Source organism: Novosphingobium marinum (assembly GCF_013408095.1).
In the GTDB taxonomy this organism is placed as follows: Bacteria; Pseudomonadota; Alphaproteobacteria; order Sphingomonadales; family Sphingomonadaceae; genus Novosphingobium; species Novosphingobium marinum.
In genome coordinates, this window is sequence record NZ_JACBZF010000002.1 from 393,356 (window position 1) to 504,222 (window position 110,867).

Below are 110,867 nucleotides of genomic sequence, written 5' to 3' on the forward strand. Positions count from 1 at the left end.
GTCGCCGATGGGCATCTCGCCGGCGGTGGCGGTACCGATGTAGCTTGCGTTACCGCCAGCATCGAGCGCGTAGGCTGCGCCCGCTGCCTCGCCCCCGAAGAGCGCATGGCCCGACGAATCACGCGAATTGGCGAGCGCGAACAACTGGCCGTGGATCTGTTCCAGCTCGTCCCCGATGGCGCTGCGCTGCTGCGCGGTCAGGGTCGCATTCCCTGCCTGTATGGCCAGTTCCTTGGCGCGGATCACGTGATCCGCGAGCGAGGACAAAGCGCCGTCGGCCAGCTTCAGGTCGGCAGAGGCGCGGTCGGCGTTGGCCCTGTCGATACTCGAAAGGTCATCGGCCCGCGATAGCTGGCGCAGGCGCGAGGCGGCGACCGGATCGTCCGAGGATCGCGCAAGCCGCTCGCCCCCGCCGATCTGCTCCTGCAGCGCTTCGGCACGGGCGCGCAATGTGTTCATTCCCTGGGTGGTGCGCTCGAAAAAGGCGCTGGTGCTGGTACTGATCATGTCCTGTTCCTTCAGCGAATGCCGAGCAGCGTGTCGAAGATGTCGGAGGCTACCTGCATGACCCGGCCCGATGCCTGGAAGGCCTGCTGGAAACGGATGAGGTTTACCGCTTCGTGATCGAGATCGACCCCTGCCTGCGCCGCTAGCGCGATACGGGCGGTTCCCGCTATCGAGGACAGCGCGTCGCGCGTGACCGAGCGGCCCTGCACGGCGCTGGAAATGTCGAACAGGAGCGCGTCGGCTTCGCCCGCGGGGTCGGCCGCAGCGAGCGCCTGACGCATCGCGGAAAGGTTCGCTGGATCGCGGCTCATCGCGGGACCGCCCGCCGGAGCCGTCGCAAGAAGCGCGCCATCTTCGAAGGCAAGGGCAAGGTCCGCTGCCCCCGTGCCGGAAAGCATCGGCTGGCCGGGACTGCCGTCGCGCGCAACGCCGCCTGTCTGCACCGCATTGACCGTCGCGGCGATATCGGTCGCGATCGTGTCCAGCCCGGTGCGGATGTCTCTGAGTTTGTCGAGCGCCATCGCCTTGCCGGCGAGCGCTCCTCCCAGCGGTGTGACGGAGGCGGCGTCCACGGAAAACGCGATCGTCCCGTCCGCAGCCGTCGACATGGCGAAGGAAGCGGCTGTCCCGCCTGTCACGAGCTGCGGTCCGCTCGTGCCGGCGATGCGCACCTCGACAGTATGGTCGGCGGCGATCTGCGCGTGGACGTCCACGTGATCGCTGAGCTGCTGGAGAAGAGAGTCGCGCTGGTCGAGCAGGGTTGTCTGATCGCTCGATGCGTCGGCGGCCCGCGCCAGGCGAAGGTTCACGCGGGCCAGTTCTCCGGCCAGCAAATTCACTTGCGAGACGCCGTCGGCCGCCTCGAAACGAAGGCCATCCCCGGCCGCGTCCAGTGCCGTCGAGGCGATGTTGAACGTGCGCGTCATCGTTCGGGCACTCGCCATCACGGCGGCGCGCAGACTGGAGTCGACGGGGTCTGCGGCAAGCCTTTCGAGCGAGCCTTCGAACGCGACGATGGCAGGGAAAACGCTTGCCTGCTCGACGGCGGCCTCGATGTTCTCGAGGCCCGTCACTTCGGCGGCGGCTCGCGCGAAGTCGGAGCCGGTCCGGCGGACCTCGGCCTGGCGGAAGAGGTCGGCGTTGCGCACCACCTTGTCGAGCCTCACGCCCGAAAGCGACACGTCGGCAACCCGCCCCGCGCCGCCCGAAGCCGAAACTTCCTCCAGTCGCACGCTGCGCCTGACGTACCCCTCGGAAGAGGCGTTGGCGATGTTCTGCGCGGTCACGTCGAGCGCAATGCGCGCCGTCTGGGTGCCGCTTTTCGCGATGGAGAGAAGGTCTGACGCCATGGCTTATCCCCGCGAGCCGCTTTCGGGCGGAAGGAATTGGGCAAGCTGGGCCTCGATCCTCTCTGCCATGCCGAAGGCACCGGTGCCGGCAGCGAGGTCGGCGAAATGCTCGTCCTGCATCTGGCGGAAGGTTTCGGTGCCGCCATTGCCCAGCAGGTCGTCGCCGAAGCCCGCCTTGCGGGCAGCAGCGAGCATCTGGCGAAGGAAGATCGCCTCGAACTGTTTCGCCGCAGCGGATAGCTCGGCGCGATCGCCACCGGACGCGACGGAGGGCGACGAACCGATAGACGATGAGGACAGCGGGCTCATATCACCACCATTTCCGCCTTGAGCGCGCCTGCCTGCTTGAGCGCTTCGAGGATGGCGACGAGGTCCGAGGGACTCGTGCCGAGCAGGTTCAGCGCGTCGACGATGCCGGCGAGCGAGGCTCCCGGTTCGAATAGGGCCACGGCGTTGCCGTCTTCCTCGAGCGCGATCTCGCTGTTCTGTTCGACCGCGGTCACGCCTTCGCTGAACGGACCGGGCTGGATGACACGCGGCTCCTCGTCGATGCGCACGGTAAGCTTGCCGTGGCTGATCGCGGCGGGCGCGATGCGAACGGCGGAGTTGATGACGACAGTGCCGGTGCGGCTGTTAACGATGACGCGGGCAGGCGTTTCAGCCGGCTCGACCTCAATCATCTCGATCACGGCCATCAGGCTCGCTCGCGTGTCGGCTCCGGGCGGGAGTCTGATCGCGACGGTCACGCCGTCCTCGATCGTCGCCATTCCTGGAAGCCGCGCATTGATCGCGTCTCTCACGCGCGAAGCGGTGAGGAAGTCGGCGTTGAAGAGATTGTAGCGGACGACATCGCCATGCTCGAAGCCGGTTGCAACGCCGCGCTCGACGCTGGCGCCGTCGGAGATACGTCCGACCGTCGGCACGTTGACGGTCAGCTTGGAGCCGTCGTTCGCCGCGATGCCGAGGCCGCCGACCGCAAGGTTGCCCTGCGCCATCGCGTAGATCTGGCCGTCGGCGCCGTAGAGCGGCGTCATGATCAGCGCCCCGCCGCGCAGGCTCTTGGCCTTGCCGATGGTCGATACGGTCACGTCTATACGCTGGCCCGGCTTGCTGAAGGCGGGCAGTTCCGCCGTCACCATCACGGCGGCGGCGTTCTTGAGGCCGGGCGAGACGCCGGGCGGCAATTGCAGCCCCATTCGGCCCGACACGCCTTTCATGGCGAGCGTCAGGTACTCGAGGTTGTCGTCGCCGGTTCCGGCCAGTCCGACGACGATTCCGTAACCGGTCAGCTGGTTCGAGCGGACGCCCTGGAACTGTCCAAGGTCGCGCACGCGCTCGGCGTGGGCAATCGACGGGGCGAGGGCCGCGAGTGCGATGGCGAGATAGACGAGTATGCGGATCATCGCGGGCGCTCCGGTCAGAACGGACTGATGAAGTTGAAGAAGCGCGACAGCCAGCCGGGCCTGGACGCCCGTTGCAGCGCGCCCTTGCCCGAATACTCGATCCGCGCATCGGCGACGCGGGTCGACGGAACGCGGTTCTCGATGTCGATATCGGCAAGTCGCACGATCCCGGAAAACTGGATCCACTCGCGCCCCTGGCTCAGGTACATCTGCTTTTCCCCCCTGACGAGCGCGGTCCCGTTCGGGCGCACTTCCGCGATGGTGACGGAAATCGTCGCGGCGAGACTGCTCGTCTGCCCCGCGTTGCCCTGACCATTGAACGACGAGGAACTCGACATCTTAAGGGCGTCTGGATTGAGGAAGGACAGGAGACCGGCGCTCGGCGGAGTGATCGATGCGCCGCCCCCCTTCTGGCTTTTCGCAGCGACCGACTTCGAGGTTGTCGTGCTCTCAAGAAGCAGGATGGTCAGCGGATCGCCGACACGGCGCGCGCGGGTACCTTCGTGAAGCGCTGCGTAGCCTGCGACGGGCGAGAAGATGCTGCCGTTTGCGGGTGCCGGCGGAGCCGGTACGGGCGGCACTGCAGGTTCGAAGCCCGGAGCCGGCTTGCGGGCGTATGCCGGTGCCGCCGACGCAAGTGCCGCGATCCCGATGGTGAGCAATGCGATCCTTCGGGCCATGATCACAGCGTCTGGTTCGCGTTGCGCAGCATTTCGTCGACCGCAGAGATCATCTTCGAATTGATCTCGTAGGCGCGCTGCGTCTCTATCATGTCGACAAGTTCCTGCACGATGTTCACGTTCGAACCTTCGAGCATTCCCTGTCGGATATTGCCGCGCCCGTTCTCGCCGGCGATGCCGATCTGGGCCGGACCGGACGCGCCGGTTTCCAGCATGAAGTTGTCGGCGGCGGCCTGCAGCCCTGCCGGGTTTGCGAAGCTGGCTATCGTGATCTGGCCGACCTGCGTCGCCTCTGCCTCGCCCGCGATGGAGACCGACACGGTGCCGTCCTCGGCTATTGCGATCGACGTCGCGCCTTCGGGAATGGCAATCTGCGGCAGCACGGCGAAGCCCTGCGTCGTCACGAGCTGGCCATCGGCCGAGCGCGTGAAGTTGCCCGCTCGGGTATACCCGAGCTGGCCGCCGGGGAGTTGCACCTGGAAATACCCGTCCCCGTCGAGCGCGAGGTCGAGCGAATTGCCGGTGGCGTTGAGCGAACCTTGTGTTTCGATCCGCGACGTGGACTGGACGCCGACGCCCGTGCCCAGGTTGAGGCCCGTTGCATAGGTCGTCTCGTTCGAGCTTTGCTGGCCCGCGACGCGCGCGTCCTGGTAGGCGAGCGTCGCGAAGTTGGCGCGGTCGCGCTTGAACCCGGTGGTCGCCACGTTGGCAAGGTTGTTCGCTATGACGCGCATGCGCGCGTCCTGCGCTTCCAGCCCGGTACGGGCGACATGAAGGGCGGATGAGGGCATTGCAGGATACTCCGGTTCAGGATGTCATGCGCATGAGGCCCGCGCTCGCTTCGTCGAGTTCGCGGGCAGTGGAAACGAGCTTGGCGCGGATGTCGAAGAGGCGCTGGGCCTCGACCATCTCGACGAGGACTTCGGACGGACTGACGTTCGATTGCTCGAGCGCGCCGGTCATGACGCGCGCGTTTTCGTTCGCTGGCAGGATTCCTCCGTCGCGCACGCGGAAAAGACCGTCGAGGCCCTTTTCGACGTCGCTGCCCGAAACGCTCGCGAGCTTGATGCGCGCAACCTGCACGGGCGGAGCGTCCGGAACGGCAGGATCGGCGACCATCACCGCGCCGTCCGGCGCGATCGACACCTTCGCCCCTGCAGGCACGGTGATGGGACCGGCATCGCCGAGCACCGGCAGGCCGTCCCCGTTTTCGAGTACGCCCGTCGCCGAGATCGACAGGTCGCCGCGCCGCGAATAGGCCTCGGTGCCGTCGCTGGCCAGGAGGGTCAGCATGGCATCGCCTTCCATGGCGATGTCGAGATCGCGCCCGGTCTGCGTGACCGAGCCTTCCTTCATCAGCGCGCCGCGCACTTCCGCACGGCTCATCGCGCGCACTTCGAGCGAGGGTCCGGCGACGGTCACCGGCGACTGCTCCAGGACCTCGGCGCGGAAACCGATGGTCTGCGCATTGGCCATGTTGCTGGCGATCATGCGCTGGCGCGTCATCGAGGAAGCCATGCCGGAAACGGCAGTGTAGATCAGTCGGTCCATCGCTCAGCCTTCCCGTCAGGTGCGCAGGTTGATGACCGCCTGGCTGATCTGCGTGGCGGTATCGATCGCCTTCGCGTTGGCCTGGAAGTACCGCTGCGCGGTGATCAGGCTGACCAGTTCCTCGGCGATATCGACGTTCGATCGTTCGAGCGCGCCGGAGATCAGCGCTCCGTAGGCGCCGGTGTCCGGCAGTCCGAATTGGGGCGTGCCCGAAAGTCCCGTCGCTTCCCAGTTCGAGGAGCCGACCTGGCGCAGGCCGCTCGGCGAGATGAACGACGCAAGAGCGACAGTCCCCACGACTTCGTTGGTTCCGTCGGCGTAGGAGGCGCGCACCGTTCCGTCGTTGTCGATTGTGACACCCGCGAATTCGGCACCTGCCCCGTTGGTTGCAGGGACGAGTGCGTCGATCGGCGCATCGACGGCCGGGTCCGCGCCCGGCGCGAAAATCTGCAGGCGGTTCTGCGACCCGTCATGGATGTAGCCGGCCTCGTCCATCGCGAAGCTGCCGTTGCGGGTGAACAGCGCATCGCCGCTCGCGGCCGACTTCATCTGGAAGAAGCCGTCCCCGCTGATCGCAAGGTCGAGCGCGGAACCGGTCTGCTCGATCGGGCCGATGGCGAAGTTCTGGCTGATCGCCTCGACCGTCGAGCCGATGCCCTGGATGTGCTTGGGATTGGTATAGGCCGATCCGGCGACGATGTCGGCGAATTCGACACGCGACTTCTTGAAGCCGGTCGTCTCGGCATTGGCGATGTTATGGGCGACCACGTTGAGGTCGGTCTGGGCGTTCTTGAGCCCGGAAAGCGAAGTGTAGAACGACATGTCAGGACTCCTGCTGGATGTCTGGGGTGGTTTCGGAAGGCGAGGGCAGGGCAATCCCCTGCGCCGCGATGACCGCGTCGAGCTTTGCGGCAATGTCCTTGAGCGTCTCGCCCATCTGGGCCGTCCCGGCGAGCGAGGAGAACTGCGCCATCTGCGCCAGCATCTCCTTCTGGTCGACCGGGTCGAACGGGTCCTGCTGCTGCATCTGGACGGTCATCAGCTTGAGAAAATCGGCCTGGCCAAGCGCGCCGAGACCGGTCTTGCGGTCCGCTGCGACGAAGGCCGCCTGCGAAGCGCCGTTGATCGAATTGGTGGTCATTTCATCCTCATCGTTTCGAGCATGAGCTGCTTTGCGGTGGACAGCGCCTCGACCAGGTTCTGGTACTGGCGCGCGGATTCGAGCATCTCGACCATCTCGGCGTTCTCATCGACCGGGCTGGTCCAGACATCGCCGTTGGCATCGGCCAGCGGGTGATCGGGATTGTGTTCGCGGATTGCCGGAGCGTTTTCGCGGGTGACGGCCGAAACGCGGACGCTGGCAAGGCCGGTTGCACGGTCGAGGTCCTCGGCGAAGACGGCGCGGACGGGGCGATAGGCACCGTCCTCGCTGCCGGACACCGTCCCGGCATTGGCAAGGTTCGAGGCAGCAGCGTTCATGCGCACCAGCTGCGCCGACATGCCGCGCCGGGCGAGGTCGAAGATGGTCATCTGCCCCATCGTCATTCGCCCTTCAGCGCGCGGGTGATCGAATTCACCCTGCCTTCGATGAAGGAAAGCGTGGCCGCGTAGCCGACTGCGTTCTCCGAAAAGGCAAGTTGCTCGGCCTGCAGTTCGACGGTGTTGCCGTCGAGCGAGGACATGACCGGTACGCGGTAGCGCGTTGCGGCCTCCACCGCCCGCGCGCTGCTCGCGCCGCCCTTGCGGTCTTCCAGCGCCGCCGCGAAATCGATGTCGCGTGCCTTGTAGCCCGGCGTTGCGGCATTCGCGATGTTCGATGCGATGATACCCATGCGCTGAGAGCGCAGTTCAAGTGCCGCACCGTGTATTCCGAACAGGCTTTCGCTCATGACGAGGCTCCCGGTTGGTTGCGGAAGAGCTTCAGCAAGGCGCGTGCCAAACGCAGGTTTCTGCGGTCGAGATCGGACCGGAGAGCCATTTCCGGCAATGTCTTGCCGCACCCGGCAAAGGTCCGCCGCAGGCATGAAATTTGGCGGCCTCTGTCCGTCCTTCGATGCACAGGAGGATTGCAAGCCATGGAATTTTCAGCGCTTTTCGATGGAACCTCTGCAGGGCTCGTCGTGGGCGGGACGGTGCTGGGCACGTTCCTGCGCGCGGGCGCGACAGACTGTCGCCATGCTGCCGCCGCCGTTGCGCGCCTCGCGAAAAGCAGGTTCGACGCCGACTTCGCGCGTGCAGAGCTTGCAGTGCAGGTCCGCGAAATCCGGCAGGACGGCCTGATCCGCGCGAGACCCAGGCATTTCGGCGACAACGAATTCGACGAGGCGACGGACGCGATGCTCGGCACGCGTTCGGTCGCCGCACTGCTTTCCGCGCACGAGGAGCACAAGGACAGACGCGTGCGAAGCAATGCGCGCGCGGTGCGTACCTTCTCGCAGGCCTCGGAACTCGCACCGGTGTTCGGGCTTGCAGGAACGCTCGTTTCGCTGAGCCAGCTCCCGTCGGAGGGGCTGGCTCAGGGCGCTTTCGCATCGGCTATTTCGATGGCAGTCCTGACAACTCTCTACGGGTTGCTGCTGGCGAACCTCTTGCTGGCCCCTCTCGCACGGGTCCTTGAACGAGCCGCCGAGGCTGAGGAGCGCGAACGCCAGGCAATCGTCGACTGGCTTGCCGCTCAGGTTACCGACGCAATACCGGCAGGCGCGCCGCACCCGAGGCTTTCGATCGTTGACGAGGCGGTATGATCTTGCGTGCCGCCAGCGGTTGGCAAACGATACTCGCCGATCTCTCGCTGATCCTGTTCATGGTGACGGGGGCCGCGCTCGGTGGGCCCGAGAGCATTCCCGCGCGCACGCAGGGCGTATCGGAGCGGTCCGAACCGCTGGCCTTCTACGAAAGCAGTGAGGGAGCGCCGCCATTGTCCGACTGGCTGGCTGCCCAGTCGCCCGATCCGCGCCAGATTCTGACCATCACGACAAAATACGACGAGGGAGGGCTGGAAGCTGCGCTAGTAGATGCCGACCGGCTCTCTCGCGAGGCTGCCGCGTTCCCCGTGCCGGTCCGGATCGTCGTGGAGCCCGGTACCGGAAACATCTCGGCCGTGCTGTCGTTCGACGCGCCCGCCGGCATGGCACACGCCTTGCAAGATGTGGCGAAAGCCGGCCGGACAGCGGCCGCGACACGAAAGGAAGCCGTCCCATGAGCCTGAGCCTCGCAATCCTCGCCGCTGCGCCGTTTGCCGATCTTGCCGCAATCGATGCGCAGGTCGCGCAGTTCACCGGCGCTCCAGCGGGAGAGGAGGGCGGTGCAGTCCGTCCCGTCGATCGTCGTCTCAGGCTGCAGGACTGCGAGGCCATGCTCGACCTTCGCTGGAATACCGCTTCGCGTCAGACGGTGGTCGTGCAGTGTCCCGACACCGACGGATGGCGCATCTTCGTGCCGGTCCGGTCCGTATCGGTCGCGGCGCAGGCCGAGAAACAGGTGCCCGTCGTCAACAGGGGAGACAGCGTGGCAATCGCGGTCGCGGGCCGCGGCTTCAGCGTCTCGCAACCGGGCGAAGCGCTCGAATCGGGTTCGGCGGGCGACTGGATCCGCGTTCGCAAAGCCGGCGAGGGGCGGCGGCAGTCCGGCGATACCCTGCGCGCGCTCGTCGTGCGGCCCGGTCTGGTCCGCCTTTCGCTGCCGTGAGGCAGATTGCCGTCCAGCGGCAATTGTTTGCCGATCCGGCTTAAAGGTTCCTCGCATCTGCCGTTCTGGATAAGGCGAAACCCTAACGGAGCGGCACGATGCCACCCATCGAAATCGGATCCTTGCGTCCACTCAAGGCCATCGAAAGCAGGCTTGCGCGACAGGCGGGCGGCGAAGCGAACGCCAGCCGCGCCGTCGCCGGCGGCGGAAACGAGCCGGGCACGGTCGCACGAAGCGACATGCTATCCGCCGGCAACCCACCGGTCGACAGCGATCGCGTCGCAGCCATTCGCAAGGCCATCGAAACCGGTACCTATCCGGTCATTCCCGCAAAGGTCGCGGACGCGATCATCGCTGCCGGTTACCTTCTGAGGAGCGGCAAATGAAGCAGGACACGCTACGCGAAACGCTGCGGCAGATGCTTGCTGTGCTGGAGGCGGAGCGGCAGGCGCTTGCCGGTCTCGACCTCGACGCGATCACCGGGACCTCGAACGACAAGACACGCCTGTGCGGAACGCTCGATGCGGCATCTGCCGGGCAAATCGACGAGGAATGCCGCGCCATGCTCGAAGCGGCGAGGCGCCTGAACGAGGTAAACCGCCAGGTGCGCAACCTTGTGGCAGCCAACGTCGCGCGCAGGCTCGACGTCCTGACCGGCTCGCCGCAACTCTATCGCGCCGCCGCTGGCGGATATGCTGCAGTGCGCGCCTGAACTGGCACGCCTCTTGCTGAAAGGCTCCCGGATAAATCGAACCGGGAGCCCAAGGGTTGAGCCAGACCCCGCAAATCTTGCCAGCAGCGCACGCCGACGCGACAAGCGTGCGCGCATCGATCGCGCGCGCCTCGCAGGCGACGGGGGTCGATTTCGACTACCTCCTTGCGCAGGCGAAGCTCGAATCCGGGCTTGACCCGGAGGCCCGCGCGCCGACTTCGAGCGCGACCGGGCTCTACCAGTTCACCAACGGTACGTGGCTCGAAACGCTCGACAGGCACGGCAGCCGCCACGGCCTTGGCTGGGCGGACCAAGCTATAGCGGGAGGGCGCATCGCCGATCGCGCGATCCGGGCGCAGGTCATGGCGCTGCGCAACGATCCGGATGCTTCCGCGCTGATGGCAGCGGAGCTCGCAAACGACAATCGCGCATCCCTGACCGGCGTTCTCGGGCGCGAGCCCGATGCCGCCGAACTGTACCTCGCGCATTTTCTCGGCGCCGGCGGGGCGGGCAAGTTCCTCTCGGTACTGGCGGTCGACCCGCAGCGCAGTGCCGCCTCGCTGCTGCCCAGGGCGGCTGCGGCCAATCGCAGCATCTTCTTCGACAAGGCCGGTGAAGCCCGCTCGGTCGCCGCGATGATGGACCTGATGCGCGCCAAGGTATCGGGCGCGATGGAACACGGCGGCGAGGAGCGCTTCGAGGCATTTGGATTTCGGGCTGCGGACGGGCCGGCACGATCACATGTCGCGACCGGACCTGTAGCTCGCGAGTTTCACGCCGCTCGTGCCGAAGCTCCGGCGGTTTCCCGACGGTCGATGGCGCAGACGCTTGCCGGGGCCTTCGGTGATCCCGGCGGCAACGGCGCGGCCCCGGCCTCGGTACGCGCAGCCTATGCCAGGCTGGCGAGGTTCGGGCTGTGAGCGTGTTTGCCCGCTTGCCGTCGCCCGGTGCGCTTGCACTTCCTGCAGGGATACTCGCGCTCATCGTGCTGATGATCGTGCCGGTGCCCGCGTTGCTGCTCGACGTCTCGTTCGTTCTCAACATCGCGCTTTCGGTGGCGATCCTGATGGCGGCCATGAACGCGCAGAAGCCGCTGGACTTTTCCTCGTTCCCCTCGGTCCTCCTGTTCGCAACGCTCCTGCGGCTGGCCCTCAACGTCGCTTCGACGCGGGTCGTGCTGGTCGACGGGCACGAGGGCGGAGCGGCTGCCGGCAAGGTGATCGAGGCCTTCGGCGCGTTCCTGATCGGCGGCAATTTCGCGGTCGGCCTGTTCGTCTTCCTGATCCTGATCATCATCAACCTCGTGGTCGTGACCAAGGGCGCCGGGCGCGTCTCGGAAGTCTCCGCCCGCTTCACCCTCGATGCCTTGCCGGGCAAGCAGATGGCCATCGACGCCGACCTGGCGGCTGGGCTGCTCACCGCCGAGGAAGCGAAGGCTCGCCGCCGCGAGGTCGCCACCGAGGCCGATTTCTACGGGTCGATGGACGGTGCGTCCAAGTTCGTGAAGGGCGACGCGATCGCAGCGCTGCTGATCCTCGGCGTCAACATCGTCGCGGGTTTCATCCTCGGCATGACCAGCCACGGCATGTCGGCGGGAGAGGCGGCGCAGGGCTACGTCACCCTTGCCATCGGCGACGCCCTGGTGGCGCAGGTGCCATCGCTTCTGCTGTCGATCGCCGCCGCCGTGATCGTGACGCGCGTTTCCGACGAGCGTGTCGGGGAGGGCAAGGACCTTGCCGGTCAGATCGGAGGCCAGTTCGCCGATGCGCGGTCCTGGCTCCCTGTCGCGGTCGTGCTCGGCGCGATCGGCTGCATACCGGCAATGCCGCAATCGGTCTTCCTGCCCGCAGCGGCGCTGGCCGGCTGGCTCTGGCACGCGTTGCGCAAGCGCACAGCCCTGCCCGCTCCGATGGAAGAGAGCGAGGAGGTTGCACCCGATCCTGCAAGGATTTCGCTCGCCGACGTTTCGGACCACACGCTGGTGACGATCGAACTGGGCTACGGGCTGGTCGGCCTCGTCGACGACCGCAAGGGATCGCCGCTGGTGTCCCGGATTACCGGGGTGCGCAAGCAGCTCAGCCAGGCTTTCGGCTTCGTCGTGCCGCAGTTTCGCGTCCGCGATTCGCTCGATCTCGCGCCGAACGATTACCGCATCCTGGTCGGCGGCGTGCCGGTCGGGGGAGCGACTATCAGGGCGGACCGGATACTCGCGATAGACGCTGGAGAGGTTCGCGCCGGCGGCGTGGTGCCCGGCGAGGAAACGCGCGATCCCAGCTTCGGATGTCCGGCATGGTGGATCGATCCTGCAAGTCGCGACCATGCCATCGCGCTCGGCTTCCTGACCGTCGATGCCGGCACCGTCATCGCAACCCACCTCAACCAATTGCTTTCTGACAGGCCGCAGGACCTGCTTGGTCCCGACGAGGTCCGGGCGCTGCTCGATGCGGTCAGGGAGCATTCGTCCGGGCTCGTCGAGACGGTCACGCCGCAACCCCTGTCGCTTGCCGCACTGACGCGCCTGCTGCGGGCTTTGCTCGAGGATGGCATTCCGATCGGCCATCCGCTCCCCATCCTTTCCAGCCTTTCGCGCGCGGTGCAGCAATCGCAGGAGCACGAGCGGCTCGTCGATCTCGTCCGTGCCGATCTGGGCGGTCTTATCGTCGGTCGCGTCTGTTCCGTGCGCGACCGGCTTCCGGTGGTGACGCTCGATGCAGGGCTGGAAGCTGCGATCGTCCAGGGCCTGTCGGACCCCGTTTCCGGACAGCCGGTGATCGAACCGGACCTCGCACGCATGATCGGAGAGCGCTTGGCGGATCTCGTCGCCGCGCGCGGGACGGGATCGACGCCGCTTGCACTCGTCGTCCAGCCCCGCGCACGCCGCTCGCTGGCCGCGCTCCTCAGGATGCGCGCGCCATCGGCGCTGGTGCTCTCGATTTCCGAACTCCCGCCCTCGCAACCGATCGAGGTGGTCGACGTGATCGGGGCGCAGCCGCAAGCCGGGACCGGTCTGCCTGCGCCAGAGACGCCAGCCTCCCACGACATCTCAACTACCGAAAGCATGGCCGCATGAAACAGGATCATTCCGCCTTCGCCTCCTCCCGCCCGCTGGTGGCCGACGCCTATTGCGGCGACGTCGCGGACCGGGTCCGGCGCTTCCTGCCGATGGTACGCCGCCTGGCATGGCACGTCCACGGCAGCGGTCGGCCCGGTATCGAGCTCGAAGACCTGATGCAGTCGGGCCTGGTTGCGCTGACCGAATGCGCGCAACGCCACGAAGGGCCGGGCGAGGACGGTTTCGCCGCCTATGCCAAGATGCGGGTTCGCGGGGCGATGGTCGACATGATCCGCCGTACCGTGACGATTTCGAGGGGCGGTGCGGAACGCCGCAGGATGCTTGCCGCGAAGGAAAGCGAATTGCGTGGACGCCTTGGGCGCGAGCCCGATGCCCCGGAGACCGCAGAGGCGCTCGGCATCTCGGTCGAGGATCTCGCCAGTCTGCGCGCCTCGAGCGAGCCGGTTCGCCTCGAACCGATCGACGAAGTCTATTCCGACGCGAACATGGCCTTCGCCGACGAGACGCCAGACAGCCTCTCCCTGCTGCAGGACGAGGAGATGCGCGGGCACCTTGCCGTGGCGATCGCGGCTTTGCCCGAACGTTTGCAGATGGTCGTCCAGCTCTATTTCGTCGAGGAACTCAACCTGTCGGAAATCGCCGAAGTGCTGGGCGTCAGCATCCCGCGCGTGCATCAGATCAAGGCGCAGGCGCTCGGCAAGCTGCGCGAAAAACTCGGCGGCGTGGCAGAGATTATCTGACGAGATCCGGCAGCGTTCCGGGCGTCAGAACCTGAGCCAGCTTTTGCGGTTTGCCACCGTTTGGCGGATACCAGACGTACAGCGGGACCCCGGCTGCGCCATGCTCGGTAAGGTAGCGCGTTATGGCAGGGTCGCGGCGTGTCCAGTCACCCCGCAAGACGACGACGCCGGCGCGCTCGAATGCCTCGCGGGTCGCCTCGCGCTCGATGGCGACCTGCTCGTTCACCTTGCACGTCAGGCACCAGTCGGCGGTGAACCACGCGAAAACGGGCTTGCCGCTTGCCCTTGCCTGCGCCAGTGCCGCCTGGCTGAAAGGCTTGGTCGCGATGATGCCCGGGGCCGCGGTGGACCCCGTGCCCTCAAGGCGCGGGAGAAGCGCGAAGCCGGCCAAACCGACCGCGATCACGCCGAATCCCGCCATGCCCACCGCCGGCAGCCCCGCGCGCTGTCGCCGGCCGGACAGCGCGAGCACTATCACCAGCACCGCCGCAAGGGCGCTGCACGCCAGGGCGAACTCGCTTCCCGCGATCCGCCACGCCAGCCAGAGCAGGGCTAACGCTGTAAGGCCCATCGGCACCGCCATCCAGCGACGGAACTTTACCATCCAGGGACCGGGCCTGGGCAGTCGCCGACGCATGGCAGGGACAAAGGCAATGGCAAGGAACGGCAGCGCTATGCCGAGGCCGAGCACACCGAACAGCGCCATCGCGGGCAGGACCGGCATGAGTAGCGCTGCGCCCATCGCGGCGGCCATGAAGGGGCCGGTGCACGGCGTCGCTACGAAAGCCGCGAGCAGGCCGGTCGCGAATGCGCCGCGAGGACTGCCCTCGCTCGCAAAACCGGGCGCGGAGAATTCGAACACGCCGAGGAAATTGGCGGTAAGCGCGGTAGCAAGCAGGAGCAGCGCCGCCACGACGCCAGGTTCCTGCAACTGGAATGCCCAGCCGACCTCCTGCCCAGCGGCCCGCAAGGCGAGCAGCAGGCCGCCGAGGCCGAGGCAGGCAAGAAGGACGCCAGCGGTGTAGGCGAGGCCTTCTGACCGCGCCTGGCTGTCGCTCTCGCCGGCGCGCGCCAGGCTCATGGCCTTGAGGCTGAGTATCGGAAACACGCAAGGCATGACGTTGAGGAGCAAACCCCCGGCAAGCGCCGCGAGCAACAGGATCGGCAGCCCGGGAAGAGCGGTGTCTTCGCCACCTGCCAGCGGTTCGCCGCCTTGCGGAACGGGCCCGGGGACGGCAACCAGCGAAAGCCCGTCGCCCGCTTCGTTGAGCCGCAGGACGCCGCCGAGGGTCTCGATTGCGGCGGGTGCGATCTCCGGCCTTGCAAGAGTGATGACCAGCATATCGCCGGCCCGCGCGAACGACTGGCCCGCGCCGTAGTCGATCGCCTTGTCGGTGGCCGCGAAGAAATGGGGGTTCTTAAGCGAAAGGGTGCGGGGCAGCGGGATGCCCAACCTGACCGTATCGCCTTCGATTTCGAAGTTTGCCACGGCGTCGAGCGGAGCGGGCAGGGCTGCGCGCCAGCGGTCGAAACGCGGGTCCGGTGCCTCAGCCCGTCCCACTTTTACTGTGGTTGCGAGGCGGCCCTGTTCGGGCACGCAGATCTCGTCTGTGCATGCCAGCCAGTCGGCTTGCACCGATATCGGCAGCGCCTCGCCCGGCTTCGCATTCGCTGGCAACGTCAGGGGCACGAGTACCGCGTAGTCATGCTCGAAGACATGGTTCATCAGCCCGGAGATGAGCAGCGTGTCCGGTACCGGATAATCGGGTTCGCCTGCCGAGGCTCCTTCTGGCAGGGTCCAGTCGAGCGACATGCCCAGGCCAGCGTCGCCGGGGTTGGACCAGTAGCCGTGCCAGCCGGGATCGGGCCGCATCCTGATTGCCAGGGTAATCGTCTCGCCGGGCATTGCCGGTCCTTCGGCGACGAGATCGGTAGCAATGTTGGTCTTGCCCGCGACGTTCTGCGCGACCGAAGAGCCCGGCAGCAGCACGCAGGCAAGGCACTGCAACAGCACCGCAACAAGCAGGCGATAGCAGCGCATCGGTTCGATCGTACTCCCGTATCGAGGCTTTGCCGGGACTTGCGCTTGGTGCGTTGCCCGACCATTTGCGATCTGACGCCTTTGCGACGGTATTTCAAGGAACTCCCATGCGCCTGCCCTTCGTGTCCATTGCAGCTGCGGTCACGCTTGTCGCCACCCCCTGCATCGCGCAGGACGATCCCCAAGCGACCGCCCCCGCAGAGGCGAGCGCACCCTCCGGTCCGCCGCAGCTGGTGCTTGCCATCGCCGTGGACCAGCTGTCCGCCGATCTCTTCGCCCAGTACCGGCGACATTTTACCGAGGGTCTGGCCCGGTTGCAGCAGGGCGCGGTGTTTCCGTCTGGATACCAGTCGCACGCCGCGACCGAGACCTGCCCCGGCCATGCCACGATACTCACCGGAACGCATCCGGCGCGTAACGGCATAATCGCGAACGCATGGTTCGACCCGGACATCGACCGCGATGACAAGCGCATCTACTGCGCCGAGGATGCACGCGATCCGGCGAGCAGCTCTCGCCAGCCGGTCGTCTCCGCCGAGCACCTCAGGGTTCCGACGCTGGGCGGCTGGATGAAGCGCGCCGACCCGCGCAGCCTCAATGTCGCGGTTTCGGCCAAGGACCGGGCGGCCATGATGATGGGCGGCAGGAATACCGACGCCGCCTACTGGTTGACGCGCGAAGGTTTCTCCACCTTTCCGGCCCGGACGCCCTCTGCCGGGGTTTCCGCCGTCAATCGCGACATTGCCGGCGTCGTCGCGCGGGGCGAGGCCGCAATGGAATTGCCGGCGTGGTGCGCGGCGCGGGCCGGTGACGTTCCGGTGGGTGGATTCACCATAGGGAAAGGCCGCTTCGCGCTTCCTGCCGGCGATTCCAACGCCTGGCGCGTATCGCCGCGCGCGGACGAGGCGACAGCCAACGTCGCGCTTTCACTGGTCGACGAACTCCGGCTCGGTCGCGACAATGTGACCGACGTGCTTTCGGTGTCGTTTTCGGCGACCGACTACATCGGACATTCATACGGCCATCAGGGCGCCGAGATGTGCATTCAGCTCGCCGCGCTCGACCGCACGATCGGATCGCTCATGGCGGCGCTCGACGCACGCGGGATAGACTACGTAGCGGTTCTCACGGCGGACCACGGCGGTCTCGACGCGGTAGAGCGGCTCGACCGGCAGGCACTGCCTGGCGCCGCGCGGGAAGGAGCCGAACTCGACACCGACGCTCTCGCCGCCGCCGTTACCGCACGGACCGGGATCGCGGTGGCCGGCGGGCCGCTCCTGCTGGGCGGAGTGCAAGGCGACATCTACGTTTCCGCCGAGGTGAAGCCGCGCGAGAAGGCGCGCGTCGTCCGCTCCCTGATCGAATTGCTATCCGGGCATCCGCAGGTCGCTGCGGTTTTCGGTGCCAGCGAGCTTGAGGCGGCGCCGCTGCCGTCCGGCTCGCCGCAGGACTGGACGCTCGTCGATCGGGCACGCGCGTCTTTCGATCCGGAGCGTTCGGGCGATGTCGTCGTCCTGCTCGAACGTGCAGTCGGTCCCGGACGTGCAAGTCCCGGCTATGTCGCGACGCACGGGAGCCCGTGTGATTACGACCGGCGCGTTCCGATCCTTTTCTGGCGCAAGGGGCTTCCGGGGCTCGAACAGCCCGCCCCCGTGGAAACGATAGACATCGCTCCTACGCTCGCCGCCGTCATCGGCCTCGAGGTTCCCGAAACGGCTTTCGATGGACGGTGCCTCGACATCGACGGCAGCCGCGCCAATATATGCGGGCAATGATCGACAGTTCCTCGACCGATATCGTGCCCACAGAGCAGATGCGCCGCGACCTCGTGATCCTGGGCGGCGGAATGGTCGGAATGGCGCTTGCCCTCGCGGCGGCGAAAGCGGGCATATCCAGCCACGTGGTCGACCGGGCGAAACCCGAGGAGCTGACCGCAGCCGGCGCGGACGGACGGGCCTCGGCGATTTCCACGGCGAGCTGGAACCTCTTCAACAACATCGGCCTTGCCGATCGCATCGATCATCTGGGTTGCGCCATCGACTCCATCGCGGTCACCGACGGGTTGAAACCGGGACGCATCGACTTCAAGCCAGAGCCCCACGAGGGCACGCTGGGGCGCATGTTCGCCAACCGCGACCTGCGGCTTGCCCTGTTCGAGGCTGCCAGGGCCGAGCCGCTGCTCACCTGGCATACCGGTGCCGAAGTCGCTGCTCGCGACCGCAATGCCCTTGGTGTCACGGTCAGGCTCGGCGACGGTCAGGTACTCGAAGGAAGCCTGCTGGTCGCGGCCGAGGGCAGGATGTCTCCGACGCGCGAGGAAGCCGGTTTCTCGCTTGCCCGGTGGGACTACAGTCACTCCGCGATCGTGACCGCGCTGCATCACGAGCGGTCGCACGGCGGCGTTGCCTGGGAAATTTTCTATCCCGAAGGTCCCTTCGCCCTCCTCCCGCTGCTGGACGAGGGAGGCAGGCATCGCAGCGCCCTCGTGTGGACAGTCGCGCGCACAGACGCGAAGGCGATGACGGCGATGTCGGAAAGGGCGTTCGTGGCCGAGGCGGAAAGGCGCATGGGCGCGATGTTCGGGAAGCTCGAGCTCGCAGCGCCGCGGATGGCCTATCCGCTGTCTTTTCATCATTCGCGCCATCTGGTCGAGGACCGGCTCGTTCTCATCGGGGACGCAGCCCACGGCATGCACCCGATCGCCGGGCAGGGGCTCAACCTGGGCTTGCGCGATGTAGGGGCCCTGGTCGAGACGCTTTCCGAAGGCATGCGCCTCGGCCTCGAGCCGGGGGACGCGCAACTCCTCAAGCGCTATGAGAAATGGCGCAGCCTCGATACCTTCATGGTGATGTCGGTGACCGACGGGATCAATCGCCTTTTCGGTGTACCCGGCGCATTGCCGAGCGCAGTGCGGCGGCTCGGGATGGGCGCTGTCCAGCGGGTGCCGGTGCTCAAACGCTTCTTCATGGACGAGGCCCGCGGCATGTCCGGCGAACTTCCCCAACTCCTGCGCGCCTGACGCCTATTGCGCCGACGCGGTCGCAATTTCCGAAGCGTCGTCCGCTTCGGGCGCGTCTTCGGATTCCGCGGGCTCGGCCAGAGGACTGGGTTGTTCGACCCGGTTGCCCTCCGCATCCTGAAGACGCCTCGGCTCCAGCATGGCGGTCGTCTCGATAAGGTCGAGCGCTCGCTGCGCGGCCGCATAGCGCCGGGCATCTGCGATCCAGCGGCTTGTAACTTCGTTTTCGGGCAGGCGGCGAACTTGCGAGATCGCCGCATCGATCCGACCGGCGCGGGTCAGCAGCTTCGCCCGGTCAATACGGTCCTGAGGGGTTACGATCGGTGCGCTGTCGCGACGGATGGTGAAGATTTCGCCGAGCTCGCGCCGGACTCGCGACCATCCGCTTTCCTCTCCCTCACCGGTGGCGATCTGGTCGCCAATGGCATCGAGCCTCGCGGTCAGTTCGTCGATCGTGACAGGCTGGTTGGCGAATGAAATCACCGTTTCCACGGCGAGCGGCTGGGCATTGGTGAAGCGCAGTCGCAACTGGTCTTCCAGGTAGTGGAGCGGAGTACCGCGGTCGATCGTGCGCCGCGCTGCGAATGCAATCAGGAGACCCTCGGCCCGCGCCGCGTTGCCCGAGGCGGCATTCGCCTGCAGGTTTATCCGCGAGAACCGGTCCTCCAGCATCGCCAGCCGGGCTTCGACGGTGCTCAGTTCCGCCTCGGTTCGTCGCTCGGGTGCATCGCTTGCCGGTGCCTGCGGGTCTTCGTCCAGCAGCCGTTCGGATTGCACGACCGATGCATCGAGAGTCGCCGGCGGGTTGGACCGGGATGGCAGGAAACGCTGCAGATCTCCCGTCCAGGCGAAGTAGGAGACAATCGCCGCGCCGAGGACGAAAGCCAGCAGTGCAGCAAGCAGCGCGCCCCGTCCGCTCTTGTCGCGGCGTTCAGCGCGCTCGATTCCGAAATCATCTGGCATCAGTTGCTGGGTCTGCCTCTTTCCGATCCGCCTTCGTCTTTGCACAACTCTTCCGCCAAGGCCAGCAATGCATCCTCGGAGGGCTGGCACGCGCTGCGCACCGAATGCCAGCCGTCTCCTGCACGTTCGGCAACGCGGGGGCCAATCGCCACAAGGCGGACGTGCGCACGGCAGGCGTCGGGGCAAGTCTCTGCAAAATGGCGCGCCGCCTCACCGGAATGAAGGAGAACGACAGCCTCGGAGCGGAGCAGGCGGGCAAGCTCACCGGACATGGGTAGCGGCTCGCTGGCGTAGACGACCTTTTCCTGCATCCGGATGCCATCCGGAATCGATAGTGGCGTGCGCTTGCGTCCGGCGAGCCGCAGCACCCTGGAGTGCGCGACCTGGACGCGGTCCAAGACTTCCTGCAGGCCGCCGGAGCCGATATCCGCGACCGAAAGACCCGCGTCTTCTGCTGCTTCGGCGGTCTTCCGGCCAACGCAGTAGGCGGGCATGCCGGAGTAACCAGCCAGCGCCGATCCTCCGTGGCGCAAGGCATTCGCGCTTCCGAGGAGAAGCGCATCGAAGGCATCGTTTCCGGGGGCGTCCCACGGCACGGGCCGAACCTCGAACATCGGGAAACCATGTGCCTCGAGGCCGAGGTTTAGGGCAGCTTCGACAGTCGCGCTGCACCCCGGTTCCGGCCGGATGGCAACGAGCGGGATCATTGTTTCGAGCCGGCGAAATGCTCCGCTATGGCCGGATGCGCGCGCGCCATCAGGTCTTCCGCGAGCCGCAGCGGTGCGCTGCGGTCGCCGGGTTCGATCCGCACAACACCTTCGATCCGCTCGGCGCCATCCGGACTGAACAGCGCCGCACGCAGGTTGATCGTATCGCCAGCGAAGTGCGAGAACGCGGCGACCGGGCTGTGGCAGGTTCCGCCCAGCCCGGCGAGCAGCGCGCGCTCGGCTTCGAGCGAGGCGCGGCTGCGTGCATGGTCGATCGCGGCAAGAAGGGTCAGCGTCCGTTCGTCCCCGGCGCGGCTTTCGATGGCGATGGCGGCCTGACCCGGCGCCGGCAGCCATTCCTCGGGATCGAGCGGGCGACCCGTGCCCGTCTCGCCGAGCCGGTTGAGACCGGCCATTGCAAGGAATGTCGCATCCGCCTCTCCAGCGGCAAGCTTTGCAAGTCGCGTGGCGACGTTGCCGCGAAACGGCACCACCGTGCAATCGGGCCGGGCGTGAAGAAGCTGAGCGGCCCGCCTCGGCGCGCTCGTGCCGATCCTCGCGCCGGGAGGAAGTGCGGCGATGCTGGTCGCACCGATAAGTGCATCGCGCACATCCTCACGTTCGAGGACGGCCGCAATGACGATCTGTTCGGGACGCAGGGTCTCCACGTCCTTGGCCGAGTGCACCGCGAAATCGATCTCGCCCTCGGCCAGCCAGGCGTCGAGCTCCTTGGTCCAGAGCGCCTTTCCGCCGATCTCGGCCAGGGGGCGGTCCTGGATGCGGTCTCCGCTGGCGACGACGGGCACGATCTCCACCGCATCCTCGCTCCAGCCATGGGCCTTGCACAGCCGCGTTCGGGTTTCCATGGCCTGCGCCATGGCGAGCGGGGAGCGGCGGGTGCCGAGGCGAAGCGGCCTGTCGGGGTGGTCGGCAGTCATGCGCGGGTTGTGCTACTCGCCTATGCGGCTAAGGGAAAGGCCGGGATGGAGATCGTTCTCGGGATAGAATCGTCTTGCGACGAGACTGCGGCCGCGCTCGTTGCGGGCAACCGGCGCATACTCGCGCAGCGCATCGCTTCCCAGGACGAGGCGCACCGCCCCTATGGTGGCGTCGTGCCCGAGATCGCCGCGCGGGCGCATGCCGAACGGCTCACGCCGCTGATCGAGGAAACGCTCGCCGAAGCGGGGCTGGTCCTTGCCAACGTCGACGCCATCGCCGCGACGGCGGGTCCCGGCCTTATCGGCGGCGTCATGGTCGGCCTCGTGACCGCAAAGGCGCTCGCGATGGCGAGCGACAAGCCGCTCATCGCCATCAATCATCTCGAAGGCCATGCGCTCAGCCCGCGGCTTGCCGACAATACGCTCGATTTCCCCTATCTTCTGCTCCTCGTTTCGGGGGGGCATTGCCAGCTCCTGCTTGTCGAGGGCGTGGGCCGCTACCGGCGACTGGCCACGACTATCGACGATGCCCTTGGCGAAGCATACGACAAGACGGCCAAGCTGCTCGGTCTGGGCTATCCGGGCGGTCCGGCTGTCGAGCGGCTGGCTGCCAAGGGCGACCCGTCGAAAGTCGATCTGCCGCGACCGCTGGTCGGAAGCGCGGAGCCGCATTTCTCGTTCGCCGGCCTCAAGAGCGCAGTTCTGCGAGCCAGGGAGGCGGGTGTGCACACCGATGCGGATGTCGCCGCTTCGTTCCAGCAGGCAGCGATCGATTGCCTGACCGACCGCACCCGGCGCGCGATCGCTGTTTCGGGTGGCATCACCGCGCTCGTGCTAGCAGGAGGAGTGGCGGCCAACCGGTCGGTCCGCTCCGGTCTCGAGGCGCTCGCCGCCGAACACGGCCTGCCGTTTACCGCACCGCCGCTTCCCCTGTGCACAGATAATGCCGCGATGATCGCGTGGGCGGGGATCGAGCGGCTTGCTTTCGGCCAGTCGGACCCGCTCGACATCGCCGCGCGACCTCGCTGGCCGCTCGACCCCGATGCCACACCGGCGCGCGGGGCGGGAGTGAAGGCATGACGATCGGCGTGATCGGAGCAGGAGCCTGGGGAACGGCGCTCGCGCAAGTCCTCGCCAGCGACGGCAGCGACGTGACCATCTGGGCGCGCGAGCCGGAACTGGTGCGGGAGATCAACGCACAGCATACCAATTCGCTGTACCTGCCCAGCGCGGCGCTTTCCGCCAAGATCGTTGCAACCGCGTCGCTTGGCGATTTCGCCGCGATCCGGACGGTGCTGGCAGTCGTCCCGGCGCAGTTCCTTTCAGGGGTCCTTGCCGAGCTGCCGCACGGCGGCGGGCGGGATCTAGTGCTTTGCGCAAAGGGGATCGAAGCCAGTACCGGTCGGCTCATGGCCGAAGTGGCGGTGCAGGCGGCACCCGATGCCCGGCTGGCGGTCCTTTCGGGACCGACGTTCGCGCACGAGGTTGCCGACGGCCTCCCGACCGCCGTGACGCTTGCCTGCTCCGGCGGTGAGGCGCAATGGGACCGGCTGGCGGGACAGATCGCAAGGGCTGCATTTCGCCCGTATTACTCCGATGACATCGTGGGAGCGGAGATCGGCGGCGCGGTCAAGAATGTGCTCGCGATTGCCTGCGGCGTGGTCGATGGCCTCGGGCTCGGCCAGAATGCCCGCGCCGCCCTGATCGCCCGCGGATACGCAGAAATGCTGCGCTTCGGCTCTGCACGCGGGGCCCGACCGGAGACCCTGGCGGGCCTGTGCGGCCTTGGCGATCTCGTGCTGACCTGCTCTTCGACGTCGAGCCGCAATTTCTCGCTGGGCAAGGCGCTGGGCGAGGGGCAGAGCGCGCAAGAGGCACTGTCCGGCAAGAGCAGCGTCGCCGAAGGGGCTGCGACCGCGCCGGTCCTCGCGAAACTGGCGGAAGAGGCGCGGATCGACATGCCTATCGTCGATGCCGTGCGCAGGTTGCTGGCGGGTGAGGCGCCGGCGCGCAAAGTGGTAGACGACTTGCTGTCGCGGCCCTTGCGGTCCGAGCAGGAGCGCGACGGTTGAAAGAGAGCGTCCCTCGCGAGGGAAGCGAGGACATCGCCGCCATCGCCAAGGGTGGCCGCACGAATTTCTTCGGCTTCTTCCTGCGTCTAGCCGCGCGGCTGCCGTTCCTGTTCATCGCGGGGCGTGCCGATGCGTACGGCCCTGCGGCGCTCGGCAAGTTCGCCTCCGCCCTCGTGGTAATCGAACTCACCGCAATGCTTTGCACGCTTGGCGAGAAGCGCGGCCTCGCCCAGCGCCTTTCGGATTCCGACGATCATCCCGCCAACGTCGTGGCTGACGGCGTGCTCGTCGCCCTCATCGCATCGTGTGCCGCCGCCCTGCTGTTCTACATCTTCCCGGCGCCGCTTTTCCCGGGCGCCGAATATAGCGAGATCGACAGGCTCATCGTCATTGCGATCCCGCCGCTGGCGCTTACCGAGATCTGGCTGGCGGGCCTTGCCTATCGCTACAACATCGCAGCCACGGTGCGCGCGCGGGCCATCGTCGAACCCTGGACGCTATCGATCATGGCTGGCCTGATGATCTTCATCGCGCCGGGCGACGGGCTGACAATCGCCTATATCGTCTCGATCTTCGCATCGGCCCTCACCGCGCTGGTGCCGTTCCTTAAGGATTACGGCCTCCCGAGGGACTGGAAGCCCCGGCCCGATGCGATCGGGCGGATGACCCTCAGGAGCCTCCCGCTGGCCACCGCCGACGCCATCGAGTGGGGTACTCGGCGAATTGACATCCTGATCCTCGGCTTCTTCGCGTCGCCGACGGCGGTCGGCGTCTATTACGTTGCGCAGCAGGTCGCGAGCCTGCCGCAGAAACTGAAGACCAGCTTCGAACCGATCCTCGGTCCGGTCATCACGCGCAATCTGAAGGAGCGGAACTTCGCGGCGATTGCGAGGCAGGTCTGCCAGGTCGGCTTCTGGATCACCGCAGCCCAGGCCGGCATTGCGCTTGCCCTCGGCATAACCGGCGAAGCGGTCATGGGGCTCATCGGTCCGGAATTCGTCGGTGGCACCGGGGCGCTCGCACTGCTGCTCATCGCGGAAGTCGCGGCGGCGACCGCAGTGGTCAGCGAAGCCGCGCTTATCTACATCGCGCGACTGCGAAACCTGTGGGTGTCCATCGCGACGATCAGCCTGCAGGCTGCGCTGACGCTGGCGGGCATCGAGCTCGTCGCTTACCTCGGCCTCGGCGATCTGTACCGGGCGGCAGCGGCGGCAGCGGCCCTGTGCATCGCGCTCGCCTTCGCATCGGTGTTGAAGTCGCGCATGCTTTCCCGGCTCTTGCAGCAACCCATCAACAACTGGCGCTGGGCGCTGGTATGGGCGACGGCACCTGCCGTCCTGATCGGCTGGTTCGCCACGACCTTCGCGCCCGAGTGGGCGGAGCTGGCGCTTGGCGTTCCGGCGATTCTCGGGATCTACGGCTACGTGATCTGGACCAGGGGGTTCGGACCGGAGGACCGGCTTCTGTTCAGGAAAAGCACAAGTTCCTAACGGCTTGTCGCTCGCAGAGGGCGTTCAGTCGGCGTTCACGGCCGAAAGGGCCTCTTGAAGCGAAGGTTGATCGGAAAACGGGAAGGAACTGCCGTGCACTTCGAAAAAGCCATTGCCCTTGGATGCGTCACGATCCTTCTGGCCGGCTGCGCCGCAACCCAGGGCGAGCCTTCATCCGACGAGATCGTCCTGACCGGCTCCAGGGTCGGTGGAAGTGTTGCGAAGGCCGAGCAGGAGGCCGCCGCCGATCTCGCGGGTCCGGTTCCCACGTCACCCATGGCGCCTCCCCCGCCGCCGCCGCCTCCCCCGCCTCCTTCGATGGCTGCGCCGGTCGCGGCCCAGACACGCGTCGCTTCCGGCAACTACGTGCCCCCGGTCATGGTCGCGAGCGATCCGGGGCGCGAGCGCTACGAGGGCGAGGAAGTCAGCCCGGTCCATCTCACGCGGGCCAATTCGGTTTCGACCTTCTCGGTCGATGTAGATACCGGCGCATACGCAAATACCCGCCGCTTCCTCTCGCAGGGCCGCCTGCCGCCGCGCGGAGCGGTGCGGACCGAAGAGTTCGTGAACTACTTCCGCTACGACTATGCACGACCGGAAAAGCGCGATGTTCCGTTCACGGTGACAACCGACGTCGCGGTCACGCCGTGGAACACCGATACCCGGCTGCTGCGCATCGGCCTGCGCGGCTACGACCTTGCGCGAGACAACCGGCCGCCGGCCAACCTCGTGTTCCTGATGGACGTGTCCGGCTCGATGAGCAGTCCCGACAAGCTGCCGCTGGTGAAGACCGCGCTGTCCGGGCTGGCGGGAGAGCTGGGACCGCAGGACCGCGTCTCCATCGTGGTCTATGCGGGCGCGGCCGGGCTGGTGCTCGAGCCGACGAACGACGCGGGCAAGATACGCAATGCGCTCGAACGGTTGCAGGCTGGCGGCTCCACAGCCGGGGCAGCCGGGCTGAAGCTGGCATATAATATCGCGCGCGACAGCTTCATCGATGGCGGCGTCAACCGTATCCTGATTGCCACCGACGGAGACTTCAATGTCGGGTTGTCGAACACCGACGACCTCATAGAGATGATCGAGCGTGAGCGCGACGCCGGCATAACCTTGACGACGCTCGGTTTCGGCACCGGCAATTACAACGAAGCCATGATGGAGCAGATCGCCGACCACGGAAACGGCAACTACGCCTACATCGACAGCGCGCTCGAGGCACGGAAGGTGCTGGGCGAGCAGATGGAATCGACGCTGTTCACCATCGCCAAGGACGTGAAGATACAGGTCGAATTCAATCCCGCGCACGTCAGTCAGTACCGCCTGCTCGGCTACGAGAACCGGGCATTGCGCGAAGAGGACTTCGACAACGACAAGGTCGATGCCGGCGACATCGGTGCCGGGCACCAGGTGACCGCGATCTACGAGATCGTGCCTGCCGGTACGAAGGGCTGGATCCCCCCGCGGCGCTACGACGATCCGATGCCCGAGGCCGCCCGGGGTTCCGGCGAACTCGCTTACGTGAAGTTGCGCTACAAGCTTCCCGACGGAGATACCTCGCGCCTGATCGAAAAGCCGATACCGTCGAGCGCTTTGCTGAAGGCTGGAAGGCCCCAGGGCGACTTTGCCTTCGCGGCGGCGGTCGCGGCCTTCGGACAGAGTCTTCGCGGGGACGAGATGCTGATGGGCTTCGGCCCGCAGGGTATCGCGGCCCTTGCCGGCAGGCAGGACGACTTCTGGCGGCAGGAGTTCATCCAGCTCGTCGGCGTGGCCGACAGCCTCGAAGGCGGTTGATCCGCGACAAGGGGCGTTGAGCGAGGGCGCGACGGGCGCTATCGCCTTCGGAGTGAACCCTTTTCGTGCTGCCATCGTCCTTGCCGGAGTCGGCGTTACCGCCGCAATCGCCTTTGCCGCCAACGAATTCGTTGGCCCGCGCTTCATAGCCGGGCTCGAGCGGGAGGCAATTGAAGCGCGCGATAACGCAGGCGGTGCCGGGATCGATATAGCCTTCGAGACTTACCTTGGCTGGCTCACCCGGCATGCCGAGCTTAGCGGCGGAGCCGGCCTGGACAGCGAAGCGCGAACCGAGGCCGCGCGGGCGATCTCGCGGGTTCCGGGAGTCGGCGGCGTGCGCTGGCGCGACGGCACGTCCGGCGGGCCGAACGGCGACGAGGCCGGGGCCGTACATTGCCAGGAAGATGTCGAGGCGATCCTGGAAGCTCGGTCGATCCGCTTTCCAGAGGCAAGCGCCGACATCGATCCGGCGAGCGAGCAGCTTCTGAATGAAGTGGCAGAATCGCTCATGCCGTGCGTCGGCAGTATCATCGCGATCACCGGCCATACCGACGGCAACGGCGACGAGAACGCCAATCTCGCCCTTTCGCGTGCCAGGGCAAACGCGGTGCGCTGGGCTTTGATCGGACGGGGAATCCCGGCCGACGGGCTGCGCGCGACCGGCATCGGTTCCCAAACGCCGCTCGAGGGCCTCGACCCCCGCGATCCGGCGAACCGGCGAATCGAATTCTCGGTCATCGAAAGCGCCCCCATCATGCCGACGCCCATCGACACGCCCGGTCCCGGCTAGGAGAACGTCGCCATGCCGCTCTGGCTCGAACTGCAAGTGATGCTTTTGTGCACATATGCCGCCGGTTTCGGTATCGGCTGGCTCATCTGGAATCGGAAGGGATGATCCTTGGTTGAACTTATCCAGGCAAACTGGCTCGCATTCGTAGTTGTCCTGCTCATCGGTCTCTTGGTCGCATGGTGGCTGTTCGGTCGCGCCACCAAGGAGCCGCCCCGGACACATCGGCCGGACGTGCTCGATGAAGGGGCCGAACCGGCAAAACGCAACCAGGCCCTTATAGACAGCGCGCCGGCGGCGACGTTCGTCCCGCCCAGCGGTACCGCCACGATGGGCGGGGTCGGCGAAGTCGTATCCGCCGCAGCTCACGAGGAAGCGGTCGATGCCGAACCGGCGGGTCGAAAGGCGCAGGTGCCTGAAGCGACACCTGCGACGCCAGAATCGCAATCAGCGGCAGAGCAGGACCCAGGGCCAGAGCCGGCATCGCCAGCCTCGCCCGAATCCCCGGTCGAAGCGGGTGACGACCTGTCGCGGCTGAAGGGCGTCGGCCCCAAGCTCGTTGCCCACCTGCACGGCATGGGTATCACGCGCTACTCGCAGATTGCGGGCTGGAGCGACGAGGACATCGACCGCATCGATGCCGACATGGGAGCGTTCAAGGGGCGCATCCGGCGCGACAACTGGGTCGAGCAAGCGCGGTTCCTCGCAAGCGGGGACACCTCCGGCTACGAGGCGAAATTCGGCAAGCTTTAGAGCGCTTCGCTGGCTGCCGGGGAAGGGACGCCGGACGCTGATTGCACGTCGCGACGGCATTCGGTGACCACGCGGCGGAGCGTGGCGCTCGCCGGAACGTTCATCTGGGGACCGTCGTCGATCCGAACGGAGATCGGCCGCACGGTGTTCGCCAGCGTCGCCGCCAGTTCGTCCGAGACAGCCAGCTTGGCTCTCACGCTGGGCAGGGGATCGATCGAGGCGACGGCGGGAAGCCCGCGCACCACTTCGCCGGCACCGACATGCATTGTTGCCGTACCTTCGTCCACGCGCGCGCTGCGAATGAAGACGAGATTTTCGCCCTCGCAGCGTACGGCCAGGCTCGCTTCGGTGCGAGGGGAGCCGAACAGCGCTGCCGGCACGCCCCAGGCTTCTCTCGCGTTCCAGTCGCCCTGCATGACGCTTTCGGAACCCGCGATCCCATCGTCGACAAGCTCCGGTTCGGGGCTCTCGGTGGTTGCGCCGCCCATGATCGGGGACGTCCCGTCGATGGCGTCTCCGCTGGCGATAACATCGGTTTCGCTGCCTTCCATCGACGGGCTCTCGGTGGCGGTTTCGCCGCACGCGGCGGCGAGCAAGCATGTGATGGAAATGGCAATTCGACGCTTCATGGGGCTCCTCCTTATCCCAAGGAACGACGCGTTTGGGCGTGTGTTCCAGAGCCATAGGACATCAATCCACCCCGCGACAAGGGCGGTTCATCTTTAATAGCGGTTTTATGAACGACCTGCGGAGCGCCCGTTCAGGCTCACTGGTTCAGTAAAGCAGCATCGAAGGCCCCCCAAAGGGCTGCAAACCTTGTAGCTGGAAAAGGAGACGCGCGATGAGGACCGCCATTCGCAGCGCCCTGAAAATCGGAACTGCCCTTTCATTAGCATTCGGCGTCGCTGCCTGCGACGAAGATGCGGCAAAGCTCGATACCGAGCAATTCTCGCTGTTCGACGGCGTGGATTCGATGGCGTGGCCCGATGATGGACTCGCCGCGGTCGATCCCGGCTTCTATTCGGAATATGTCACCGAACCGGCGCCGCTGCCCGTGTCCTATCCGATGCGGACAAGCGTTCCTGCCGCTTCGTACGGCTATGCTCCGGCTTACGACTATGCGCCCGAAGCTCCTTCGTATTACGAGCCGCTTCCCGAAAGCTATTACGCGTCCGACCCCGGCACCGATGCCTATATGTTCATCGCGCTCGCCGCAGCGCTTGGCGGCATCCTGGGCGATTCTCCGCCCGATTACTATTTCGACCACGGCGGCACCCAGCCGTGGGTCTGGACGACCGGCGACCGGTACGCCCGCTATGCGGAACCTATTCACGGGGGCTATCGCTATTATTACTACGCGCCGGACCAGTATCGTCCGTTCTTCGTGAGCGATCCCTACTACAGCTACGGATATCGTGGAGACCGGCTTGCGGTGATCTACGACAGGCATGGACGCGTGATCGACGACCGTCGCGCGTGGCGACAGCGCCATGCCGCCCGCGCTTATTATACCCGCGGATCGAGCCTCTACGAAACGCAGCGCCGTCACCCGCGCAGGGGCGTGGCGGCCGATCGCTGGGCTTCGCGTCGGGAAATCATCTCGCGTGACCAGCGTCGGTGGAAGCGCGCCCGCGCCGAAAGGTCCGGCTGGCGCGACTGGGACAGGCGCAACGAGAGCCTCGTCGACGCACGCTGGTCCCGCGAGCGGCAGGCGCGCCGCTATGCCGCCAATCGCTTTGATACCTGGCGCGATAACGACTATCGCGGGTCCGCGCCGCGTTTCTACAAGGAAGCGCGCAAGAGCCCGCAGGTCCAGCGCGCCGCCATCCGCCAGCGGGCCGAGGCGAGGATCGCCCGGGCGCAGCTTCGCCGAATGGGCGAAGAGCGACCGAACGACCTCCGCCGCGATCGCTCGCAGCGGTACGACCGTATCTCGAGCGCCCGGCGGGACGTCCGGCAAGCTGCTGAGCGGCGCGAGGCCGCGCGCGAACGCAGGATAGAACGACGCCGCGATGCCGCGTTTGCCGATCGCGCCGACCGGCGTCGGTCGGTGGCTCGCCCACAGCGTGACGAACGTCGTCTTGCGCAGTCGCGTGAGCAGCGCATCGAACGCCGCCAGAGCCAGGCTCGCGAGCAAAGGGCTGAACGCCGTCAGGTGCAGGCTCGCCAGCAGCGGGCGGAGCGTCGTCAGGCGCAGGCTCGTCAGCAGCGGGCGGAGCGTCGTCAGGCGCAGACTCGCCAGCAGCGGGCGGAGCGTCGTCAGGCGCAGGCTCGCCAGCAGCGGGCGGAGCGTCGTCAGGCGCAGGCTCGCCAGCAGCGGGCGGAGCGTCGTCAGGCGCAGGCTCGCCAGCAGCGAGCGGAGCGTCGTCAGGCGCAGGCTCGCCAGCAGCGAGCGGAGCGTCGTCAGGCGCAGGCTCGCCAGCAGCGGGCGGAGCGTCGTCAGGTGCAGGCTCGCCAGCAGCGGGCGGAGCGTCGTCAGGTGCAGGCTCGCCAGCAGCGGGCGGAGCGTCGTCAGGTACAGGCTCGCCAGCAGCGGGCGGAGCGTCGTCAGGCGCAGGCTCGCCAGCAGCGGGCGGAGCGTCGTCAGGCGCAGGCTCGCCAGCAGCGAACGGAGCGCCGTCAGGTACAGGCTCGCCAGCAGCGGGCGGAGCGTCGTCAGGCACAGGCTCGCCAGCAGCGCGTAGAGCGCCGCCAGCAGCAAACCCGGCAGTTGCGTCGCGATGTCGTACAGCGTGACCGGAACCGTCGCGATCGCAACCGCACCGCTATGCGGTAAACGGGTCTAGCCTATCGCTGCCACTTCCTCTGCGTCTTGCCGTAGCGAAGCTTGCGCGTACCTGGCTTCCCCTCGTTGGAACGTCCGACGCGCGGCGCTTTCTTCTCGCTGTCCGGAAGGCCGAGTTCCTCGCCTTCGAGCCGTCGGATCTCGTCGCGCAGGCGTCCTGCCTCTTCGAATTCGAGGTCTGCGGCGGCCTTGCGCATGCGCTTTTCAAGGTCCTCGATGTAAGCGCGCAGGTTATGGCCGACGAGATTGTTTCGCTCGTCGTCCTCGAGGTCGACGGTGACGCCATCCCTGCTTGCGGTATGGGCGACGATGTCGGCGATGCGGCGCTTGATCGTCTTCGGCGTGATGCCGTGCTCGGCGTTGTATGCCTCCTGCTTTTCGCGCCGGCGGTCGGTTTCGGCCATGGCGCGCTCCATGGAGCCGGTGATCCGGTCCGCGTACAGGATGACGCGCCCGTCGACGTTGCGTGCGGCGCGACCGATCGTCTGGATCAGCGAGGTTTCGGAGCGCAGGAAGCCTTCCTTGTCGGCATCGAGAATGCAGACAAGCCCGCATTCGGGGATGTCCAGCCCCTCGCGCAGAAGGTTGATGCCCACCAGCACGTCGTAGACCCCCATGCGCAAGTCGCGGATCAGCTCGATGCGCTCCAGCGTCTCGACGTCGGAGTGCATGTAGCGCACCTTGACGCCGGCCTCATGCATGAACTCGGTCAGGTCCTCGGCCATGCGCTTGGTGAGCGTGGTGACGAGCGTGCGATAACCCTTCGCAGCTGTCGCCTTGCACTCGGCGATGCAGTCCTGCACCTGGTCCTCTACGGGCCGAACGCCGACCGGCGGATCGATCAGGCCGGTAGGGCGGATCACCTGCTCTGCAAAGACGCCGCCTGTCTGCTCCATTTCCCAGTTGCCGGGAGTCGCCGAAACGCAGACCGTCTGCGGGCGCATCGCGTCCCATTCGTTGAAGCGAAGCGGTCGGTTGTCGATGCAACTGGGCAGTCGGAACCCGTACTCGGCCAGCGTGAGCTTGCGCCGGTGGTCGCCGCGCGCCATCGCGCCGACCTGCGGCACGGTCTGATGGCTTTCGTCCACGAAAAGCACCGCGTTGTCGGGCAGGTATTCGAAAAGCGTGGGCGGCGGCTCGCCGGGAAGGCGGCCCGTCAGGAACCGCGAATAGTTCTCGATCCCGTTGCACGATCCGGTTGCGTGGATCATCTCGAGATCGAAGTTCGTCCGCTGCTCAAGCCGCTGAGCCTCGAGCAGGCGTCCCTCTGTTTCCAGCTCCTTGAGCCGCTCGGTCAGTTCGAACCGGATCGCCTCTGTCGCCTGTTTCATCGTCGGGCCAGGCGTCACGTAGTGCGAGTTGGCGTAGATCCTGATCTTGTCGAGGCTGGCCCCCTTCGCTCCGGTGAGCGGGTCGAATTCGCTGATCTCCTCGATCTCGTCGCCGAAGAAAGAGACGCGCCAGGCCATGTCCTCGTAGTGCGAGGGGAATATCTCGAGGTTGTCGCCGCGAACGCGGAAGTTGCCGCGCGCGAAAGCGTGATCGTTGCGCTTGTACTGAAGCGAGACGAGCTTGCGTATGATCTCTCGCTGGTCGACCTCCTCGCCCTTCTTGAGGTCGAAGATCATGGCCGAATAGGTCTCGACCGATCCAATGCCGTAAAGGCAGGAAACCGACGCGACGATGATGACGTCGTCGCGTTCGAGCAGGGCGCGGGTCGCCGAATGGCGCATCCGGTCGATCGCCTCGTTGATCGACGATTCCTTCTCGATGTAGGTATCCGACCGGGGAACGTAGGCCTCGGGCTGGTAATAGTCGTAATAGCTGACGAAATATTCGACTGCGTTGTTCGGGAAGAAGTCCTTGAACTCCCCGAAGAGCTGCGCCGCAAGGATCTTGTTGGGCGCAAGGATGAGGGCGGGGCGCTGCAGCTCCTCGATCACCTTGGCCATCGTGAATGTCTTTCCCGATCCGGTAACGCCAAGCAGCACCTGGGTCTGGTCGCCTTCCCTGGCGGCTTCGACCAGTTCGCCGATTGCCGTCGGCTGGTCGCCGGAGGGCTGGTAGTCCGAAACGAGTTCGAACCTCATCCCGCCCATCGACTTGTCGGGACGCTGGGGTTTGTGCGGCGTGAACGAGCCGGAGGTGTCGGGTTCCTCCAGCCCTCTTCGGATGACGAGTTCGGACATGGTCTCGGATATGGTTTCCCTGCGCCGGGGACGCAACGTGCATGGCTTTGGAAGGGATGTCGAATTTCTACAATTCGCTCCCTCAGCATGGACGCTAGTCGCCCTGCCTGACACAATGCCAGAGATCACGCTCGAGAAAATCCAGGGGAAGATCGATGAAGTTGAGCCGACAGACCGCCTTAGCGGTCGCTATCGCATGCGGGGCGATCGCCATGGTGAGCGCGCCACTCGACGCAGCCGAAGAGCCTTCGATGATGCAGCCCGGCAAGTGGCAGTCGACGACGACTTTCAGCAAGATCGACATGCCCGGCATGCCGCCACAGGTCGCGGGTATGATGAAAAAGATGATGGGACGCCAGCAGTCGGTTTCTTACTGCGTTAAGCCGGAGGATATCGGTCGCCCCGGGCCCGACGCGATGGGGGGCAAGAACGCCAAGGACTGCAAGTACGAGGACTGGTCCTACAACGGCGGCAGGATGCGCGCGACCATCGTCTGCAAAGTCAAGGGGCAGGGCACGATGCGAATGAAGATGGCGGGCAGCGGCTCACCCACCGCCTACAACGCAGATGTCGACACGACGATCACCGGAAGCAAGATGGGCCCGATGCACATGGTCGGCAAGGTTTCGGCCAAGCGCATCGGCAGCTGTTAACCACACATTGCCTCGCCTGCGGGCGGTTTTCATCTGATCCTAACCATTTCTCGTTTATCGCCGCGGTCCGGGACTGGTGGGAAGGAAGGACCGGCGATGCACGAGGGTGCAAACGAGTCCAATGACGGCAAGGCGGGGCTGGCGCTTCCGGCCCGTTGCCGCTCGCGCACCGGGTTTCTGACGCGCGTGACGGTAACAGCCCTGTCGCCGGATCGATGCCGCATCGAGTGCCCCGGAATGATCCTTGCCGCTGGCGACCTCGTGGTCATAAGACTGGAAGGTATCGAGGGGATCTGCGGTCGTGTATCGGACGCTGATTTCGATATGGCGTGGATCGAGTTTGCCGAGCGGCTTTACGGTCCGGTCGTCGAGCATCTGCTTGCCCGCTACGGCGGTGCGATGCGCGACGCCGCCTGAGGCGCCTTCCGGAACCGGTTGGCCTTTCAAGACCATTGGCAGCAGGGCAGCACGCCGATAGGGTTGTTCGGTCAAATTGCCGGGAGCCCTTTCGATGACCAGCACCTTTCGCCTTGCCGTTCTTGCCATTGCGGGCACGCTTGTCCTTTCCGCCTGCGGGCAGGGACAGGAGGAGCAGGCCGTGGTGGCCAAGAACGAGAGCGCCGAGTCCGTGGCGAACAAGGTCGCGGCATCGAACGTGCGGCCGAACCCGGGCCGCTGGGAATCGCGCATGACTATAGAGAAGATGGAAATGCCCGGTTTGCCGCCCGAAGCGCAGAAGATGATGAAGCAGCACATGGGCGCCACCCAGACATTCGCAACGTGCCTGACGCCCGAAGAAGCGGCAAAGCCCGACGCCGACTTCTTCCAGAAGGACGCTTCGGACTGCAATTACGAACGCTTTGCGATGGCCGATGGCAAGATCGACGCGAAGATGACCTGCAGCGCCAACGGGCAGGTTCAAAACATGACCATGAACGGCACCTATAGCCAGGAAAGCTACAACATCCGGGTCAGCGCCGACGGCGAGGCGCAGGCCGGCATGCCGATGTCGATGGCGATGACGATCGAATCCCAGCGCGTGGGGGATTGTAACGGCAGCGAACAAGGCTGATATACCCTGTAACAAAAGTGCCATGACGGTTGCGGAACCGCTCGACGCATCGAGGCGTTGGGCGGCAACCAGGTACAGTATTCTGCAGGGTTTACGTGTTCGACAGTGCAATCTCCTCCGGCCACTCGCTGCTTCGCGAAGCAGGGCGTCGGGCTGCGCTGGTGGCGGGGGAACTTTCGAAGCGGACGACCCTGGCGCGGCAGCCTCAGCCGGACGGGGTCACCGGCCCTCCGGTCAGGCTGATGCTGTCCGAAATCGCCGAGTTCGTGAGGCGAAGCAACAAGGCCGTTCACGGTGAGCTCGCCCTCCACCCGCAGCCGGTAATGCTGCTTCCCGGCTTCGCGGCCCATCCCAGCCGCATGAAGCGGATGGGAGATTCGCTGGAGCGTGCGGGGCATGAGGTTTTCGACTGGGGTCTGGGCTTCAACATGGGGCCGACCGCGGAAAACTTCTCCTACCTGATGCGGCGGGTACGAAAGATCGCGCGCGAGCACGACCAGCCTGTCGCCCTCGTCGGATGGAGCCTCGGCGGGCTGTTCGCGCGGGAGATCGCTCGCCGTCAGCCCGAAGCGGTCGGGCGGGTCATCACGATGGGCACGCCGTTCAGCCACGATCCGCGCGCGAACAACGTATGGCGCGCCTACCAGTTTCTGACCGGGCACCCCGTAGATTCGCCGCCGATCGACTGCGACGATTTCTCGATCAAGCCGCCGGTTACAACGATCGCGCTGTGGAGCGCGCGCGATGGTGTTATCCATCCGCGCGCGGCTTGCGGGCGCAAGGGAGAGCGTGATCGCGCAGTACCCGTGCGCTGTACGCATCTTGGCTTCTCTGGCGATCCCCGCGTCATTACCGAAGTCATCCGCCAGCTCGACTGGATTCCGGGCGACTAGGGTTCCTGCAACCGGAAGAGCGGTTCGCCCATGCGGATCAGCGATCCCTCGGCGATCTCCGGGCACAGCCCGCATTCCTTCGGCACAAGGACCACGATGGTTGAGCCGTGCTCGAACCAGCCCATCTCCTCGCCCTTCGCAAAAACTGCACTGCATGGCCGGGCGCGTTCCCCGCCCGAGCGCACGTTGCCGACATTGTCGAGAAACGGCAAGCGGATACTCGCCACCAGAACCGCTGCCACGGGAACCAGCATGATCGGAAAGCTGCCTGCCTGCAGCCTCGCGGCGATCGGTGCGCGCTCGTTGCGGCAGTACAGGCGCTCGATCCGCTTGAGCGCCGCTGGATTGACGTTCCAGGTGTCGCCAGAAATGTAGCGGACCTGCTCGACCGCAAGGTCATGAGGAGCGTGGAAGCGGTGGTACATTCCCGCCGTCAATCTCAGCGTGACGAATGAGCCATCCCGGAACGGCTCGGCTTCGCTAGTGTCGCCAAGCAGGTCCGCGACCGAGTAGGGCAGACCCTTGACTTGCCAGACCTGCCCGTCGGAAACGCGACCGTGCGCACCGACGATCGCGTCGCATGGCGAGACCACTACGGACGGATCGGGATCGACCGAGCGAGCCCCCTCGCGCAAGCGTCGCACGAATGCTGCGTGCAGGCTGGAAAAGCGCTTTTCGGCGGAATCTGTCAGATCAACGTCACAAAACAAGCGCCATAGGGCGATCGATACATATCGCACCGGCGCGGCCTCGACCTTGCTGAACCACCCCATGAAACGGGTCAGGGCATGGCGGGGAATGCGATTGGTGAGCAGGAAGTTGAGTTCCTCTCCCACGGTGCGGTCGGAAAGTTTCACGCGGTAGCTCGTCGACAGGGCCGCTGCGCCGGGGCAGGAGCCGGGGGTTGTTGCAGGACAGGAAATTGCTGTTGGGGGCGATTGGCGCCGCCGGTGCCTTGCTGACGGCCAAGAAGGTCCGCGACAGGTTGCGGTTGTCGCGGGCGAAGCATCGCTCGCTCGCCGGTCACTCGCGCATGGCGAAACGCCTTGCAGGCCTGGTGCCGAACTATGCCTTCGACGAAGCGGAATTCTTCCGGGCGGACGGCGCGCCGGACGATGTCGCCCATCGTCGCCAGGCGGGCTTCCGCAATCTCGCCGATATCTACGATAGCCGCTTCGCCAGAACCGCGGCCCTTTCCGCCGAAATGCGGGACAGCATTCCCGACATCGCGTTCACTGGCTCCTACCGCGTCCCTTACCAGTTCAGCCCGATCGTCCGCGAAAACCTGTCCGCCGGAAATTTCTACAAGGCTTCGGACGGGGTCATGCTTACCGATCTCGACGGCAACAGGTTCTACGACCTGACCGGGTCCTATGGCGTTAACCTGCTCGGCGTCGACGCCTATCGCGAGACCATCGCTGAAGGGTCGAAAACGGTGGAGGAACTCGGACCGACGCTGGCCGGATTGCATCCCGTCGTCGCCGACAATGTCAGGCGCCTCAAAGCGATCTCGGGCCTCGATGCGGTATCGTTCCACATGTCGGGGACGGAGGCCGTGATGCAGGCAGTCCGGCTTGCCCGTTATCACACGGGACGAACCCACCTCGTTCGCTTCGCCGGCGCCTACCACGGCTGGTGGGGCGACGTTCAGCCCGGCATCGGAAACCCGATCCCCGCCGATCACACCTACACGCTCGCCGACATGAGCGAGAAATCGCTGAAGGTACTCGCCACGCGCAAGAACATCGCCTGCGTTCTCGTCAACCCGCTGCAGGCATTGCACCCCAACCGCAACGCGCCCGGCGATTCCACGCTGGTTTCGGGGCGCGCCGATGGCAGCATCGACCGGGCGGCCTATGCCCGGTGGCTCGGTCGCCTTGCCGAAACGTGCCGCGCCAGCGGCATCGTGCTCATCATGGACGAGGTCTTCACCGGCTTCCGGCTCGCACCGCGCGGCGCGTGCGAATATTTCGGCGTCGAACCCGACATGATCACGTACGGCAAGACTCTCGGCGGCGGCCTTCCGGTAGGGGTACTGTGCGGCCGGGCCGAGCTCATGAAGCGGTTTCGCGATGATCGGCCCGCCGACATCTGCTTCGCGCGGGGCACGTTCAATTCGCACCCCTATGTGATGGGAGCGATGGACGCATTTCTCCGCCGCATGGATTCGCCCGAGGGTGCCGCACCCTACGAGGATCTCGACGAGACGTGGGACGCGAGAGCGACAAGCCTCAACGACAGGCTCGAGGCGGAAGGCGCGCCGGTGCGCGTCGCGTACCTCGGCACGATATGGACGGTATGGTACACGCAGCCGTCGCGATATCACTGGATGCTGCAATTCTACCTGCGGGCCGAAGGTCTGGCGCTGAGCTGGGTCGGATCCGGGCGTATTATCTTCAGCCTCGCATACAGCGACGGGGACTTCGCCGAAGTCGCCGACCGCTTCCTTGCAGCGACGCGGCAGATGGCCCGCGATGGCTGGTGGTGGCTGCCGGAGGGAGACGCGGGGAAGGCGTTCCGGCGGCGGCTGATCGGGGAATTCGTCAGCCACCGCCTGAAGCGCGGTTAGCAATCAGCCGGCGCGCGTGTGCCGCGCGTCGATCCGCTGCTTCACCAACTGGCCCGGCGCCTTGCAGTAGAGCCGGAAGTCGTTGAACGGATCGGTGATGATCTTCGCCGCCCAGACGAGACCCGTTTCCACGTCGCGAATGAAGAACAGGTGCACGGTCCGGAACACGAGGCCGCCGATGCCCAGCGCAAGCCAGATCAGGCCGAGGTGTTCGAAGAATTGCGGAGCGGTGCGGTGCGCCTCGAACACGCCGAAGAAGGTCGGTTCGACGTAGAGCACGATCGGCGAGAACGCCCAGAGCCCCATCAGCACGACCTTGCGCGCCAGATTGTAACCGACCTTGATGTCTTCCTTATACTCGTGCGTGCAGTCGTTCACGTCGTCGTAGCCTTTGGGCTCGAAGAAGAAATGCCCGGCCTGTCGGCTGGTCATGGCGACGCCCCAGGCGAGCAGTGCCGCAAGCGCGGGGTCCTGCCAGACGACGACATAGGCGACGAGAAACGTGATCGCGCTCAGGAAATGGAGGCTCTGGTTGATCAGGCTGTGGTGATAGTAGCGGTGATCGTCCCAGCGCTGTTCCCGAAGTTGCTCGCGAAATCGGTTCATGATGACTTGCTTTCCGTGAACGAGAAAAGGTGAAGCCGCTTCAGCCCGGCAACTTGGCGTATCGAACCATGGAAAAATGCCCGAGCGGCGGTAGCGGCCGGTTCTCGACGAGCCTTACTCTGCCGTTCGATGCGGCCCACGCCTCGTAGCGGGACCACGGAAATTCGGTGCGCCAGCCCAGCTTGCTGGTGATCGGCATCAGCGCCTTTTCGACCGTGCCGCGCATGCCGGCTCCGGCACCGATGCGGGTCGCAATCACGATCTCGCCGCCTGGCCGGACGACGCGAACGAACTCGTCGAGCGCGCGTTCGGGGTCAGGCACCGCCGTCACCACGTACTGCGCGACGAGGACGTCGAAGCTGTTGTCGTCGAAATCGAGCCGCTCGGCATCCATTACGCGGATGTCCTCTACGTTTCGCAGGTCGAACCGGCGAACGCGCTCCCTCGCCTTGTCGAGCATGGCATCGGAGATATCGATGCCGACAATGCGGTTTTCGCGCCGGTACTGCGGCAGCGAGATGCCCGTGCCGACGCCTACTTCAAGGATGCGGCCGCCGACGGCCTCCGCCGCCTCGATCGACTGCTGGCGTCCGGACTTGAAGACGTTTCCGAATACCAGGTCGTAGATGGGAGCCCAGCGGTCGTATGCCGTGGCCACCCCTTCAGTTCGCATTGCCGATGACACGTGATCCTCCTGTCAAGCGCGTGTCATGCAGGCGCAATGTTTCAACTTGGAGTCAGTATGGCGAAACGCATCGATTGTTCGCCGGTCGCGCTAGCGAAACTTCGTGACGGGGCCGCGTCAGGCGCGCGGAGCCTGTCGCCGGTAACTGAGGGCCTCGGCCACGTGAATCCGTCCGACTTCCCGCGCTCCGCCGAGATCGGCTATCGTGCGCGCAACGCGCAGGACGCGCGTGTAACCTCGGGCTGAAAGTCGCATCGCCTCCGCTGCCTGCATGAGCAGCTTTCGTCCAGCCTCGTCGGGCGTGGCATGCGCTTCGAGCGCGTCGCCGTCGAGCTCGGCATTGGTTCGCGCGCCGGTCCCTTCGAGCCGCGCGGGCTGCAGACGTCGGGCCTGCGCAACGCGTTCCGCCACTTCGGCAGAACCCTCCGCCGGTGGCGGCAGGGCGAGATCGGCGGCGCTGACCGGGTCGACCTCGACGTGAAGGTCGATGCGATCGAGCAGGGGACCCGATACCTTGGACTGATAGTCCGCAGCACATCGCGGCGCGCGCGAGCAGCCGAGCGCCGGGTCCCCCAGGTGGCCGCAGCGGCAGGGGTTCATGGCGGCGACAAGTTGCACGCGGGCGGGGAATGTCACGTGGGCATTCGCTCGTGCCACCGTGACTTCGCCCGTTTCGAGGGGCTGGCGAAGCGAATCGAGTACCGCCCGCTGGAATTCGGGCAGCTCGTCGAGGAACAGGACGCCCAGGTGCGCCATGCTGACTTCGCCGGGCCGCACCTTCAGTCCCCCGCCGGTCAGCGCCGCCATAGAGGCCGAGTGATGCGGAGCCCTGTAGGGCCTCGCCCGGCTGATGCGCCCGCCTTCGAGTGTCCCGGCGACCGATGCGACCATCGAGACTTCCAGGGCTTCCGGCATTATGTAGCAACCGCACCAAGATAATGGCACACGCCATCATTGGCAATGCTATAGTCCGCATATGACGGATTACATGATACAGGGTCTTGCCAAGCGCAGGGCAGAGGTAGCGGGCGAACTGCGGGCAGCGCATGACCGGGTGAGCCAGCTTGTGAAAGACCTGGCCGCGCTCGACGAAGCGTTGCGCGTCGTGGCGCCAGACATGGAAGTCGAAGCGATCCGGCCCAAGATGTTCCGCCCGCCCGACGATTGGGCATCACGCGGGCAGATGAGCCGCCTAGTGCTCTCGATACTGCGGCAGGCGCGCGATCCCCTGACAACGCGCGAGATAGCCGCTCAGATGATCCTGGAGCGCGGTCTGGACGCAGGCGACCGGAAGCTGCTGCCGCTCATGGTTCGGCGCGTAGGGAGTGCCTTGCGGCACCAGAGGGAGAAGGGGCTGGTTGAATCGACCGAGGGGCCGGGGAATTATCAGCTTTGGGAGATTGTAGCCCCAACTCCTGATCGTAGATCAGCGGTGCCGCGTCGATGACGTTGGGCGATCCGGCATTGGAAGGCGGGCCGGGGCTGTGTGCAGATTATCCGAACACGGCCTGACAGGCCAGACTGCCGACGCCGATCAGCCAGAGCGCTAGGAGTAGAGTGAACTCGGTTCGGGCCGACAGGTTATGCACAGTATTGAGCCATTCCGCAGACAATTCCGAATCACTGGGCATCCGAAATTAACGGCTTAGGCCGTTAATTCTAATAGTCGCCTGAGTCAATGCAATGCCGCAAGAATCCGCCACTTTCATTCTTTGTTCCAAAGATACATTTATCATTATTTATGGCGCAAAAGGAAAAATCCTATGAAATGGGCGCTTGCCTTTTCCTGGCGCGTTCTACTATAGAACTCCTGCCTTTGGCCCGGTGGCGGAGTTGGTTAACGCACCCGTCTGGAAAGCGGAGGTCGCCCATCGTGGGGCGCGAGGGTTCAAGTCCCTCCCGGGTCTCTCGTAAGGTATGGAGGCAGTCACGATTCGCTGCCTCCAATCGAGATTCTTGCATTATTATGGCTAGTCGCCTATTACGGTTTTGGAAGCGGCGCACGTGCCACCACGATCTGCTTTGCAGGGCGCGTGTTCTGAAATTCCACCGAGCTCTTCGCTCGTCCTGTGTTTTCGGACACAGGTGGAGACCCGCCCAGCGGCCAAAGGTAAACGGAAAGGCCCGGCCCATGCCGGGCCTTTTTGCCTTAACGCTGCCAATACCCCGCCCACTGGCGCGACACCCCAGACGCCATAGCAGCCCCGGCCACCAGCATCGCCTGCGAACCGTTATCAACGCGACGGTTGTCCTCGCGCCATGCAGCTTCGCCCGCGTAGCTGCGCAGATATGGGCCAGCGATATGGTGATGCGTTCCGACTTCCATCCGGCGAAGACGGCTGAAATAGCTTTCGGCCTGATTGGTACAAGCACCCTCGTCCGAGAAGGCGACCGAGTGGTTGATGCGCCAAGTCTGCCAACCGGCATGAAGCACGTCCCATGAGCTTGCCTCGTCCGCATGAAGCGTTGCGAGCGTGCCGACATGATCGCGGACATAGGGAACGGCATCACCTTCGTGACGCACGACGAAAGGCAGCGCACTGCCGCCGCGCTCGCGCATCACGACTACGCACTGGCGCTTGCCTGTCTGGTTCATGGCAAGGCGACGATCCTTGCGATCGGCCTTGTGGTTTTCCTGCCGGACATGGCCGCCGAAGTATGCACCGTCGATTTCAATGATCCCGTCGAGCTTGGCGGTGGCCTGCTCAGCCTGCATCGCCTCGCGCAGCTTGTGCGCCAGGACGAAGGCAGTCTTGTATTGCACGTCGAGGTCGCGGCTCATCTGGAGCGCGGAAACGCCCTTTGCGCCGTTCACGAAGATCACGATAGCGGCCAGCAGGTCGGTGAAGCTCATCTTGCGCGAGGCAAAGATCGTGCCGCTCGTCACCGAAAACTGGTGATGGCAGGCAACGCACTTGAACTTGCGGCGGGTGCTGATGTTGTAGGTCTCGACGCAGCCGCACTTGGGGCAAACCGCCTCCCCTTCCGTTTCCGGCCAGCGGAGTTCGCAGAAGGTCTGGTAAGCCTTGCCCTCGCCCATCTGATAGACCTTCTTGAGGCTCAGGGTGCGGGCGGCGGCGGAGAGGAGAAAGTGTTGCATGTCATCGTTTCCAGTGCTTATGCACCTTTTATGATGACATATTGCATCCTTGTCAATGGCAAATGCACGCTATATGATGGCAAACGACATTAGGGGGAATGCATGGTTGCCGTCATAGGAGATTACATGCCGAGCGCGCAGGACAAGGAATGGGAAGATCGGGTGAAGGGAATGCTCAAGGCGGAACTCAAGCGCCGGGGTGTCACTTATGCCGATCTTGTCGGGAAGCTGGCCGATATCGGAGTGCATGACTCCGAGCCGAATATCCGCAATAAGATCAGCCGGGGCAAATTTACGGCGGTGTTCTTTGTACAATGTCTGGAAGCGATTGGGGCTAACGAAGTGCGTCTCTAGCTTTAATCGAGGCTAACGTTTCTCGCAGCTGCTTTTGAACTTGGGGATCGTAGTACGTGTCACCCAAAGAGCGCAAAGCACCCTTAACCTCTTCAATCGGGCTTTCCCGAGCGGGAGATTCTGTTAAGGGCTTCACGCCCATATCTTCTAATAGTATTTCTAATTCTAGAAGCGAAAAAATATCATTTACCAGATCTTCTTTATGAATGATTCTGAACGTTATTTTCCGCTGCCTCCAGAAAAGCTCATCTTCGTGTCGCGTGCCAGAAAGCATTTCTGCACATAGATTTCGAAGTCGAATTGCAGAGATGCGGACAGGTATATCATACGATAGCTGGCTAATAAGTGCATCTACATCAGCAAAGGCTTTGTAGAGATTATTTACACCCATGCCCTCCCGCATTGTCGGAGTTTGAGTTGCAATCGCGGCGAGACGCCCCAGGCTATCGCTTAAGTCCTTCCGTCTTTCTCTTGTAAACTCCTGCATGGCGATAAAGCCCATACGCTCAGGTTCATCCAATTGTGTGCGAAGCTCCGACTTAACGCCTTGGTCGTCCTTCCATACGAAATACGATGCAGCCGCAAGCCGTAACAGGACGACTACCAGCACTGTGATAGCGACGCCTACGAATACCGTCTCTTGGATCGAGTCAGTCATTTTCGCGCCAGTCATCCACAGGGCCAGCGTCGTGAACGGAACGATCATGATGGTGAGGCGGTCGGTTAACAGCACCGATTTTTGTGATGCTCGATTGAGGAGTAACCCCAAGTATTTGGCGAAGGTCGGCATGGCTTTTTCCTGCACCATCCGTCCCTCGTTGTGGAGTCGGAAGTCGGACAGCATCGCAAATAGGGGCACCCGCCATCATCGCCGGGGCCTCTGTAACTGTGTTGGTGCGCTTGCTACATAATGCCGAGGGCTTCGCCCGGCGTGAGGTCGGGCAGGATGCCGGGAAGGCAGCTGGCAAGCAGAGACTTGCCCGCGCCCGGCGGACCGATCATCAGCAGGTTGTGTCCGCCCGCGGCAGCGATCTCGAGCGCGCGCTTGGCGGTTTCCTGTCCCTTGACCTGCTTGAGATCGGCGCCGCGCGCATGCGGATCCGCTTCGCCGGGCGGCGGTTCGGGGAGGACCTGCGTGCCCTTGAGGTGGTTCAGCAGGCTGACCAGGTCGGGCGCAGCGACGACGGGAACGCCGCTGGCCCAGCGTGCTTCCGATCCCTGCGAGCCCGGACAGATCAATCCCTTTTCGGCCTCGCTTGCATGGAGGGCTGCCAGGAGCACGCCCGGCGACGGTATTATGCGCCCGTCGAGCGCCAGTTCGCCGACGGCGACGAAATCGGCAAGCTGTTCCGCGTCCGCCACTCCCATCGCCGAAAGCAGGGCAAGCGCGATCGGGAGATCGTAGTGCGAACCTTCCTTGGGCAGGTCGGCGGGCGACAGGTTGATCGTGATGCGTTTCGGCGGAAGCGAAAGCCCCATCGCGGCAAGCGCCGCCTGCACGCGCTGCCGGCTTTCGCCAACTGCCTTGTCGGGCAGGCCGACGAGGTGGAAGCCGGGCATTCCGGGCGCCACCTGGCATTGCACTTCGACGCCGCGCGCCTCCAGGCCAAGATAGGCCACTGTCGATACCAGCGCGACCAAGACGTACCCCCTGCCGTGATTCCAATGGCTTGTGGCCGAGACGGCGCGATGTGTCGAGTGGCGCGGTGCGGCATCGCGCAGGGCAAACGCGACCTTAACCTTTCGGTGAAGGATGCCGGTAAGACGCATCGGCGCAGTTTACTGCGATGCGGTACATTTTCGCCCTCGCGACTTTCCTGGTGGCTTTCGCGGCCTTGCCGGCGTCCGCGCAGACGGTCGTCTACGAGGAAGTCGTCGTCGGGGAGGTGTGGGTCGCAGCCGGGGGCGAGCGCTTCGTGGCCATCGCTCCGGTCGAAATTCCGGAGGGCATTGCCGCGTATGGCCCGTTCAGGGTGCTCGACGAGCGCAGGGCGGCTCTGGTCGATGTGACGGGAGCGAGCGCGCCCGCGCATTTCCGGGCCATGATAGCCGAGCATCCGGGGATCGAACTGCTCGAGATGATCGAATGTCCCGGAACGGAAGACGATCTTGCAAATCTGGCGGTCGGTCGCATGATCCGCGAACGGGGCATGACGACCTACGTTCCCGCCGGCGGCTCGGTCCGGTCGGGCGCGGTCGAACTCTTCCTCGCAGGCGCCCGCCGGATCGCGGACGAGGGAGCGGAGTTCGCGGTCCATGCCTGGATGGACGAGGAAGGGAGGGAAGCCACCGAGTACGGGATGGCGGCACCCGAAAACCGGCGCTATCTCGACTACTATCGCGCGATGGGGATGAGTCCGGAAGAAGCGGCATCCTTCTATGCGATGACCAATTCGGCTCCCCATGCCGATGCCCGCTGGCTGGACGCTGCCGAAATGGCGCTCTGGGTCAGGCTCGACCGGCGGGAAGTTGCCGTCGCCGACCTTGACTCGCTGCCCCTCCTCCAGTAACGGCGCGTGTCTGATCACGGTCGCCTTTGCGGGCGGCCCTTTTTGTTCGCGCCTTTCGTGGCGCTGTCCGATTTGAAGGTTTAGTTCGATGAAGCGCACGTTCCAGCCCAGCCGCCTCGTTCGCAAGCGCCGTCACGGCTTTCGCGCCCGCAAGGCGACGACCGGCGGCCGCAAGGTGCTTCGCGCTCGCCGCGCGCGCGGTCGCAAGAAGCTTTCGGCCTGAACGAGGCTGCGGGCAGCACCCGCAGTGATCCGGCGCGCCCCGCGGTCCTCACCCGGCGCGCGGATTTCCTTGCAGCAAATCGCGGGCTTCGCAATGCAAAGCCGGGTTTCGTGCTGCTGACGCGCCCGAACGCGGGATGCGGCATGCGCTACGGCATCACCGTTACCAAGAAGATCGGCAATGCCGTCGTGCGTAACCGTATGAAACGGCGGTTTCGCGAATTGCTTCGCGCGATCCTGCCCGAGCAGGGTCTCCCGGATTCCGACCACGTCCTGATTGGCCGTGAAGGTGGTATCGAAAGGGATTTCGACCTCCTGCAGCAGGACCTCGCCACCGCGCTTGCCCGCGCCGCGAAGGGTCAGGGCGATCCGCCAAGGCGGCGCAGGGCAAGGCGTTGAAGCGGCTGCTCATCCTCGTCGCCCGTGCATGGCAACTGGGCCCGTCTCGCGTAATACCGCCGACCTGCCGCTACATGCCGTCCTGCTCGCAATACGCAATCGAAGCGCTCGAGAAACATGGCGCGATTAAGGGTGGCTGGCTCGCGGTGAAGCGTCTATTGCGCTGCCACCCGTGGGGAGGTCACGGGCACGATCCCGTGCCGGACTGAACCGCCTAGAGGGGCCCCGGCGTCCCATCGCGTGAATGAAAATAACGGAATCGCTTCGTGGATAACCAGCGCAACCTCATCCTTTCGGTCCTGCTGATCGGCCTCGTCCTGTTCGGCTGGGATGCGGCGGTAAGGTACTTCTATCCGCAGTCCGACACCCCGACCGAGCGGATCGAGCAAGTCGAGAAGAGCGAGGCGGGCGATGCGCCGAAGGCGAGCCGCGAGGGCGGGCTTTCCGCTCCTGCCGACGTCGCTGCCGAGCGCAAGACGCTGGCCGAGGCGCTTGCCGACGGCGGGCGTGTCCCGGTCGATGCGCCGGGCCTTTCCGGTTCGATCAACCTGACTGGCGCGGTTGTCGACGACCTCGTCATCAACGACCACCGGGAATCGCAGGACAGGGACAGCGGACCGGTTCGCATCTTCTCGCCCTCGGGAACGCCTGCGCAGCATTTCGCGCAGTTCGGATGGGTCGGCACGCAGGCGGACACGCCGGATGCCGACACCGTCTGGCAAGTGGCTGAAGGCGAGCGGCTTACACCGGGATCGCCCGTCACCCTGCGCTGGCAGAACGGTTCGGGACAGGTCTTTTCGATCAAGTTCTCGATCGACGAAGACTACATGATCACGGCGCAGCAGACCGTCGCCAACGGCGGTGGCGAGGCTGTGACCGTAAAGCCCTTTGCCCTGATCAACCGGACCGAGCGCACGGCGAGCCTCGACAGCTTCAACGTGCATTCCGGGCCGCTCGGCACATACGACGACGCGGTCGAATTCGGCACGGACTACGATGACGTTGCCGAAGCGGACGTCGTGACGAATCCGGGCAGGACCGACTGGGTGGGCTTCACCGATGTCTACTGGATGTCGAGCCTCATCCCCGGCGATGCCCGCGCCACCAGCGATTTCCGCTCGCTGGGCTCCAGCCTGTTCCGAGCCGACCTGCTGTACGGAAACGTAAGCGTGCCTTCCGGCAAGCAGTTCACACGCATCACGCGCCTGTTCGCCGGAGCCAAGGAAAGCGCGGTGCTCGACCAGTACGAGGACGGGGGCATCTCCCGCTTCGGCATGTCGATCGACTGGGGCTGGTTCTTCTGGTTCGAAAAGCCGATCTTCTGGCTGCTCCGCTCGCTGTTCCACCTCGTCGGCAATTTCGGGGTCGCGATCATCCTGCTCACCGTGATCGTTCGCGGGGTCATGTTCCCCATCGCCCAGAGGGGCTTTGCCAGCATGGCGGCGATGCGGGCGGTGCAGCCGAAGATGAAGGCGATCCAGGAGCGCTACAAGGACGACAAGCAGAAGCAGCAGCAGGAGATCATGGCACTCTACAAGAAGGAGGGCGTGAACCCGCTTTCGGGCTGTCTTCCGATGCTCTTGCAGATCCCAGTCTTCTTCGCGCTCTACAAGGTGCTCATCCTGTCGATCGAGATGCGCCACCAGCCGTTCGCGCTGTGGATCAAGGACCTGTCGGCGCCCGACCCGCTGCTGATCCTGAATCTCTTCGGGCTGTTGCCGTTCACGCCGCCCTCCTTCCTCGCCATCGGGCTCCTTGCGGTGCTGCTGGGCGTGACGATGTGGCTGCAGTTCCGGCTCAATCCGGCGCCGATGGATCCGGTCCAGCAACAGATGTTCGCGATCATGCCGTGGGTGATGATGTTCATCATGGCCCCGTTCGCCGCCGGATTGCTGGTCTACTGGATCACCTCAAACATCCTGACGATCGCGCAACAGAAGTATCTCTACAGCAAGCATCCCCAGCTTCGCGAGCAGGCCCAGCGCGATGCCGAGGAGCGCGAGCAGGCGCGGGAGCGTGAAAAAGCCGCCAAGGCCGCGAAGTGAGCTCCGACGAAGAGGACCTCGCCGAGCGCGCGCGAAAGCTGTTCTCCGGCCGCGTCGATTTTCTCAAAAGCGCGCCGTCGCTCAATTTCCTGCCCGATCCGGATGTGCCCGAGATCGCCTTTGCGGGGCGCTCGAATGTCGGCAAGTCGTCGCTTCTCAACGCGCTGACGGGGCGCAAGGCGATCGCCCGCACATCCGTGACGCCGGGGCGGACTCAGGAGCTCAATTTCTTCGATGTCGGCGATCCACTGCAGTTCCGCCTTGTCGACATGCCAGGATACGGGTTCGCGAAGGCTCCGCCCAAGGTCGTCGAGAACTGGCGGCGGCTGGTGCGCGATTTCCTGCGCGGGCGCGCGGTCCTCAAGCGAACGCTACTGCTGATCGACAGCCGCCACGGGATAAAGCCTGTCGATGCCGAGATGATGACCATGCTGGACGAGGCTGCGGTCGGTTACCGGATCGTGCTTACCAAGATCGACAAGATCAAGGCGAGCGAGCTGGACGCGGTACTTGCGAGGACTTCGGATCAGGCGCGAAAACACTCTGCAGCGTTTCCAATAATAATTTCATCGTCGTCAGAGACTAAAACGGGAATTTCGGAACTCCGTTCCGCTGTATTGCAGGATGCCATGGTTTAGGCAGCGGCATCGAAAATCAATTGGTCGTCTCGGTTGTGAAAATCATCGCGCCCGTCATCATTTTGTAGCATCTCCAAAATCTCGACGTTATATCAAGGGTTAGCCGCCGGCTGATCGCGCGTTGTTTGGCCTGCATTCGGATCGTCATTGCGCGTTGCAGCGAACAAGCGGTAGCCAAGCGTTGGCGACTTTGTTAGCAGGTCGCTCGTTCAAGCTTTGACGGCGCTCTCAGGCCCGGATGCGTTCAGTGCGTCCCGGGGGTCGTGCCGCGCCATTCTGCCATGGGGAGCAATATGATCGAATCTTCGACGAAGGGCGTGTTCGCGCCGGAAACCCTCCAGGACTACGGTGCAGACCCCGTCGCCGTCCGCGAGAGCGACAAGTACGTGTCGGAGTATATCCGCGGCTTCGTGGACAAGTGGGACGAGCTGATCGACTGGAATTCGCGAGCCGAGAGCGAAGGTCGCTTCTTCATCGATGTGCTCAAGGCTCGCGGCAAGGAGACCGTGCTGGATGTCGCGACCGGGACCGGTTTTCACTCGGTCCAGCTGCTCAAGGCAGGTTTCAGCGTCTTTTCGGCGGATGGCTCGGCCGAAATGCTGGCAAAGGCATTCGACAACGGCATGCGCCACGATGTCGTGCTCAAGACGATTCACGCGGACTGGCGCTGGCTGAACAAGGACGTCCACGGCAAGTTCGACGCCATCATCTGCCTCGGCAACAGTTTCACCCACCTGTTCGAGGAAGCGGACCGGCGGCGGGCGCTCGCCGAATTCTATGCGGCGTTGAAGCATGACGGCATCCTCATCATCGATCAGCGCAACTACGATTCGATCCTCGACCACGGCTTTTCGACGCAACACAAGTATTACTATTGCGGCGACCAGGTCGTCGCCGAACCGGTTCACGTGGACGAGGGGCTTGCCCGTTTCGAGTACCGCTTCCCGGACGGTTCGAAGCACAACCTGAACATGTTCCCGCTGCGCAAGAACTACGTGCGGGGCCTGCTGGAGGACGCGGGCTTCCGGAAGATCAAGACCTACGGCGACTTCCAGGACGAGGCCGAAGAGGCGAACCCCGACTTTTTCGTGCATGTCGCGGAGAAGAACTATGTCTGAGGCAGGGGAAGGAGTGGCGGTAGCACGCGACTACTACGACAGCGAGGAGGCCGACAGCTTCTATAGCGCGATCTGGGGCGGCGAAGACATCCATATCGGTCTCTACGACACGACCGACGATATCCGCCAGGCAAGCCGGCTGACCGTCGATCACATGGCGGGAAAGCTCGGCGATCTTTCCGGCAAGCGGGTGATCGACCTCGGAGCAGGATACGGCGGTGCCGCGCGGGTCCTCGCTCGCGAGCATGGCGCGAACGTTACCTGCCTCAATCTTTCGACCGTCGAAAACGACCGCAATCGCGCGTTGACGAACGAGGCCGGCCTTTCCGACCGGGTCGAAGTCGTGGACGGATCGTTCGACGACCTGCCCTTCGGCGATGCCACTTTCGACGTAGCCTGGAGCCAGGATGCGATCCTTCATGCGCCCGATCGCAGCGCGGTGCTCGACGAGGTGGCACGCGTTCTCGGGCCGGGCGGGCTCCTTGTTTTTCACGATCCGATGCAGGCGACCGATGCCGACACGGCGGCGCTGCAACCGATCTACGACCGCATCCATCTGCCCGACCTCGCGTCGATAGAATTCTATCGCGACGGTCTCCTTGCCCGAGGTTTCGAGGAGGTCGAAACCGAGGTCCTGACCGAGCAACTCGGCAACCACTATGCAAGGGTGCGAGAGGAACTGATTGCCCGCCAGGATGAACTCGCGCTTCCCGATGAATTCGTGGCGAAGATGAGCGCAGGACTTTCTCTCTGGGTCGACGGCGCAAGAAACGGCAACCTGCGCTGGGCAATCATGCTCTATCGCAAGCAGGGCTGAGCGTCTCCTCGTTGTCGAGTTGAATCCGAGAGGCTAGAGCGAAGGCGAAAGGGGCACGCCGACCCATGAAGCTGATCATCGGAAACAAGAACTATTCGAGCTGGTCGCTGCGCGGCTGGCTGGCCTGCAAGCAATCCGGGCTTTCGTTCGAGGAACTGACCGTGCCGCTCTACGGCGAGGACTGGGACGAACTGAAGCGGAGTTCGGACGACCTCGCGCCGTCGCAGGGCAAGGTGCCGATCCTGTGGGACGGCGAAGCGGTCGTCTGGGACAGTCTTGCGATCATCGAATACCTTGCCGACAAGGTCGGTCGCGACCGGTTCTGGCCCAAGGAAGACGATGCCCGCGCGATGGCGCGCTCAATGGTGGCGGAGATGCACTCGGGCTACCTGCCGCTCCGGCGTCAGTGTCCGATGAACATCCGCCGCCGCGTGGTTGATGCCGAAGTGCCCGACGATGCCAAGGCCGATATCGTCCGCATTATGACCCTGTGGGCCGAGGCGCGTGCCCGCTTCGGCAAGGGCGGACCCTTCCTTTTCGGGACCTTCTGTGCCGCCGACATCATCTACGCACCCGTCGTCAGCCGCTTCCTGACCTATGGTATTCCCGTGCCGGGCTTCGCGCGCGCCTACATGGAGGCGGTCTGGGAACACGAGTGGATGCAGGAATGGATCACCGCAGCCGAGGAAGAGGACTGGGTGATCGAGCAGTTCGAGACACCGGTCGTCAAATAGCCCTTGCAGGCTAGAAGGCCGAACCATCCTTGCGCCGGAATTCGCCGCTTTCGGCGAACAGGTGCATGTCTATGTCGGAATAGTGGCAGTCGCTTGCCGATGGCTTTCCGACGGCGACGAATATGCACGGCTTGTCCGACCGGTTCTGAAGAACGTGTCCGTTGCCGTCACCCTTGGGGAACGCCGCGATGTCGCCGGACGTGAGGAGCGTCTCGCCCGAATTGTCGACCAGCACCGCCTCGCCTGCGAGCATGATGACGATTTCGTCTTCGTCGTCGTGCCAGTGTCGCTGCGAGGACCAAGCTCCCGGTTCCAGCGTCACGTGGCTCACGCCGAAGTCTGTGAGCCCCGTTGCCGGAGCGAGCCGGCGGTACCAGCGGCCCGCGACGGGCGCGGCGTGTTCGGGCGGATAGCCGGTCCGGTTCGTCTGCTCGATCGTGTCAAGGTCGACCTTCGGCACCGGCATCGCTCCATCGCTTGTCTGCGCCCGGCATAGCCCATATGCACGGCGAGTGACCATGAGCGAAATCGCATCCCGCACTGCAAGCGTGGCCGAACTGGCCGAAGCGCTCATCGCTTGCCCGAGCGTAACGCCTGCACAGGGCCTCGTCTTCGATTGTCTCGAGTCGCAACTGCAGCCGCTCGGTTTCGCGGTGCATCGTTTCGTTGCCGGCGAACCTCCCGACGGACCGGTCGAGAACCTCTTTGCTATCCGCAAGGGGCCGGAAGGCTGCAGGCATTTCGCATTCGCTGGTCATCTCGACGTGGTGCCTCCCGGAGACGGGTGGACCTCGGCCCCGTTCGCTCCCGAGCGGCGCGGGGATTTGCTCTACGGTCGCGGCGCGGTCGACATGAAGGGATCGATCGCGGCGATGGTCGCTGCGGTTCGCGACATTCCGGAACATGCCGGAACTATCAGCTTCGTCGTTACCGGGGACGAGGAAGGACCGGCACGCCATGGCACCATCGCGCTGATCGAACATATGCGCGAGGTCGGCGAAATCCCCGATCTCTGTCTCGTCGGTGAGCCGACGTCGATCGACAGGCTGGGCGATACGGTCAAGATCGGGCGGCGCGGGTCGGTGAACATCTGGCTGGAATCGCAAGGCACGCAAGGGCACGTGGCCTATCCGCACCTTGCAGACAATCCGATACCGCGCCTCGTCGCCTTGCTCGCCGAGCTCGATGCGCTGAAACTCGACGAGGGGACCGAATGGTTCCAGGCCTCGAACCTCGAGATCACCGACCTCGAAGTCGGAAATCCGGCGCACAACGTCATTCCGGCGGGTGCGAAGGCGCGGATATCCATCCGTTTCAACGATCAGCATACCGGAGCATCGCTCGCCGCGCGCGTCACGGAAATCGCTGAGCGGCATGGCTGCCTTGCCTCGCCAATCATTTCGGGCGAATCGTTCCTGACCCAGCCGGGACCGTTTTCCGACATCGTCTCTCGCGCGATCGAGGCGGAAACTTCGATCACGCCCGACCTATCGACAGGTGGCGGGACGTCCGATGCCCGGTTTCTCAAGGATCTTTCGCCGGTCATCGAATTCGGACTTTGCAACGCGACGATGCACAAGCGCGACGAGGCGGTGGCACTCGCGGACCTCGAGATCCTCGCTCGGATCTATGCCCGCATCGCCGGAGATGCTCTGCGCGCTTGACTTGTGCGCCCCAGTTGCGAGCGTGCAAGAGTACGGGAAAGCGGCAGGGGTAGGGCATGTTCGGTCAATGGTTCAGGATACCGCTTTGGCAGCGGGTCATCGGCGCATTGCTTCTCGGCATCGTCGTCGGCGTGATCTGGGGGCCGGGGGCCGAGAGCATCAAGTGGATCGGCGATTTCTTCATCAAGTCGATCAAGATGCTGGTCGTCCCGCTCATATTCTTCTCGATCGTCGCCGGGGTCGCCGCGATCGGCGATCTGCGCAAGCTGGGCTCGGTCGGCTGGCGCGCCCTGCTGCTGTTCGTCGTCACGGGACAACTGGCTGTCTGGCTCGGACTAGGCCTCGGAACCTTCTTCGCCCCGGGCGCAGGGGTCGATACCAGCGCGATAGACCGGGGGCCGACGCCGCAGCCCGCCGAAACGAGCGCCGTCGACATGGTTCTTTCGATCATCCCGGAAAGCCCCGTGCAGGTCATGGCCGATGCGCAGGTGCTTCCTCTTATTGTCTTCGCGCTCCTCATCGGCATCGGCATCGTCATGGCGAAGGAGGACGGGCATCCAGCAGCGCGCATCTTCGACAGCGGGGCGGTGGTCATGCAGAAGGTGACCATGATCGTGATGGAGCTTACGCCGTTCGGTGTCTTCGCACTGATGGCTTGGGTTGCCGGTACTCTGGGTCAGGACGCACTCGTCGCGCTCGCGAAGCTGGTCGCACTCAATTACGTCGGCTGCTTCCTGATCATAGGCGTCGTCTACATTTCGATGATCCGGTTCCTTGCAAAGCTGCCGATTGCCGACTTCTTCCGTGGCATGGTCGATGCCATCGCGGTCGCCTATTCGACAGCATCGTCGAACGCCACGCTGCCGGTCACGTTGCGGTGTACGCAGCGCAACCTCGGGGTCAGTCGCTCGACGTCCAGCTTCGTGGTTTCCCTCGGCGCGACGATCAACATGGACGGTACGGCGATGTACCTGGGGCTGGCGACGCTGTTCGGCGCACAGATCTTCGGAGTCGATCTGTCGTTCGCGGACTACGTGCTCATCTCGGTACTAGCGACGCTTGGATCGGTCGGTGCCGCAGGGATACCCGGCGCGGGCCTGATCATGATGGCGCTGGTTTTCGGCGCCGTCGGTGTGCCCCTTGAGACTATCGCCTTCGTAGCCGGGGTGGACCGGATCATGGACATGATGCGCACTGCGACCAACGTTACCGGCGATGCCACGGTGACGACGGCCGTTGCGGTCATGACCAACGAGATCGATCGCGGCGAGATGGTCAGCGACGACGACGTCTAGTCACTCCGACCGGGCTGGGCGGTCAGCCAAGCCCGACCATGATCGCGTCTTTTCGTCGCCACCGCCTCAGCCGGTCTCGCCAGCCGTTGACCGCGAAGTTGAGAAGGACGCACAGCGCCAGTCGCCGCTGCTCCGGGTTCAGCCGCACAATCTCCGCAGGGCGAAAGCGGTTTTCGCTCCACCACACCCCGGTATATGGCGCTATACCACTGCACAGTGAGGTGGGTTGCGACGAGGCACGCAAACGCGCCGCGGCCACGACGGCGCTCACGAAATTGAGGCCGCACCAGGTCGATTGTCCCAGGCTGGACCAGGTTCGGGGATTGCATTCGAGCAGGCTGATGCGTCCATCTTCCGACAATCGGGCGTCGAATTGCGCAAAACCGCTGAACCGCGTGCGCTCTATGATCGCCCGAGTCGCGCTCAGGAACTGCTCATGGTGCGCGAACTCGAACCGACCGTTCCGACGCACCTGAATGCTGTAGTGCAGCATGCGGCCCCGGTCGGAGAGGACGCCAAGGCCGATGTCCACCCCCGGGACGAACGCCTGCGCAACCAGTGGGCTGAACCGATAGTTTGCGTTGCCGAGTACCCGGTCGGCGAATTGCCTTTCGTTTTCCACGAAGACGACGCCATGCCCACCGGCCATGTTCGTGGGCTTAATGACGATCGGTGCCCCCAGGCGCGCGAAAGTTTCGTCGGTGTCGATGCCGGACTTGCCTGCGAAGAACATTGTTTCCGGCGTCGGCAAGTCCAAGTTGCGAGCGAGCCGGGTGAAAGCAGCTTTGTCGCGGAGGAGCGCACGCGACTCGCGGCAATCCGCGCCAATCCAGTTGATCGGAGCGCGGACTGCGAGCTCGTCCAGATAATCGCATCCGATGTCGTCGGCGCCGATCGCGACTACCGGCCTGTCGCCAGCGATGCGCGCGAGCCTGTGGGCATCCACGTTCGACGCAGAAGCGAGATCGACAACGAGATGACCCCTGCAACCGGGGAATTTCGAGAGCGAGGCAAGAGATTGCGGCCCTGCCAGGATGAAACCCTGCGTCTCTTCCGAAGGCAGCGCAGCGATAAGCTGGAGCAGGAGCGGGCGATTGGCTCCAGCGAAAAGGCAGATGCCTTTCTCCTCAAGAAGGGACGGAGATAAGTTGCGAAGTACGGGGTGCCTTCGCAGTTGCGGAAGTGCACCAGGGCGTTTCTCGAAATAGATATCCCGCGGCTTCAAGGAGACCGGCATGGGCTTAAAACTCCACATACAAAACATGGAATTTTAGCCCATTTAGGGCAGTCCAGCTAACGCGTTAACTATTCTAACTAATCTTCAGATAGATTCTTCGACTTGTATGAGCACAACTCGGCCACCTGGCAGCGCCAGCACTCCGGCTTCCTCGCCTTGCAAACGTAGCGCCCGTGCAGGATCAGCCAGTGATGCGCGCCGAGCCGGAAGGGCTGCGGCACGACTTTCTCGAGCTTCTTTTCGACCGCGAGCGGTGTCTTGCCTTTTGCCAGTCCCGTTCGGTTGGACACCCTGAAGATATGCGTGTCGACAGCGAAGGTCTCCGCCCCGAACGCGCAGTTCATGACGACATTCGCGGTCTTGCGGCCGACGCCGGGCAGTTCGACGAGGGCATCGCGATCCTCCGGCACCTTGCCGCCGTGCTCGGCCAGGAGCATTTCGGATAACGCGATGACGTTGCTTGCCTTCGAATTGAACAGGCCGATGGACTTGATGTGCTCCTTGAGGCCTTCCTCGCCCAGTTCGAGCATATCCTGCGGCGACTTCACTTCGGCGAAGAGCTTTCGCGTCGCCTTGTTGACGCCGACATCGGTCGCTTGCGCCGACAGCACCACCGCCACGAGCAACTGATAGTGATTGCCGAATTCGAGCTCGGTTTCCGGCGAGGGGTTTTCCTCCGCCAGCCGCCGGAAAAATTCGAAGACGTCGTCCTTCTTCAAAGGCCGAGCACCTGGGGCATGGCGTAGCGTCCAGGCTGCCGACCGATGAGCCACATCGCACCCTTGAGTGCGCCGCGAGCGAAAATCGCCCTGTTTTCGGCCATGTGCGACAGCACGAGGCGCTCGTTGTCGGACAGGAACGACACCGAGTGATCGCCCGCGACGCTGCCGCCACGCAGGCTCGCGAACCCGATGGCGCCGTCACGCCGCTCGCCGGTCATTCCGTCGCGACCGCGCTCGCTCACGTCATCCAGCGAAACGCCGCGTCCCCGCGCCGCGGCTTCGCCCAGCAGAAGCGCCGTTCCCGACGGAGCATCGACCTTGTGGCGATGGTGAGTCTCGACGATCTCGATGTCCCATTCCTCGCCAAGGCTGCTCGCGGCCTGCCGGACAAGATGCGCAAGCAGGGTGACGCCGAGCGAGGTGTTGCCTGTCTGCAGCACGGCGACTTTCTCCGCCGCAGCGTCGAGCAGGAACTGGTGGCGCTCTTCGAGGCCAGTCGTGCCGACGAGGATCGGCGTCCCGCTGGCGACGGCCGCATCGAGGTTCGCCTCGAGCGCGCCCGGGCTCGAAAAATCGATGAGAACATCGCATTTCGCAGAAAGCGCCGTCGCGTCGCCACCCTTGTCGATGCCGCCCGCCAGAACTTCGCCCTGCTCGGCAACAGCGGACGCGATGGCCTGCCCCATGCGTCCTTCGCTGCCGATAATTCCGATTCGCGCCATTGCCGTCTCCCTCGAAGGCTGGTCTCATGGCCGCGATGACAGATATCCGCAACATCGTGGTCCTTACCGGCGCGGGGGTCAGCGCCGAAAGCGGGATCGATACCTTTCGCGATGCCGGCGGACTCTGGGAGCAGCACCGGGTCGAGGACGTCGCGACACCCGAGGCTTTCGAACGCGACCCTGAACTCGTTCTCCGCTTCTACGACATGCGACGCGAGGCGATCCAGCAGAAGCACCCCAACGCGGCGCACGAGGCCCTGGCGAGGCTCGACCGCGAGTGGGAGGGCGGCCTGATGATCGTCACGCAGAACGTCGACGACCTGCACGAGCGCGCCGGAGCCCGGCGCGTCGTGCACATGCACGGAACCCATCTCAATGCATGGTGTACGGCTTGCGACGTCCGGTCCCCCTGGACGGGAACGCTGATCGAGCGTCCGGCCTGCCCCGACTGCGGCGAGCGGTCGCTGCGTCCCGACGTCGTGTGGTTCGGGGAAATGCCCTATCGCATGGACGAGATTTTCGCGGCGTTGCGCGAGGCCGACCTGTTCGTGTCGATCGGAACCTCCGGCGCGGTCTATCCGGCCGCCGGGTTCGTTCGCAACGCCAACGACCTCGGGGTCCGTACTCTCGAACTCAATCTCGAACCGTCGCAGGGTTCGGCGTGGTTCGACGAATCGCGGCATGGCCCGGCGACGCAAGTGGTTCCCCCGTGGGTCGACGAGATCCTAGCGGCCTGAACATGCCGTGCACTCCGGGTCCTTGGCAATAACGAGCGAGCGCATCCCGGGCTTCAGTCCGTCGATGAGGTGGAGCCGCCCCCACTGCGGGTCGCCCAGGGCGGTGATCCCGCCCAGCAGGATTCGAATTGCGTGCATCGCCGCGAAGCTTCCGACCATACCCGTCATAGCGCCGAGCACACCGTCTTCGGCGCACGTGTCGCAATCGTCGGCATCGAAGGCATCGCCTACGAAGCAGCGATAGCAGGCGCTGTCCGACAGGTGCCCGGCGAAGTTCGCGACTTGCCCCTGGAAGCGACCGATCGCAGCCGAGGTGAGCGGGATGCGTAATTGGACACAGGCATCCGACACAGCGAGCCGAGTCGCGAAATTGTCGCATCCGTCAAGTACCAGATCGACGCCCTCGATGACGTCGGCGGCATTCCGCGATTCGATCCGGGATGTCACCGCACGGACGTCGAGAGCGGGATCGAAGCGCCTGACCCATTCTGCCGCCAATTCCGCCTTGGGTCGCTCCAGGCCGGCAGGATCGTATAGCGTCTGGCGCTGGAGGTTGCTGACGTCGACGGTATCGCTGTCCACCAGCGTCAACCGGCCGATTCCGGCACCTGCAAGATATTGCAAGGCGGGAGAGCCGATCCCCCCGCAACCGATGAGCGCGACGTGAGCGCGCGACAAGGCGACCTGACCCGCCCCGCCGATTTCCGGCAGGACGATGTGTCGGGCGAAACGTTCGAGGCGCTCTGGCGGCAGGCTCATCGCCCGCCACCTAGGCGCAAACGGCTCAGCTTTCCAGTTGCCTGAGCAAGCTGCGCACGTCGCCGTCCATGTCCGCGTCGCGCTGGCGAAGATCCTCGATCAGCCGCACGGCGTGGATCACGGTCGAGTGGTCGCGACCGCCGAACTTGCGACCGATTTCCGGATAGGACCGCGGCGTCAGGACCTTGGCGAGGTACATCGCAACCTGGCGCGGGCGAACGACGGCGCGGGCGCGGCGCTTCGAACTCATCTCGGTGCGGTCGACCCGGTAGAACTGGCAGACGGTCCGCTGGATCTCGTCGATCGTGATCCGCCGGCGGTTGGCCGAAAGAATGTCGGTCAGCTGCTCCTCGGCAAGCTGCAGCGAGACTTCCTGCCCGGTTAGCTGCGCATAGGCGATCAGCTTGTTGAGGCCGCCCACGAGTTCGCGGACGTTGCGCGTGATCGTGCGCGCGAGGAACTCGACCACGTCCTCCGGCACGTCGAGCGAGGCATATTTGTTGAGTTTCGATTCGAGGATCTTGCGACGCAGCTCGATGTCGGCCGGAGACATATCGGCGACCAAGCCCATCGACAGGCGCGAGAGCAGCCGCGGCTCGACGCCGTCGAGCGCCTGAGGCGCGCGGTCGGCGGCGAAGACCAGCCGTTTTCCTTCCGCGAGTAGCGCGTCGATCGTGTAGAGAAGTTCTTCCTGCGCGCTGGCCTTGCCGATGATGAACTGGATGTCGTCGACGAGCAGCAGGTCGAAGCCGCGCAGCCTCGCCTTGAATTCGATCATCTGGTTCTGGCGAAGCGCCTGTACGAATTCGACCATGAACCGTTCGGCCGAACAGTAGAAAATTCGCGCGCGCGGGTGGTTCGAAAGGTACGCATGGCCGATGGCGTGCAGCAGGTGCGTCTTGCCCTGGCCGGTCGCGGCCTTGAGATAAAGCGGCGAGAATTGCGGCTTTTCGGTCGAGGCCATGCGCTGTGCGGCATTGCAGGCCAGCACGTTCGCAGTGCCGGTCACGAATGTCGCGAACGTCAGCGAGGGATCGATCCCGACCGTGCCTTGCCCAATCGCTCCGAACTCTTCGCCCCCGAGGCTGAGCCCGCCCGAAACCTGCGCATGCTGGTCGCGATCGTTTGCCGGAAGGCGCAGGTCGCCGCCATTGCCGAGCCGGAGTTCGGGCAGCCGACGACCGGGATGGACGAGGATTCGCACGTGCTTGACGTCGGGCCGGGCTATCTTCCAGGCAAGCGAGAGCCTGTCGGCGAAGCGGTCCGTCACCCAGTTCGCCGAAAACTCGGTCGGCAGGAACAAGTCCAGCGTTCCGGTTTCCTTGCAGAACGTGCCGAGCTGGATCGGCTTGATCCATTGCCCGTGCAACTGATGTCCGAGATCCTTGCGCAAGCCCTGGCTTATGTCAGCCCAATCGGCAGCAAGGTCGAGCGCCTCCTGATCCTCCTCCATTTTTTCTTTTGTCACCCTTGCCTTCCCATCTGCCGCGCCGACACGCTGCTTTCCCGAAGCACCAGTGCTTGAAGCCCCCGACATTGTCCTATGCCCCTGTTCGATCTGACCCAACCGCTTGTAGCGCAACGATCTGATATCGCAGGCAAAACCTCTCCACCGTACCAAATCGCCTTGGCACGATCACCAGTTTGCTTGCAAAACGATACGGTCGATTCCGCTACGACCGAGACCGAATGATTATCGTTCGGAGGGCGCTGGGCAAGAGCGGCGGCTGCAAAAAAACTGAAATAAAGTCGTTGACACCCAGAGCCCCGCAGACTGCCGTAGAATTTCTTCTAAGTCTATGAAAACAGGGAATATATACTGCCCGACTAACAATGGTCATAAGGCGAATCGTGGAAACTCAACGGTTTCCCGCACTGCCGTAAAATGACTGTCGCATCGCAGCAAAAAAGGTCGGGAATTTCTTCCCGACCTTGTTCTGTTTTCGTACCGCGACCGACCGGACCAGGTGTCCGAATCGTTCACTTATGATCAGAGCGCGGAAATCCGCTTCGTCAGCCGCGACAGCTTGCGCGATGCCGCGTTCCGGTGAAGGACGCCCTTGGCGACGCCACGATCGAGTTCCGGCTGCGCGGCGCGCAGGGCATCGGTGGCGGCGGCCTTGTCGCCGCCTTCGATCGCGCTCTCCACCCGCTTAACGAAAGTGCGGATGCGGCTGATGCGGTTGCCGTTGATGTCGGCGCGGCGCTCGTTGCGGCGGATGCGCTTGCGTGCTTGCGGCGTGTTGGCCATGTCTGTCCTCTGTCGGGCCGCCCTGCGGCCGGAAATCCTGATTGCTTGACGAAAAAGGCGGGCATGCCCGCCGGAAAGCGCGGCCCTTAACGTCCGTCGGGGAAATCGTCAAGGATTGTAGTGCCGAATCTGCCGTTGCGTTCCGCAGGTTCAGCGCTGGCACTTCGCGCACCAGAAGGTGCTCCGGCCCGAATGGACCTCGCGTCGCACGGTTCCGCCACACGAGCACGGGGCACCCTCGCGTCCGTAGACCTGCCACGATGCCGCGAAATAGCCGAGTTCTCCCGAGGGCTGGGCGTAGTCGCGAATGGTCGAGCCGCCCGCCGCGATCGATTCGTCGAGCACCGCCCTGATCGCCGGAACGAGCCGGCCGAGAGCGGCCTTCGAAACGCGTCCGGCCGCCTTGCCCGGAGCGATCCGCGCCCGGTGGAGCGCCTCGCACACGTATATGTTTCCAAGGCCCGCCACGATCCTCTGATCGAGAAGCAGTTGCTTGACGGGCGCGATCCGCCCGTCGAACGCGGCATGGAGGTAAGCCGGCGTCAGGCCGGGACCAAGGGGTTCCGGACCCATCGCGGCGAACGACGGCCAGTTCTCAAGTTCCCGCGTGTCGACGAGGTCCACCGAACCGAAACGGCGCGCGTCGTTCAGGGCGAGCCGATGGCCGTTCGCTGTTTCGAGGACGAGGTGGTCGTGCTTCTCGATCGCGTCGGGCTCGATCCGCCAGCGCCCGGACATGCCGAGGTGGAAAACCATGGTCGTGTAGCGATCGGTGTGGACGAGCCCGTACTTCGCCCGGCGACCGAGGCCCGTTACCTTCGCCCCGGTGAGCGCCTGCACCAGGCCGGGAGGGAAGGGCCTGCGCAAGTCCGGCCGGTTGACCGTCACGCGGGAAAGCCTCTCTCCTTCGAGATAGCGGGCAAGGCCCCTGACGGTGGTTTCGACTTCGGGAAGCTCGGGCATGGCCTGCGCGCCTTATCAGGCTTTGCCCGCGCGGCAATTGTCTCCTAAAGCCGGGTCCATGAACGACAAGGTCTCCTTCGGCTACGAAGACGTCAGCCCCGAGGAGAAGACCGAGCGCGTGGGCGCCGTCTTCTCCAACGTCGCGCGCAAGTACGATGTCATGAACGACGCAATGTCGGGCGGAATGCACAGGCTCTGGAAGGACCGCTTCGTCAGGCGCGTGAAACCGCAGGAAGGCGAAGCGATCCTCGACATGGCGGGCGGTACCGGCGACATTGCGTTCCGCATGGCCGACGCGGGCGCAGAAGTCACCGTGTCGGACATCAACCAGGACATGCTGGACGTCGGGATCGAACGCGCGCTCGACCGGGGGACCGACGGTCTCGTCTGGTCGCGCCAGAACGCCGAGACACTGACGTTCCCCGACCGGATGTTCGATGCCTATACGATCGCGTTCGGTATCCGCAACGTGACGCGCATCGACCTCGCTCTCGCCGAGGCCTACCGGGTGCTCAGGTTCGGCGGGCGCTTCTTCTGCCTTGAATTCTCGACGACCGAGTGGCCGGGCTTCAGGGAAGTCTACGACGCCTACTCGCACCGCCTTGTGCCCCGCATCGGCAAGGTGATCGCAGGAGACGAGGAAAGCTATCGCTACCTCGTCGAATCGATCCGCCGCTTTCCCCCGATGCCGGAATTCGCGGGCATGATCCGCGATGCCGGTTTCTCGCAGGTGAGGGTGGAGCCGATCATGGGCGGTCTCGTCGCCATCCATTCGGGCTGGAAGGCCTGAGGGCAGGAAGCCGGAACGTGACGTCTCCAGCACGGCATATTTCGCGGCTGCTCCGTTGGGGCCGCACGCTCGCCCGCCACGGCGCGCTGCGGATCATCGAGGAGGGCCGCAACACCCCGCTGCCGGTCAAGCGACTGGCGCGGGTGGCGAGGATCGGCACGAGGCAACCGAGGGAGCCGGACTATTCCGCCGCGTTCCGGGCAATCGGACCGGCCGCGATCAAGCTGGGCCAGACACTTGCGACCCGTCCCGACATCGTCGGCGAGGAGGCGGCGCGCAACCTGCTGTCCCTGCAGGACCGATTGCCGCCCGTACCTTTCGAGCAGATCCGCCAGCAGATCGAATTCAGCTTCGACCGCCCGCTCGAAGCGCTTTACTCCGAATTCGATACCGAGCCGGTCGGTTCGGCCTCGATAGCGCAGGTCTATCGCGCCAGGACGATCGACGGGCGCGACGTCGCAGTGAAAGTGCTGCGGCCGGGCATCCGCGAGAAGTTCGCGCAGGACATCGAAACCTACGAGTGGGCCGCCGCGCACCTCGAGGCACTGGGCGGAGAGGCATCGAGGCTTCGCCCCCGCGCCGTGATCGCGAACCTGAAGCGCTGGACCAACCGCGAACTCGACTTGCGTCGCGAAGCCGCATCGGCCTCGGAACTGGCGCAGGCGATGAAGGGGTACGAGGGCTATCGCATCCCGGACATTGACTGGGACCGAACCAACGGCCGCGTGCTGACAATCGAGTGGATCGACGGGATCAAGATCAGCGAACTCGATGCCCTCGAGGCGGCCGGGCACGACTTGCCGGCGATGGCGAGGCGGCTGGTGCTCGCGTTCCTGACGCAGGCGATCAATGCCGGCTATTTCCACGCCGACATGCACCAGGGCAACCTGTTCGTGCAGGCGGACGGCACCATCGTCGCCATCGATTTCGGGATCATGGGCCGCATCAACCGTCGCGCGCGGCAATGGCTCGCGGAGATCCTGTACGGACTCACCACCGGCGACTATCGCCGCGTGGCAGAAATCCATTTCGAGGCGCAATACGTGCCGAGCTATCATTCGGTCGAGGAATTCGCGACGGCGCTGCGCGCGGTGGGAGAGCCGATGCGCGGCAAGCCCGTCAGCGAGCTTTCCGTCGGCCAGATGCTCGACGGGCTGTTCGCGATCACGCGTGATTTCGACATGCAGACGCAGCCACACCTGCTGTTGCTGCAAAAGACCATGGTAATGGTCGAGGGACTCGCGACGGCGCTTCACCCCGGCATCAACATGTGGGACGTGTCCGCGCCCTTCGTCCGCAACTGGATACGCGACGAACTCGGCCCCGAAGCCGCTCTCGCCGATCGTATCCGCGAGGATTTCGACACGCTCCTCCGGCTCCCCGATCTCGTTCGCCGGATCGAGGAAAAATACCCGCCGAAGGGCGGCGCGCCCGACCAGCCTCCGCTGCCCGACGTCCAGCTGATGTGGGAGCGTAAACCGCGAATTAACCAATGGGCCGGATATCTCCTTGCTGCGCTGGCAGGGGGTATTGCGGCATGGGCGACGATCGAGGCGGGCCTCACAGGCTGAAGGACGTGCATGGCGTGGACTATGCATCCGCGCCGCCATGGTCGCCGCGCCCGGACCTTCCCGGCTGGGACCGCTTTGCGCACTGGGCACCGGTTTCGGCGCGCATCGCGCTCGGCACTCTCCTCCTGATGCTGTTCGTGGCCGCGATGGTCCCGATCAACGCAGGCAAGTCGGAGGTGTCGACCAAGACGTTCGTCGAGAATCTCGCCGGTCCTCGGGACGGCGAAGCCGAGCGCGACCGCGATGACGATCTGCAACTCTACGATACCGCGATAGAACGCATCCAGCGAGGCGAGAACTACTACGATTTCATCGTCGAGGAGCATCGCAAGGCGCATTACCCTGTCACGCCCGGCCTTGCCGTGCGCCTCCCGACCCTCGCCTATGTCGATGCCTTCCTCGGGAAGGGCGGTCAGACGGGCGTCGCGATCGTTTTGATGTTCGCGGTCCTGATCGTCTGGTGGCGACGCCTTGGCGAGGAGCCGGGGTGCGAAGGACGCACCCGGCGTATGGCGCTCGCCCTGCTGTTCGTCGGCGCATCGCTCGGGCTCAACCGCTATTATTTCGTACTGCATGAACTCTGGGCCGGGATGCTTCTGGCGCTGGCATTCGGCCTGCATCGTCCCGGCAAATGGGGGGCTGCGCTTGCCGTGGCCGCGCTGGCCCTCGCGATCCGCGAGCACTCGCTGCCGTTCGTGCTGCTGATGGCAGCCATGGCGTTCTGGCGCCGCGACTGGAGAGAAGGTGCCGCCTGGGCCGCGCTCGTACTGGTCTTCCTTGCTGCGCTTTCGTGGCACCTCTCCATCGTGGCCGAGCAGGTCCTGCCCAGCGACCGGCCTTCGCCCGCCTGGCTTGTGATGCGCGGGATGTCCGGCTGGCTGTCCAACGTCGCGCTTTCCAGCAACCTGCGCTTCCTGCCGCACTGGCTCGCCGGCCCCGCCATCGTCCTGATGGTCTTCGGTTGGGCGGGCTGGAGATCGGCCGCCGGCGAGTTCGGCACACTGCTCTACCTCGGTTACGGCGTCGCGTTTATGCTCGCCGGCCGGCCCGACAACTTCTACTGGGGGGCAATGATCGCGCCTGCCATGTTCATCGGCCTCGCCTTCGCGCCGCGCGCCATCGCCTCGCTGATCCGCTCGGCCCGTGATGCCGGCGACGCTCGCGACGGCACACCGGACGCGGACGGATCGCCAAGTTCCGCACTCGCCGTAAAGTAATTGCACAGCTAACACTGGGAGGGCAGAAGGACGCCCATGGAGGGCCCGCGCATCCTGTTGGTCGTAGGCGGTGGAATTGCCGCCTACAAATCCTGCGAACTTGTCCGTCTCATCCGCAAGGGCGGAGGCGATGTTACGTGCGTGCTTACCGAGGGCGGATCGAAGTTCGTCACCGCGATGGCGCTGGCGGCGCTGTCCGAAAATCCCGTCCACACCACGCTCTGGGACCTTAAAAACGAGGTTGAGATGGGGCATATCCAGCTTTCGCGGGCCGCCGACCTGGTCGTCGTGTGCCCGGCGACGGCAGACTTGCTTGCAAAGATGGCGGCGGGCATTGCCGACGATCTTGCAACGACGTTGTTGCTCGCCACGGACAAGCCGGTGATGGCGGTCCCGGCGATGAACGTGCGCATGTGGCAGCACGCCTCGACCATGCGAAATGTCGAGACGCTGCGAACGGCGGGCGTCGACGTGATGGAGCCTGAAGAAGGCGCGATGGCCTGCGGCGAATACGGTCCGGGCCGCCTTCCCGAACCGCTTGCCGTCTGGCAGCGGATTTCCTGGGTGCTGGGTCTCGATCCGGTAGAGGTCGCGCCGCTGCCGGGTCAGGACACCGGTTTTCCGCAGCCCCAGGCGCCGCTTCCGACCGAACCGACACTCGTCGGGCCCGGCGAGCCGCAAGCGGCCGAGGAACCCGAATCCGAAGGGATGGGGCTGGGTGGCCTCGTCGCTTCGATGATCTCGCGCGGGCGCAAGAAGAAGCAGGCCATCGCGTTCGAGGAGGCCGAAGAGCAGGACCCCGCGCTGACCGGCGAGATGCCGGCACCGGAAGTCGAGCCTGCCGGGGAAGACGAATTCTCCGGGAACCACGAGCCGGAAGAAGCGCCGCCGCTCGACATGTCGGGGCCGCTCCTGTCGCAAAAGGGTGGAGCGAAATCGGCGCCCCCGACCGATCCCGAGGCGATCAATCACCTCGTATCGGGCGGCGAGGGGCGCGAGCCCGAACCGTACGACGAGAATGCGGAGTCTGCCGATCCGCTCGCCGGCCAGCCCGATTTCGAGCAGGACCCCGAGCATCGCCCGCTCTACGGCAAGCACGTGCTGGTGACTGCGGGGCCGACCCACGAGCCGATCGATCCCGTCCGCTACATCGCAAACCGCTCGTCGGGCCGCCAGGGCTTCGCGATAGCGGCTGCTGCTGCGGCCGCAGGGGCAAGGGTAACGCTGGTGGCGGGGCCGGTGCATCTCGACACGCCGCCCGGAGTCGACCGGATAGACGTCGAAAGCGCGCTCGAGATGGCCGATACGGTAAAGCGGTGCCTGCCTGCCGATGCGGCGATCATGGTAGCCGCCGTTGCCGACTGGCGCACGCGTGACGTGGCTTCGGAAAAGATCAAGAAACGCGGTTCCGCGCCGCCCGCGCTCCTGCTTACCGAAAACCCGGATATTCTCGCGACGGTCGCCGGTTTGCCCAAGCGGCCAAAGCTCCTTGTCGGATTCGCCGCCGAGACCGAGGACGTGATTTTCAACGCCAAGGAAAAGCGCCGGCGAAAGGGCGCCGACTGGATCGTGGCGAACGACGTTTCCGGCCCGCCCGGACAAAGCGTCATGGGGGGCGAGGACAATACCGTCCACATAATCACCGCCAGCGGGGTGGAAAGCCTTCCCGAACTGCCCAAGAACGACGTGGCATATGCCCTCGTCGAAAGGATCGCCGATGCTCTCCAGTGAAAACGTTCCCGTTCCCGTAAAGCGCCTCGCGCATTTCGAGGGGCTGGAACTGCCCGCCTATGCGACCGACGGGGCGGCGGGGATGGACGTGCTTGCGGCCGAGTCCCTGACGCTTTCGCCGGGTGCAAGGCACGCGGTCGCGACCGGACTTGCCATGGCGATACCATCAGGGTTCGAAATCCAGGTACGCCCGCGCTCGGGACTGGCGCTCAGGCATGGGGTGACGGTCCCGAACACGCCCGGCACGATCGATTCGGATTATCGGGGCGAACTGAAGGTGATCGTGATCAATCACGGCGATGATGCTTTCGAGATCCGGCGCGGCGACCGGATCGCGCAACTTGTCCTGGCGCCGGTCACGCGCGCTGGCTGGCTGCCCGTCGAAGAGCTCGACGAGACATCGCGCGGCGAAGGCGGTTTCGGTTCTACCGGAGGCGTCGCGGCGCTCGGCAACTAAGGAAGGACCGGCATGCTATTATCGATCGCTTCAGCGGCGCTGGTGCTGGCGCAGGCGGCGCCGGCAGAGCCGGACAAGCTATCGCTCTGGCAGGCATGCGTCGAACGGAATGCGGCATCGCTGGCACTTCAGTCCGTGGAAAGTTCGGAAATCGTGGCAACGGCCGCGTTCGGCTCGTGCATCGAGCAGGAAGCGGCGTACTGGCAAAGCGTCTATGCCACGCTCCGTGGGCCCGACACCGCTTTCGACGAGACCAACTAGATTTTCGACCTGCAGCAGCGGCGCCTGCGCTCGAAGGCGGTCGCCAGGGCCGTTGTCGCGCGTGCACGGGCACGGGCGGGCCAGTAGCCACGAAAAAGGGCAGGAGCGCGCTCGCACTCCTGCCCTTCCGGAGACTCCCGTACAGGGAAATCCTGTCAGCGCCGGTCTTCCGGCGCGACGGAGATGCGCACGGTCTCTCCCGAATTTCCGGGGAACCCGGTAAACATCGCCTCGACCAGGTTCGGAACCAGATACTGAAGCTTGTTCGAACGCGACAGCGCTTCGGCCTTGCCTTCGAAAACGCGCTCGCCGGTCGAGGCGCGGTCGATCTTCATGTCGATCCCGCTGGTGTAGACGGTGTAGCTGCTGATTTCCGGCCCGCCGAAGAACGGATCGTGAAAGCCGTAATGCCACGGGCCTCCGCGATAACCCCAGTAGCTGGGATAGGCGCTGTAACCGTACCAGGGCGAGTAATAGTGGCTGCGGCCGAAGCCGGTCGTGCGCACTCGCTCGCGGCCATTGTCGACGCCGTAGTCGAACCGCACGATAAGCTGCGCGTCGGCGGGATCGGCCACCGGAGTGTAGCCCACCTGGCTCATCTGGTACTCGACGATGTCGGCATAGCGATTGAACTCGATGCCGCCAGCAAGTGCGGGATCGTCGGCCACGACTGCGAAAGTCTGGCCGCTGGGTGCGGGAAGCTGCGACTGGAAGCGCGAGACGTCGGCGCGGAACGGGGAGGCGCAGGCCGCAAGGCCAAGCATGAGCGAGGCCGCAACCGCCACCTTCATTGCGCCGGTGCGCGAATTGAGGCTCAGGTTCATCATGTTCTCTCCACATCGAGAGGCTCGTGCGGCCACCGTAAAGGGCCAACCTCTCCGAAACGAGAACATGCCGTAAACGAAGGCTGCTGAATAGCCGTTGAATGGAGGCTATGCTGCGGTGAATTGCTCTTTGTTATTCAGAGCCTTACGAGACCGAGCGCCTTGTAGGCCGCATCGAGGGTGGGAATCGCGATTTCGCGGGCCTTCCATGCCCCCTTGGCAAGGATCGCGTCGAGCGCCTCTCCGTCGCCTTTCAGTTCGACGAATCGCGCGTTGATCGGTGCGAGGCGTTCCACCAGCACTTCGCCCAGTGCCGGCTTGAACTTTCCGAAGCCTTCTCCGCCGAAATCGCGAAGCACCTGCTCGACCGAAGACCCGGTCAGTGCCGCATAGATACCGACAAGGTTGGCTGCTTCGGCGCGGTCGCCAAGGCCCTTCGGTTCGGACGGCAACGGTTCGGGATCGGTCTTTGCCTTCTTGACCTTCTTCATGATCGTGTCGGCATCGTCGGTCAGGTTGATCCGGCTCATGTCGGACGGATCGGACTTCGACATCTTCGCGGTTCCGTCGCGAAGGCTCATGATCCGGGCAGCGTCGGGCGGAATGATCGGATCGGGCAGGGTGAAGACCGGCGCCTCTTCCGACGCGAAATCGTTGTTGAACTTCTGCGCGATGTCGCGCGCAAGCTCCAGGTGCTGTTTCTGGTCCTCGCCGACGGGAACATGGGTGGCCTGGTAAAGCAGGACATCGGCGGCCTGCAGGACCGGGTAGGTGAACAGCGCGACCGAAGCGCCCTCGCGGTTCTTGCCCGCCTTGTCCTTCCACTGCGTCATGCGGTTGAGCCAGCCCATGCGGGCGGTGCCGTTGAGCAGCCATTGCAGTTCCGCGTGCGCGGGCACCTGCGCCTGGTTGAACAGGATCGACCGGTCGGGATCGACGCCGCATGCGACGAGCGCCGCAACCATCTCCCGCGTGCTTGCCGTCAGGACGGCGGGATCGTGCGGCATCGAGATCGCGTGAAGGTCGGCAAGGAAGAACAGGCACTGCCCGCCGCTGGCGCTCACCTCGTCCTGCATGGCCACCCAGTTGCGGATCGCGCCGAGGTAGTTGCCGAGGTGCAGGTTGCCGGTAGGCTGGATGCCGGAGACGATGCGCATGGATGAGCTTCTGCTGGCTGGGAACGGAGGACGGGAACCGGCGGGCCATAAGCGGCGCGGCGTCGCGTTGGAAGGAAATTCTCAGCCGGTGCGGCGGGTAAGCTGGCGCATCGTCTCGCGGGAAAGCACGCCGAGCACCGCGGCGAGGGCGAAGAAAACCGCCGCGCCCAGTGCCACGAGCGCGACAATGGCTGCAACCCGTTCGGGCAGGGAGCCGGTGTACCAGTCGGCGCCGTAGGGCATGGCATACCACAACGCCGCGCCCATGGCGGCACCTGCCAGCGCGATCCTTGCGATGCGCCCGGCGACGAGCGGCGTCAGGTGATAGTATCCCTTCCGCACGAGCAGGAGGTAAAGCAGCCCGCAATTCGTCCACGCGCCGATGGCACCGCCGAGCGCCAGCCCGACGACCCCCAGCCGGGGAACGAGGATAAAGTTCGCGATGACGTTGAGCACGAGCCCCGTCGCGGCCGTGTAGACCGGCGTCCGCGTATCCTTGCGCGCGAAGAAGTTCGGGACGAGCACCTTTACGAGGACGTAGGCCGGCAAGCCGACGACCAGGCCGGACACCACCGCGCCGGTCTGCAGGCTGTCGGCGAGCGTGTAGGCTCCGCCCGTATAGAAGGCGCGCGTGAAGGCGCTCCCCGACACGAACAGCGCAATGGCGGCGGGCAGGGTCAGCAACAGCGCCAGTTCCACGGCGTTGCTCTGCAGGCGGAACGCGCCGCCGGCATCCTCGTTGGCTATGAAGCGTGACAGCGAGGGAAGTATCGCCGTACCCAGCGCGATCCCGATGATCCCGAGCGGTAGCTGGTTGAGCCTGTCCGCCATGGCCAGATAGGTGATCGAGCTCTCGGGCAGGGTGGCGATGAAGAACAGGTCGATGAAGCGGCTGATCTGGTAGACGCCGGCTCCGAAAATGGCAGGCAGCACGAGGATACCCAGCTCGCGCACGCCCGCAGTGATACGCGGCCTGCGCAGCCGCATGCTGAAACCCGAACGCCAAGCCCAGAAGCCGAGCCAGAGCAACTGGAATAGTCCCGAGGCGCTGACTGCTATTGCCAGCATCAGCCCTGTTTTCTCGCGGGCTTCCTCGCCGCCGTCCATGCCAGCGCCGATGACCAGCGCGGTGATCAGGCAGATGTTGAGCATGATCGGCGCGGCCGCCGCTGCGGCGAAGCGCGACATCGAGTTGAGCACCGCCGCCAGCAATGTCGCGAGGCTCATGAAGGCGAGGTAGGGGAAAGTGATGCGCGCCATCAGGATGGCGAGAGAGAAGGTGTCGCGGTCGTTCTCAAGCCCGTCGCTGGCAAAGAGGCCCATGACCCACGGCATCACGATCAACGCGATGGCTGAAAAGACGATCAGGATCGGAATGAGGATCGCCAGCACTTCCTCGGAAAAACGGCGTGCCTCCGAGAGGTCGGCGCCTTCTTCCTTGTAGTGGCGGTTGAACAGCGGAACGAAGGCCTGCGAGAACGCGCCCTCGGCGAAGAGCCTGCGGAAGATGTTGGGTAGCTGGAAGGCGAGCTGCCATGCGTCGGCCACGCCGCCCGCGCCCAGAACACGGGCCAGCAGGATGTCGCGGGCGAAACCGAACACGCGGCTGACGGCAGTAAGGCCGCCGATCGTGCCGACGTTCCTGACAAGGCTCATTCGCCTGCGCGCCTTCCGGACCGGCTCACGCGAACCAGCCGTTCACGTCTCAGGCGTTGCCCGTTGGCACGGGCGGGGTGTCGTCCCCGCCCTGGTTCTGCTGGGCCTGAAGCTGCTGGACGTAGAGCGCATTGAAATCGACGGGGTCGAGCATCAGCGGGGGGAAGCCCGCATCGCGAACCGCGTCGGCAACGATGCGGCGCGCGAACGGGAAAAGGATGCGCGGGGCTTCGGCATAGAGGAACGCGTGGGCATTGGCCTCGTCCAGGTTGCGCATGCCAATGACACCGCAATAGGAAAGCTCGACCGCGTAGGACACGCCCTGCGACGTCTTGGCCGTCGCCGTCATCCGCAGCTCCACTTCGTGCAGTTCCTCGGAAACCGGCTTCGCGCCGATATTGAACTGGACGTCGAGACCGGGCGTTTCCTGCCACTGGAAGCTTTCGGGCGCGCTCGGGTTCTCGACCGAGAGGTCCTTGACGTACTGCATCACTATGCCCGCAGTCGGCGTCTGGTCGTCTCCGTTGCCGTTCCCGCCGAGATTAAGATCGGTAATGATGTTGCCGTCATCGGCCATGATGAATTCTCTCTTACCCTTGCGACTGTCAGGCCCGCGCGCTTAGACTTTGTGGCCGCAAATTGAAAGTGCGGAGCATGGTTTGCACAAACTCTGGGCGGAAATGCGTTTTTGCCGCTCGAACCGGCGGAAATTTCGCCATTTCGGTCGCTCACGCGTTGTTCATTTGTAAACCCTACCTATCTGAGGTTATGACGTTTGAACCGCCGCTTGGGGCGAAGCAATGGATATGATGGCGTGACTGTCGAAATCGTGATCCTGGCAATGATCGCAGCCTTCCTTGGCTTGCGTCTGTATTCCGTGCTCGGTCGCCGTGCCGAGCACGAGGAAGAGCCGATCCAGGGCCGTTTCGAAGGACAACCGGGTGCGCCCGGCGCGGCTCGGCCGCATCAGCCGTCGCAATCTGCGGAAGCGCCGAACCATCCTGCCGGCGTTCGTCATCGCGAGTTTCCCGTAACGTCGCCAGCCGTCGATCGCGGCATGCGCGAGATCGCCGCGGCCGACCGCCGCTTCGATGCCTTCGGGTTCCTCGAAGGCGCGCGCACTGCCTACAGCATGATCCTCGAGGCGTTCTGGCGGGGCGACAAGGAAGAGCTGCGCGAGCTTTGCGACGATGAAGTCTACTCCAGCTTCGCCGCCGCCATCGATGCTCGCGAGGCAGCGGGCGAGACGCTGGACAACCGGCTGGTCCGGGTCGAGGACGCGGCGATCGTCGATGCTTCGTATGATGCTCCCATGGCGCGCGTCACGATGCGCTTCCGTTCGGACATTGCCGCCGTCACGCGCGACAAGGACGGCAACGTGATCGCGGGCTCGCTCGACGACGCGATCGAGGCGGTCGACATCTGGACCTTCTCTCGCAATGTCAATTCCTCCGATCCCGACTGGCTTCTGGACGAGACCGACGAGGGCTGATCTCCGTGCGGAGGTTCGGCAGAAAGATCGCGACGCTGGCGTTACTCGCGCTGATCGCGGCGTGCGGCAGGATCATTCCGGAAGGTCAGCTGCCCGGGCCGCAGACCTCGCTCCCCGGCCCGATCCCCGCTCCGACTCCGCAACCGGGATCTGCATTGCTCGCTGGCGTATCGCCGGGGCCGATGTTCGCTTCGCTGGCTGTCGGCGCTTCTGATGCGGCGGCGGCGCTCTCATCCTTTCGCGAAAGCTGCCCCAGGCTGCTCGCGCGGGAGGATCGCAGCGGACTGACTCGGAACGGCGACTGGCAGGAAGCATGTGGCGCCGCCGCTACATGGGGTCCGAACGATGCCCGCGGCTTCTTCAACCGCTACTTCGAGACCGCCCGCGTGGGTGACGGCACGGCTTTCGCCACCGGGTACTATGAGCCTGAGATCGCCGGTTCGCGGACCCGCCGACCGGGTTACGACGTGCCGGTCTATGGCATGCCGTCAGACCTTGTTCGCGCGTGGCCCGCCGACATGCCGGAAAGCGAGCGGACAGGTCGTCCGCCGCTCGGAAGGTACAACCAAAGCGGGGACTTCGTGCCCTACTTCGATCGTGCCCAGATCGAGGACGGTGCGCTTTCCGGGCGTGGTCTCGAGATCGCCTGGGCGGCGGATCCGATCGAGTTCTTCTTCCTCCAGATTCAAGGGTCGGGACGTCTGCGCAGTCCGGACGGAGAGGTCATGCGCATTGGCTATGCCGGCCAGAACGGACGCGGTTATACCGGCATCGGTGGCGTGATGCGCGAGCGCGGACTGCTCGGCGACGGCCCCGGCCAGTACCCCGGCTCGATGCAGGGCATCATGCAGTACCTCCGTGAAAAACCTGCCGAGGGCCGTGAACTGATGCGAGAGAACCAGAGCTGGGTTTTCTTTCGCGAACTGACCGGCGACGGCCCCCTCGGTGCGCTTTCCGTTCCGGTCCGCGCGGAAAGCTCGGTGGCCGCCGATCCCAATTTCGTACCGCTCGGAGCACCGGTTTGGCTTGAACTCGATCGTCCGCGCGCCAACGGCATGTGGATCGCGCAGGATACCGGCGGCGCTATCAAGGGCGCGAACCGCTTCGATACCTTCTGGGGCGCCGGCGCCGATGCGCGGGAGATTGCTGGCGGCATGAGCGGTCGCGGACAGGCGCTTATCCTGCTGCCGAAAGGAACGCTTTCGCGCATCGGCGCGCGATGAAACGGCCCGAACGCAAGCTCACGGGCGAGGAAGCGGAACTCTGGCGAAGGGTCGCGAAGACGGTGACGCCCATCGCCGGCAAGTCGGTACCGGAACCGCGGGGCGAACGCCCTGTAGCCGGCGCACCGGCCGTGTCTCAGTCCCGCAAGGCGGTACCGCGTTCCGTCACGCCGCGGCCTGCAGAACCACCTCCGCAATCAAAGGCTCCGCCCATCGACCTGCGCGGCCTCGACGCAAGCTGGGACAGGAAACTGGGCAGGGGACTGGTGGAACCGGACTTCACCCTCGACCTTCACGGCGCATCGCTCGACGCCGCGCACGGGCGGCTGCTGCACGGCCTGTCGCAAGCAAAGGCGATGGGCGCGCGGCTCGTGCTCCTTGTCACCGGGCGGCCGCGGCCGGGCGATGCCGCCGATCGCGGGCATCGGCGCGGCGCTATCCGGGCCAAGGTCGTGGACTGGCTGGCGGTGAGCGAGCATGCGCTCGACATCGCTGCCATACGAAAGGCGCACCGGCGCCATGGTGGGGCCGGTGCGCTCTACATCGTTCTCAGGAGAAGGCGCTGATCAGGCTGCCTGCGCAATCTCGTCGGTTGACTCGTTGCGGATGAGGTAGTCGAAAGCCGAAAGCGCGGCCTTCGATCCCTCGCCCATCGCGATGATGATCTGCTTGTAGGGCACGGTGGTCGCATCGCCGGCGGCGTAGATGCCCGGAATGTTCGTTGCGGCCTTACCGTCGATCACGATCTCGCCGAATTTCGACAGTTCGAGCCCGGAATCCTTGAGCCATTCGGTGTTCGGGACAAGCCCGATCTGCACGAATACGCCTTCGAGCTCGACAGTCTTTTCCTCGCCGCTTTCGCGGTTCTTGTAGACCAGCCCGTTAACGCGCTCGTCGTCTCCGGTGATTTCCGTTGTCTGCGCCGAAACGAGGATGTCGACGTTCTTCATCGAGCGCAGCTTGTCCTGCAGAACCTGGTCGGCGCGAAGCTTCGAATCGAACTCGATCAGCGTCACGTGGCCGACGATGTTAGCCAGGTCGATTGCCGCCTCGACGCCCGAGTTGCCGCCGCCGATCACCGCGACACGCTTGCCCTTGAAGAGCGGCCCGTCACAGTGCGGGCAATAGGCGACACCGCGGTTGCGGTATTCGAATTCGCCCGGGACGCCCAGATTGCGCCAGCGCGCGCCGGTCGAAAGGATCAGGCTGCGCGCCCTGAGCGATGCGCCGTTTGCGAATACGACCTCGTGCATGCCGCCCGGCTTCTTCGCGGGGATAAGCTTTTCGGCCTTCTGCAGGTTCATGACGTCGATGTCGTACTCGGCGACATGCGCCTCGAGCTGCGCGGCAAGCTTCGGTCCCTCGGTGTAGGGAACCGAGATGAAGTTCTCGATACCCATCGTATCGAGTACCTGACCGCCAAAGCGCTCGGCGGCGATGCCGGTGCGAAAGCCCTTGCGCGAGGTGTAGATCGCACCCGAAGCGCCGGCGGGACCGCCTCCGACAACGAGCACCTCGAAAGGCTCCTTGCCTTCGAGCTTCTGTGCGGCGCGCGCCTCTGCATTCGTGTCGATCTTCGCGAGGATCTCCTCGACGTCCATCTTGCCGTTGGCGAAGGGTTCGCCGTTGAGGAACACGGCGGGGACCGCCATGACGTTGCGCGCCTCGACCTCGTCCTGAAACGCTCCGCCTTCGACAAGCGTCGCGGTGATGCGGGGATTGGTCAGCGCCATCAGGGTGAGCGCCTGCACCACGTCGGGGCAATTGTGGCACGATAGCGAGAAATACATCTCGAACGCGAAATCGCCTTCGAGATCGGCGATCTGCTGCAGCACCTCTTCGGAAACCTTCGGCGGGTGGCCGCCGGCCCAGAGCAGTGCGAGCACCAGCGAGGTGAACTCGTGTCCCATCGGAACGCCGGCGAAGCGAACCCAGCGCTCGGCGTCGGAGGCGCGGCGGATTATGAAACTGGGACGGCGATCGTCGCTGCCGTCGAAGCTTGCCGAAACCTTGTCGTGAAGCCCGGCGATCTCTTCGAGCAATTCCCTCGTCTCGGCCGATTTCTGGTCCTCGCCCAGCGAAGCGACGAGCTCGATCGGCTCGCGCAGGTTGCCGAGATACTTTTGCAGCTGCTGCTTCATGTTGGCGTCGAGCATCGGAATTCCTCGAAAAATCAAATCAGGAACCGGTCCGGGGCGGAAGGGGGAGCAATGCCCCGGACCGGCGTTTGCGACCCGAATGGACTTCGGGTTCTCGCCCTCTTGCGGGGCTTAGATCTTGCCGACGAGATCGAGCGAGGGAGCGAGCGTATCGCTGCCTTCTTCCCACTTGGCCGGGCAGACCTGGCCGGGGTTGGCGCGCACGTACTGGGCGGCCTTGATCTTGCGGACGAGTTCCTTGGCGTTACGGCCGACGCCTTCGCAGGTGATCTCCATGATCTGGATCACGCCATCGGGATCGACGACGAAAGTTGCGCGGTCGGCAAGGCCCATTTCCTCGCGCAGGACGTCGAAGTTCTTCGAGAGCGTGTGGAGCTGGTCGCCGAGCATGGGGAACTTGATCTTCGCGATCTTCTCCGAAGTGTCGTGCCATGCCTTGTGGCTGAAATGCGTGTCGGTGGAGACCCCGTAGACCTCTACGTCCATGCCCTTGAGCGCGTCGTACTGCTCGGCCATGTCCTCGAGCTCGGTCGGGCACACGAAGGTGAAGTCGGCCGGATAGAAGAAGAACACCGCCCACTTGCCCTTGAGGTCGGCATCGCTGACGTCGAAGAAGTCCTTGCCTTGCTGGAAGGCGGTTGCGGTGAACGGTTTGATCTCGGATCCGATGATACCCATTGCGTGTCTCTCCTAGGTTTGAGGTCGGTACTGACGACAAACGAGATAGGGACACTCGATGAAAGTTTAAGCGGGGAAGTCCGATTGACCTGATCGACTGTGCCAATCAGTCGGCCAGTCGGTAAGCGGTATAATCGATTAAAGGCGCACGACGACCGTTGCCGCCCCCGGCGAGCCCGTCAGCCGCCGCACTGCGCCCGGTGCAGCAGCTTGTGATCGGCCAGGACGAGGGCCATCATCGCTTCCACCACCGGAGCGCCGCGTATGCCCACGCACGGGTCGTGCCGCCCCCTGGTGCGAATCTCGGTAGCCTCGCCGGTCTTCGTCACGGTCGCCACCGGAGTGAGGATCGAGGACGTCGGCTTGAACGCGACGCGCACGCGCACCGGCTGGCCGGTCGAGATGCCGCCCGCGATCCCGCCGGCATGGTTCGCCTCGAACTCGAGGCCCTGCTCGCCCGGGTGCATGGCGTCGGCGTTTTCCTCGCCGGTCAGCCGCGCCACGTCGAACCCGTCGCCGATCTCCACGCCCTTGACGGCGTTGATCCCCATCATCGCGGCGGCAAGGTCGGCATCGAGCTTGCCGTAGACCGGCGCGCCCCAGCCTGCCGGCACGCCGCGCGCGACGCATTCGACGACCGCGCCGATCGAGGAACCGGCGCGCCGCGTCACGTCGACCAGCTCGGCCCAGCGCTCCGCCGCCTGCGGGTCGGGACAGAAGAACGGGTTGCGTCCGATTTCCTCCGCGTCGAATTTCGCCGGATCGATCGCGTCGCCGCCGATCTGGGATACCCACGCGAGGATCTCGACTTCGGGCAGCACGAGCCGGGCAACCGCGCCAGCGGCCACGCGCGCCGCCGTCTCCCGCGCGGACGACCGCCCGCCGCCGCGATAGTCGCGAAAGCCGTACTTGGCATCGTAGGCGTAGTCGGCATGCCCCGGCCGGTAGGCGGCGGCGACTTCGGAATAGTCCTTCGATCTCTGGTCTGTGTTCTCGATCATCAGCGAGATCGGCGTGCCCGTGGTCATACCTTCGAAAACGCCCGAAAGGATCCGCACCGCATCGGGCTCCTGCCGCTGCGTCGTGTATTTCGACTGGCCGGGCCGCCTGGCATCGAGGAACGGCTGGATCGCCCCTTCGGAAAGGGCAAGGCGCGGCGGGCACCCGTCGACGACGGCGCCGAGCGCGGGACCGTGGCTTTCGCCCCACGTGGTGAACCGGAAGATGCGACCGAAACTGTTGACGCTCATGACAGGCGGGCTTTGTCGCGGAATGCGGCAAATGTCCACTGTCGCCGGTCGCGACCTGCTTCTAAGGAGCGGTCATGTACCTGGTCGTCTTCCGCAACCGCAAGCGACGCGATATCGACCGCGCGGCCTACGATGCCGAGGCGGCCGAGATGGAGCAGCTCTCCGCGCGGCAGCCGGGATACCTCTCTTTCAAGAGCTACGTGGCCGACGATGGCGAAGTGGTCGCCCTGTCGGAGTGGGACACGCGCGAGGCGGCGCGGCAATGGGGACGCCACGCGGAGCACGCCGCGACGAAGCGCCGGGGCGTGCTGCAGTATTACCAGTCCTACACGCTTTTCGGCTGCGAGGACCCGGTTGTTCACCGGTTTAATAGAGACGACTAAAAATCGTGACGAAACTCGTCCCGGCGCAACTGGGCAACGATTCCCCGAATTGAATCCGGCCGTGACGACTTTGCGGGTATTGTGATGGCGGGTCGCTCGATTCCATCCGGGATGACGGCGGGCAGGGAAAAGACCCCGAACGGCGGCACTGTCAGAACGTCATCGCATCGATACGCGAGGCGATCCATGACGCTACAGTCGGCAAGATTCAATACGAGCAGCACCCTCAGGGGAGCGGCGATAAATTCGCCTCCCCTGCGCAGCGGTGCGCGGGGACGGGCGGTGCACCTCGTGCAGTTCGCGCTCATCGACGCGGGGCATGCGATGCCGCGATCGATCGGCGGCAGCATGAGCCCCGACGGCATCTACGGTACCGAGACGGCGAATGCCGTGCGCGCGTACCAGACGTCGAAGGGCCTGACCGCGGACGGCGAGGTTGGCCGCAACACGATGGCCGCGCTCGATGCGCAGTTTAGGCGCCCCTCGCACACCGTGCACGCGCACTTCCGCAGCATCTCGCTGACCAACGTGCCGTTCGAGCAGAGCCTGCGCAACGCGCAGACCGTCTACGGCCAGTACGGGATCGACTTCCGCTATGCCGAGGGGCAGTCGCTGCTGCTGACGCCCGCGCAGGAGGCGCTGTTCGACAGGATCGACCAGCAGTGCAACTGGAACATCAGCTCGGGCGAGTACGACCAGCTCCACAACCTCGGCCCGCCGTGCCCGGCGAACCACGTGAAGGTCTACTTCGTGAACCGCATGCGCGGCGTCCTCGGCTGCGGCGGGCACAAGCCCGGCAGGCCAGCCGCCACCGTCGCCAAGGAGGCGTGGCGCTGGGACATGGGGCACGAAGTCGGCCACGTGCTCCTGACCTCGTCCTTCGTTCCCGTCCACCACGCGCACCCGCGCAACCTGATGAACGCCTTCCCCGCCGACAACGCCACGATCAAGATCCTGACACTGGCCCAGGTCCGCAAGATGCGCTCGCACCCGTGCTGCGCGGGGCCGTAGGGAGAGGGGTGCTCGAGGACGGATTGTGGCGGGCGGCCGGGTGATCCATGTGTCCGTAGCTGGGGTGGTAAGCTGACCGGCAGGTTTTATTGAAACAGCCTGCTACTTTCCGGTCAGACAAGCCCAAAGCCAGCGCCAGAATTTCGCTTCGGCGATCATCAACCTGGCCACGATGGGCGGGATGCCCTGATCCGTTAAGGCGCGCGGATCGGGTGTCGCACCGAAAACGATCCGCAGCATGGCCACGATTGCGGCGACTTCGAACAGCAGAACAACCGACAAACCAAGCCAGCGCATCGCGCCCATAGTTTGCAGCAGGTTCTGTGCATCTGCTGGAACAAGTTTTCCGGCCAGCCAGATGCCACCACAGATCAAGGCCAGAACGCGAAGAAACAGCGCGCGACGCGACATGCCTCGATAACAGATGGCGAAGGTCAGCGGGATGAATATGCACCAGTCAAACAGGGTGATCGCCTCGCCGAGTTGCGGTTGCGACGCCCAGGGATGGGTTGACCGGAACCCCAGGGATGCAATCAGCCATAGCGGTAGTAACGCGTAGAACCAATTACGACCGATGGCCGAGGCAACCTTCATCACACGTTCTCCGACGACTATCGCTCAGTGCCTGATTGCGGCAAGCGGAGCAAGACACGCGAACGTCCATCGACAAGGTCGTTTGCCGGTGATCCGGATTTGGGCCGAGGAGTGCCATGGGTTGCCGGTCCGCTGGCAGGTCGCTTACCAGCTTGGTTGAGCGTCCGATTAAAGGTGCGACGCGGACTTTCGAAAGAGGCAAGCAATAAAGGAATTCTGATCCCTACGAGTTTTCCTGAATTTTCTAGAAAATTTGAAAAGTGTCGTCGGATTTATTGGAGAGCGTCTGGTGATAATTTTGCTACCAGGAATCATTGCGGGCATATGCGGGTTCCTCATCGGGTTTGAAACTGGCTTCAAGATTTCCACCATCCTGGCCCTTGTGTCGGCAGCAACACTGATAGCGGTACCAGGCGGCGTCCTATTCACGGAGTTGCCGATTGGTCTTTTCTTAGGGGGATTGATTGGGATTTTCCGCAATCGCTGACATTGATAGTCATTATGCTGCGCGTCGGATATTCGAGGTGGGGGAGGCGATCGCAAGCGGAAGAAAGGTCCGGAAATCGATGGAAATTGACACACTTCAATTTCGCCAGGACGTTCTAGCATGGAGGGACGAAATCCTAATTGCGGCAGCTGCACAAATCAATCGGGCTGCCATCGAGAGCCGCGAGCATTTTGAAACCTTATTGCCGTTCGCAAGCTTCAAGGATGCCTTGTGGGACCCGGATGCCTTCGCAACCCTGTACATCGATCCGCAAATGCTCGAGCGGACCGAGATGTCATTGAAACGAATTCTGGTGGATTCCGCTCAAAAGCTTTCGAGCCTTAATCCAGAACTTGATGGCTTTGCCAATGCGATGATTGAAGCGACTGAACAGATCGCTTTTCCAGAGTGCAAATCAGTGGATGAGCAGGGGGCTAACCTTCGACAATCCGATATCGAAGATTCGAGATCATCATCGGAAAGAGCTGAGGGGCTTTCAGCAAAACTCGGTCATCTTGGACGGACAATCGGTAAGAGGATCGCTCGAACATCTGAAAATGTAGGAGTTCTGGTGCGGGACCGCGCAGGGGTACACGCACGTCTCCGCCAAGCTGCGGCGCAACGCATCGACCATGCGTGGATGGGAGAAGGAAAAGCCCCAAGGTCCGTCCTTTCCCAGGTTGCCCTGATGGTTGATGAAGTTGCCAGCCACGCGAGGCTAGTTTCATGATCGATGCTCTCGCACCATTTTTAATACGTGGCATCCCACCTGAGGCCCGAGCCGGATTGGCAAATAAATCGCTTAAGCTGTTTGGATCAGTCATCAGAAATTCGAATGGATCGATAGCTTATCACCTGCAAGAAGCTGCGCCTCTCGCCAATATCCTAGTCACTGGAAATCCAGCCGCTTTGTTGGGCCAAGTTGCAAGCGAAGTAGTACAAATTTCGCAGAACGAAATAATCCGAAGAGGTGTTGGCCGGATCGAGCAAGGGTTGAGTTCGCTCAATGATCTGGCGGCGGCTAATCTGGCCTTTTCTGCAGCGGGCATAGGCATCTCCGTGGCCGGGTTCGCGCTCATCGATTTTCGACTGAAGCAGATCGAGCGGTCATTCGATGAAATGTCGACCAGGTTAGATCAAATTCTTAGTTCAATCGAGCGTGTCCAGCATGACAGAGTCGAACATGATCTTGGAGAGATCAGAGGGCTAGCCGAACTTTTTGAGGAGAGTTGGCTGCTTACCGATTCGGGTAGGGCCGAAAGCAACTGGCGCCGCGTCTATCAGGATGGAGCGGGATTGCAGGAGATTTTCTCCCGACGTGCTCGCATCGCGCTTGATAGAGACCGTGACGATTATTCGTCGGCAGATCCCTTTCTTGAGGCGTTCGCCTTGATCAGCGGCTTGAGAATAGCATCGCTACTCTCCTGCAACGAGGTCAGTGTCGCCCGTCGAATAGAGGAGGATTCTACCCATCGACTGCTTCAGTTGACAGGGTCTATTAGTCTCATTGACTTGGTGCGCAATGCACTACCTGACGACCTGGAAAAAGGAACAAGGCGTTGGCAGCTAGAGCAAGCAAAGGCATGTGAAGCGATGCGCCCCGTCGTCGCCCGCATTCGCACTCGCGAGCAATTGTTGGCCACACGTACAGCGGTTCTACCTTCGCTCGAGGCAAAGAACGTCAGCCCCCGGGACTGGTTCGCACAAACGCGTTCCGAAGACGCCGAAGCCATAGTCCTTCTTCGCGACTAGAGACGGCGGTATTCGCATCATATCGAAATGCCGCTTGTAGCAACGGCGGGGCGTCCCGACTGCCCGGCTCCGCATGGGAGGCGCAAGCCATCAGCAGTGATCGCTTGCAAGGAAGCGGTCGATGTACGGGACGCTCAGATCGGTCAGTTCCTCGGCATGCGGCCCGATGTGGTCTGCTGCGAGATCGCCGAGAACATCGTAGTGACATGGCGAGTTGCCGATGCCCGACGTTATCGTGCTCCCGCGTCTGCGTTCGAAGCCCAGGGAAGTTCCATCGGCCCACAGTGACAACGCGCCCCAGTAATTGCCGGTCTCGGCATCCCACGCCGCCGTAAAGCGGTCGAATTCCGGTTCGGTCAGTCGAAACGCACGTTTGCTTACCTTACCGGTTTTGCGGTCCAGAACCGCCAGGTGGCCGAGCGCGCGCGATCCATCGCTGGACAGGGAAACCGCCATCCATCGGTCTCCGAAGGACGGCATCGCTACGAATCGCAAGCTGTCGTCGGAAAGGTCGGAGAGCGGCGGGACATTCATCAGCAATTTTTCCGCGTGAACGAGGATAATATCCTTGCTGTGCGACGACAGTGGCCCGTACGTCGTCGCGCCCATAGACCGAAGCATCGGGCGCGCAACCAGAACGTAGGCGATTGCCGACAGGATCAGGACAAAAGCTGTCACGATGTACCGCTTGCGTATGGTCGAACCGTTCATGGCCATGTAGCTATGCGTCCTTGCCGAAGCGCATCCTGAGCCAGATTCCGGAATGGCATCCGGCTATGGCTCCGAGACCGGGCCAGAGCGGGCCGAAGAAAAGAGCGAGGGCGCTTGTCGACGGTCGCGGGTTCGCGGGGGTCCGGCGCAACCACCAGTCCACATGAATACCCGTCGCTATCGGGACGAACAACAGCACGATGCACCCTGTCGTGTATTTCGGACACAGGATGCCGACCAATAGGGCCGAATATCGCTCCAAGTGCGAGCGAAACCTCGACAGAGTGCAGCAGACTTTCCAGCGACATCGCGTATCCGGATAGAATCGATGTCCGGCAGCCGCAATCCTTCACCGTGGCGGGAAGGGAAGCCTCCAACACCGCCGTTTCTATCAAAGAGCTTTTCCAGCCTCAGCTGTACGGGAATGTCAGCGAAGCCAGGGGCGATGCCTCAAGCCCGGATCATCGTTGACAGGTAAACTCGATATAGGTAGAGTTGTGAAATGCCTCGGCGTTCCCACACATCCCGTCAAGCTATCAAGCTTCTGGCGGTGTTGTCCGAAAGGTCCGGAAAGTGGTCGCACGGTTATGATCTCTGCGTCGGTACGGGATTGGCGTCGGGAACACTCTATCCGCTCCTGGCCCGTCTGAACGATCACGGATTTCTCGAGGCGAAATGGGAAGACAGCCCGATCGACGGGAGCCCTCGGCGCCATCTGTACCGACTCAATGCAAAGGGCCGCGCATTGGCCGAAGAACGGCTCGATGAGTTCGGACATCCGGACCCGGCCTGGAGCGTCGCAAGATGACCGCATTTGCCCGCGCAATGCTGGCCCTTGCCAAATTCGTTGCGCCGGAAAGTCGCAAGGGCTGGATCGACGCGATGGCCGCCGAGTTTCGCCATGTTCCCTCTGGCCAGAAGAATCAGTTTGCGCTCGGTGCTGCCGAATTTTCGATTACCGCGATGATGGAGGAAGTGATGTTCAACAAAGTCAATGCCGGCAGTTTCGTGATCATGCTGGGCAGCGCCTTCCTGGCGATTCTCGGAATATCGAATGGTTTCCGCAATTTCGCGCAGGATTCCACCGTGAGCGTGGCCTTTGTCGCGATGGGCCTTTTGTGGCTGGCTGCATTCGTCGCGGCCATGCTGCGGCGCTGGGAACTCCTGACGCGAGTTGCCACCGGTGGCCTGGCCGCATCGTTCGCGCTGGGCCTCGCCTGGTCGATATCCGTGCCCGCGCTCGCGGCGAACCGGTCTCTTTTCGGTGCACTCGCTTTGGAAGCCGTATTCCTGTTTACTGTCCTTCTGGCGACAGGCGCGCTGCTTCGCAAACTTGCGCTTTCCGCTTCCTGATAAACGCCGGATTGCGGGATCAGGCAACATTCTGGGAGCGTTTGCCGTCGGTCGGCGGCGAAGGCTTGAATCGCAGGGTCGGAAGTAAGCAATGACCGAAATACACCTATACGGCATCCCCAACTGCGACACGGTCAGGAAGGCGCGCAAGTGGCTCGACGGGCGCGGGGTCGGGTATGTGTTTCACGACTTCAGGAAGGAAGGCGTGGACGCGGAGAAGCTGCGGGGCTGGGCGGCGACGGTCGGGTGGGAGCTGCTGCTCAACCGGCGCGGGACCACCTGGCGCAAGCTTCCCGACGATGCGAAGGCCGATGTGGACGAGGCGCGGGCAATCGAGCTGATGGCCGAGCATCCGAGCATGATAAAGCGGCCCGTCGTCGAGCACCCCGGCGGGGTGCTGGTGGGTTTCGACGAAGCGGCGTGGGAAGCCGCGCTCGCCTGAAACGCCTCAGGCCCGACGGGCGGTTACGATGTAGTTGAGCGACAGGTTGTCCGACAGGTGCAGGCCCTTGATCGGGCTCCACGCGATGCCCCTGGGCTCGTCCATCGCGAGGCCGGCGGCGGACAGCAGCTCGCGCAGTTCGTCGGGCGTGATGAAGTCGTTCCAGTCGTGCGTGCCGCGCGGGATGCGCCCGGTGCGCTCCGCCGCCTCGACGAGGAACAGCCGCGAGTGCGGCGTGCGGTTCGGGGTGGAGAGCACCATCAGCCCGCCGGGCGCCAGCGCTTGCTGCAAGGCATGGACGAATGCCCCCTTGTCGGCGACGTGCTCGATCACTTCCAGAGCGCAGACGAGGTCGAAACCGCTCAGCGCCAGTTCGGATACGTCGCCCTGCCGGTAATCGATGGCAAGGCCCATCGCCGTCGCATGGGCGCTGGCGGCAGCGACGTTCTCCGGCGCGGCGTCGACCCCGGTCACTGCTGCGCCAAGCCGGGCGAGCGGCTCGCACAGCAGGCCCGCGCCGCAGCCCACGTCGAGTGCGCTCCGGCCCGCCAGCGGCCTTGCCCCGCGGATGTCGCCGCCCCAGTGCAGGTCGATCGCCTCGCGCAGGAAGGCGAGGCGCACGGGGTTGAGCTCGTGCAGCATGGCGGACGATCCCTTCGGATCCCACCAGTCGGCGGCGAGCCTGCCGAAATGGCTAGCTTCCTCGGGGCGAATGGTTGCATTGCTCATGGAGCACCCCTAACAGCGCGCCCAAACCGATTCCAGCAGGGAGAGCACTTGCCTTGGCACGCATCGTGATGAAATTCGGCGGCACATCGATGGCCGGCACCGAGCGCATCCGGCGCGTCGCCAACATCGTGCGCAAGCAGCAGGCGGCAGGGCACGAGGTGGCCGTCGTCGTCTCGGCCATGGCCGGCGAGACCGACCGGCTGGTGAACTTCGCGCGAGAGGCCAATGCGCTCTACGACCCTGCCGAATATGACGTCGTCGTCGCCTCGGGCGAGCAGGTGACGAGCGGCCTGCTGGCGCTCACCCTGCAGGCAATGGGTTGCAAGGCGCGTTCGTGGCTCGGCTGGCAGCTGCCGGTGCGCACCAACGACGCGCACGCGAGCGCGCGGATCGAGCAGATCGACGCCGACGCGCTCGTCGCGTCGATGCAGGCGGGCGAGATCGCGGTCATCCCCGGCTTCCAGGGCATCGCGCCGGAGGGCAGGGTGACGACGCTGGGGCGCGGCGGCTCGGACACTTCGGCGGTCGCGGTGGCGGCGGCGGTGAAGGCGGACCGCTGCGACATCTACACCGATGTCGACGGCGTCTACACCACCGATCCGCGCATCGTCGCGCGCGCGCGCAAGTTGCCGATGGTGACATACGAGGAAATGCTCGAGCTGGCCTCTGTCGGCTCGAAGGTATTGCAGACGCGTTCGGTCAGCCTCGCGATGAAGGAAGGCGTGCGCGTGCAGGTGCTGTCCTCGTTCATCGACGACGACGCCCCTTCGGCGGACGAACTGCCCGGAACGATGATCGTCAGCGACGAGGAACTGGAAGGATCCGACATGGAAAGCCAACTCATCACCGGCATCGCCGCCGACAAGAACGAGGCCAAGGTCACGATCACGCGCGTGCCCGACCGGCCCGGCGCCGTCGCCGCGATCTTCGCGCCGCTGGCCGCAGCCAACATCAACGTCGACATGATCATCCAGAACATCGCCAAGGACAAGGGCGAGACCGACGTGACGTTCACCGTCCCGGCCGCCGACCTGGTGCGGACGCAGGCGCTTCTCGACGAGCGCAAGGAGGCCATCGGCTTCTTCCGCCTGATCGCGGACAGCCGCGTCGCCAAGATCAGCGTCGTCGGCGTCGGCATGCGCAGCCATGCGGGCATTGCCTCGACCATGTTCCGCGCGCTCGCCGATCGCGGCATCAATATCCAGGCGATCTCGACCAGCGAGATCAAGGTATCGGTGCTGATCGACGAGGACGAGACCGAGCTGGCGGTGCGCGTCCTGCACACCGCCTATGGCCTCGACGCCGGCGACGAAGCGGCGTGATCGGTAGCGGCGGCGACGTTCGAACGCCGCCGCCCGCATCCTACATTTCGACGCGAACGCCGAAGCTGGCCGAGAGCGGCTTGGCGGGCTGGATGTTGTTGTCGCCGTGTGCGCTCGGGTAATAGTCCTCGTCGAACAGGTTCTCGATGTTGACCTGCAATGACACGCGGTCGGTCAGGTCGAAGTAGGCGGCGGCGTCGACGCGGGTGTATGCCGGCAGCACCACGGCGTTGCTGAACGAGGCGAACTGCTTCGAACTGTGCACGATCCCGCCGCCGAGGCCGAACCGGTGGGTCACGTCGTAGCGCATCCATGCCGCAATGTGGTGCTCGGGGACTTGCTGCAATGTGGTTCCGGCAGGGGCCGCATCGGTGTCAGAGCGGATTTCGCCGTCAAGGTAGGTGTAGCCCAGATTGACGTGCCAGTCCTTGGTCAGGTTGCCCGAGACCTGCGCCTCGAAGCCGCGCACCCGCGTCTTCCCGGTCAGCGCCGAGAGACCCGAGCCGTCGGGATCGGGCGCGGTGGTGTTAGATCGCTCGAGCTGGAAGACCGCCGCGCTGACCAGCAGGTCGGGGCGCGGCGCCCACTTGATCCCGGCCTCGATGTTCTCGAACTTCTCGGGATCGAGGGCAGTGTCGCCGGGGCTGAGGATCAAAAACTGGTCGCCGGCCTGAGGCAGGAAACTTTCCGTATAGCTTGCATAGATCGAAAGCGATTCCTGCGGCTTCAGCACGATGCCGAAGCGCGGGCTCCATTTCTCGTCCCTGCGGTCGCCGGGGGTGCCCGAAAGTACGTCGCGCGTCTCGAGATCGAAGCTTTCGAAACGGATGCCGCCGACAAGTTGCAGCCAGTCGCCGATCTCGAGCTGATCCTGCACGTAGGCCGAAAGCACGGTTAGCTGCGAATCGCGGCTTCGGGCGACACCGCCAAGCGAGACCGGTGGCAGCGCGATTGTACGCGCCAGCGGCACCGTGACGCTCGACGCGGGGCCGCCAGCAGTCGCGAACGAGATGCCGTTGCGCGAGTTCTGCGTATCCTGTCGCATCGCTTCGAAGCCTGCGAGGAGGGTGTGCCCGATCGAACCGGTATTTCCCTGCCACACGAGGTTGCCCTGTCCAATCCAGTTCTCCCGCATGGTCGCATCGCGATAGCCGCCGAGCGTCACGGTGGAGCCATCGGTGCTCGAAGGCGTGACGTTGGCGTAGACCTTGTCGTAGTTCGCGTACTGCGCAGACAGATTCACCGTGAGCGCGTCGTTCACATCGTGATCGATGCGCATGCGGGCGATATGGACTTTCGAACTCGCCTGGTTGAAGTCGGGATCGCCGAAGAACGTCTTGTCGTAATCGTCCAGCGGACGCCCGCCGAGCGACGGGACGCCGCGATCGGTGACGCGCTGGTCGTCGGTATAGGAATAGCCGAGCACGATCCGCGTCCGTTCGATCGGGCGGAGCGAAACGGTAGGCGAGATCCCGAAGAACCGCCCTTCGTAGAAGTCGCGGTGGCTGTCGAACTCCTCGTAGGTCGCGTTGAGGCGGCCCGCCAGCGAGTCCGACAGCGGCTGGTTGATGTCGGTCGCGAGCGCAAAGGCGCCGAACGTGTCCACCGAAGCGTTGCCGTGAACGAAACCTTCGCCGAAGTCGGCCGACTTGCTGACGCGGTTCACGATGCCACCGCCGCCGCCGCGCCCGAAGGTGAGCGCGTTGGCACCCTTCAGAACCTCGATCCGCTCGATGTCATAGAGCGAGCGGTAGTACTGCGCATCGTCGCGCAGGCCGTTGAGGTAGAAGTCGGAGGTCGTTTCCTGGCCGCGGATGAAGATTTCGTCGCGGTGGCCTTCGCCCGTCTCCATCGAGACGCCGGCGACATAGCGCAACGCTTCGCCAAGCTGGCGGATGTTCTGGTCGTCAAGCTGGTCGCGGGTGACGACGGTGACCGCCTGCGGCGTGTCGATCAGCGGCGTCGGCGTCTTCATCGAGGTCGAGCCGTCGGTGACCGAGTAGCCCGTCCACTTTCCGACGACGACGATGTTCTCCGGTGCGTACGTCCGGTCCTCGTCGAGCGTCGCCTCGCTTTCGGCGGCAACCGCCGGCACCGCGAGCACCGCAAGGACAAGCGCCGATGCGCCGGTTGCGAACCTGCAAAAACCACAATTTCCCAAAATGTCCCACCCTTCGTTGCGAATGATTTGCAATAGAAGAACGCCGCTAATGCGAGTCGCTCGCGATTACAACCCCGCGTGTCGATTAATGGAGCCGGGGTGGCAGGAAATTGATCGCGATCAATTCTCAAGAGCAGGAGGGGAATTTGCCAAGGACTGCCGGCCACGGAAAAGCCACCGGCGATCGTCTCGCCGATGGCTTTCGTTGCTCGCGACAGAGCGTATCGCGCGCCGGCCGGGGGATGCACCCGCAGGTGCCGCTACCTGCGCGCCCAGGCCTCGTGGAACGCCATGGCTCCGGCTGTTCGCGTCAGGCTTCGGTTTCGGAAACCGCTTCCATTCCGGCACCATCGGTGTCGTCGATGGCCGCCTGCATCGCCCGTGCGGCTTCGGCGACGGCTTCGAGATCCTTCGCTTCGGCGGCATCGCGTGCCGATGCAAGGTCCTCGCGGAGACTGGTCTGCAACTCCTCGGACAGTTCGGGACCCGCATCGGCCACCATGCGCTCGATGTCGTCGAGCAGGATGCCGACCTGCGCGCTGTTCAGGCCGCCCGTCGCAATGCGCGAGGCCAGCATGTCGGCAGACGATTCGAGCTTCTGCGTCGCGGTTTCCTCGGCCAGCGCCTCCTCGAGGTCCGGCACGCCACTCGAAGCCTGGGCGACCGGTTCGGGCGCGGGCTCCTGCGAGCCGCATGCCGACAGGGCGAGCCCGCCGCCGAGCGCAACGAGGAGGGTGCGAAGATTGCGAGCGGTGATGAAATTCGACTTCATGGAGTATCCTTGGTTCTACATTGCGAAGGGCTTCGTCGTCGGTAACGCAGGTCTCTCGGTTTGGCTCCGAACCCATGTGCGGCTTGCCTGCCCGGCGGTGCGCCCCTAAGGCCCAAGCGCTGTTTCACGTTCGCGTTTCCGCAGGGAGTGACATGTCCGAATACCCCGAAACCCGGCGCCTGATGGCGCGCGGCGCCGAATTCCTCGGCAGCGACTGGGCAATCATGTGCGGCGCGATGTCGTGGGTGTCCGAACGCAATCTCGTCGCCGCTATCAGCAATGCGGGCGCATTCGGAGTGATCGCGTGCGGGGCGATGACGCCAGAACTGCTCGATGTGGAGATCGCCGGAACCAGGGCTCTTACTGGCAAGCCCTTTGCCGTGAACCTCATAACCATGCACCCGCAACTGTTCGACCTGATCGAGGTCTGCGCGCGGCACGAGGTAGGCCATGTCGTTCTTGCGGGCGGCATTCCTCCCAAGGGCAGCGTCGAAGCGATCAAGGCATTCGGTGCGAAAGTCATCGTTTTTGCCCCGACGCTGGCGCTCGCCAGGAAACTGCTCCGCTCGGGTGGAGACGCGCTTGTGATCGAGGGGATGGAAGCGGGCGGGCATATCGGCCCTGTCTCGACCAGCGTCCTCGCGCAGGAATTTCTCCCGGCGCTCGGCCGCGAGCATGTGGTCTTCGTGGCTGGCGGGATCGGCCGGGGCGAGGCGATCGCCGGCTACCTTGAGATGGGTGCGTGCGGTGTGCAACTCGGCACGCGGTTCGCCTGCGCGACCGAATCGATCGCGCATCCCGACTTCAAGAAGGCGTTCTTCCGCGCCTCTGCCCGCGATGCGGTGACCAGCGTACAGGTCGATCCCCGCCTGCCCGTCATTCCGGTCCGCGCGCTGCGCAACAAGGGGACCGAGGCGTTCTCGGCCAAGCAGCGCGAAGTCGCCGGGCTTCTCGACGGCGAGGGGATCGAGATGGCCGAGGCCCAGCTCCAGATCGAGCACTACTGGGCCGGGGCGCTGCGCCGGGCAGTGATCGACGGCGATGTCGAGAACGGTTCGCTGATGGCCGGGCAGTCGGTCGGCATGGTGAAGGAGGAAGAGCCGGTGGCGCAGATCGTCGCCTCGCTCCTCGCCGAAAGCGAAGCCGCGCTGACCGGTCGCCGCGCGGCCTGAGGACAGCGAGCTTGGGCGACGTCCTCACTCTCACGCTGGCCTGCCGCGACCGCCCCGGTATCACCGCGCGGGTCGCCGGCCACCTGTTCGAGGCAGGCGGCAACATCCTCGAGGCGCAGCAGTTCAACGACCTCGAAAGCGGCGAGTTCTTCATGCGCGTCGCCTTCGATCCGGGTGAGGGCGACGGCGACGCAATCCGCGACAGTTTCGTTCCGGTCGCCGACGAATACGCGATGCGCTGGACCCTGCGACGCCGCGACCGGCCGCGCCGGGTGCTGCTGATGGTGTCGAAGTTCGACCATTGCCTTGCCGACCTGCTCTATCGGCAGCGGATCGGCGAGATGGCGATGGACATCGTCGCCATCGTCAGCAACCATCCGCGAGAGGCGCTGACCAACACCAGCATCCGCGACCTGCCCTTCCACTACCTCCCGATCACCAGGGACACCAAGGCCGGGCAGGAAGCGAAGGTTCGCGCCATCGCGGAAAGCACCGGCGCGGAGCTTGTCGTGCTCGCCCGGTACATGCAGATCCTCTCGAACGAGATGGCGCAGTGGCTTTCGGGGCGCTGTATCAACATCCACCACTCGTTCCTGCCGGGCTTCAAGGGCGCGAAGCCCTATCACCAGGCACATGCGCGCGGGGTGAAGATGATCGGCGCGACCGCGCACTACGTCACGGCGGACCTCGACGAGGGGCCGATCATCCATCAGGATGTCGAGCCGATCACGCATGCCGACAGCCCGGAGGACCTCGTCAGGAAGGGGCGCGACATCGAACGCCGGGTGCTGGCCGAAGCGGTTCGGCTCCACCTCGAGGACAGGGTACTGCTGACGGGCAACCGGACTGTGGTATTCAGAAGCTGACCACTACGGAGGCGGGGATGCAGGTACAGAGGCTCGATCACGTAAACATCAGGACCGGGGACCTCGAAGGCACGGTGCGCTTTTATGCGGAAGTGCTGGGACTCGAGCGGCGCAATCCGCCCGAACCACTCTCGCCCGAGGAAATCCAGTGGATGGCGGACGAGAGCGGGCAGCCGATCTTTCACCTTGTCGACGCTAACTGCGAGAACCGGACGGGCGGGCAGACCAATCCCGGCGGGGTGACAGGGGCGATCGATCACGTGGCGCTCAACTGCGCAGGCTACGAGGAGATCGTGGCAAGGCTGCAGGCTTCGGGAGCGGACTTCCGGACAAACGACCTCAGCGGGATCGGCCTGCGCCAGGTCTTCACCCGCGATCCCAACAACGTGCTCATCGAACTGAATTTCTACGGCGAATGAGCTTCGGCTGCCGCAGGGTGGCGGGGCCCGCGACGCTCGGCTATGCCTGTGAAGGCGGGGACGATCAGGAGCTTGATGCCGATGTGCGATGACTATACCGCCGAAGCCGAGGAAGAGGCCCTTCGCAAGCGCGGGTTGAGCCGCCGTGAATTTACCGCTCTCGGTGCTGCCGCGGCACTGGCCGGGTGCGCGGGCGCGAACGGCACCGCCGCCGATGGCGGCGAGCTTGTCGAACGGACGGTCCAGGTAACGACGAGCGACGGCGTTGCCGACGCGTTCTTCGTGCATCCCGCGCAGGGCGCCCATCCCGGCGTGATCCTCTGGCCCGACATCGCCGGCTTGCGCGACGTGTTCAAGATCATGGCGCGCCGCCTCGCATCGCAAGGATATGCGGTCCTCGCCGTGAACCAGTATTATCGCAATGCGCCCGCCCCCGTGCTCGGCGCGTTCTCCGAATGGCGCACGCCCGAGGGCAGGGAGAAGATCGCGCCGATGCGCGAGGCGATCACGCCCTCCGCGACCACGCGCGATGCCAAGGCCTTCGTCGCCTATCTCGACCAGCAGCAAAGCGTCGACAAGGCGCGCGGCATCGGCAGCAACGGCTATTGCATGGGCGGACCCTTCACCGTGCGCACGGCGGCTGCGGCCCCCGGTCGTGTGCGGGCCGCGGCCTCGTTCCACGGTGCCGGTCTCGTTGCGGAAGGGGATGACAGCCCGCATGAGCTGCTCGACGACACGCAAGCCGCCTACCTCTTCGCCATCGCGCGCAACGACGACGAGAAGTCGCCCGATCACAAGACGATCCTGCGCCAGGCCGCCGATGCAGCCGGGGTGCCGGCCGAGATAGAGGTCTATCCGGCGGATCACGGATGGTGCGTGGCGGACTCCCCGGCCTACGACGCGACACAGGCGGAGCGGGCGTGGAGCGCCATGATGCGGCTTTTCGACGGATTGTGACCGGGAAATAACAACGGGTCCGGTTACGCCGGATTTACTTGCCCCCCCTACAGTCCGCGCTAAGATTTCGCGCGGGGTTCGTGAGGAGGGTACGAAATGGGTTACTTCGCCATTGCGCTGATCGCGCTCGTGGTGATTTTCCTGTTTGCCGGCGTTGTCGTCGTGCGGCAGGGCTACGTCTACACGATCGAGCGGTTCGGCAAGTTCACCAAGTCGGCCGACCCCGGCCTGCACGTGATTACGCCGTTCATCGATCGCGTCGGGCACAAGATCAACATGATGGAGCAGGTGCTCGACATTCCCGGGCAGGAAATCATCACCAAGGACAACGCCATGGTCGGCGTCGATGCGGTGGTGTTCTTCCAGGTGCTCGAGGCGGGCAAGGCCGCGTACGAGGTGTCGGGCCTCCACAACGCGATCATGGCGCTCACCACCACGAACCTGCGTACGGTGATGGGTTCGATGGACCTCGACGAGACGCTGTCGAAGCGCGACGAGATCAACGCGCGCCTGCTTTCAGTCGTCGATCACGCGACCTCGCCGTGGGGCGTCAAGATCACGCGCGTCGAGATCAAGGACATCCGCCCGCCGCTCGACATCTCCGAGGCGATGGCGCGCCAGATGAAGGCAGAGCGCCTCAAGCGCGCCGAGATCCTCGAGGCCGAGGGCGACCGCGCGTCGCAGATCCTGCGCGCCGAGGGCACCAAGCAATCGCAGATCCTCGCCGCCGAGGGCCGCCGCGAATCGGCATTCCGCGACGCCGAGGCGCGCGAGCGCGAGGCCGAGGCCGAGGCACGCGCGACGCACATGGTCAGCCAGGCGATCGCCGATTCGGGCGTGCAGGCGATCAACTACTTCGTCGCGCAGCGGTACACCGACGCGGTCGCCAAGTTCGCGACATCGCCCAATGCCAAGACCATCCTGTTCCCGGTCGAAGCGACGCAGCTCATCGGCACGCTCGGCGGGATCGGGGAGCTTGCCAAGGATGCGCTCGGCAAGGGACCGGACGGTCCTGCGCCGACACCGCCAGCGCCGCCGCGCCGCCCGGCCGGATCGTCGCCCACCGTTCCGCCGACGGGTAGCCGCTGATGGACTGGATCAACGATCTGGCCCCGCACTGGATCTGGCTGGCGCTGGGCGTCTTTCTCGCTGCGGCAGAGATCGCCGTGCCCGGCACCTTCCTGATCTGGATGGCCGGGGCCGCGATCATCACCGGCATTGCCGCCTGGCTGCTTCCGATCGGCCTTTTCGTGCAGATCATGCTGTTCGCCGCGCTGGCGATCGCTGCCGTATTCCTTGGCCGCCGCTACCTGCGCGACAATCCGATCGAGGCCTTCGACCCCAAGATGAACGACCGCGGCGCGCGCATCATGGGCGAAACCGTTGTCGTCGTCACCGCTATCCAGGGCGGAACGGGCAGGGTGCGGCTGGGCGACAGCGAATGGCTCGCCAAGGGAGCGGACGCGGCTCCCGGCACGCGCCTGCGCGTCGCCGGTCACGACGGCGTGGTGCTGATCGTCGAACCGATTGCCTGATCGCGCCTTTTCGGCGAAACACGCCGGATGCGCCTTCAAACGGACAGGCTGGTCCTCCGCCCGGCGGGCTGGGAAGACCTCGATGCGATGCACGCGATCCTCGCGGACGAGCGTGCGACTGCATACTGGTCCACGCCCCCGCATTCCGATCTTGAAGAAACGAAAGAGTGGCTCGGACGAATGATCGCCATCCCGCCCGGTGAGGGCGAGGATTTCATCGTCGAACGGGAAGGGCGCCTCATCGGCAAGGCGGGCCTCTACAGTTTCCCCGAGGTCGGTTTCATCTTCCATCCGGATTCGTGGGGGATGGGATACGCGGCGGAAGCGCTGATCGCGGTGCTGCGGCGCGCTTTCGATGTACACCGCCTGCCGCGCGTCGAGGCGGATGTCGATCCGCGCAACGAACGGTCGCTCCGGCTTTTGGCGCAGCTCGGCTTCTTCGAAGTCCAGCGCATGGAAAGGACCTGGTTCGTCGGCGGCGAATGGACCGACAGCGTCTACCTGCACCTGCTTCCCTCCTTCCTCGACCGCGCGACGACGCGCGCTGCCTGAAAGCTTGAGAAGACGCTTCGCGCTACCATATCCTGTGCCGAAGGAGACTGCATCCGATGACCGAGAAGCTTAAGCTTTCAGAGGCCCAGTGGCGCGAACGCCTGAGTCCCGAGCAATACCACGTGCTGCGCGAGGCGGGCACCGAGCGGGCCTTCACCGGCGAGTACGAAAAGAACAAGGCCGAGGGCGAGTACCGCTGCGCCGGATGCGGCCAGCCGCTGTTCGAGTCTTCCGACAAGTACGATTCCGGCTCCGGCTGGCCCAGCTTCGTCCGGCCCGCCGATGCCACTGCGGTGGAGGAGCACAACGACGCTTCGCATGGCATGGTGCGGACAGAAGTGGTCTGCTCGAAATGCGAAGGGCACCTTGGCCATGTCTTTCCGGACGGTCCCGCCCCGACGGGCCTGCGCTACTGCATCAACAGCGCCGCGCTCGAGTTCGAGCCCTGCAAGGACTGACCCTGCTCCGGACGTCGCATCGCCGTTAAGCATGGGTTACAAATGCCTGTGCAAGGTGTATTCCGACCTCGGACGACTTGCGTCCGCCACAGGGGGCAGTTCTTAAAGACATGGCAGCAGACGCCAACCGGCGCCGCCGACGCAAGGGCAGCTCCCCCGAACCCGAAGAGAAGAAGCCGTTCTGGCGGCGCGCGTTGCGATCCCTGTTCATATGGGGCACCGCGTTCGCGCTCCTCGCGCTGATCTTCGTGGGCACCGCCGTCTACATGACGGCCAGCTCGCTCCCGACCTATTCCGCCCTGAAATCGAGCCAGAACGGCCAAATGATCGTCGTGCGCGCGCGCGACGGCACGGAACTCGTCTCGCTCGGCCCCAGCTACGGCAAGTGGCTGGAATATGAACAGATTCCCGAGACGATGAAGACCGCGATGGTTTCGGTCGAGGATCGCCGTTTCCGCTCGCACATCGGCGTCGATCCCATCGGCGTGGTGCGGTCGGTCTGGGTGCGCGTGCAAAGCGGTTCCTGGCGGCAGGGCGGCTCGACCATCACCCAGCAGCTTGCCCGCAACATATTCCTCAACAACAACCGCACCTTCGGCCGCAAGGTCAAGGAAGCGGTCCTTGCGGTGGCCCTTGAGACGAAGTTCTCCAAGGACGAGATTCTCGAGCTCTACCTGAACAAGGTCTACTTCGGCGGCGGCGCCTACGGGATCGATGCCGCCAGCCGCAAGTTCTTCGGCCACCCGGCCACGGACCTGTCGCTCGCCGAATCCGCAATCATCGCAGGGCTGGTCAAGGCGCCATCGCGCTACTCGCCCACCGCCGATGTCGCCGCCGCCGTATCGCGTGGCAAGGTCGTCATGCAGGTGATGGAGGCGAACGGCGCGATCAGTTCGGCGCGCGCCGCCGAGATCGATCTCGACACGGTCAGGATCGCCAAGGAAGAAGGGCAGAATTCGGTCCGCTACTTCACCGACTGGGCCTTGCCGCAGCTCGACCTCCTGCTGCCCTACGATACCGATGAGCCGATCGAGGTCTGGACCACGCTCGATGTCGGCATGCAGCGCACGGCGACGACAGCGGTGCAGTCCAACGCGCCCAAGGGCGCGGAGGGCGCGCTTGTCAGCATGGACCGCGACGGGGCGGTCCTTGCGATGGTCGGCGGGACCGACTACGTGACGTCGAACTACAACCGCGCGGTGCAGTCGGTGCGCCAGCCGGGTTCCGCCTGGAAGCTGTTCGTCTATCTCGCCGCGCTCGAGGCGGGATACACGCCGCAGGACATGGTCGTCGACGAGCCGGTCACGATCGATGGCTGGAGCCCGCGCAATTCGGGCGGGCGCTTTGCAGGCGAGATCGACGTCCGGTCGGCGTTCGCCTATTCCAAGAACACCGTCGCTGCGCAGCTGGGCAACGAAGTCGGGTTCGGCACGGTCGCCAGCATGGCCCGGCGGTTCGGCATAACGACGCCGATCAGCACGCTTCCCGCGATGGTCCTCGGCGCATCCGAAGTCCGCCTGATCGACATGACCCGCGCGTTCGCATCGGTCGCGGCAAACGGAACCTCGGTCGAACCGTACGGCATCGTCAAGGTAACCGGGACCGACGGCGACGTGATCTATGAGCGCGAAAGCCGCCGAGCCGAAGTGCTCGTCCCGCAATATGTCGCGGCGGGCATCACCGACCTGCTGCAATCGGCGGTGGCGACGGGTACGGGCCGCGCCGCCGACATCGGCCGGCCGGTAGCGGGCAAGACCGGTACCACGAGCTCGAACAAGGACGGCTGGTTCCTCGGATTCTCGAGCGGGATCACGACCGGCGTCTGGATGGGGCGCGACGATGCCAGGGCAGTACCCGGCCTGCAGGGCGGGCGCGCACCTGCCCGCGCCTTCGCGGCCTTCATGCGCTACGCGGTCAAGGACCGCCCGGTCGAGCAGTTCGACACCGAGCTCAAGCTGCCCGACTGGCAGCTCGAGCCGGACGACGAATTCCTCTTCGGCGATCCCGACGACTATTATTTCGTCGACGAGCAGGGCAACCTGATCGAGCCCGGCGGCCAGTACGAGCCGCTTCCTCCCGGAGCCGCGCCGCCACCCGACCGCAACCGGCCTGACTATGCCGACGATCCGGGACCCGGCGGCCCGCCGCCTGCCGCAAGCGACGATTTCCTCGACCGCGCGACGGGTGCCCGCGATCCCGGCCTTCGCGCCGCACCGCCCGCGCCGGGCTCGCGGCAAACCGATCCTCGCTCTGCAAGCGGGGTTTCGGTCACGCGCGGGGCGGGGCAGCCCGAGGCGACCCGACCGCCTGCCGAGGCGCCGCGTCGCCCGATAGGAAACGCGCCGCAGGCGATAGAGCCTGCGACGCGTCCCGGTTCACCTTGAACTGTTGCGTCTGAAGCGCCCGCTCAGCGGAGCCTGACAGGAACGTAGGCCGGAGACTGTCCGCGCCGCTGGATGCGCAGCAGGACCGCGTCGCGCTCGGATTGCCGGGCGCTGCGGATCGCGTTCTCGAGCGCCTGCACCGTGGCGGTGTCCTCGTAATTGGCCGAAAGGATGATGTCGCCCCGGCGCACGCCCTTGCGCGCAGCGTCCGAGTTCGGATCGACGGCATTGACCACCACGCCCGAGACGTCGTTGCCAACGCCGAGCTGGCGCGCGATCTGCGCAGTCATCGGGATGACCGAAAGACCGAGCGACTGTTCGGCGACGCCGTCGCCCTGCTGTTCGGGATCCTGCTGGAAGGGATTGCCTTCCTCGTCGTCAGGATCGAACTGCTGGGCAAGCTGCTCGTCGGGCGGGCGCTGCTCGACCGTCGCGCGCACCGTCGTCCGGCGGCCGTTGCGGATAAGCTCGATCGGGATGCGGCTTCCGGGAGACGTGCTGGCCACCAGGAACGAAAGCGTCTGGTCGCGCGTCACGTCGCGTCCGTTGACCGAGATGACCACGTCGCCGGCCCTGATTCCCGCCTTCTCGGCGGCACCGCCAGGCTCGACGGCCTGGACGAATTCGCCGCGATTGCGCTCGATCCCGAGCGAGTCGGCGAGGTCGTCGGTGATCGGCTGGATGCGCACGCCCAGATAGCCGCGCTCGACCCGTTCGCCGCGCCGCAGCTGCTCGACGATCGGCGCCGCGATCTCCGCCGGGATGGCAAAGCCGATGCCGACGCTTCCTCCCGTGGGGGAGAAGATGGCGTTGTTGATGCCGATGACGTTGCCCTGCATGTCGAACATAGGGCCGCCGGAGTTGCCCCGGTTGATGGCGGCATCGGTCTGGATGTAACGGTCGTACCCGCCCTGGCCGGTGTTGCGGTACACGGCCGAGATGATGCCCGCCGTGACCGTCCCGCCAAGTCCGAACGGGTTGCCGATCGCCATCACCCAGTCGCCGACGCGGGCCTGCGAGGAATCGCCGAACGTCACGAAGGGCAAAGCCTTGCCGGCATCGATCTTTAGTACCGCGAGGTCGGAATAGGCGTCGCGGCCGACCATGCGAGCCGGATATTCGGTGCCGTTGGGCATCGTTACGGTGATCGATTCGACCTCGCCACGACCGTCCGCGACGATGACGTGATTGTTGGTCACGACGTATCCGTCAGCCGAGATGATGAACCCGGAGCCGAGCGATTGCGCCTCGCGCGTCTGCGGTCCGCGGTTCTGGCCGCCGAACAGGTCGGCGAACGGCGTTCCCGCGAACGGGTTGTTGTTCACTTGCACGCGCTGCCGCGTCGAGATGTTGACGACGGCGGGAGCAAGCTGCTCTGTCAGGTCGGCGAAGCTGCCGGGCGCACCCGCACGCGGCGTGATGCTCGTCATCCGGCTGTCTTCGTTCTGGGCGACCTGCGCTCCTGCGGGCAGGCCGGTCACCAGCGAAAGGGTTGCGCCGCCAAGCAGCAGCGCGGTGGTTACTCCATAAGCATATCGCACGGGCTTCACGTCCTCTTGTTCCTTTGTCCTGCGTGGCGCCGCTCCCGGCGCGCTGGATTGCCTGTCCTATTCAAGTCCTCAGCCATGAACGGCGATTGAATGACAGGTGTAGTCGGTTCGCCTCAGTTCCCCGGATTGCGGAATTTGCGAAGGTATTCGTTGTCCGGCGAAAGGATGATCGAGCTTTCCCCGGCCCCTTCGGCGAACGTGCGGTCATAGCTCTGCATCGCCCGGTAGAAATCGTAGAAGTCGGGGTCCTTGCCGAACGCATCGGCATAAGTGCTGGCCGCGTTCGCTTCGGCTTCGGCGCGGATGATCTGCGCGTTCTTGCGGCCCTGCGCGCGGATCGTCGCGGCTTCCTGCTCGCGATCGGTCTGCATGCGCGTGTAGGCGGCCTCAAGCGGCGTGCCGTCGGGCAGGTCGGTCCGCTTGATGCGCACGTCGATCACCTGCGCGCCGTAGTTACGGGCCTGCCGGTCGAGGTTGTTGCGGATGTTGGTCATGGCATCGCCGCGCTCGGCGGTGAGCAGCGAAGCCATCGTGCGCCGGCCGAGTTCCTGGCGAAGCACCGAATTCAGGATCGGCTGGAGCTGCGCGACGACCTGCTCCTCGGTGCCCGCGTTCTCGACCATGCGGACCGGATCGATGATCCGGAAGCGAGCATAGGCATCGACCTGCAGGCGCTGCTGGTCGGCGGAAAGCACCTGCTGTCGCTCCATGTCGAGGTCGATCACGCGCTTCTCCACGCGCTGGACGCGCTCGATCAGCGGAATGCGCAGCACCATCCCCGCGCCGGTTTCGCCGTACGCCGTGTTCGGGCGGAAACGGTTGATGACGCGAACGGGCTCACCGGTGCGAACCACCACGGCCTGCTGCGTTTCGGGTACAATGACTACGCTTGCCAGAAGGGCGAGGATCACCACGCCAGCAAGCACGAGGATGGCCTTGTACTGGTCCCAGATACGTTCCATCGCGGTCACTCTCCCTGCTGCGCCGGTTGCGCCTGGTTCTGCGACTGCTGCGATCGGCGGCGTATCTCGGGCAGCGGCAGGTAGGGCGTTACGCCATCGGCTTCGATGACCGTCTTGGGAGTCTGGCTGAGAACGCGTTCCATCGTCTCGTAGTACATGCGGCGGCGGGTGACCTGCGGGGCCAGCCGGTATTCCTCGTAGACCTTGTCGAAGGCGGCGGCCTCACCCTCGGCCTGCGCGAGGACCTGCTGGGCCCATGCCTGCGCGCGGTTCACGTCGGCATCGGCGTCCTGCTGTGCGGCGGAGACGTCCTTGAAGGCTTCGACCACGCGTTCGGGCGGGTCGGTCTTGTCGATCTCGACACCTTGGACGGCGATGCCCGACTTGTAGGCATCGAGGATCGCCTGCATGCGGGTGCGCACGCGCTGTTCGATCTCGGCGCGGCCCGCGCCCGAGAACGTGTTGTCGAGCGTCTGTTCGGCGACCGAGGCACGCATCGCGGCTTCGGCGACTTCGCGGACGGTTTCCTCGGGCTCGGCAAGCTGGAACTTGAATTGCTTCAGGTCCTTGATGTTCCAGCGGATGAGGTAACTGAGGTCGACGAGATTCTGGTCGCCCGTGAGGATCAGCTTTTCGTTCGCGCCTTCAGGAATGCGGAACGAGCGGATGGTGCTCACCGGCTCGACATCGACTTGCTGGATCGGCCACGGCAGCGTGACGTTGAGGCCCGGTTGCAAGGTGCGCGAGTACTTGCCGAAGGTCGTGACAATGCCCTGTTCCTTGGGGCCGACCTGATGGACCATGCTGACGATCAGCCAGATGCCGACGATCGCGGCGACGAGCAGCGGAAACCAGCTACGCCCGCCGGGTGCCTGCGGAATGCGGAAATTGGGTCCGCCCGGCCCGCGCCGCGGACCTTCCGGGCCGCGATGCTTGAACAGGTCCTCGATACTGGCGGAACGGCGCGGCGGCTCCGCGTCGCCACCCGAGGGCAGCCAGGGATTGCGGGGGCCACGACCCGACGAGCGATCGGGGGCGTCGGTGTCGCCACCGTCCTGCCCGCCATCGCCCGCAGCGCCCTCGCCTCCGGCTCTCCGGCCCTTGTCCCCGCCACCCCACGGACTGCGGCGACCGGCCATCGCAAGCACGCCGCTGGTGAAAATACTCCCGAATGGTCTCATGCCTGCAGTTATAGGAATGCCTGACGTACAAAAACAGTGCCAAAGCGCGCTTTTTCCTTGCTAGGGGGCGCGGCGAGGGCCACCGGCAAGGAGAAACGATGACTATCGAGCTTCCCGCAGACGTTTCCGGAAGGCTTCCCGACGATGTGACGGGGAGGCTGCAATCCGCGCGTCTGTCCGAGGGTACCGCCACGCTCGTGCTCGATGTGTCGGGTCTCGAAGGGCTCGCCCGGGACAAGCTCGAGGTTGCCGCCAGGGATGCCTTGCGCGGCGCGCCGGGTGTTCGGGAAGTACGCGTGGCGATGACCGCCGACCGCGTGACGCGCAAGCTTGTCGCCGTGGCATCGGGGAAGGGCGGCGTCGGCAAATCGACGGTCGCGACGAACCTTGCCGTGGCGCTGTCCCGGGCGGGGAGCCGTGTCGGCCTCGTCGATGCGGACATCTACGGTCCCTCGCAGCCGCGCCTGCTCGGCAACGAGGGACAGAAGCCCGAAGCGCGCGACAAGCAACTCGTTCCCGTTCCGAGCGAATGGGGCATCCCGCTCCTGTCGATGGGGCACCTCGTCGATCCGGGCCAGGCGATCGCCTGGCGCGGGCCGATGGCGGGAAGCGCGCTTGCCCAGCTTGTCGATGCCGAATGGGGCGATGCCGAACTGCTCGTCGTCGACATGCCGCCCGGGACCGGCGACGTGCAGCTGACCATGATGCAGCGCTTCAAGCCCGCGGGCGCGGTCATCGTGTCGACGCCGCAGGACCTTGCCCTGATGGATGCGGCACGCGCGGTCAGCCTGTTCGACCAGGGGGGAATCCCGATTGTCGGCCTCGTCGAGAACATGGCCGGGTACGTCTGTCCGCATTGCGGCAACGTCAGCGATCCGTTCGGGTCCGGCGGTGCCGAGGCGGCGGCGCGCGAAATGGGAATGCCGTTCCTCGGGCGCATCCCGCTCGACACGACCATCCGGCAGGAAAGCGACGCGGGCCGGCCCGTGGCGGCGGGCGAGGGCCCGCAAGCGCAGGCGTTCGCCCGTATCGCAGGGCGTATCGCCGGGTGGCTCGAAGGCTCCGGCGAAGCGAAGACCTGATGCACGTTTCGCGGCGGGGCCTGCTGATCGGAGGGGCTGCGGCGGGCGGCCTCGCCGTCGCGTGGCTGCTTCGACCGCGCGACTGGCCGCTGCCGCTCGACCCCGGTCGCAACGAACTTGCATTCGGTGCCTGGCTCAAGGTGGCGATCGACGGCGTTGTGACCGTCGCTGTCCCCCAGCTGGAGATGGGGCAGGGCATCACGACGCTGATCCCGCAGGTCGTCGCGCACGAAATGGGGGCCGACTGGCGACAGATCGCCGTCGAGCCCGCCCCGGTCAGCGCGCATTACGCCAACACCGAACTTGCAGCCCGGTGGTCAGAGATGTGGATGCCCTTCCTGCCTTCGCTGGCGGGAGAAGCGGACGACGTCCTCACGCGTCGCTGGGCCGAGGGTGCGCGCTTCATGGCGACGGCGGACGGTACGTCGCTGGCCGCCTTCGAGCAGCCGGCGCGCGAAGCCGCCGCCGGAGCGCGGGCCATGCTGGCAATGGCGGCGGCGGAGCGCTGGGACGTGCCCTGGGAGGAATGCCGCGCCGAGAACGGGTTCATCGTCCATGAGAACCAGCGGCTGTCCTTCGGCGCGCTTGCCCCCGGGGCGGCGAGTTTCGACCCCCCCGATCCCGCGCCGCTGCTCCCTGTCGCTCCGGGCGAGGGAGCGGAAGAACCGGCGGAGGGCGCGCCGCTGCGGTTTCCCAGGGTGGACCTTCCCTCGAAAGTGGACGGAAGCTTCCAGTTTGCAGGCGATGTCCGGCTGCCCGGCATGGTCTATGCAGCGATCCGGCACGGACCGGCGGGCCGCGCGCGCCTTGCCGGGTTCGAAGCGTCAAGGGCCGCCGGCACGCGAGGCCTGCTGAAGCTGGTGAAGGGTACCGACTGGCTAGCGGCGGTCGCAACCTCGTGGTGGGCGGCGGATCAGGCGCTAGCCCGGATCGCGCCGGAATTCACGGTTTCGAACGCCGCCGACAGCGCAGAGATCGAAGAGGCGCTGGAAAAGGCGCTGCGCTTCGGCCCGGCGGAATGGTCGCACGAACGGGGCGATCCCGGTGCCGTGCTTGCGGACGAGTTCGACGTGGCCGAGCGTTACTTCGCGGCGCCCGCACTGCATGCGACGCTCGAGACGGCCAGCGCGGCTGCGCGCTTCGAGGACGGCCGGCTCGAACTCTGGATCGCAACCCAGGCCCCTGAACGCGCCCGCGCCGCCGCGGCCGGCGCGCTGGGGATCGGAGTGCGCGACGTGGTGCTCTATCCCATGCCCGCGGGTGGAAGTTACGACCGGCGGCTGGAGCACGACCATGCCATCGAGGTCGCGCTGATCGCGCGCGAAGCAGGCCGGCCCGTTCAGCTGACCTGGTCGCGCTGGCAGGAGCACGTGAGAGGCTGGCCGCGCACGCCGGTATCGGCGGTCATGGCGGCCCGGACCACCGCTTCGGGCGACGTGACCGGCTGGAAAGCGCGACTTGCAATGCCGGCGACCGCTCGCGAATTCGGGCATCGCCTGTTCGACGGCGCAACCGCGTCGGCGGCGATCGCGGACAGCGCCGGCAAGGGCGACGCGCTGGCGATGGAGGGCGCGATCCCGCCCTACGCCATAGAGCACATGGCGATCGAGCACGTCCCTGCAACGATCTCGCTGCCCACCTCGCGCCTTCGCGGAAACGCGCACGGGTACACCGCTTTCTTCACCGAGACGTTCGTCGACGAGCTGGCGCATCGTGCGGCGCGTGAGCCGCTGTCCTACCGCATGGCGCTGCTCTCCGACGACCTGCGGCTCGCCGAATGCCTGCAACGCGTAGCCGGTCTCGCCAATTGGGGCGGAGGCGTGGACAACAGCGGGCAGGGCATTGCCTGCCACCGTATCGGGGAGGGGCGGATCGCCGCCGTGGCGACGGCACGGCGCGACCAGTCGGGCGTCAGGGTGGACAGCATCTCGGCGGTTGCCGACATCGGCCGCATCGTGAACCGCGACATCGCCCGCCAGCAGATCGAAGGCGGGATCGTCTTCGGCCTCGGCCTCGCGCTCGGCTGTTCGACGACCTGGGAGCGCGGCATCCCGGCCACCGGCAGGCTCGCCGCGCTGAACCTGCCGGTCCTTGCCGACTGTCCTCGCATAGACGTCGCCTTCGTCGGCAGTGGTGCCGCGCCGGCCGACCCGGGAGAGCTGGGCGTCGCCATTGCCGCCCCGGCGCTCGCGAACGCGCTCTTTTCCGCAACCGGCCTGCGTTTTCGTCGGCTTCCCCTGCTATCGGAGGAATTGTGACCGACACGACCGCACACCGCCCGGACGATCATCGGGACATCCGTCACGGCCGGATCGGCGTACTGCTGGTAAACCTCGGCACACCGGACGAGCCGACAACGAAGTCCGTCCGACGTTACCTGGCGGAGTTCCTTTCGGACCCGCGCGTGGTCGAGATACCGCCGATCATCTGGCAGCCGATCCTGCGCGCGATCATCCTCAATACGAGGCCCAAGCAATCGGCCCACGCCTATCAGCAGGTGTGGACAAAGGAAGGCTCTCCGCTCGCGGCGATCACCAGGCGACAGGCCCGGGCCCTCCAGACGCGCCTGGGCGAGGATGCCCGGGTCGACTACGCGATGCGATACGGCAATCCGTCGATCGGGCGGCAATTGCAGGCGCTGAAGGACGAGGGGTGCGACCGCATCCTGGTGGCGCCGCTCTACCCGCAATACTCGGGCGCGACGACCGCCACGGTGGTGGACTCCGTCGGGGATGCCCTGCGCACGATGCGCTGGCAACCGGCCACGCGGACCATGCCGCCCTACCATGACGACCCGGCCTACATCGAAGCGCTGGCGAGGGACGCGGCACGGCAGATGGCGACACTCGATTTCGATCCGGAAGTGCTCTTGCTCAGCTTCCACGGCATGCCGGAGCGAACGCTCCTGCTCGGCGATCCGTACCATTGCCAGTGCCGCAAGACCGCGCGGCTGCTCGGCGAAGCGCTCGCACAGGACTATCCCCGCCTGCGCATCGACACGACGTTCCAGTCCCGCTTCGGCCGCGCCAAGTGGCTGGAGCCCTATACCGACGATACGCTGGCAGCGGAGGCGAAGACGGGGACGAAACGCCTCGTCGTCGCGGCACCCGGCTTCACCGCGGATTGCCTCGAAACGCTCGAGGAACTGGAGATTCGCGGGCGCGAGCAATTCCTGGAAGCGGGCGGAGAACGGTACGCGACGCTGAGTTGCCTGAACGACGGTGCCGCCGGAATGGACCTGATCGAATCGCTGGTGCGGCGCGAATTGTCGGGCTGGCTCGGGCGCGGATAGTCCATTCTTGGGCGATTATCCCCTTCCGACAAGTGCGGGAGGATGATATGGGCAACGAATGTCGGATCGCTTCTCGTTTTGGAAAACACTTTGGCGGCAGCGCGGCGTCGCGTTGCTCACATATTCGTTTGGCGGCCTCGGTGTTTATGATGCTGCATCTTCTCAGTTCGAGTTGCCCAAGCTTGGAGGATTCGTCCCTTGGGTTTCCAACAATATGAGTGGGATGCTTTTGCCTTGGTGGGGTTGGTTGCTCATCCTCCAAGGGGTGGCCTACTACGCACTTTTTGAATACGTGCGCACACGAACCGACCATTCACCTGTGACTACAGAAACCGAGTCTGACTTGAATGAAATTGATCGTGCGTTGTCTGATTGCCGGGGTGAAGACGGAAACTACGACTACCAAATCGTCCGTTCGAAAATAGATCGCCTGACCGATCCAAAACGAGAATTTTTTGAAGCGTTCGATGAAGCGCTTCAAAAAGACCGAGAGGCCGCGTCCGTTATTTCGGCCGCTCCGTCACCGTTTTCATATAACCGTCAGGAAGGTGAGAAGGAGCTTGTTGCAGGGAGCGGAGATGACCTGGGTTACGAATATCCAAAGGCGATCTTGAAGCCGGAAATTCCAAAAGCAAGGGGTGATAAGGGGGCTATTTCCGGCCAACCCGCTCATGAGATGAGTATTATCTTGAAAGTCTGCACTGATCATCACGATGCAGTGCATGATTGTTCTGTCTTTCTTGATTGGATGGCGATCAACGGGCGGGTTCAGTCTGTTGGTGAGGTCATGCGCGCCGGCAAGAATGGAAGCTTCATAACCCTCCCTCAAAAGGGTTACAGATTTACATTCCTATCGAGAAACATCAGCGACAACGTTACGCCGGAACCGTTTCTTCTACGCCTTCAAAATCGCAGAATGCCGCTTGCCGAACATACAACCTATCTGCTTGGGCTAGAACTTAGATCGAAGTACATTTGGCCAACTCTGGCCACCATCGAACTTCATACTGGTAAAGGTTTGGATGCCGAAGCGAAGGTAATCGAAGTTAAACTCCCCGAGGAAGCTAATGTCTGACACTTCGTCAAAACTCTTCGACCGCCTTTTAAAAGCGATGACCGAAGGTGAACCGCCTAGCGGCGAAAAGCAGTCATCAACTCGCCAATCATCGTCTCAGGACGATCCCGGCGATTGTGACGGTACTCGAACTCGCCGAGATACTTCGGGAGATGCTTCCCGCTGACGTGGATATGCGTGCCGTTGATCGACCTCTTGAGCTGCGCCCAGAAGCCTTCGATCCCGTTCACGGTGACGTGACCGCGCGCATATTCCTTCTCGTCGTGGTTGACCGACTTGTGCCAGTAGCCGTTCACCCCTTCGAGGCCCGTGTAAGAGGTATGCTGATCGGAATGCACTTCGGTGTAAGGCAGGACGTTGGCAGTCACATGCGGCAGCAGGGAACCGCGACGACGGTTCGGGACGACGCGAGTGATGATATTGCCGTTGCGCTGCATCATGCCGAAGACGAGCGTCTTGTTGCCCGTATAGCCATGCCCTCTGCCCTGCACTTCGCCGCCGATAAACGTCTCGTCGATTTCTACAGTGCGAAAGGGACCGCCGAGCGGTTCATCTCCATCGCCGATAGCCATGTACTTGCGGATTTCGTGGCACATGCGCCACGCCGTCTTGTACGTCACGCCAAGCTGGCGCTCGACTTCCTTCGCGGCAACGCCGCTCCGGGTGCTGCAAAACAGGAACATGACGTAGAACCAGTCGCGCAGCGGCGTGCGGGTACGATGGAACGGCGTCCCGGCAGTCGGGTAAACCTGATGGCCACAGTGCTCACAGGCGTACGAGCGACGCTCCCTGACGCGATAGAAATGCGCGGATTTGCCGCACTTATCGCAGTCGTGGCGGTCGCCGTAACGAACACGCATCAGGTGCTCAAGGCAGCTTTCCTCGGTCGGAAAGCGGTCCTGAAACTGGCGAAGAGTGGGGGCCTTAGGCTTTGTCATACCTATTATCTAGCAGAAACCATTACTTGTCGCAAGGGGATAATCGCCCATTCTTGACATATACCCTTTTTGTTCTACCCATGTTCGCAAGAACGGAGTCGGAACATCATGCAGGCCAATTTCGCGTACGACACATCGTCCAGCGATGCCGCGGGGCTGCCGCTGGCGGTCTCGATTTATGCCGACAGGGCTCACTTGCGCGGCACGATGCGCGATGATGCCGAATCGGCGGGGTTCCGGGTGACGGTGGCCTCGGGCCTTGCCGAATTGCTCGAGGGCGAGGCGAGGCCGCTCGGCGAGGTGGTGCTGGTCGACTGTCCGGCAGTCGATGGCGCGACACTGGCCGCCCTTTCGCGGCTCGATATCCGCGCTGCCCGCTGCGGCGCTTCGCTGATCGTCTCCACGGCTGTCGATGCGCTCGACGATGTTTTTTCCTGCCTCGACCAGTCCGGCCCGCAGATCCTCGTCGATCCGACCCGTGCCGAACGCGTCGTAGCTCTCGGGCATCTGCTGTCCCGCCTTCCGCAAGGGCAGGTCAGGGAACTGGGCGAGGAAGACAGGCTGATGATCCTGCGGCTTACCGAACAGGTCAGCAGGATCGCCGGTCGCCTCGACAGCTTCGAGGGAACGTCCACCGATCGCGGGCCGGAGCCGGAAGGCGGTGCGCTTTTCCGCTTTGGCACGGGCGATGGCGGCAAGGATACGCCGGAACGGCAGCTGATGAAGGCTGCCCGGCCCTCGCTTCCCGATCCCCGGCTCGTCCGGCGGATGATCCGGCAGCGGCAATTGCGCGCGCGGTTCTTCGACGGAGACCTCTTCGCCGACCCGGCCTGGGACATGCTGCTCGACCTGACTGCCGCGCGCGCCGAGCATGCCCGGGTTTCGGTGACGTCGCTGTGCATCGCGTCCGGCGTGCCCCCGACGACCGCGCTGCGCTGGATCGGGCAGATGACCGAAGCGGGGCTTCTTCGACGGATCGAGGACGATACGGACAGGCGGCGCGCCTTCATCGCGCTGACCGAGAAGGCTGCGGAGGCGATGGCGCGGTACTTCGCCGAAATCGGAACGCCGGTTCCCGCCTCGATCTGAGCATCGCTGCGAGCAATTGCGAGGGGTCGGCTTATGGCATAGGAATACCTGCCGCCGACGACAGGATTACGATGCCGCGCCCTATCGATCCTCGCCCCCATGAGCGTCCCGGCGACCGCGATTCGCGCCGCCCGCCGGACGGATCGCGCTGATGCACGGCGGCGGCCAGGCCATATTCGTCTACGAAGGCGCGCTTCTCCTCGGCTTCGCGATGCTGTTCGTGCTCGTCTTCCGCAAGCTGGGTCTCGGCGCCACCCTCGGCTACCTGATCGCCGGTGTCGTGGTCGGTCCCCAGGTGCTCGACCTGATCGGGGGCGCGGAGGACAAGATCGACATTGCCGAACTGGGCATCGTCTTCCTGCTCTTCGTCGTCGGCCTAGAACTCAATCCCGCCAGGCTGTGGCGGATGAAGCGCGACATATTCGGGCTGGGGACGATCCAGGTGCTGCTGTGCGGCGTCGCGCTGACCGGCGTAATCCTGCTCTCTACCGGCTTCACCGTGGCCGCCGCCCTCGCGCTGGGCCTGCCGCTCGCGCTCTCCTCGACGGCGCAGGTCCTGCCGATGCTGCAGTCCGCCGGCCGCCTGCGGACCCCTGTCGGCGAAAAGGCGTTGTCGACGCTGCTTTTCCAGGATCTCTCGATCATTCCCCTCATCACGGTGATCGCCGCGCTCAGCCGCAATCCGGCGGACGACGCAGGACCTGCAGGGTGGGAACTCGCTGGGCTGACCGTCATCGCCGTTGTCGGCCTCGTAGCCATCGGCCGTTTCGTGATCCAGCCGCTGTTCCGTCTGATCGCGGTCCTCGGCGAGCGGGAGATGTTCGTCGTGGCGGCGCTTTTCACCGTCCTCGCGTCGGCGGGCGCCATGCAGTACTTCGGGCTTTCGACAGCGCTCGGGGCCTTCGTCGCCGGGGTCATGCTGGCCGACACGCCGTACCGGCACGAGCTGGAGGCGGACGTCGAACCTTTCCGCTCGATCCTGCTCGGCCTGTTCTTCCTCGCAGTGGGGATGATGCTCGACTTGCAGGTCATCGCCGACGACCCGCTGTTCGTGCTCGCCATGGCGGCGGCGCTCATCGTCACGAAGGCGGCGGTCATCTTCGCTCTCGGCCTGCTGTTCGGCCTGCACTGGCGCGGCGCTTTCGCGCTCGGCCTGCTGCTGAGCCAGGG

At 64.7% G+C, this 110,867-nt stretch carries 113 protein-coding genes, 1 tRNA gene and 3 pseudogenes (2 of these 117 running past the window's edge); 69 read left to right on the forward strand and 48 right to left on the reverse strand.

Going from position 1 to position 110,867, the window contains the following annotated elements; all coding sequences use genetic code 11:
- The 11 genes in view from FHS75_RS06575 to flgB are tightly spaced (at most 16 nt apart) and all read right to left on the reverse strand, a layout consistent with a single transcriptional unit that may run on beyond the window.
- Positions 1–507: the 5' portion of a flagellin N-terminal helical domain-containing protein gene (locus FHS75_RS06575; protein WP_179406902.1), read on the reverse strand. It extends 408 nt beyond the left edge of the window; 507 of the gene's 915 nt are visible here — the first part of the coding sequence; the start codon lies at positions 505–507; its stop codon lies beyond the left edge, outside the window.
- 11 nt (positions 508–518) lie between these two features.
- Positions 519–1,856, reverse strand: a complete 1,338-nt coding sequence (gene flgK, locus FHS75_RS06580; RefSeq protein WP_179406903.1) for a flagellar hook-associated protein FlgK — start codon at positions 1,854–1,856, stop codon at positions 519–521.
- Positions 1,857–1,859: 3 nt separating this feature from the next.
- The gene (locus FHS75_RS06585; protein ID WP_179406904.1) at positions 1,860–2,165 is read right to left on the reverse strand and encodes a rod-binding protein; all 306 of its coding nucleotides are present in this window, start codon (positions 2,163–2,165) and stop codon (positions 1,860–1,862) included.
- A complete protein-coding gene (locus FHS75_RS06590) occupies positions 2,162–3,259 on the reverse strand; it encodes a flagellar basal body P-ring protein FlgI (RefSeq protein ID WP_179406905.1) in 1,098 nt (365 codons plus the stop codon). Before FHS75_RS06590 ends, FHS75_RS06585 begins: the two co-directional genes overlap by 4 nt.
- Positions 3,260–3,273: 14 nt before the next feature.
- Entirely contained in the window at positions 3,274–3,939 is a 666-nt protein-coding gene (locus FHS75_RS06595; RefSeq protein ID WP_179406906.1) for a flagellar basal body L-ring protein FlgH, read from the reverse strand.
- A gap of 2 nt (positions 3,940–3,941) precedes the next feature.
- On the reverse strand, positions 3,942–4,730 hold the full coding sequence (flgG, locus tag FHS75_RS06600) for a flagellar basal-body rod protein FlgG (protein WP_179406907.1): 789 nt from the start codon (positions 4,728–4,730) through the stop codon (positions 3,942–3,944).
- A 16-nt stretch (positions 4,731–4,746) separates the two neighbouring features.
- Entirely contained in the window at positions 4,747–5,490 is a 744-nt protein-coding gene (locus FHS75_RS06605) for a flagellar basal body rod protein FlgF (protein ID WP_179406908.1), read from the reverse strand.
- A gap of 15 nt (positions 5,491–5,505) precedes the next feature.
- Positions 5,506–6,312 (reverse strand): flagellar hook-basal body complex protein, encoded by an 807-nt coding sequence (locus FHS75_RS06610; RefSeq protein WP_179406909.1) that lies wholly within the window; start codon positions 6,310–6,312, stop codon positions 5,506–5,508.
- A gap of 1 nt (position 6,313) precedes the next feature.
- Entirely contained in the window at positions 6,314–6,631 is a 318-nt protein-coding gene (locus tag FHS75_RS06615) for a flagellar hook assembly protein FlgD (protein ID WP_179406910.1), read from the reverse strand.
- Positions 6,628–7,029: a flagellar basal body rod protein FlgC gene (gene flgC, locus FHS75_RS06620; RefSeq protein WP_373285045.1), complete on the reverse strand. Its 402-nt coding sequence runs from the start codon at positions 7,027–7,029 to the stop codon at positions 6,628–6,630. The genes FHS75_RS06615 and flgC overlap by 4 nt, the downstream gene beginning before the upstream one ends.
- Before the next feature lie 2 nt (positions 7,030–7,031).
- Positions 7,032–7,379, reverse strand: a complete 348-nt coding sequence (flgB, locus tag FHS75_RS06625; protein ID WP_179406912.1) for a flagellar basal body rod protein FlgB — start codon at positions 7,377–7,379, stop codon at positions 7,032–7,034.
- Between the two features lie 186 nt (positions 7,380–7,565).
- Here flgB and FHS75_RS06630 point away from each other — a divergent pair, with 186 nt between their 5' ends.
- The 8 genes from FHS75_RS06630 to FHS75_RS06665 all read left to right on the forward strand — a co-directional run bounded on the left by FHS75_RS06630 (position 7,566) and on the right by FHS75_RS06665 (position 13,702).
- The gene (locus FHS75_RS06630; RefSeq protein ID WP_179406913.1) at positions 7,566–8,234 is read left to right on the forward strand and encodes a MotA/TolQ/ExbB proton channel family protein; all 669 of its coding nucleotides are present in this window, start codon (positions 7,566–7,568) and stop codon (positions 8,232–8,234) included.
- The gene (locus FHS75_RS06635; protein ID WP_179406914.1) at positions 8,231–8,692 is read left to right on the forward strand and encodes a hypothetical protein; all 462 of its coding nucleotides are present in this window, start codon (positions 8,231–8,233) and stop codon (positions 8,690–8,692) included. The genes FHS75_RS06630 and FHS75_RS06635 overlap by 4 nt, the downstream gene beginning before the upstream one ends.
- Positions 8,689–9,177 (forward strand): flagella basal body P-ring formation protein FlgA, encoded by a 489-nt coding sequence (locus FHS75_RS06640; protein ID WP_179406915.1) that lies wholly within the window; start codon positions 8,689–8,691, stop codon positions 9,175–9,177. The genes FHS75_RS06635 and FHS75_RS06640 overlap by 4 nt, the downstream gene beginning before the upstream one ends.
- A gap of 98 nt (positions 9,178–9,275) precedes the next feature.
- Positions 9,276–9,563, forward strand: a complete 288-nt coding sequence (locus tag FHS75_RS06645; RefSeq protein WP_179406916.1) for a flagellar biosynthesis anti-sigma factor FlgM — start codon at positions 9,276–9,278, stop codon at positions 9,561–9,563.
- Entirely contained in the window at positions 9,560–9,889 is a 330-nt protein-coding gene (locus FHS75_RS06650) for a flagellar protein FlgN (protein WP_229735687.1), read from the forward strand. Before FHS75_RS06645 ends, FHS75_RS06650 begins: the two co-directional genes overlap by 4 nt.
- A gap of 107 nt (positions 9,890–9,996) precedes the next feature.
- Complete coding sequence (locus tag FHS75_RS06655) at positions 9,997–10,809, forward strand: lytic transglycosylase domain-containing protein (RefSeq protein WP_179407407.1); 813 nt, start codon at positions 9,997–9,999, stop codon at positions 10,807–10,809.
- A complete protein-coding gene (locus tag FHS75_RS06660; protein WP_179406917.1) occupies positions 10,806–12,959 on the forward strand; it encodes a flagellar biosynthesis protein FlhA in 2,154 nt (717 codons plus the stop codon). Before FHS75_RS06655 ends, FHS75_RS06660 begins: the two co-directional genes overlap by 4 nt.
- Complete coding sequence (locus tag FHS75_RS06665) at positions 12,956–13,702, forward strand: sigma-70 family RNA polymerase sigma factor (RefSeq protein ID WP_179406918.1); 747 nt, start codon at positions 12,956–12,958, stop codon at positions 13,700–13,702. The genes FHS75_RS06660 and FHS75_RS06665 overlap by 4 nt, the downstream gene beginning before the upstream one ends.
- Here FHS75_RS06665 and FHS75_RS06670 read toward each other — a convergent pair.
- The gene (locus FHS75_RS06670) at positions 13,695–15,743 is read right to left on the reverse strand and encodes a protein-disulfide reductase DsbD family protein (RefSeq protein WP_179406919.1); all 2,049 of its coding nucleotides are present in this window, start codon (positions 15,741–15,743) and stop codon (positions 13,695–13,697) included. The two genes, FHS75_RS06665 and FHS75_RS06670, sit on opposite strands and share 8 nt — an antisense overlap.
- Before the next feature lie 107 nt (positions 15,744–15,850).
- Between FHS75_RS06670 and FHS75_RS06675 the strand changes: the two genes are divergently transcribed.
- Positions 15,851–17,518, forward strand: coding sequence for an alkaline phosphatase family protein (locus FHS75_RS06675; protein WP_179406920.1), 1,668 nt, complete (start codon positions 15,851–15,853; stop codon positions 17,516–17,518).
- Positions 17,515–18,762 carry a UbiH/UbiF/VisC/COQ6 family ubiquinone biosynthesis hydroxylase gene (locus FHS75_RS06680; protein WP_179406921.1) on the forward strand — a complete coding sequence of 416 codons (1,248 nt, stop codon included), beginning with the start codon at positions 17,515–17,517 and terminating at the stop codon, positions 18,760–18,762. The genes FHS75_RS06675 and FHS75_RS06680 overlap by 4 nt, the downstream gene beginning before the upstream one ends.
- 3 nt (positions 18,763–18,765) lie before the next feature.
- Here FHS75_RS06680 and FHS75_RS06685 read toward each other — a convergent pair whose 3' ends face one another.
- From FHS75_RS06685 to hemC, 3 genes are read right to left on the reverse strand one after another with little or no spacing between them, the layout of a single operon-like run.
- Positions 18,766–19,725: a hypothetical protein gene (locus FHS75_RS06685; protein WP_179406922.1), complete on the reverse strand. Its 960-nt coding sequence runs from the start codon at positions 19,723–19,725 to the stop codon at positions 18,766–18,768.
- The gene (locus tag FHS75_RS06690) at positions 19,725–20,432 is read right to left on the reverse strand and encodes a uroporphyrinogen-III synthase (RefSeq protein WP_179406923.1); all 708 of its coding nucleotides are present in this window, start codon (positions 20,430–20,432) and stop codon (positions 19,725–19,727) included. Before FHS75_RS06690 ends, FHS75_RS06685 begins: the two co-directional genes overlap by 1 nt.
- A complete protein-coding gene (gene hemC / locus FHS75_RS06695) occupies positions 20,429–21,370 on the reverse strand; it encodes a hydroxymethylbilane synthase (RefSeq protein WP_179406924.1) in 942 nt (313 codons plus the stop codon). Before hemC ends, FHS75_RS06690 begins: the two co-directional genes overlap by 4 nt.
- Before the next feature lie 45 nt (positions 21,371–21,415).
- On the opposite strand from hemC, the gene tsaD reads away from it, so the two are divergent.
- The 6 genes from tsaD (at position 21,416) to FHS75_RS06725 (ending at position 28,263) form a co-directional block, all read left to right on the forward strand.
- Complete coding sequence (gene tsaD, locus FHS75_RS06700) at positions 21,416–22,450, forward strand: tRNA (adenosine(37)-N6)-threonylcarbamoyltransferase complex transferase subunit TsaD (RefSeq protein WP_179406925.1); 1,035 nt, start codon at positions 21,416–21,418, stop codon at positions 22,448–22,450.
- On the forward strand, positions 22,447–23,442 hold the full coding sequence (locus tag FHS75_RS06705; protein WP_179406926.1) for an NAD(P)H-dependent glycerol-3-phosphate dehydrogenase: 996 nt from the start codon (positions 22,447–22,449) through the stop codon (positions 23,440–23,442). The genes tsaD and FHS75_RS06705 overlap by 4 nt, the downstream gene beginning before the upstream one ends.
- A complete protein-coding gene (locus FHS75_RS06710; protein WP_218845153.1) occupies positions 23,439–24,932 on the forward strand; it encodes a lipopolysaccharide biosynthesis protein in 1,494 nt (497 codons plus the stop codon). Before FHS75_RS06705 ends, FHS75_RS06710 begins: the two co-directional genes overlap by 4 nt.
- Positions 24,933–25,025: 93 nt before the next feature.
- Complete coding sequence (locus tag FHS75_RS06715; protein WP_308420111.1) at positions 25,026–26,723, forward strand: vWA domain-containing protein; 1,698 nt, start codon at positions 25,026–25,028, stop codon at positions 26,721–26,723.
- Positions 26,724–26,739: 16 nt separating this feature from the next.
- Positions 26,740–27,513 carry an OmpA family protein gene (locus FHS75_RS06720; RefSeq protein ID WP_218845154.1) on the forward strand — a complete coding sequence of 258 codons (774 nt, stop codon included), beginning with the start codon at positions 26,740–26,742 and terminating at the stop codon, positions 27,511–27,513.
- A gap of 108 nt (positions 27,514–27,621) precedes the next feature.
- On the forward strand, positions 27,622–28,263 hold the full coding sequence (locus FHS75_RS06725) for a hypothetical protein (RefSeq protein ID WP_179406927.1): 642 nt from the start codon (positions 27,622–27,624) through the stop codon (positions 28,261–28,263).
- Here the strand turns inward: FHS75_RS06725 and FHS75_RS06730 are convergent.
- Positions 28,260–28,892: a hypothetical protein gene (locus FHS75_RS06730; protein WP_179406928.1), complete on the reverse strand. Its 633-nt coding sequence runs from the start codon at positions 28,890–28,892 to the stop codon at positions 28,260–28,262. The two genes, FHS75_RS06725 and FHS75_RS06730, sit on opposite strands and share 4 nt — an antisense overlap.
- Positions 28,893–29,104: 212 nt before the next feature.
- Here FHS75_RS06730 and FHS75_RS06735 point away from each other — a divergent pair, with 212 nt between their 5' ends.
- Positions 29,105–31,039, forward strand: coding sequence for a hypothetical protein (locus tag FHS75_RS06735; protein ID WP_179406929.1), 1,935 nt, complete (start codon positions 29,105–29,107; stop codon positions 31,037–31,039).
- Positions 31,040–31,182: 143 nt separating this feature from the next.
- Here FHS75_RS06735 and uvrB read toward each other — a convergent pair.
- Positions 31,183–33,237: pseudogene (gene uvrB / locus FHS75_RS06740) on the reverse strand (excinuclease ABC subunit UvrB); the annotation flags it as partial.
- Between the two features lie 155 nt (positions 33,238–33,392).
- On the opposite strand from uvrB, the gene FHS75_RS06745 reads away from it, so the two are divergent.
- The 4 genes from FHS75_RS06745 (at position 33,393) to FHS75_RS06760 (ending at position 35,855) form a co-directional block, all read left to right on the forward strand.
- Positions 33,393–33,890 carry a DUF3617 domain-containing protein gene (locus FHS75_RS06745; RefSeq protein WP_179406931.1) on the forward strand — a complete coding sequence of 166 codons (498 nt, stop codon included), beginning with the start codon at positions 33,393–33,395 and terminating at the stop codon, positions 33,888–33,890.
- A 96-nt stretch (positions 33,891–33,986) separates the two neighbouring features.
- Positions 33,987–34,307: a PilZ domain-containing protein gene (locus FHS75_RS06750; RefSeq protein ID WP_179406932.1), complete on the forward strand. Its 321-nt coding sequence runs from the start codon at positions 33,987–33,989 to the stop codon at positions 34,305–34,307.
- 94 nt (positions 34,308–34,401) lie between these two features.
- The gene (locus FHS75_RS06755) at positions 34,402–34,962 is read left to right on the forward strand and encodes a DUF3617 domain-containing protein (protein ID WP_179406933.1); all 561 of its coding nucleotides are present in this window, start codon (positions 34,402–34,404) and stop codon (positions 34,960–34,962) included.
- Between the two features lie 95 nt (positions 34,963–35,057).
- Positions 35,058–35,855, forward strand: coding sequence for an esterase/lipase family protein (locus tag FHS75_RS06760; protein ID WP_308420079.1), 798 nt, complete (start codon positions 35,058–35,060; stop codon positions 35,853–35,855).
- Here the strand turns inward: FHS75_RS06760 and asd are convergent.
- Entirely contained in the window at positions 35,852–36,712 is an 861-nt protein-coding gene (gene asd, locus FHS75_RS06765) for an archaetidylserine decarboxylase (RefSeq protein WP_229735501.1), read from the reverse strand. The genes FHS75_RS06760 and asd overlap by 4 nt on opposite strands.
- Positions 36,713–36,783: 71 nt before the next feature.
- On the opposite strand from asd, the gene FHS75_RS06770 reads away from it, so the two are divergent.
- Complete coding sequence (locus FHS75_RS06770) at positions 36,784–38,424, forward strand: aminotransferase class III-fold pyridoxal phosphate-dependent enzyme (RefSeq protein ID WP_229735502.1); 1,641 nt, start codon at positions 36,784–36,786, stop codon at positions 38,422–38,424.
- Between the two features lie 3 nt (positions 38,425–38,427).
- Here FHS75_RS06770 and FHS75_RS06775 read toward each other — a convergent pair whose 3' ends face one another.
- The 3 genes and pseudogenes from FHS75_RS06775 to FHS75_RS06785 form a co-directional block, all read right to left on the reverse strand.
- The gene (locus FHS75_RS06775) at positions 38,428–39,030 is read right to left on the reverse strand and encodes a hypothetical protein (RefSeq protein ID WP_179406934.1); all 603 of its coding nucleotides are present in this window, start codon (positions 39,028–39,030) and stop codon (positions 38,428–38,430) included.
- 40 nt (positions 39,031–39,070) lie between these two features.
- A complete protein-coding gene (locus FHS75_RS06780; protein ID WP_342356004.1) occupies positions 39,071–39,715 on the reverse strand; it encodes a class I SAM-dependent methyltransferase in 645 nt (214 codons plus the stop codon).
- 117 nt (positions 39,716–39,832) lie between these two features.
- Positions 39,833–40,624: pseudogene (locus FHS75_RS06785) on the reverse strand (YifB family Mg chelatase-like AAA ATPase); the annotation flags it as partial.
- A 79-nt stretch (positions 40,625–40,703) separates the two neighbouring features.
- On the opposite strand from FHS75_RS06785, the gene FHS75_RS06790 reads away from it, so the two are divergent.
- Together FHS75_RS06790 and FHS75_RS06795 are read left to right on the forward strand one after the other, a co-directional pair.
- The gene (locus FHS75_RS06790) at positions 40,704–41,162 is read left to right on the forward strand and encodes a hypothetical protein (protein ID WP_218845155.1); all 459 of its coding nucleotides are present in this window, start codon (positions 40,704–40,706) and stop codon (positions 41,160–41,162) included.
- A gap of 371 nt (positions 41,163–41,533) precedes the next feature.
- A tRNA-Ser gene (locus FHS75_RS06795) sits at positions 41,534–41,622 on the forward strand.
- Between the two features lie 242 nt (positions 41,623–41,864).
- Here the strand turns inward: FHS75_RS06795 and FHS75_RS06800 are convergent.
- Positions 41,865–42,815, reverse strand: coding sequence for an IS1595 family transposase (locus FHS75_RS06800; protein WP_179406936.1), 951 nt, complete (start codon positions 42,813–42,815; stop codon positions 41,865–41,867).
- 102 nt (positions 42,816–42,917) lie between these two features.
- On the opposite strand from FHS75_RS06800, the gene FHS75_RS06805 reads away from it, so the two are divergent.
- The gene (locus FHS75_RS06805; protein WP_218845156.1) at positions 42,918–43,169 is read left to right on the forward strand and encodes a DUF6471 domain-containing protein; all 252 of its coding nucleotides are present in this window, start codon (positions 42,918–42,920) and stop codon (positions 43,167–43,169) included.
- Here FHS75_RS06805 and FHS75_RS06810 read toward each other — a convergent pair.
- On the reverse strand, positions 43,150–43,959 hold the full coding sequence (locus FHS75_RS06810) for a hypothetical protein (RefSeq protein ID WP_179406937.1): 810 nt from the start codon (positions 43,957–43,959) through the stop codon (positions 43,150–43,152). The two genes, FHS75_RS06805 and FHS75_RS06810, sit on opposite strands and share 20 nt — an antisense overlap.
- A 125-nt stretch (positions 43,960–44,084) precedes the next feature.
- Positions 44,085–44,810, reverse strand: a pseudogene (locus tag FHS75_RS06815) (magnesium chelatase domain-containing protein); the annotation flags it as partial.
- Between the two features lie 146 nt (positions 44,811–44,956).
- Here FHS75_RS06815 and FHS75_RS06820 point away from each other — a divergent pair.
- The 9 genes from FHS75_RS06820 (at position 44,957) to FHS75_RS06860 (ending at position 51,652) form a co-directional block, all read left to right on the forward strand.
- Positions 44,957–45,679: an alpha/beta hydrolase gene (locus FHS75_RS06820; RefSeq protein WP_179406938.1), complete on the forward strand. Its 723-nt coding sequence runs from the start codon at positions 44,957–44,959 to the stop codon at positions 45,677–45,679.
- 88 nt (positions 45,680–45,767) lie between these two features.
- Complete coding sequence (gene rpmH / locus FHS75_RS06825; protein WP_179406939.1) at positions 45,768–45,902, forward strand: 50S ribosomal protein L34; 135 nt, start codon at positions 45,768–45,770, stop codon at positions 45,900–45,902.
- The gene (rnpA, locus tag FHS75_RS06830) at positions 45,899–46,300 is read left to right on the forward strand and encodes a ribonuclease P protein component (RefSeq protein ID WP_179407416.1); all 402 of its coding nucleotides are present in this window, start codon (positions 45,899–45,901) and stop codon (positions 46,298–46,300) included. The genes rpmH and rnpA overlap by 4 nt, the downstream gene beginning before the upstream one ends.
- A complete protein-coding gene (yidD, locus tag FHS75_RS06835; RefSeq protein WP_179406940.1) occupies positions 46,297–46,509 on the forward strand; it encodes a membrane protein insertion efficiency factor YidD in 213 nt (70 codons plus the stop codon). The genes rnpA and yidD overlap by 4 nt, the downstream gene beginning before the upstream one ends.
- Positions 46,510–46,566: 57 nt before the next feature.
- Positions 46,567–48,345, forward strand: a complete 1,779-nt coding sequence (gene yidC / locus FHS75_RS06840; protein ID WP_179406941.1) for a membrane protein insertase YidC — start codon at positions 46,567–46,569, stop codon at positions 48,343–48,345.
- Complete coding sequence (gene yihA / locus FHS75_RS06845) at positions 48,342–48,983, forward strand: ribosome biogenesis GTP-binding protein YihA/YsxC (RefSeq protein ID WP_179406942.1); 642 nt, start codon at positions 48,342–48,344, stop codon at positions 48,981–48,983. Before yidC ends, yihA begins: the two co-directional genes overlap by 4 nt.
- A gap of 293 nt (positions 48,984–49,276) precedes the next feature.
- Entirely contained in the window at positions 49,277–50,101 is an 825-nt protein-coding gene (locus FHS75_RS06850; RefSeq protein WP_179406943.1) for a glycine/sarcosine N-methyltransferase, read from the forward strand.
- On the forward strand, positions 50,094–50,918 hold the full coding sequence (locus FHS75_RS06855; RefSeq protein WP_179406944.1) for an SAM-dependent methyltransferase: 825 nt from the start codon (positions 50,094–50,096) through the stop codon (positions 50,916–50,918). Before FHS75_RS06850 ends, FHS75_RS06855 begins: the two co-directional genes overlap by 8 nt.
- A gap of 65 nt (positions 50,919–50,983) precedes the next feature.
- Entirely contained in the window at positions 50,984–51,652 is a 669-nt protein-coding gene (locus tag FHS75_RS06860; RefSeq protein WP_179406945.1) for a glutathione S-transferase family protein, read from the forward strand.
- A gap of 10 nt (positions 51,653–51,662) precedes the next feature.
- On the opposite strand, the gene FHS75_RS06865 is transcribed toward FHS75_RS06860, so the two are convergent.
- Entirely contained in the window at positions 51,663–52,112 is a 450-nt protein-coding gene (locus FHS75_RS06865) for a cupin domain-containing protein (RefSeq protein ID WP_179406946.1), read from the reverse strand.
- 58 nt (positions 52,113–52,170) lie between these two features.
- Here FHS75_RS06865 and dapE point away from each other — a divergent pair, with 58 nt between their 5' ends.
- The gene (gene dapE, locus FHS75_RS06870; protein WP_179406947.1) at positions 52,171–53,316 is read left to right on the forward strand and encodes a succinyl-diaminopimelate desuccinylase; all 1,146 of its coding nucleotides are present in this window, start codon (positions 52,171–52,173) and stop codon (positions 53,314–53,316) included.
- Between the two features lie 56 nt (positions 53,317–53,372).
- Positions 53,373–54,611 carry a dicarboxylate/amino acid:cation symporter gene (locus tag FHS75_RS06875; protein WP_179406948.1) on the forward strand — a complete coding sequence of 413 codons (1,239 nt, stop codon included), beginning with the start codon at positions 53,373–53,375 and terminating at the stop codon, positions 54,609–54,611.
- A 22-nt stretch (positions 54,612–54,633) separates the two neighbouring features.
- Here the strand turns inward: FHS75_RS06875 and FHS75_RS18085 are convergent, their stop codons facing one another.
- The 3 genes from FHS75_RS18085 to dapB form a co-directional block, all read right to left on the reverse strand.
- A complete protein-coding gene (locus tag FHS75_RS18085; protein ID WP_179406949.1) occupies positions 54,634–55,557 on the reverse strand; it encodes an ATP-grasp domain-containing protein in 924 nt (307 codons plus the stop codon).
- 368 nt (positions 55,558–55,925) lie between these two features.
- The gene (gene nth, locus FHS75_RS06885; RefSeq protein ID WP_179406950.1) at positions 55,926–56,567 is read right to left on the reverse strand and encodes an endonuclease III; all 642 of its coding nucleotides are present in this window, start codon (positions 56,565–56,567) and stop codon (positions 55,926–55,928) included.
- Positions 56,564–57,292, reverse strand: a complete 729-nt coding sequence (gene dapB, locus FHS75_RS06890) for a 4-hydroxy-tetrahydrodipicolinate reductase (protein ID WP_179406951.1) — start codon at positions 57,290–57,292, stop codon at positions 56,564–56,566. The genes nth and dapB overlap by 4 nt, the downstream gene beginning before the upstream one ends.
- A 35-nt stretch (positions 57,293–57,327) precedes the next feature.
- On the opposite strand from dapB, the gene FHS75_RS06895 reads away from it, so the two are divergent.
- Positions 57,328–58,029: an NAD-dependent deacylase gene (locus tag FHS75_RS06895; protein WP_179407417.1), complete on the forward strand. Its 702-nt coding sequence runs from the start codon at positions 57,328–57,330 to the stop codon at positions 58,027–58,029.
- Here FHS75_RS06895 and FHS75_RS06900 read toward each other — a convergent pair.
- From FHS75_RS06900 to mutM, 4 genes are all read right to left on the reverse strand, one after another.
- Complete coding sequence (locus FHS75_RS06900; RefSeq protein WP_179406952.1) at positions 58,018–58,788, reverse strand: HesA/MoeB/ThiF family protein; 771 nt, start codon at positions 58,786–58,788, stop codon at positions 58,018–58,020. The two genes, FHS75_RS06895 and FHS75_RS06900, sit on opposite strands and share 12 nt — an antisense overlap.
- A 25-nt stretch (positions 58,789–58,813) precedes the next feature.
- Entirely contained in the window at positions 58,814–60,241 is a 1,428-nt protein-coding gene (gene dnaA / locus FHS75_RS06905) for a chromosomal replication initiator protein DnaA (RefSeq protein WP_179407418.1), read from the reverse strand.
- Positions 60,242–60,778: 537 nt separating this feature from the next.
- Positions 60,779–61,039, reverse strand: a complete 261-nt coding sequence (gene rpsT / locus FHS75_RS06910) for a 30S ribosomal protein S20 (RefSeq protein WP_179406953.1) — start codon at positions 61,037–61,039, stop codon at positions 60,779–60,781.
- A 150-nt stretch (positions 61,040–61,189) separates the two neighbouring features.
- Complete coding sequence (mutM, locus tag FHS75_RS06915) at positions 61,190–62,002, reverse strand: bifunctional DNA-formamidopyrimidine glycosylase/DNA-(apurinic or apyrimidinic site) lyase (protein WP_179406954.1); 813 nt, start codon at positions 62,000–62,002, stop codon at positions 61,190–61,192.
- 58 nt (positions 62,003–62,060) lie between these two features.
- Between mutM and FHS75_RS06920 the strand changes: the two genes are divergently transcribed.
- The 6 genes from FHS75_RS06920 to FHS75_RS06945 are packed head-to-tail and all read left to right on the forward strand — an operon-like array spanning position 62,061 to position 68,029.
- Entirely contained in the window at positions 62,061–62,792 is a 732-nt protein-coding gene (locus FHS75_RS06920) for a class I SAM-dependent methyltransferase (RefSeq protein WP_179406955.1), read from the forward strand.
- A gap of 17 nt (positions 62,793–62,809) precedes the next feature.
- Positions 62,810–64,363: a 2-polyprenylphenol 6-hydroxylase gene (ubiB, locus tag FHS75_RS06925; RefSeq protein ID WP_179406956.1), complete on the forward strand. Its 1,554-nt coding sequence runs from the start codon at positions 62,810–62,812 to the stop codon at positions 64,361–64,363.
- Positions 64,330–65,580 (forward strand): hypothetical protein, encoded by a 1,251-nt coding sequence (locus tag FHS75_RS06930; RefSeq protein WP_229735504.1) that lies wholly within the window; start codon positions 64,330–64,332, stop codon positions 65,578–65,580. Before ubiB ends, FHS75_RS06930 begins: the two co-directional genes overlap by 34 nt.
- Positions 65,581–65,616: 36 nt before the next feature.
- A complete protein-coding gene (locus tag FHS75_RS06935; protein ID WP_179406957.1) occupies positions 65,617–67,311 on the forward strand; it encodes a bifunctional phosphopantothenoylcysteine decarboxylase/phosphopantothenate synthase in 1,695 nt (564 codons plus the stop codon).
- Positions 67,298–67,768: a dUTP diphosphatase gene (gene dut, locus FHS75_RS06940; protein ID WP_179406958.1), complete on the forward strand. Its 471-nt coding sequence runs from the start codon at positions 67,298–67,300 to the stop codon at positions 67,766–67,768. Before FHS75_RS06935 ends, dut begins: the two co-directional genes overlap by 14 nt.
- Before the next feature lie 12 nt (positions 67,769–67,780).
- Positions 67,781–68,029, forward strand: a complete 249-nt coding sequence (locus FHS75_RS06945; protein WP_179406959.1) for a hypothetical protein — start codon at positions 67,781–67,783, stop codon at positions 68,027–68,029.
- A 155-nt stretch (positions 68,030–68,184) separates the two neighbouring features.
- Here the strand turns inward: FHS75_RS06945 and FHS75_RS06950 are convergent, their stop codons facing one another.
- The 4 genes from FHS75_RS06950 to secB form a co-directional block, all read right to left on the reverse strand.
- Positions 68,185–68,856 carry a DUF4136 domain-containing protein gene (locus FHS75_RS06950; protein ID WP_229735505.1) on the reverse strand — a complete coding sequence of 224 codons (672 nt, stop codon included), beginning with the start codon at positions 68,854–68,856 and terminating at the stop codon, positions 68,185–68,187.
- Between the two features lie 134 nt (positions 68,857–68,990).
- Positions 68,991–70,010, reverse strand: coding sequence for a tryptophan--tRNA ligase (gene trpS / locus FHS75_RS06955; protein ID WP_179406960.1), 1,020 nt, complete (start codon positions 70,008–70,010; stop codon positions 68,991–68,993).
- Between the two features lie 81 nt (positions 70,011–70,091).
- Positions 70,092–71,666 carry a murein biosynthesis integral membrane protein MurJ gene (gene murJ / locus FHS75_RS06960; RefSeq protein ID WP_179406961.1) on the reverse strand — a complete coding sequence of 525 codons (1,575 nt, stop codon included), beginning with the start codon at positions 71,664–71,666 and terminating at the stop codon, positions 70,092–70,094.
- A gap of 49 nt (positions 71,667–71,715) precedes the next feature.
- Positions 71,716–72,243 (reverse strand): protein-export chaperone SecB, encoded by a 528-nt coding sequence (secB, locus tag FHS75_RS06965; RefSeq protein ID WP_179406962.1) that lies wholly within the window; start codon positions 72,241–72,243, stop codon positions 71,716–71,718.
- Between the two features lie 237 nt (positions 72,244–72,480).
- Here secB and FHS75_RS06970 point away from each other — a divergent pair, with 237 nt between their 5' ends.
- From FHS75_RS06970 to FHS75_RS06980, 3 genes are read left to right on the forward strand one after another with little or no spacing between them, the layout of a single operon-like run.
- Positions 72,481–73,158: a Tim44/TimA family putative adaptor protein gene (locus FHS75_RS06970; protein WP_179406963.1), complete on the forward strand. Its 678-nt coding sequence runs from the start codon at positions 72,481–72,483 to the stop codon at positions 73,156–73,158.
- A gap of 5 nt (positions 73,159–73,163) precedes the next feature.
- Positions 73,164–74,381: a murein transglycosylase A gene (gene mltA, locus FHS75_RS06975; protein ID WP_229735506.1), complete on the forward strand. Its 1,218-nt coding sequence runs from the start codon at positions 73,164–73,166 to the stop codon at positions 74,379–74,381.
- A complete protein-coding gene (locus FHS75_RS06980) occupies positions 74,378–74,947 on the forward strand; it encodes a Smr/MutS family protein (RefSeq protein WP_179406964.1) in 570 nt (189 codons plus the stop codon). The genes mltA and FHS75_RS06980 overlap by 4 nt, the downstream gene beginning before the upstream one ends.
- Here FHS75_RS06980 and ahpF read toward each other — a convergent pair whose 3' ends face one another.
- The 3 genes from ahpF to aroC form a co-directional block, all read right to left on the reverse strand.
- Positions 74,948–76,537 (reverse strand): alkyl hydroperoxide reductase subunit F, encoded by a 1,590-nt coding sequence (ahpF, locus tag FHS75_RS06985; RefSeq protein ID WP_179406965.1) that lies wholly within the window; start codon positions 76,535–76,537, stop codon positions 74,948–74,950. It abuts the gene before it with no gap.
- A 114-nt stretch (positions 76,538–76,651) separates the two neighbouring features.
- Positions 76,652–77,218: an alkyl hydroperoxide reductase subunit C gene (ahpC, locus tag FHS75_RS06990; RefSeq protein WP_179406966.1), complete on the reverse strand. Its 567-nt coding sequence runs from the start codon at positions 77,216–77,218 to the stop codon at positions 76,652–76,654.
- A 179-nt stretch (positions 77,219–77,397) separates the two neighbouring features.
- The gene (aroC, locus tag FHS75_RS06995; protein ID WP_179406967.1) at positions 77,398–78,468 is read right to left on the reverse strand and encodes a chorismate synthase; all 1,071 of its coding nucleotides are present in this window, start codon (positions 78,466–78,468) and stop codon (positions 77,398–77,400) included.
- A gap of 74 nt (positions 78,469–78,542) precedes the next feature.
- Between aroC and FHS75_RS07000 the strand changes: the two genes are divergently transcribed.
- Together FHS75_RS07000 and FHS75_RS07005 are read left to right on the forward strand one after the other, a co-directional pair.
- Complete coding sequence (locus FHS75_RS07000; protein WP_179406968.1) at positions 78,543–78,851, forward strand: antibiotic biosynthesis monooxygenase family protein; 309 nt, start codon at positions 78,543–78,545, stop codon at positions 78,849–78,851.
- Positions 78,852–79,037: 186 nt separating this feature from the next.
- Positions 79,038–79,862 carry a peptidoglycan-binding domain-containing protein gene (locus FHS75_RS07005; RefSeq protein ID WP_179406969.1) on the forward strand — a complete coding sequence of 275 codons (825 nt, stop codon included), beginning with the start codon at positions 79,038–79,040 and terminating at the stop codon, positions 79,860–79,862.
- Positions 79,863–79,964: 102 nt separating this feature from the next.
- Here the strand turns inward: FHS75_RS07005 and FHS75_RS07010 are convergent, their stop codons facing one another.
- Positions 79,965–80,456 carry a hypothetical protein gene (locus tag FHS75_RS07010; protein WP_179406970.1) on the reverse strand — a complete coding sequence of 164 codons (492 nt, stop codon included), beginning with the start codon at positions 80,454–80,456 and terminating at the stop codon, positions 79,965–79,967.
- 464 nt (positions 80,457–80,920) lie between these two features.
- On the opposite strand from FHS75_RS07010, the gene FHS75_RS07015 reads away from it, so the two are divergent.
- Together FHS75_RS07015 and FHS75_RS07020 are read left to right on the forward strand one after the other, a co-directional pair.
- Positions 80,921–81,673, forward strand: coding sequence for a hypothetical protein (locus FHS75_RS07015; RefSeq protein ID WP_179406971.1), 753 nt, complete (start codon positions 80,921–80,923; stop codon positions 81,671–81,673).
- Positions 81,670–82,695, forward strand: a complete 1,026-nt coding sequence (locus tag FHS75_RS07020) for a hypothetical protein (protein WP_179406972.1) — start codon at positions 81,670–81,672, stop codon at positions 82,693–82,695. The genes FHS75_RS07015 and FHS75_RS07020 overlap by 4 nt, the downstream gene beginning before the upstream one ends.
- Before the next feature lie 90 nt (positions 82,696–82,785).
- Here FHS75_RS07020 and FHS75_RS07025 read toward each other — a convergent pair whose 3' ends face one another.
- Positions 82,786–83,412 carry a hypothetical protein gene (locus FHS75_RS07025; RefSeq protein ID WP_179406973.1) on the reverse strand — a complete coding sequence of 209 codons (627 nt, stop codon included), beginning with the start codon at positions 83,410–83,412 and terminating at the stop codon, positions 82,786–82,788.
- Positions 83,413–83,908: 496 nt separating this feature from the next.
- Between FHS75_RS07025 and FHS75_RS07030 the strand changes: the two genes are divergently transcribed.
- The 3 genes from FHS75_RS07030 to FHS75_RS07040 all read left to right on the forward strand — a co-directional run bounded on the left by FHS75_RS07030 (position 83,909) and on the right by FHS75_RS07040 (position 85,201).
- The gene (locus FHS75_RS07030; protein ID WP_179406974.1) at positions 83,909–84,214 is read left to right on the forward strand and encodes a PadR family transcriptional regulator; all 306 of its coding nucleotides are present in this window, start codon (positions 83,909–83,911) and stop codon (positions 84,212–84,214) included.
- The gene (locus FHS75_RS07035; protein WP_179406975.1) at positions 84,211–84,759 is read left to right on the forward strand and encodes a hypothetical protein; all 549 of its coding nucleotides are present in this window, start codon (positions 84,211–84,213) and stop codon (positions 84,757–84,759) included. Before FHS75_RS07030 ends, FHS75_RS07035 begins: the two co-directional genes overlap by 4 nt.
- A gap of 91 nt (positions 84,760–84,850) precedes the next feature.
- The gene (locus FHS75_RS07040) at positions 84,851–85,201 is read left to right on the forward strand and encodes an ArsC family reductase (protein WP_179406976.1); all 351 of its coding nucleotides are present in this window, start codon (positions 84,851–84,853) and stop codon (positions 85,199–85,201) included.
- 6 nt (positions 85,202–85,207) lie between these two features.
- Here FHS75_RS07040 and ubiG read toward each other — a convergent pair whose 3' ends face one another.
- Positions 85,208–85,930 (reverse strand): bifunctional 2-polyprenyl-6-hydroxyphenol methylase/3-demethylubiquinol 3-O-methyltransferase UbiG, encoded by a 723-nt coding sequence (gene ubiG, locus FHS75_RS07045; RefSeq protein WP_179406977.1) that lies wholly within the window; start codon positions 85,928–85,930, stop codon positions 85,208–85,210.
- Positions 85,931–85,983: 53 nt separating this feature from the next.
- Between ubiG and FHS75_RS07050 the strand changes: the two genes are divergently transcribed.
- On the forward strand, positions 85,984–87,252 hold the full coding sequence (locus tag FHS75_RS07050; RefSeq protein WP_425325956.1) for an aspartate kinase: 1,269 nt from the start codon (positions 85,984–85,986) through the stop codon (positions 87,250–87,252).
- Between the two features lie 40 nt (positions 87,253–87,292).
- Here the strand turns inward: FHS75_RS07050 and FHS75_RS07055 are convergent, their stop codons facing one another.
- Together FHS75_RS07055 and FHS75_RS07060 are read right to left on the reverse strand one after the other, a co-directional pair.
- A complete protein-coding gene (locus FHS75_RS07055; RefSeq protein ID WP_244959009.1) occupies positions 87,293–89,413 on the reverse strand; it encodes a TonB-dependent receptor in 2,121 nt (706 codons plus the stop codon).
- Positions 89,414–89,723: 310 nt separating this feature from the next.
- Complete coding sequence (locus FHS75_RS07060; protein ID WP_179406978.1) at positions 89,724–90,185, reverse strand: hypothetical protein; 462 nt, start codon at positions 90,183–90,185, stop codon at positions 89,724–89,726.
- Between the two features lie 152 nt (positions 90,186–90,337).
- On the opposite strand from FHS75_RS07060, the gene FHS75_RS07065 reads away from it, so the two are divergent.
- The 9 genes from FHS75_RS07065 to FHS75_RS07105 all read left to right on the forward strand — a co-directional run bounded on the left by FHS75_RS07065 (position 90,338) and on the right by FHS75_RS07105 (position 98,528).
- Positions 90,338–91,357, forward strand: a complete 1,020-nt coding sequence (locus FHS75_RS07065) for an NAD(P)H-dependent flavin oxidoreductase (protein WP_179406979.1) — start codon at positions 90,338–90,340, stop codon at positions 91,355–91,357.
- An 11-nt stretch (positions 91,358–91,368) separates the two neighbouring features.
- Positions 91,369–92,223, forward strand: a complete 855-nt coding sequence (gene purU / locus FHS75_RS07070; protein WP_179406980.1) for a formyltetrahydrofolate deformylase — start codon at positions 91,369–91,371, stop codon at positions 92,221–92,223.
- A 17-nt stretch (positions 92,224–92,240) separates the two neighbouring features.
- Positions 92,241–92,642, forward strand: a complete 402-nt coding sequence (locus tag FHS75_RS07075) for a VOC family protein (protein ID WP_179406981.1) — start codon at positions 92,241–92,243, stop codon at positions 92,640–92,642.
- Between the two features lie 81 nt (positions 92,643–92,723).
- Positions 92,724–93,599 (forward strand): dienelactone hydrolase family protein, encoded by an 876-nt coding sequence (locus FHS75_RS07080; protein ID WP_179406982.1) that lies wholly within the window; start codon positions 92,724–92,726, stop codon positions 93,597–93,599.
- 96 nt (positions 93,600–93,695) lie between these two features.
- Entirely contained in the window at positions 93,696–94,688 is a 993-nt protein-coding gene (locus FHS75_RS07085; protein ID WP_179406983.1) for an SPFH domain-containing protein, read from the forward strand.
- A complete protein-coding gene (locus FHS75_RS07090) occupies positions 94,688–95,134 on the forward strand; it encodes an NfeD family protein (RefSeq protein ID WP_179406984.1) in 447 nt (148 codons plus the stop codon). The genes FHS75_RS07085 and FHS75_RS07090 overlap by 1 nt, the downstream gene beginning before the upstream one ends.
- Before the next feature lie 27 nt (positions 95,135–95,161).
- On the forward strand, positions 95,162–95,686 hold the full coding sequence (locus FHS75_RS07095; protein ID WP_179406985.1) for a GNAT family N-acetyltransferase: 525 nt from the start codon (positions 95,162–95,164) through the stop codon (positions 95,684–95,686).
- A gap of 56 nt (positions 95,687–95,742) precedes the next feature.
- Positions 95,743–96,144 carry a peptide-methionine (R)-S-oxide reductase MsrB gene (gene msrB, locus FHS75_RS07100; protein WP_179406986.1) on the forward strand — a complete coding sequence of 134 codons (402 nt, stop codon included), beginning with the start codon at positions 95,743–95,745 and terminating at the stop codon, positions 96,142–96,144.
- A gap of 110 nt (positions 96,145–96,254) precedes the next feature.
- Entirely contained in the window at positions 96,255–98,528 is a 2,274-nt protein-coding gene (locus FHS75_RS07105) for a transglycosylase domain-containing protein (protein WP_179406987.1), read from the forward strand.
- A 23-nt stretch (positions 98,529–98,551) separates the two neighbouring features.
- Here the strand turns inward: FHS75_RS07105 and FHS75_RS07110 are convergent, their stop codons facing one another.
- The 3 genes from FHS75_RS07110 to hflK form a co-directional block, all read right to left on the reverse strand.
- Positions 98,552–100,069 carry a Do family serine endopeptidase gene (locus tag FHS75_RS07110; protein WP_179407423.1) on the reverse strand — a complete coding sequence of 506 codons (1,518 nt, stop codon included), beginning with the start codon at positions 100,067–100,069 and terminating at the stop codon, positions 98,552–98,554.
- A gap of 122 nt (positions 100,070–100,191) precedes the next feature.
- On the reverse strand, positions 100,192–101,040 hold the full coding sequence (gene hflC, locus FHS75_RS07115; protein WP_179406988.1) for a protease modulator HflC: 849 nt from the start codon (positions 101,038–101,040) through the stop codon (positions 100,192–100,194).
- A 5-nt stretch (positions 101,041–101,045) separates the two neighbouring features.
- Positions 101,046–102,221, reverse strand: a complete 1,176-nt coding sequence (gene hflK / locus FHS75_RS07120) for an FtsH protease activity modulator HflK (protein WP_229735508.1) — start codon at positions 102,219–102,221, stop codon at positions 101,046–101,048.
- A gap of 98 nt (positions 102,222–102,319) precedes the next feature.
- Between hflK and FHS75_RS07125 the strand changes: the two genes are divergently transcribed.
- From FHS75_RS07125 to FHS75_RS07140, 4 genes are read left to right on the forward strand one after another with little or no spacing between them, the layout of a single operon-like run.
- Positions 102,320–103,303, forward strand: a complete 984-nt coding sequence (locus tag FHS75_RS07125) for an Mrp/NBP35 family ATP-binding protein (RefSeq protein ID WP_179406989.1) — start codon at positions 102,320–102,322, stop codon at positions 103,301–103,303.
- Positions 103,303–105,561 carry a molybdopterin cofactor-binding domain-containing protein gene (locus tag FHS75_RS07130; RefSeq protein ID WP_179406990.1) on the forward strand — a complete coding sequence of 753 codons (2,259 nt, stop codon included), beginning with the start codon at positions 103,303–103,305 and terminating at the stop codon, positions 105,559–105,561. The genes FHS75_RS07125 and FHS75_RS07130 overlap by 1 nt, the downstream gene beginning before the upstream one ends.
- Positions 105,558–106,595: a ferrochelatase gene (gene hemH / locus FHS75_RS07135; RefSeq protein ID WP_229735509.1), complete on the forward strand. Its 1,038-nt coding sequence runs from the start codon at positions 105,558–105,560 to the stop codon at positions 106,593–106,595. The genes FHS75_RS07130 and hemH overlap by 4 nt, the downstream gene beginning before the upstream one ends.
- Before the next feature lie 58 nt (positions 106,596–106,653).
- Positions 106,654–107,670: a hypothetical protein gene (locus FHS75_RS07140; RefSeq protein WP_179406991.1), complete on the forward strand. Its 1,017-nt coding sequence runs from the start codon at positions 106,654–106,656 to the stop codon at positions 107,668–107,670.
- 56 nt (positions 107,671–107,726) lie between these two features.
- Here FHS75_RS07140 and FHS75_RS07145 read toward each other — a convergent pair whose 3' ends face one another.
- Entirely contained in the window at positions 107,727–108,608 is an 882-nt protein-coding gene (locus FHS75_RS07145; RefSeq protein ID WP_179406992.1) for an IS1595 family transposase, read from the reverse strand.
- Between the two features lie 108 nt (positions 108,609–108,716).
- On the opposite strand from FHS75_RS07145, the gene FHS75_RS07150 reads away from it, so the two are divergent.
- Together FHS75_RS07150 and FHS75_RS07155 are read left to right on the forward strand one after the other, a co-directional pair.
- Positions 108,717–109,697 carry a winged helix DNA-binding protein gene (locus FHS75_RS07150; RefSeq protein WP_179406993.1) on the forward strand — a complete coding sequence of 327 codons (981 nt, stop codon included), beginning with the start codon at positions 108,717–108,719 and terminating at the stop codon, positions 109,695–109,697.
- 151 nt (positions 109,698–109,848) lie between these two features.
- Positions 109,849–110,867: the 5' portion of a cation:proton antiporter domain-containing protein gene (locus tag FHS75_RS07155; protein ID WP_179406994.1), read on the forward strand. It continues 751 nt past the right edge of the window; 1,019 of the gene's 1,770 nt are visible here — the first part of the coding sequence; it begins with the start codon at positions 109,849–109,851; the stop codon falls past the right edge of the window.

What these genes read in the sequence shown, in the direction of transcription:
- flgK (WP_179406903.1), bottom strand. Translation starts at nt 1,856, where the DNA reads ATGGCGTCAGACCTTCTCTCCATCGCGAAAAGCGGCACCCAGACGGCG.
- FHS75_RS06585 (WP_179406904.1), bottom strand. Translation starts at nt 2,165, where the DNA reads ATGAGCCCGCTGTCCTCATCGTCTATCGGTTCGTCGCCCTCCGTCGCG.
- FHS75_RS06590 (WP_179406905.1), bottom strand. Translation starts at nt 3,259, where the DNA reads ATGATCCGCATACTCGTCTATCTCGCCATCGCACTCGCGGCCCTCGCC.
- FHS75_RS06595 (WP_179406906.1), bottom strand. Translation starts at nt 3,939, where the DNA reads ATGGCCCGAAGGATCGCATTGCTCACCATCGGGATCGCGGCACTTGCG.
- flgG (WP_179406907.1), bottom strand. Translation starts at nt 4,730, where the DNA reads ATGCCCTCATCCGCCCTTCATGTCGCCCGTACCGGGCTGGAAGCGCAG.
- FHS75_RS06605 (WP_179406908.1), bottom strand. Translation starts at nt 5,490, where the DNA reads ATGGACCGACTGATCTACACTGCCGTTTCCGGCATGGCTTCCTCGATG.
- FHS75_RS06610 (WP_179406909.1), bottom strand. Translation starts at nt 6,312, where the DNA reads ATGTCGTTCTACACTTCGCTTTCCGGGCTCAAGAACGCCCAGACCGAC.
- FHS75_RS06615 (WP_179406910.1), bottom strand. Translation starts at nt 6,631, where the DNA reads ATGACCACCAATTCGATCAACGGCGCTTCGCAGGCGGCCTTCGTCGCA.
- flgC (WP_373285045.1), bottom strand. Translation starts at nt 7,029, where the DNA reads ATGGGGCAGATGACCATCTTCGACCTCGCCCGGCGCGGCATGTCGGCG.
- flgB (WP_179406912.1), bottom strand. Translation starts at nt 7,379, where the DNA reads ATGAGCGAAAGCCTGTTCGGAATACACGGTGCGGCACTTGAACTGCGC.
- FHS75_RS06630 (WP_179406913.1), top strand. Translation starts at nt 7,566, where the DNA reads ATGGAATTTTCAGCGCTTTTCGATGGAACCTCTGCAGGGCTCGTCGTG.
- FHS75_RS06635 (WP_179406914.1), top strand. Translation starts at nt 8,231, where the DNA reads ATGATCTTGCGTGCCGCCAGCGGTTGGCAAACGATACTCGCCGATCTC.
- FHS75_RS06640 (WP_179406915.1), top strand. Translation starts at nt 8,689, where the DNA reads ATGAGCCTGAGCCTCGCAATCCTCGCCGCTGCGCCGTTTGCCGATCTT.
- FHS75_RS06645 (WP_179406916.1), top strand. Translation starts at nt 9,276, where the DNA reads ATGCCACCCATCGAAATCGGATCCTTGCGTCCACTCAAGGCCATCGAA.
- FHS75_RS06650 (WP_229735687.1), top strand. Translation starts at nt 9,560, where the DNA reads ATGAAGCAGGACACGCTACGCGAAACGCTGCGGCAGATGCTTGCTGTG.
- FHS75_RS06665 (WP_179406918.1), top strand. Translation starts at nt 12,956, where the DNA reads ATGAAACAGGATCATTCCGCCTTCGCCTCCTCCCGCCCGCTGGTGGCC.
- FHS75_RS06670 (WP_179406919.1), bottom strand. Translation starts at nt 15,743, where the DNA reads ATGCGCTGCTATCGCCTGCTTGTTGCGGTGCTGTTGCAGTGCCTTGCC.
- FHS75_RS06675 (WP_179406920.1), top strand. Translation starts at nt 15,851, where the DNA reads ATGCGCCTGCCCTTCGTGTCCATTGCAGCTGCGGTCACGCTTGTCGCC.
- FHS75_RS06680 (WP_179406921.1), top strand. Translation starts at nt 17,515, where the DNA reads ATGATCGACAGTTCCTCGACCGATATCGTGCCCACAGAGCAGATGCGC.
- FHS75_RS06685 (WP_179406922.1), bottom strand. Translation starts at nt 19,725, where the DNA reads ATGCCAGATGATTTCGGAATCGAGCGCGCTGAACGCCGCGACAAGAGC.
- FHS75_RS06690 (WP_179406923.1), bottom strand. Translation starts at nt 20,432, where the DNA reads ATGATCCCGCTCGTTGCCATCCGGCCGGAACCGGGGTGCAGCGCGACT.
- hemC (WP_179406924.1), bottom strand. Translation starts at nt 21,370, where the DNA reads ATGACTGCCGACCACCCCGACAGGCCGCTTCGCCTCGGCACCCGCCGC.
- tsaD (WP_179406925.1), top strand. Translation starts at nt 21,416, where the DNA reads ATGGAGATCGTTCTCGGGATAGAATCGTCTTGCGACGAGACTGCGGCC.
- FHS75_RS06705 (WP_179406926.1), top strand. Translation starts at nt 22,447, where the DNA reads ATGACGATCGGCGTGATCGGAGCAGGAGCCTGGGGAACGGCGCTCGCG.
- FHS75_RS06730 (WP_179406928.1), bottom strand. Translation starts at nt 28,892, where the DNA reads ATGAAGCGTCGAATTGCCATTTCCATCACATGCTTGCTCGCCGCCGCG.
- FHS75_RS06735 (WP_179406929.1), top strand. Translation starts at nt 29,105, where the DNA reads ATGAGGACCGCCATTCGCAGCGCCCTGAAAATCGGAACTGCCCTTTCA.
- FHS75_RS06745 (WP_179406931.1), top strand. Translation starts at nt 33,393, where the DNA reads ATGAAGTTGAGCCGACAGACCGCCTTAGCGGTCGCTATCGCATGCGGG.
- FHS75_RS06750 (WP_179406932.1), top strand. Translation starts at nt 33,987, where the DNA reads ATGCACGAGGGTGCAAACGAGTCCAATGACGGCAAGGCGGGGCTGGCG.
- FHS75_RS06755 (WP_179406933.1), top strand. Translation starts at nt 34,402, where the DNA reads ATGACCAGCACCTTTCGCCTTGCCGTTCTTGCCATTGCGGGCACGCTT.
- FHS75_RS06775 (WP_179406934.1), bottom strand. Translation starts at nt 39,030, where the DNA reads ATGAACCGATTTCGCGAGCAACTTCGGGAACAGCGCTGGGACGATCAC.
- FHS75_RS06790 (WP_218845155.1), top strand. Translation starts at nt 40,704, where the DNA reads ATGATACAGGGTCTTGCCAAGCGCAGGGCAGAGGTAGCGGGCGAACTG.
- FHS75_RS06800 (WP_179406936.1), bottom strand. Translation starts at nt 42,815, where the DNA reads ATGCAACACTTTCTCCTCTCCGCCGCCGCCCGCACCCTGAGCCTCAAG.
- FHS75_RS06805 (WP_218845156.1), top strand. Translation starts at nt 42,918, where the DNA reads ATGGTTGCCGTCATAGGAGATTACATGCCGAGCGCGCAGGACAAGGAA.
- FHS75_RS06810 (WP_179406937.1), bottom strand. Translation starts at nt 43,959, where the DNA reads ATGCCGACCTTCGCCAAATACTTGGGGTTACTCCTCAATCGAGCATCA.
- FHS75_RS06820 (WP_179406938.1), top strand. Translation starts at nt 44,957, where the DNA reads ATGCGGTACATTTTCGCCCTCGCGACTTTCCTGGTGGCTTTCGCGGCC.
- rpmH (WP_179406939.1), top strand. Translation starts at nt 45,768, where the DNA reads ATGAAGCGCACGTTCCAGCCCAGCCGCCTCGTTCGCAAGCGCCGTCAC.
- FHS75_RS06850 (WP_179406943.1), top strand. Translation starts at nt 49,277, where the DNA reads ATGATCGAATCTTCGACGAAGGGCGTGTTCGCGCCGGAAACCCTCCAG.
- FHS75_RS06855 (WP_179406944.1), top strand. Translation starts at nt 50,094, where the DNA reads ATGTCTGAGGCAGGGGAAGGAGTGGCGGTAGCACGCGACTACTACGAC.
- FHS75_RS06860 (WP_179406945.1), top strand. Translation starts at nt 50,984, where the DNA reads ATGAAGCTGATCATCGGAAACAAGAACTATTCGAGCTGGTCGCTGCGC.
- dapE (WP_179406947.1), top strand. Translation starts at nt 52,171, where the DNA reads ATGAGCGAAATCGCATCCCGCACTGCAAGCGTGGCCGAACTGGCCGAA.
- FHS75_RS06875 (WP_179406948.1), top strand. Translation starts at nt 53,373, where the DNA reads ATGTTCGGTCAATGGTTCAGGATACCGCTTTGGCAGCGGGTCATCGGC.
- dapB (WP_179406951.1), bottom strand. Translation starts at nt 57,292, where the DNA reads ATGGCGCGAATCGGAATTATCGGCAGCGAAGGACGCATGGGGCAGGCC.
- FHS75_RS06895 (WP_179407417.1), top strand. Translation starts at nt 57,328, where the DNA reads ATGACAGATATCCGCAACATCGTGGTCCTTACCGGCGCGGGGGTCAGC.
- FHS75_RS06900 (WP_179406952.1), bottom strand. Translation starts at nt 58,788, where the DNA reads ATGAGCCTGCCGCCAGAGCGCCTCGAACGTTTCGCCCGACACATCGTC.
- dnaA (WP_179407418.1), bottom strand. Translation starts at nt 60,241, where the DNA reads ATGGAGGAGGATCAGGAGGCGCTCGACCTTGCTGCCGATTGGGCTGAC.
- rpsT (WP_179406953.1), bottom strand. Translation starts at nt 61,039, where the DNA reads ATGGCCAACACGCCGCAAGCACGCAAGCGCATCCGCCGCAACGAGCGC.
- mutM (WP_179406954.1), bottom strand. Translation starts at nt 62,002, where the DNA reads ATGCCCGAGCTTCCCGAAGTCGAAACCACCGTCAGGGGCCTTGCCCGC.
- FHS75_RS06920 (WP_179406955.1), top strand. Translation starts at nt 62,061, where the DNA reads ATGAACGACAAGGTCTCCTTCGGCTACGAAGACGTCAGCCCCGAGGAG.
- FHS75_RS06930 (WP_229735504.1), top strand. Translation starts at nt 64,330, where the DNA reads ATGGGCGACGATCGAGGCGGGCCTCACAGGCTGAAGGACGTGCATGGC.
- FHS75_RS06935 (WP_179406957.1), top strand. Translation starts at nt 65,617, where the DNA reads ATGGAGGGCCCGCGCATCCTGTTGGTCGTAGGCGGTGGAATTGCCGCC.
- dut (WP_179406958.1), top strand. Translation starts at nt 67,298, where the DNA reads ATGCTCTCCAGTGAAAACGTTCCCGTTCCCGTAAAGCGCCTCGCGCAT.
- FHS75_RS06945 (WP_179406959.1), top strand. Translation starts at nt 67,781, where the DNA reads ATGCTATTATCGATCGCTTCAGCGGCGCTGGTGCTGGCGCAGGCGGCG.
- FHS75_RS06950 (WP_229735505.1), bottom strand. Translation starts at nt 68,856, where the DNA reads ATGATGAACCTGAGCCTCAATTCGCGCACCGGCGCAATGAAGGTGGCG.
- trpS (WP_179406960.1), bottom strand. Translation starts at nt 70,010, where the DNA reads ATGCGCATCGTCTCCGGCATCCAGCCTACCGGCAACCTGCACCTCGGC.
- murJ (WP_179406961.1), bottom strand. Translation starts at nt 71,666, where the DNA reads ATGAGCCTTGTCAGGAACGTCGGCACGATCGGCGGCCTTACTGCCGTC.
- secB (WP_179406962.1), bottom strand. Translation starts at nt 72,243, where the DNA reads ATGGCCGATGACGGCAACATCATTACCGATCTTAATCTCGGCGGGAAC.
- FHS75_RS06980 (WP_179406964.1), top strand. Translation starts at nt 74,378, where the DNA reads ATGAAACGGCCCGAACGCAAGCTCACGGGCGAGGAAGCGGAACTCTGG.
- ahpF (WP_179406965.1), bottom strand. Translation starts at nt 76,537, where the DNA reads ATGCTCGACGCCAACATGAAGCAGCAGCTGCAAAAGTATCTCGGCAAC.
- ahpC (WP_179406966.1), bottom strand. Translation starts at nt 77,218, where the DNA reads ATGGGTATCATCGGATCCGAGATCAAACCGTTCACCGCAACCGCCTTC.
- aroC (WP_179406967.1), bottom strand. Translation starts at nt 78,468, where the DNA reads ATGAGCGTCAACAGTTTCGGTCGCATCTTCCGGTTCACCACGTGGGGC.
- FHS75_RS07000 (WP_179406968.1), top strand. Translation starts at nt 78,543, where the DNA reads ATGTACCTGGTCGTCTTCCGCAACCGCAAGCGACGCGATATCGACCGC.
- FHS75_RS07005 (WP_179406969.1), top strand. Translation starts at nt 79,038, where the DNA reads ATGACGCTACAGTCGGCAAGATTCAATACGAGCAGCACCCTCAGGGGA.
- FHS75_RS07010 (WP_179406970.1), bottom strand. Translation starts at nt 80,456, where the DNA reads ATGAAGGTTGCCTCGGCCATCGGTCGTAATTGGTTCTACGCGTTACTA.
- FHS75_RS07020 (WP_179406972.1), top strand. Translation starts at nt 81,670, where the DNA reads ATGATCGATGCTCTCGCACCATTTTTAATACGTGGCATCCCACCTGAG.
- FHS75_RS07025 (WP_179406973.1), bottom strand. Translation starts at nt 83,412, where the DNA reads ATGGCCATGAACGGTTCGACCATACGCAAGCGGTACATCGTGACAGCT.
- FHS75_RS07030 (WP_179406974.1), top strand. Translation starts at nt 83,909, where the DNA reads ATGCCTCGGCGTTCCCACACATCCCGTCAAGCTATCAAGCTTCTGGCG.
- FHS75_RS07035 (WP_179406975.1), top strand. Translation starts at nt 84,211, where the DNA reads ATGACCGCATTTGCCCGCGCAATGCTGGCCCTTGCCAAATTCGTTGCG.
- FHS75_RS07040 (WP_179406976.1), top strand. Translation starts at nt 84,851, where the DNA reads ATGACCGAAATACACCTATACGGCATCCCCAACTGCGACACGGTCAGG.
- ubiG (WP_179406977.1), bottom strand. Translation starts at nt 85,930, where the DNA reads ATGAGCAATGCAACCATTCGCCCCGAGGAAGCTAGCCATTTCGGCAGG.
- FHS75_RS07060 (WP_179406978.1), bottom strand. Translation starts at nt 90,185, where the DNA reads ATGAAGTCGAATTTCATCACCGCTCGCAATCTTCGCACCCTCCTCGTT.
- FHS75_RS07065 (WP_179406979.1), top strand. Translation starts at nt 90,338, where the DNA reads ATGTCCGAATACCCCGAAACCCGGCGCCTGATGGCGCGCGGCGCCGAA.
- FHS75_RS07075 (WP_179406981.1), top strand. Translation starts at nt 92,241, where the DNA reads ATGCAGGTACAGAGGCTCGATCACGTAAACATCAGGACCGGGGACCTC.
- FHS75_RS07080 (WP_179406982.1), top strand. Translation starts at nt 92,724, where the DNA reads ATGTGCGATGACTATACCGCCGAAGCCGAGGAAGAGGCCCTTCGCAAG.
- FHS75_RS07085 (WP_179406983.1), top strand. Translation starts at nt 93,696, where the DNA reads ATGGGTTACTTCGCCATTGCGCTGATCGCGCTCGTGGTGATTTTCCTG.
- FHS75_RS07090 (WP_179406984.1), top strand. Translation starts at nt 94,688, where the DNA reads ATGGACTGGATCAACGATCTGGCCCCGCACTGGATCTGGCTGGCGCTG.
- FHS75_RS07095 (WP_179406985.1), top strand. Translation starts at nt 95,162, where the DNA reads ATGCGCCTTCAAACGGACAGGCTGGTCCTCCGCCCGGCGGGCTGGGAA.
- msrB (WP_179406986.1), top strand. Translation starts at nt 95,743, where the DNA reads ATGACCGAGAAGCTTAAGCTTTCAGAGGCCCAGTGGCGCGAACGCCTG.
- FHS75_RS07105 (WP_179406987.1), top strand. Translation starts at nt 96,255, where the DNA reads ATGGCAGCAGACGCCAACCGGCGCCGCCGACGCAAGGGCAGCTCCCCC.
- hflC (WP_179406988.1), bottom strand. Translation starts at nt 101,040, where the DNA reads ATGGAACGTATCTGGGACCAGTACAAGGCCATCCTCGTGCTTGCTGGC.
- hflK (WP_229735508.1), bottom strand. Translation starts at nt 102,221, where the DNA reads ATGAGACCATTCGGGAGTATTTTCACCAGCGGCGTGCTTGCGATGGCC.
- FHS75_RS07125 (WP_179406989.1), top strand. Translation starts at nt 102,320, where the DNA reads ATGACTATCGAGCTTCCCGCAGACGTTTCCGGAAGGCTTCCCGACGAT.
- FHS75_RS07130 (WP_179406990.1), top strand. Translation starts at nt 103,303, where the DNA reads ATGCACGTTTCGCGGCGGGGCCTGCTGATCGGAGGGGCTGCGGCGGGC.
- FHS75_RS07140 (WP_179406991.1), top strand. Translation starts at nt 106,654, where the DNA reads ATGTCGGATCGCTTCTCGTTTTGGAAAACACTTTGGCGGCAGCGCGGC.
- FHS75_RS07145 (WP_179406992.1), bottom strand. Translation starts at nt 108,608, where the DNA reads ATGACAAAGCCTAAGGCCCCCACTCTTCGCCAGTTTCAGGACCGCTTT.
- FHS75_RS07150 (WP_179406993.1), top strand. Translation starts at nt 108,717, where the DNA reads ATGCAGGCCAATTTCGCGTACGACACATCGTCCAGCGATGCCGCGGGG.